Origin of the sequence: Mycolicibacter icosiumassiliensis, assembly GCF_900078685.2 — a bacterium.
GTDB classification, from domain to species: domain Bacteria; phylum Actinomycetota; class Actinomycetes; order Mycobacteriales; family Mycobacteriaceae; genus Mycobacterium; species Mycobacterium icosiumassiliensis.
Window position 1 is genome coordinate 229411 of the sequence record NZ_LT546166.1, and the last position, 114035, is coordinate 343445.

General features: G+C 67.1%; 107 protein-coding genes, 7 tRNA genes, 6 pseudogenes and 1 riboswitch (2 of these 121 only partly in view). Of the genes and pseudogenes, 74 read left to right on the forward strand and 46 right to left on the reverse strand.

Features of this window, described 5'->3' with window-relative positions:
* Positions 1-1207: the 5' portion of an SEC-C domain-containing protein gene (locus BN4346_RS24715; RefSeq protein WP_067967061.1), read on the reverse strand. Its footprint begins 740 nt before the window's first position; 1207 of the gene's 1947 nt are visible here — the first part of the coding sequence; the start codon lies at positions 1205-1207; its stop codon lies off the left edge, out of view.
* Positions 1208-1391: 184 nt separating this feature from the next.
* Positions 1392-1739, reverse strand: a complete 348-nt coding sequence (locus BN4346_RS24720) for a hypothetical protein (RefSeq protein ID WP_067967570.1) — start codon at positions 1737-1739, stop codon at positions 1392-1394.
* A gap of 160 nt (positions 1740-1899) precedes the next feature.
* Here BN4346_RS24720 and BN4346_RS49430 point away from each other — a divergent pair, with 160 nt between their 5' ends.
* The 4 genes from BN4346_RS49430 to BN4346_RS24735 all read left to right on the forward strand — a co-directional run bounded on the left by BN4346_RS49430 (position 1900) and on the right by BN4346_RS24735 (position 6088).
* Positions 1900-2034, forward strand: coding sequence for a hypothetical protein (locus BN4346_RS49430; RefSeq protein ID WP_268811455.1), 135 nt, complete (start codon positions 1900-1902; stop codon positions 2032-2034).
* Positions 2035-2119: 85 nt separating this feature from the next.
* Complete coding sequence (locus BN4346_RS24725) at positions 2120-4753, forward strand: GH92 family glycosyl hydrolase (protein WP_067967069.1); 2634 nt, start codon at positions 2120-2122, stop codon at positions 4751-4753.
* Between the two features lie 20 nt (positions 4754-4773).
* Positions 4774-5250, forward strand: coding sequence for a nuclear transport factor 2 family protein (locus BN4346_RS24730; protein WP_067967075.1), 477 nt, complete (start codon positions 4774-4776; stop codon positions 5248-5250).
* Between the two features lies 1 nt (position 5251).
* On the forward strand, positions 5252-6088 hold the full coding sequence (locus tag BN4346_RS24735) for an SDR family NAD(P)-dependent oxidoreductase (RefSeq protein WP_067967078.1): 837 nt from the start codon (positions 5252-5254) through the stop codon (positions 6086-6088).
* Between the two features lie 4 nt (positions 6089-6092).
* On the opposite strand, the gene BN4346_RS24740 is transcribed toward BN4346_RS24735, so the two are convergent.
* On the reverse strand, positions 6093-7511 hold the full coding sequence (locus BN4346_RS24740) for an SDR family oxidoreductase (protein WP_067967081.1): 1419 nt from the start codon (positions 7509-7511) through the stop codon (positions 6093-6095).
* 158 nt (positions 7512-7669) lie between these two features.
* Here BN4346_RS24740 and BN4346_RS24745 point away from each other — a divergent pair, with 158 nt between their 5' ends.
* The 3 genes from BN4346_RS24745 to BN4346_RS24755 all read left to right on the forward strand — a co-directional run bounded on the left by BN4346_RS24745 (position 7670) and on the right by BN4346_RS24755 (position 12706).
* Positions 7670-8101, forward strand: a complete 432-nt coding sequence (locus BN4346_RS24745; RefSeq protein WP_208863273.1) for an MmpS family transport accessory protein — start codon at positions 7670-7672, stop codon at positions 8099-8101.
* Complete coding sequence (locus BN4346_RS24750) at positions 8098-10980, forward strand: MMPL/RND family transporter (RefSeq protein WP_067967085.1); 2883 nt, start codon at positions 8098-8100, stop codon at positions 10978-10980. Before BN4346_RS24745 ends, BN4346_RS24750 begins: the two co-directional genes overlap by 4 nt.
* A 133-nt stretch (positions 10981-11113) precedes the next feature.
* Positions 11114-12706: a peptide chain release factor 3 gene (locus tag BN4346_RS24755; protein ID WP_067967088.1), complete on the forward strand. Its 1593-nt coding sequence runs from the start codon at positions 11114-11116 to the stop codon at positions 12704-12706.
* 8 nt (positions 12707-12714) lie between these two features.
* Here BN4346_RS24755 and BN4346_RS24760 read toward each other — a convergent pair whose 3' ends face one another.
* The 6 genes and pseudogenes from BN4346_RS24760 to recC form a co-directional block, all read right to left on the reverse strand.
* A complete protein-coding gene (locus BN4346_RS24760) occupies positions 12715-13596 on the reverse strand; it encodes an NYN domain-containing protein (RefSeq protein WP_067967573.1) in 882 nt (293 codons plus the stop codon).
* Between the two features lie 238 nt (positions 13597-13834).
* The gene (locus BN4346_RS24765) at positions 13835-14233 is read right to left on the reverse strand and encodes a type II toxin-antitoxin system VapC family toxin (RefSeq protein ID WP_067967091.1); all 399 of its coding nucleotides are present in this window, start codon (positions 14231-14233) and stop codon (positions 13835-13837) included.
* Entirely contained in the window at positions 14233-14505 is a 273-nt protein-coding gene (locus tag BN4346_RS24770) for a type II toxin-antitoxin system Phd/YefM family antitoxin (protein WP_067967093.1), read from the reverse strand. Before BN4346_RS24770 ends, BN4346_RS24765 begins: the two co-directional genes overlap by 1 nt.
* Positions 14506-14549: 44 nt before the next feature.
* Complete coding sequence (recD, locus tag BN4346_RS24775; RefSeq protein WP_067967096.1) at positions 14550-16247, reverse strand: exodeoxyribonuclease V subunit alpha; 1698 nt, start codon at positions 16245-16247, stop codon at positions 14550-14552.
* Positions 16244-19546 (reverse strand): exodeoxyribonuclease V subunit beta, encoded by a 3303-nt coding sequence (gene recB / locus BN4346_RS24780; RefSeq protein ID WP_067967099.1) that lies wholly within the window; start codon positions 19544-19546, stop codon positions 16244-16246. Before recB ends, recD begins: the two co-directional genes overlap by 4 nt.
* Positions 19546-22841, reverse strand: a pseudogene (recC, locus tag BN4346_RS24785) (exodeoxyribonuclease V subunit gamma). Before recC ends, recB begins: the two are co-directional and overlap by 1 nt.
* 53 nt (positions 22842-22894) lie before the next feature.
* Between recC and BN4346_RS24790 the strand changes: the two are divergent.
* From BN4346_RS24790 to BN4346_RS24805, 4 genes are all read left to right on the forward strand, one after another.
* Positions 22895-24061, forward strand: coding sequence for a zinc-binding dehydrogenase (locus BN4346_RS24790; protein WP_067967101.1), 1167 nt, complete (start codon positions 22895-22897; stop codon positions 24059-24061).
* The gene (locus BN4346_RS24795; protein WP_067967103.1) at positions 24058-25182 is read left to right on the forward strand and encodes a 6-phosphofructokinase; all 1125 of its coding nucleotides are present in this window, start codon (positions 24058-24060) and stop codon (positions 25180-25182) included. The genes BN4346_RS24790 and BN4346_RS24795 overlap by 4 nt, the downstream gene beginning before the upstream one ends.
* Entirely contained in the window at positions 25175-25933 is a 759-nt protein-coding gene (locus BN4346_RS24800) for a class I SAM-dependent methyltransferase (protein WP_067967104.1), read from the forward strand. Before BN4346_RS24795 ends, BN4346_RS24800 begins: the two co-directional genes overlap by 8 nt.
* Positions 25934-26401: 468 nt before the next feature.
* Positions 26402-27685 carry an IS110 family RNA-guided transposase gene (locus BN4346_RS24805; RefSeq protein ID WP_067967105.1) on the forward strand — a complete coding sequence of 428 codons (1284 nt, stop codon included), beginning with the start codon at positions 26402-26404 and terminating at the stop codon, positions 27683-27685.
* Between the two features lie 147 nt (positions 27686-27832).
* Here BN4346_RS24805 and BN4346_RS24810 read toward each other — a convergent pair whose 3' ends face one another.
* The 4 genes from BN4346_RS24810 to BN4346_RS24825 are packed head-to-tail and all read right to left on the reverse strand — an operon-like array spanning position 27833 to position 30375.
* A complete protein-coding gene (locus BN4346_RS24810) occupies positions 27833-28450 on the reverse strand; it encodes an RES family NAD+ phosphorylase (RefSeq protein WP_096867439.1) in 618 nt (205 codons plus the stop codon).
* Entirely contained in the window at positions 28443-28958 is a 516-nt protein-coding gene (locus BN4346_RS24815) for a hypothetical protein (RefSeq protein WP_067967107.1), read from the reverse strand. The genes BN4346_RS24810 and BN4346_RS24815 overlap by 8 nt, the downstream gene beginning before the upstream one ends.
* A 47-nt stretch (positions 28959-29005) precedes the next feature.
* Positions 29006-29866 (reverse strand): cytochrome c biogenesis CcdA family protein, encoded by an 861-nt coding sequence (locus tag BN4346_RS24820; protein ID WP_067967110.1) that lies wholly within the window; start codon positions 29864-29866, stop codon positions 29006-29008.
* Positions 29863-30375, reverse strand: a complete 513-nt coding sequence (locus tag BN4346_RS24825) for a redoxin domain-containing protein (RefSeq protein WP_078058408.1) — start codon at positions 30373-30375, stop codon at positions 29863-29865. Before BN4346_RS24825 ends, BN4346_RS24820 begins: the two co-directional genes overlap by 4 nt.
* Before the next feature lie 44 nt (positions 30376-30419).
* Between BN4346_RS24825 and BN4346_RS24830 the strand changes: the two genes are divergently transcribed.
* From BN4346_RS24830 to BN4346_RS24840, 3 genes are read left to right on the forward strand one after another with little or no spacing between them, the layout of a single operon-like run.
* Complete coding sequence (locus tag BN4346_RS24830; protein WP_067967113.1) at positions 30420-30686, forward strand: SRPBCC family protein; 267 nt, start codon at positions 30420-30422, stop codon at positions 30684-30686.
* A 23-nt stretch (positions 30687-30709) separates the two neighbouring features.
* The gene (gene cynS / locus BN4346_RS24835) at positions 30710-31159 is read left to right on the forward strand and encodes a cyanase (RefSeq protein WP_456080966.1); all 450 of its coding nucleotides are present in this window, start codon (positions 30710-30712) and stop codon (positions 31157-31159) included.
* Positions 31160-31169: 10 nt separating this feature from the next.
* Positions 31170-32222, forward strand: coding sequence for a patatin-like phospholipase family protein (locus BN4346_RS24840; protein ID WP_067967115.1), 1053 nt, complete (start codon positions 31170-31172; stop codon positions 32220-32222).
* Between the two features lie 27 nt (positions 32223-32249).
* Here the strand turns inward: BN4346_RS24840 and BN4346_RS24845 are convergent, their stop codons facing one another.
* Together BN4346_RS24845 and BN4346_RS24850 are read right to left on the reverse strand one after the other, a co-directional pair.
* On the reverse strand, positions 32250-33083 hold the full coding sequence (locus tag BN4346_RS24845) for a hypothetical protein (RefSeq protein WP_067967124.1): 834 nt from the start codon (positions 33081-33083) through the stop codon (positions 32250-32252).
* A gap of 11 nt (positions 33084-33094) precedes the next feature.
* Entirely contained in the window at positions 33095-33811 is a 717-nt protein-coding gene (locus BN4346_RS24850; RefSeq protein WP_067967132.1) for an MBL fold metallo-hydrolase, read from the reverse strand.
* Positions 33812-34038: 227 nt separating this feature from the next.
* On the opposite strand from BN4346_RS24850, the gene BN4346_RS24855 reads away from it, so the two are divergent.
* From BN4346_RS24855 to rplA, 11 genes are all read left to right on the forward strand, one after another.
* Positions 34039-34111, forward strand: a tRNA-Thr gene (locus BN4346_RS24855).
* Positions 34112-34150: 39 nt separating this feature from the next.
* Positions 34151-34224, forward strand: a tRNA-Met gene (locus BN4346_RS24860).
* Positions 34225-34262: 38 nt separating this feature from the next.
* Entirely contained in the window at positions 34263-34430 is a 168-nt protein-coding gene (gene rpmG, locus BN4346_RS24865) for a 50S ribosomal protein L33 (RefSeq protein ID WP_024440978.1), read from the forward strand.
* Positions 34431-34442: 12 nt separating this feature from the next.
* Entirely contained in the window at positions 34443-34919 is a 477-nt protein-coding gene (hadA, locus tag BN4346_RS24870; protein WP_067967135.1) for a (3R)-hydroxyacyl-ACP dehydratase subunit HadA, read from the forward strand.
* Positions 34906-35334 (forward strand): (3R)-hydroxyacyl-ACP dehydratase subunit HadB, encoded by a 429-nt coding sequence (gene hadB, locus BN4346_RS24875; protein WP_067967136.1) that lies wholly within the window; start codon positions 34906-34908, stop codon positions 35332-35334. The genes hadA and hadB overlap by 14 nt, the downstream gene beginning before the upstream one ends.
* An 11-nt stretch (positions 35335-35345) precedes the next feature.
* On the forward strand, positions 35346-35846 hold the full coding sequence (gene hadC, locus BN4346_RS24880; protein WP_067967137.1) for a (3R)-hydroxyacyl-ACP dehydratase subunit HadC: 501 nt from the start codon (positions 35346-35348) through the stop codon (positions 35844-35846).
* A gap of 159 nt (positions 35847-36005) precedes the next feature.
* Positions 36006-36078 (forward strand) — tRNA-Trp (locus tag BN4346_RS24885).
* A 77-nt stretch (positions 36079-36155) separates the two neighbouring features.
* A complete protein-coding gene (gene secE, locus BN4346_RS24890; RefSeq protein WP_067967138.1) occupies positions 36156-36608 on the forward strand; it encodes a preprotein translocase subunit SecE in 453 nt (150 codons plus the stop codon).
* Positions 36609-36631: 23 nt separating this feature from the next.
* Complete coding sequence (gene nusG, locus BN4346_RS24895) at positions 36632-37453, forward strand: transcription termination/antitermination protein NusG (protein ID WP_067967140.1); 822 nt, start codon at positions 36632-36634, stop codon at positions 37451-37453.
* 25 nt (positions 37454-37478) lie between these two features.
* The gene (rplK, locus tag BN4346_RS24900; protein WP_046285412.1) at positions 37479-37907 is read left to right on the forward strand and encodes a 50S ribosomal protein L11; all 429 of its coding nucleotides are present in this window, start codon (positions 37479-37481) and stop codon (positions 37905-37907) included.
* Between the two features lie 150 nt (positions 37908-38057).
* Positions 38058-38765 carry a 50S ribosomal protein L1 gene (gene rplA, locus BN4346_RS24905; protein ID WP_067967146.1) on the forward strand — a complete coding sequence of 236 codons (708 nt, stop codon included), beginning with the start codon at positions 38058-38060 and terminating at the stop codon, positions 38763-38765.
* 75 nt (positions 38766-38840) lie between these two features.
* On the opposite strand, the gene BN4346_RS24910 is transcribed toward rplA, so the two are convergent.
* The 4 genes from BN4346_RS24910 to BN4346_RS24925 all read right to left on the reverse strand — a co-directional run bounded on the left by BN4346_RS24910 (position 38841) and on the right by BN4346_RS24925 (position 43131).
* A complete protein-coding gene (locus BN4346_RS24910) occupies positions 38841-39731 on the reverse strand; it encodes a cyclopropane mycolic acid synthase family methyltransferase (RefSeq protein WP_067967587.1) in 891 nt (296 codons plus the stop codon).
* Positions 39732-39887: 156 nt separating this feature from the next.
* On the reverse strand, positions 39888-40751 hold the full coding sequence (locus BN4346_RS24915; RefSeq protein WP_067967148.1) for a cyclopropane mycolic acid synthase family methyltransferase: 864 nt from the start codon (positions 40749-40751) through the stop codon (positions 39888-39890).
* Between the two features lie 116 nt (positions 40752-40867).
* Positions 40868-41776 carry an alpha/beta fold hydrolase gene (locus BN4346_RS24920; RefSeq protein ID WP_327344851.1) on the reverse strand — a complete coding sequence of 303 codons (909 nt, stop codon included), beginning with the start codon at positions 41774-41776 and terminating at the stop codon, positions 40868-40870.
* Positions 41777-41778: 2 nt separating this feature from the next.
* Positions 41779-43131: an ABC1 kinase family protein gene (locus BN4346_RS24925; protein WP_208863207.1), complete on the reverse strand. Its 1353-nt coding sequence runs from the start codon at positions 43129-43131 to the stop codon at positions 41779-41781.
* Between the two features lie 145 nt (positions 43132-43276).
* On the opposite strand from BN4346_RS24925, the pseudogene BN4346_RS24930 reads away from it, so the two are divergent.
* A pseudogene (locus BN4346_RS24930) lies at positions 43277-46857 on the forward strand (glycoside hydrolase family 38 N-terminal domain-containing protein).
* The gene (locus tag BN4346_RS24935) at positions 46857-47771 is read left to right on the forward strand and encodes an ROK family protein (RefSeq protein ID WP_067967151.1); all 915 of its coding nucleotides are present in this window, start codon (positions 46857-46859) and stop codon (positions 47769-47771) included. Before BN4346_RS24930 ends, BN4346_RS24935 begins: the two are co-directional and overlap by 1 nt.
* Before the next feature lie 50 nt (positions 47772-47821).
* Here BN4346_RS24935 and BN4346_RS24940 read toward each other — a convergent pair whose 3' ends face one another.
* Positions 47822-48145 (reverse strand): winged helix-turn-helix transcriptional regulator, encoded by a 324-nt coding sequence (locus BN4346_RS24940; protein WP_067967154.1) that lies wholly within the window; start codon positions 48143-48145, stop codon positions 47822-47824.
* 65 nt (positions 48146-48210) lie between these two features.
* Between BN4346_RS24940 and BN4346_RS24945 the strand changes: the two genes are divergently transcribed.
* From BN4346_RS24945 to rplL, 3 genes are all read left to right on the forward strand, one after another.
* Positions 48211-48657, forward strand: coding sequence for an anthrone oxygenase family protein (locus tag BN4346_RS24945; protein ID WP_067967157.1), 447 nt, complete (start codon positions 48211-48213; stop codon positions 48655-48657).
* Positions 48658-48926: 269 nt separating this feature from the next.
* Positions 48927-49556 (forward strand): 50S ribosomal protein L10, encoded by a 630-nt coding sequence (gene rplJ / locus BN4346_RS24950; protein WP_067967160.1) that lies wholly within the window; start codon positions 48927-48929, stop codon positions 49554-49556.
* 54 nt (positions 49557-49610) lie between these two features.
* Complete coding sequence (rplL, locus tag BN4346_RS24955; RefSeq protein WP_046282651.1) at positions 49611-49997, forward strand: 50S ribosomal protein L7/L12; 387 nt, start codon at positions 49611-49613, stop codon at positions 49995-49997.
* A gap of 77 nt (positions 49998-50074) precedes the next feature.
* On the opposite strand, the pseudogene BN4346_RS24960 reads toward rplL, so the two are convergent.
* Positions 50075-50272, reverse strand: a pseudogene (locus tag BN4346_RS24960) (hypothetical protein); the annotation flags it as partial.
* Positions 50273-50390: 118 nt separating this feature from the next.
* On the opposite strand from BN4346_RS24960, the gene BN4346_RS24965 reads away from it, so the two are divergent.
* The 9 genes from BN4346_RS24965 (at position 50391) to BN4346_RS25005 (ending at position 66215) form a co-directional block, all read left to right on the forward strand.
* Complete coding sequence (locus BN4346_RS24965) at positions 50391-51443, forward strand: ABC transporter ATP-binding protein (RefSeq protein WP_067967168.1); 1053 nt, start codon at positions 50391-50393, stop codon at positions 51441-51443.
* Positions 51444-51810: 367 nt separating this feature from the next.
* Positions 51811-55359, forward strand: a complete 3549-nt coding sequence (rpoB, locus tag BN4346_RS24970) for a DNA-directed RNA polymerase subunit beta (protein WP_067967169.1) — start codon at positions 51811-51813, stop codon at positions 55357-55359.
* Positions 55360-55397: 38 nt separating this feature from the next.
* Positions 55398-59348, forward strand: coding sequence for a DNA-directed RNA polymerase subunit beta' (locus BN4346_RS24975; RefSeq protein WP_067967171.1), 3951 nt, complete (start codon positions 55398-55400; stop codon positions 59346-59348).
* Between the two features lie 159 nt (positions 59349-59507).
* Positions 59508-60989: a glutamate--cysteine ligase family protein gene (locus BN4346_RS24980; RefSeq protein ID WP_067967174.1), complete on the forward strand. Its 1482-nt coding sequence runs from the start codon at positions 59508-59510 to the stop codon at positions 60987-60989.
* 29 nt (positions 60990-61018) lie between these two features.
* Entirely contained in the window at positions 61019-61777 is a 759-nt protein-coding gene (locus tag BN4346_RS24985; protein ID WP_067967176.1) for a deoxyribonuclease IV, read from the forward strand.
* A 348-nt stretch (positions 61778-62125) separates the two neighbouring features.
* Complete coding sequence (locus BN4346_RS24990; RefSeq protein ID WP_067967179.1) at positions 62126-63766, forward strand: acyl-CoA dehydrogenase family protein; 1641 nt, start codon at positions 62126-62128, stop codon at positions 63764-63766.
* A gap of 12 nt (positions 63767-63778) precedes the next feature.
* Positions 63779-64714 (forward strand): crotonase/enoyl-CoA hydratase family protein, encoded by a 936-nt coding sequence (locus BN4346_RS24995; protein ID WP_067967182.1) that lies wholly within the window; start codon positions 63779-63781, stop codon positions 64712-64714.
* 29 nt (positions 64715-64743) lie between these two features.
* Positions 64744-65457, forward strand: coding sequence for a PaaX family transcriptional regulator C-terminal domain-containing protein (locus BN4346_RS25000; protein ID WP_096867440.1), 714 nt, complete (start codon positions 64744-64746; stop codon positions 65455-65457).
* Positions 65454-66215 carry a crotonase/enoyl-CoA hydratase family protein gene (locus tag BN4346_RS25005; protein ID WP_067967184.1) on the forward strand — a complete coding sequence of 254 codons (762 nt, stop codon included), beginning with the start codon at positions 65454-65456 and terminating at the stop codon, positions 66213-66215. The genes BN4346_RS25000 and BN4346_RS25005 overlap by 4 nt, the downstream gene beginning before the upstream one ends.
* Positions 66216-66233: 18 nt before the next feature.
* Here the strand turns inward: BN4346_RS25005 and BN4346_RS25010 are convergent, their stop codons facing one another.
* Entirely contained in the window at positions 66234-66644 is a 411-nt protein-coding gene (locus tag BN4346_RS25010) for a DUF3060 domain-containing protein (RefSeq protein WP_235653512.1), read from the reverse strand.
* Positions 66641-67006 carry a DUF3060 domain-containing protein gene (locus tag BN4346_RS25015; protein ID WP_067967186.1) on the reverse strand — a complete coding sequence of 122 codons (366 nt, stop codon included), beginning with the start codon at positions 67004-67006 and terminating at the stop codon, positions 66641-66643. Before BN4346_RS25015 ends, BN4346_RS25010 begins: the two co-directional genes overlap by 4 nt.
* Positions 67007-67142: 136 nt before the next feature.
* On the opposite strand from BN4346_RS25015, the pseudogene BN4346_RS25020 reads away from it, so the two are divergent.
* The 6 genes and pseudogenes from BN4346_RS25020 to BN4346_RS25045 form a co-directional block, all read left to right on the forward strand.
* A pseudogene (locus BN4346_RS25020) lies at positions 67143-67574 on the forward strand (TetR/AcrR family transcriptional regulator); the annotation flags it as partial.
* 178 nt (positions 67575-67752) lie between these two features.
* Positions 67753-68127, forward strand: a complete 375-nt coding sequence (gene rpsL / locus BN4346_RS25025; protein WP_007767794.1) for a 30S ribosomal protein S12 — start codon at positions 67753-67755, stop codon at positions 68125-68127.
* A complete protein-coding gene (rpsG, locus tag BN4346_RS25030) occupies positions 68127-68597 on the forward strand; it encodes a 30S ribosomal protein S7 (protein WP_024441009.1) in 471 nt (156 codons plus the stop codon). The genes rpsL and rpsG overlap by 1 nt, the downstream gene beginning before the upstream one ends.
* Before the next feature lie 76 nt (positions 68598-68673).
* Complete coding sequence (gene fusA, locus BN4346_RS25035; RefSeq protein ID WP_067967190.1) at positions 68674-70776, forward strand: elongation factor G; 2103 nt, start codon at positions 68674-68676, stop codon at positions 70774-70776.
* A 91-nt stretch (positions 70777-70867) separates the two neighbouring features.
* Complete coding sequence (gene tuf / locus BN4346_RS25040; protein ID WP_067967195.1) at positions 70868-72058, forward strand: elongation factor Tu; 1191 nt, start codon at positions 70868-70870, stop codon at positions 72056-72058.
* A gap of 123 nt (positions 72059-72181) precedes the next feature.
* Positions 72182-73012, forward strand: a complete 831-nt coding sequence (locus BN4346_RS25045; RefSeq protein WP_067967207.1) for a mycofactocin-coupled SDR family oxidoreductase — start codon at positions 72182-72184, stop codon at positions 73010-73012.
* Positions 73013-73015: 3 nt separating this feature from the next.
* Here BN4346_RS25045 and BN4346_RS25050 read toward each other — a convergent pair whose 3' ends face one another.
* Positions 73016-73822 carry a class I SAM-dependent methyltransferase gene (locus BN4346_RS25050; RefSeq protein WP_067967213.1) on the reverse strand — a complete coding sequence of 269 codons (807 nt, stop codon included), beginning with the start codon at positions 73820-73822 and terminating at the stop codon, positions 73016-73018.
* 163 nt (positions 73823-73985) lie between these two features.
* On the opposite strand from BN4346_RS25050, the gene BN4346_RS25055 reads away from it, so the two are divergent.
* From BN4346_RS25055 to BN4346_RS25075, 5 genes and pseudogenes are all read left to right on the forward strand, one after another.
* The gene (locus BN4346_RS25055) at positions 73986-75173 is read left to right on the forward strand and encodes an NAD(P)/FAD-dependent oxidoreductase (protein WP_067967216.1); all 1188 of its coding nucleotides are present in this window, start codon (positions 73986-73988) and stop codon (positions 75171-75173) included.
* Positions 75174-75248: 75 nt separating this feature from the next.
* On the forward strand, positions 75249-76010 hold the full coding sequence (locus BN4346_RS25060; protein WP_067967218.1) for an SDR family NAD(P)-dependent oxidoreductase: 762 nt from the start codon (positions 75249-75251) through the stop codon (positions 76008-76010).
* Positions 76011-76023: 13 nt separating this feature from the next.
* Complete coding sequence (locus tag BN4346_RS25065) at positions 76024-77334, forward strand: acyl-CoA dehydrogenase family protein (RefSeq protein ID WP_067967220.1); 1311 nt, start codon at positions 76024-76026, stop codon at positions 77332-77334.
* Positions 77300-77902: pseudogene (locus tag BN4346_RS25070) on the forward strand (TetR/AcrR family transcriptional regulator). The gene BN4346_RS25065 and the pseudogene BN4346_RS25070 overlap by 35 nt, the downstream one beginning before the upstream one ends.
* Positions 77902-78870 (forward strand): NADPH:quinone oxidoreductase family protein, encoded by a 969-nt coding sequence (locus BN4346_RS25075; RefSeq protein ID WP_067967222.1) that lies wholly within the window; start codon positions 77902-77904, stop codon positions 78868-78870. The pseudogene BN4346_RS25070 and the gene BN4346_RS25075 overlap by 1 nt, the downstream one beginning before the upstream one ends.
* Here the strand turns inward: BN4346_RS25075 and BN4346_RS25080 are convergent.
* Positions 78857-79393: a lipocalin-like domain-containing protein gene (locus tag BN4346_RS25080; protein WP_235653513.1), complete on the reverse strand. Its 537-nt coding sequence runs from the start codon at positions 79391-79393 to the stop codon at positions 78857-78859. The two genes, BN4346_RS25075 and BN4346_RS25080, sit on opposite strands and share 14 nt — an antisense overlap.
* A gap of 54 nt (positions 79394-79447) precedes the next feature.
* Between BN4346_RS25080 and BN4346_RS25085 the strand changes: the two genes are divergently transcribed.
* Entirely contained in the window at positions 79448-80362 is a 915-nt protein-coding gene (locus BN4346_RS25085) for a class I SAM-dependent methyltransferase (protein WP_067967225.1), read from the forward strand.
* Between the two features lie 60 nt (positions 80363-80422).
* Here BN4346_RS25085 and BN4346_RS25090 read toward each other — a convergent pair.
* Positions 80423-80498 (reverse strand) — tRNA-Lys (locus BN4346_RS25090).
* A gap of 134 nt (positions 80499-80632) precedes the next feature.
* Here BN4346_RS25090 and BN4346_RS25095 point away from each other — a divergent pair.
* The 3 genes from BN4346_RS25095 (at position 80633) to BN4346_RS25105 (ending at position 80916) form a co-directional block, all read left to right on the forward strand.
* Positions 80633-80705: transfer RNA gene (locus tag BN4346_RS25095), tRNA-Glu, on the forward strand.
* Positions 80706-80738: 33 nt separating this feature from the next.
* Positions 80739-80812 (forward strand) — tRNA-Asp (locus BN4346_RS25100).
* A gap of 30 nt (positions 80813-80842) precedes the next feature.
* A tRNA-Phe gene (locus tag BN4346_RS25105) sits at positions 80843-80916 on the forward strand.
* Positions 80917-80954: 38 nt separating this feature from the next.
* On the opposite strand, the gene BN4346_RS25110 is transcribed toward BN4346_RS25105, so the two are convergent.
* The 3 genes from BN4346_RS25110 to BN4346_RS25120 form a co-directional block, all read right to left on the reverse strand.
* Positions 80955-81806, reverse strand: a complete 852-nt coding sequence (locus BN4346_RS25110) for a nucleotidyl transferase AbiEii/AbiGii toxin family protein (protein ID WP_208863208.1) — start codon at positions 81804-81806, stop codon at positions 80955-80957.
* On the reverse strand, positions 81803-82360 hold the full coding sequence (locus BN4346_RS48680) for a type IV toxin-antitoxin system AbiEi family antitoxin domain-containing protein (RefSeq protein WP_067967229.1): 558 nt from the start codon (positions 82358-82360) through the stop codon (positions 81803-81805). The genes BN4346_RS25110 and BN4346_RS48680 overlap by 4 nt, the downstream gene beginning before the upstream one ends.
* A gap of 356 nt (positions 82361-82716) precedes the next feature.
* Positions 82717-83145 (reverse strand): DUF5994 family protein, encoded by a 429-nt coding sequence (locus BN4346_RS25120; protein WP_067967231.1) that lies wholly within the window; start codon positions 83143-83145, stop codon positions 82717-82719.
* Between the two features lie 267 nt (positions 83146-83412).
* Between BN4346_RS25120 and BN4346_RS25125 the strand changes: the two genes are divergently transcribed.
* Complete coding sequence (locus BN4346_RS25125; protein ID WP_208863209.1) at positions 83413-84138, forward strand: chymotrypsin family serine protease; 726 nt, start codon at positions 83413-83415, stop codon at positions 84136-84138.
* Positions 84139-84149: 11 nt separating this feature from the next.
* Here the strand turns inward: BN4346_RS25125 and BN4346_RS25130 are convergent, their stop codons facing one another.
* Both BN4346_RS25130 and BN4346_RS25135 read right to left on the reverse strand, forming a co-directional pair.
* Complete coding sequence (locus BN4346_RS25130; RefSeq protein ID WP_167666194.1) at positions 84150-84533, reverse strand: DUF5078 domain-containing protein; 384 nt, start codon at positions 84531-84533, stop codon at positions 84150-84152.
* A 170-nt stretch (positions 84534-84703) separates the two neighbouring features.
* On the reverse strand, positions 84704-85045 hold the full coding sequence (locus BN4346_RS25135) for a DUF732 domain-containing protein (RefSeq protein ID WP_067967238.1): 342 nt from the start codon (positions 85043-85045) through the stop codon (positions 84704-84706).
* Between the two features lie 86 nt (positions 85046-85131).
* Between BN4346_RS25135 and BN4346_RS25140 the strand changes: the two genes are divergently transcribed.
* The gene (locus tag BN4346_RS25140; protein WP_067967239.1) at positions 85132-85575 is read left to right on the forward strand and encodes an SRPBCC family protein; all 444 of its coding nucleotides are present in this window, start codon (positions 85132-85134) and stop codon (positions 85573-85575) included.
* A 57-nt stretch (positions 85576-85632) separates the two neighbouring features.
* Entirely contained in the window at positions 85633-86085 is a 453-nt protein-coding gene (locus BN4346_RS25145) for an SRPBCC family protein (protein ID WP_067967240.1), read from the forward strand.
* Here the strand turns inward: BN4346_RS25145 and BN4346_RS25150 are convergent.
* On the reverse strand, positions 86072-87262 hold the full coding sequence (locus BN4346_RS25150; RefSeq protein WP_067967606.1) for a pyridoxal phosphate-dependent aminotransferase: 1191 nt from the start codon (positions 87260-87262) through the stop codon (positions 86072-86074). The two genes, BN4346_RS25145 and BN4346_RS25150, sit on opposite strands and share 14 nt — an antisense overlap.
* A 211-nt stretch (positions 87263-87473) precedes the next feature.
* On the opposite strand from BN4346_RS25150, the gene BN4346_RS25155 reads away from it, so the two are divergent.
* The 3 genes from BN4346_RS25155 to BN4346_RS25165 are packed head-to-tail and all read left to right on the forward strand — an operon-like array spanning position 87474 to position 91149.
* A complete protein-coding gene (locus BN4346_RS25155; protein ID WP_067967242.1) occupies positions 87474-88685 on the forward strand; it encodes an acetyl-CoA C-acetyltransferase in 1212 nt (403 codons plus the stop codon).
* Positions 88686-88700: 15 nt separating this feature from the next.
* Positions 88701-90851 (forward strand): 3-hydroxyacyl-CoA dehydrogenase NAD-binding domain-containing protein, encoded by a 2151-nt coding sequence (locus tag BN4346_RS25160; protein WP_067967245.1) that lies wholly within the window; start codon positions 88701-88703, stop codon positions 90849-90851.
* Positions 90852-90864: 13 nt separating this feature from the next.
* Complete coding sequence (locus tag BN4346_RS25165; protein ID WP_067967250.1) at positions 90865-91149, forward strand: hypothetical protein; 285 nt, start codon at positions 90865-90867, stop codon at positions 91147-91149.
* A 15-nt stretch (positions 91150-91164) separates the two neighbouring features.
* On the opposite strand, the gene BN4346_RS25170 is transcribed toward BN4346_RS25165, so the two are convergent.
* Together BN4346_RS25170 and soxR are read right to left on the reverse strand one after the other, a co-directional pair.
* Positions 91165-91590, reverse strand: coding sequence for a pyridoxamine 5'-phosphate oxidase family protein (locus BN4346_RS25170; protein WP_067967252.1), 426 nt, complete (start codon positions 91588-91590; stop codon positions 91165-91167).
* Between the two features lie 111 nt (positions 91591-91701).
* Entirely contained in the window at positions 91702-92157 is a 456-nt protein-coding gene (gene soxR, locus BN4346_RS25175) for a redox-sensitive transcriptional activator SoxR (RefSeq protein WP_067967608.1), read from the reverse strand.
* A gap of 143 nt (positions 92158-92300) precedes the next feature.
* Between soxR and BN4346_RS25180 the strand changes: the two genes are divergently transcribed.
* Together BN4346_RS25180 and BN4346_RS25185 are read left to right on the forward strand one after the other, a co-directional pair.
* Positions 92301-92876, forward strand: coding sequence for an amidohydrolase family protein (locus BN4346_RS25180; RefSeq protein WP_067967255.1), 576 nt, complete (start codon positions 92301-92303; stop codon positions 92874-92876).
* 19 nt (positions 92877-92895) lie between these two features.
* Positions 92896-93354: a pyridoxamine 5'-phosphate oxidase family protein gene (locus BN4346_RS25185; protein WP_078058409.1), complete on the forward strand. Its 459-nt coding sequence runs from the start codon at positions 92896-92898 to the stop codon at positions 93352-93354.
* A 98-nt stretch (positions 93355-93452) separates the two neighbouring features.
* Here the strand turns inward: BN4346_RS25185 and BN4346_RS25190 are convergent, their stop codons facing one another.
* Positions 93453-95105 (reverse strand): DNA repair helicase XPB, encoded by a 1653-nt coding sequence (locus tag BN4346_RS25190; RefSeq protein WP_067967264.1) that lies wholly within the window; start codon positions 95103-95105, stop codon positions 93453-93455.
* A 74-nt stretch (positions 95106-95179) separates the two neighbouring features.
* Between BN4346_RS25190 and BN4346_RS25195 the strand changes: the two genes are divergently transcribed.
* Both BN4346_RS25195 and BN4346_RS25200 read left to right on the forward strand, forming a co-directional pair.
* Complete coding sequence (locus BN4346_RS25195) at positions 95180-95425, forward strand: type II toxin-antitoxin system Phd/YefM family antitoxin (RefSeq protein WP_067967266.1); 246 nt, start codon at positions 95180-95182, stop codon at positions 95423-95425.
* Complete coding sequence (locus tag BN4346_RS25200; protein WP_327343736.1) at positions 95413-95802, forward strand: type II toxin-antitoxin system VapC family toxin; 390 nt, start codon at positions 95413-95415, stop codon at positions 95800-95802. The genes BN4346_RS25195 and BN4346_RS25200 overlap by 13 nt, the downstream gene beginning before the upstream one ends.
* On the opposite strand, the pseudogene BN4346_RS25205 reads toward BN4346_RS25200, so the two are convergent.
* Positions 95799-98053: pseudogene (locus tag BN4346_RS25205) on the reverse strand (helicase-associated domain-containing protein). The gene BN4346_RS25200 and the pseudogene BN4346_RS25205 sit on opposite strands and share 4 nt — an antisense overlap.
* 62 nt (positions 98054-98115) lie before the next feature.
* Here BN4346_RS25205 and BN4346_RS25210 point away from each other — a divergent pair.
* The 4 genes from BN4346_RS25210 to BN4346_RS25225 are packed head-to-tail and all read left to right on the forward strand — an operon-like array spanning position 98116 to position 99699.
* Positions 98116-98304 carry a hypothetical protein gene (locus BN4346_RS25210; protein ID WP_067967268.1) on the forward strand — a complete coding sequence of 63 codons (189 nt, stop codon included), beginning with the start codon at positions 98116-98118 and terminating at the stop codon, positions 98302-98304.
* Positions 98305-98315: 11 nt separating this feature from the next.
* Positions 98316-98789, forward strand: a complete 474-nt coding sequence (gene moaC / locus BN4346_RS25215; RefSeq protein ID WP_067967270.1) for a cyclic pyranopterin monophosphate synthase MoaC — start codon at positions 98316-98318, stop codon at positions 98787-98789.
* The gene (locus BN4346_RS25220) at positions 98786-99265 is read left to right on the forward strand and encodes a MogA/MoaB family molybdenum cofactor biosynthesis protein (protein ID WP_067967272.1); all 480 of its coding nucleotides are present in this window, start codon (positions 98786-98788) and stop codon (positions 99263-99265) included. Before moaC ends, BN4346_RS25220 begins: the two co-directional genes overlap by 4 nt.
* A 14-nt stretch (positions 99266-99279) precedes the next feature.
* Positions 99280-99699, forward strand: coding sequence for a molybdenum cofactor biosynthesis protein MoaE (locus BN4346_RS25225; protein ID WP_067967616.1), 420 nt, complete (start codon positions 99280-99282; stop codon positions 99697-99699).
* A 59-nt stretch (positions 99700-99758) separates the two neighbouring features.
* On the opposite strand, the gene BN4346_RS25230 is transcribed toward BN4346_RS25225, so the two are convergent.
* From BN4346_RS25230 to moaA, 3 genes are all read right to left on the reverse strand, one after another.
* Complete coding sequence (locus BN4346_RS25230; RefSeq protein ID WP_067967275.1) at positions 99759-100592, reverse strand: transglycosylase family protein; 834 nt, start codon at positions 100590-100592, stop codon at positions 99759-99761.
* 9 nt (positions 100593-100601) lie between these two features.
* Positions 100602-100778: riboswitch (cyclic di-AMP (ydaO/yuaA leader) on the reverse strand.
* A gap of 245 nt (positions 100779-101023) precedes the next feature.
* Entirely contained in the window at positions 101024-101305 is a 282-nt protein-coding gene (locus BN4346_RS25235) for a MoaD/ThiS family protein (protein ID WP_067967278.1), read from the reverse strand.
* Positions 101306-101308: 3 nt separating this feature from the next.
* A complete protein-coding gene (moaA, locus tag BN4346_RS25240; RefSeq protein WP_235653697.1) occupies positions 101309-102322 on the reverse strand; it encodes a GTP 3',8-cyclase MoaA in 1014 nt (337 codons plus the stop codon).
* A 340-nt stretch (positions 102323-102662) separates the two neighbouring features.
* Between moaA and BN4346_RS25245 the strand changes: the two genes are divergently transcribed.
* The 3 genes from BN4346_RS25245 to BN4346_RS25255 all read left to right on the forward strand — a co-directional run bounded on the left by BN4346_RS25245 (position 102663) and on the right by BN4346_RS25255 (position 106309).
* Positions 102663-103076, forward strand: coding sequence for a cold-shock protein (locus BN4346_RS25245; protein WP_046188082.1), 414 nt, complete (start codon positions 102663-102665; stop codon positions 103074-103076).
* Between the two features lie 227 nt (positions 103077-103303).
* Complete coding sequence (locus BN4346_RS25250) at positions 103304-105235, forward strand: acyl-CoA dehydrogenase family protein (RefSeq protein WP_067967285.1); 1932 nt, start codon at positions 103304-103306, stop codon at positions 105233-105235.
* 57 nt (positions 105236-105292) lie between these two features.
* Positions 105293-106309: a glutathione S-transferase family protein gene (locus BN4346_RS25255; RefSeq protein WP_067967296.1), complete on the forward strand. Its 1017-nt coding sequence runs from the start codon at positions 105293-105295 to the stop codon at positions 106307-106309.
* On the opposite strand, the gene BN4346_RS25260 is transcribed toward BN4346_RS25255, so the two are convergent.
* On the reverse strand, positions 106291-106803 hold the full coding sequence (locus BN4346_RS25260; RefSeq protein ID WP_067967300.1) for a DUF2771 domain-containing protein: 513 nt from the start codon (positions 106801-106803) through the stop codon (positions 106291-106293). The genes BN4346_RS25255 and BN4346_RS25260 overlap by 19 nt on opposite strands.
* 7 nt (positions 106804-106810) lie before the next feature.
* Positions 106811-108394 carry an MFS transporter gene (locus BN4346_RS25265; protein WP_096867442.1) on the reverse strand — a complete coding sequence of 528 codons (1584 nt, stop codon included), beginning with the start codon at positions 108392-108394 and terminating at the stop codon, positions 106811-106813.
* Positions 108395-108618: 224 nt separating this feature from the next.
* On the opposite strand from BN4346_RS25265, the gene BN4346_RS25270 reads away from it, so the two are divergent.
* Complete coding sequence (locus tag BN4346_RS25270; RefSeq protein ID WP_067967308.1) at positions 108619-109581, forward strand: DUF3027 domain-containing protein; 963 nt, start codon at positions 108619-108621, stop codon at positions 109579-109581.
* Here the strand turns inward: BN4346_RS25270 and BN4346_RS25275 are convergent.
* From BN4346_RS25275 to BN4346_RS25285, 3 genes are read right to left on the reverse strand one after another with little or no spacing between them, the layout of a single operon-like run.
* The gene (locus tag BN4346_RS25275; RefSeq protein WP_067967310.1) at positions 109578-110153 is read right to left on the reverse strand and encodes a hypothetical protein; all 576 of its coding nucleotides are present in this window, start codon (positions 110151-110153) and stop codon (positions 109578-109580) included. The two genes, BN4346_RS25270 and BN4346_RS25275, sit on opposite strands and share 4 nt — an antisense overlap.
* Positions 110154-110209: 56 nt before the next feature.
* Positions 110210-110668: an SRPBCC family protein gene (locus tag BN4346_RS25280; protein WP_067967312.1), complete on the reverse strand. Its 459-nt coding sequence runs from the start codon at positions 110666-110668 to the stop codon at positions 110210-110212.
* 32 nt (positions 110669-110700) lie between these two features.
* The gene (locus BN4346_RS25285) at positions 110701-110958 is read right to left on the reverse strand and encodes a DUF2530 domain-containing protein (protein WP_067967318.1); all 258 of its coding nucleotides are present in this window, start codon (positions 110956-110958) and stop codon (positions 110701-110703) included.
* A 39-nt stretch (positions 110959-110997) separates the two neighbouring features.
* Between BN4346_RS25285 and BN4346_RS25290 the strand changes: the two genes are divergently transcribed.
* Positions 110998-111831 carry a TrmH family RNA methyltransferase gene (locus BN4346_RS25290; protein WP_067967320.1) on the forward strand — a complete coding sequence of 278 codons (834 nt, stop codon included), beginning with the start codon at positions 110998-111000 and terminating at the stop codon, positions 111829-111831.
* Positions 111828-112103, forward strand: a complete 276-nt coding sequence (locus BN4346_RS25295) for a DUF2537 domain-containing protein (RefSeq protein ID WP_067967322.1) — start codon at positions 111828-111830, stop codon at positions 112101-112103. Before BN4346_RS25290 ends, BN4346_RS25295 begins: the two co-directional genes overlap by 4 nt.
* Here the strand turns inward: BN4346_RS25295 and sepH are convergent.
* Together sepH and serC are read right to left on the reverse strand one after the other, a co-directional pair.
* Positions 112094-112867, reverse strand: coding sequence for a septation protein SepH (gene sepH / locus BN4346_RS25300; RefSeq protein WP_067967324.1), 774 nt, complete (start codon positions 112865-112867; stop codon positions 112094-112096). The two genes, BN4346_RS25295 and sepH, sit on opposite strands and share 10 nt — an antisense overlap.
* A gap of 194 nt (positions 112868-113061) precedes the next feature.
* On the reverse strand, positions 113062-114035 hold the 3' portion of the coding sequence (gene serC, locus BN4346_RS25305; RefSeq protein ID WP_067967327.1) for a phosphoserine transaminase. The gene runs 145 nt beyond the window's last position; 974 of the gene's 1119 nt are visible here — the last part of the coding sequence; its start codon lies off the right edge, out of view — the gene reads right to left on this strand; it ends in the stop codon at positions 113062-113064.

Consider the following 114035-nt stretch of genomic DNA (forward strand, 5'->3'; position numbering starts at 1 on the left):
CCTCCGCATCGCCGCGGTCGGAGGCGATTCCGGCCAGGTCGAGCAGGGGCAACGGCCACTTGCCGTCCATCGCCTCAGCTGCCAGCAACTCACGCTCGAACCCGGCGACATCGCCTTCACGTTCCAGTGCCACCGCACGAAGCCACTGGCAGGCCACCCGCGCTGACGGCGGCACCCGCGGCGCCAAGGCGTCCGCCAGCAGGCGCAAACCGCCCGCGCTGAACCGCCCATGTCGCACGGTCTCCGCCGCCAGCAGCTCGGCGATCCTCGGATCAGCCAGCGCAGCGCCCACGTCATCCATGATGTCGCCGAACGCGGCCGCCGCAGGTTTGTCGCCCTCATCCGACGGGTCCGACTCGCGCAGGTGCTGCACCGCCATCAGTGCGTAGAGCCGCAGCAGTGTGTTCAGCGTCAGCGCGGCATCGTCGTCGAGCCGGTGGCGCCGCGCGAGACGTTCGCAGCCCCGCTCGAAAGCCCAACGGCTGAAATTGAATTCCGGTGGCGCCAGCCACACGCCATGCCGAGTTAGGCCCCGTTCGGCGACAAGATCGGACAGCGGGCCTCCCGGATCGGTGAACAGCGTCGGATCTGCCACGCAGGCGGTCCAGACTAGCGCGTCGATGCGCTCCGGCTGCCTACCGAGCAGCGCGGTCAACTGTGCGCCCACCGTGGTTTTGATGGCGGTGGTGACTCGTTCGACCGCCAAGCCCACGTCGCTCAGGCGCAGGCCGATCACATCGCCGTCGTCGACACCGAGTGCTTCGAAAGTGCCCGCAGCCAGTGCGAGCACACCTCCGTCATCGACCACATCCGCCGGAATGTCCAACTGGTCCAACAACCGATCATCGCCGGGCATCACGTACCGGACGGCGGACCCGTCCGCCAGCCGTTGGTAGGGGGCACTGTCGCAGAGTCCGGCGATCGGAGCCAGATCCGGGGTGATGTTGAGTAGGTCGAAGCTCACCTCGGGCTCGGTGACCCGGCGCGTAAATACCCGGCCGGCCAGCACGGCGGGCAGCCACGCCCAGCGCCCGTCACCCAATTGACCTACCGGGATGTTGATTTCGAGGCGCAGTCGCCGCAGGACGCGGGCGGGGTCTGTCACGCCGGCGTCCTCCAGATACTCGGCGATGTCGTCCTCACTCAGCGGGCCGCGCTCAGTGAGAATCTTCGATAGTGGCTCAAGGGGATCCAACGGTTCGGTCATGGCCGCGAGACTAGGGACGAGGCCGTTGAGGCGCACTTCACCTGATCGGCTGGTGTGGAGAACCGTCGCGACACGAGGTCCGTTGTCGCTCAAAGGTGGTCAACGATCACATATGTCCGACGGCCGGTTCCTCGACTGGGCGTCCATCAACGTACACACCGCGGCACCGCCGCGATGGATCCGGTCAGGCCGGGGCGGAGCCGCCCTGTGTGTCGATGACGGTGTGAAGCAACTCGACGATGCGCTCCTGACCGGCCGCGGTGAGGGCGAACTTGGACCGCATCTCGGCGAAGCCGTCTGTCATGTCCCGGCGCATGTCGACCATGTCTTGACGCATGGCGTTGAAGCTGGCGGTAGTGGCCTTGCGGAAGTCGCGGAGCTCTTCGCCGAGCTCGCCGACATCGCGGTCAGCGCCGCCGGCGAGCACGCGGGCCGCGGCGGCGTCCCGTTCGCTGGCACTGACTCGGCGGCGCAAGGCCTTCACCTGGCCCTCCAGCGCACTGACTCGTGGCTCAAGGTTCTCGGGCGGCATGGTGGCAGCGTACGCCGGGGCCAGGGGCCGGCAAGTCACCATGCTGACCTGACCGAACATTCTGGCGTGTTCGCGTGACTGGCATTTTCCTTAGAGATATGATGTGGTGTAGACCACGTTGGAAACATCGATGTGACATAGACCACAGGAGACACGGGCAATGACCACATTTCTGAGCGGTTTGGCTGCGACCGCTGCCACCGCGACCGTCGGCGCCGGGATGATGGGTCATGCCACCTTGGCGTTGTGTGTCGGTCTGGTGTCGGCTGCCTTCTTCGCCGGCCAAATCTGCTGATTCACGCCATAGCGCAGGCCTCAGCGGCGAGCCCCGGGGGCCAAACGCGTTTGTCGGAACTCCGGTGATGAAGTAGGGCACCGCCATGCGCTCCCGTCGGGCCATGCTGGCGCTGGTGGCCTCGGCCCTGCTGGTCATCGGACTAGTCGCGGCCCCGAACACGTCCTTCGAATACCGGCCGGAGTTTGTGGCCAACCCGGTCGACTACGTCGACACCCTGATCGGTACCGGAACCGGCGGCAAGATCGTCGGAGAGATCAATAACTTCCCGGGCGCCTCGGCGCCGTTCGGCATGGTGCAGTACTCACCCGACACCGTCGGCACCTACGCCGGATATGACCACGGTGTCGACCGTGCCACCGGCTTCAGCATGACGCACGCCTCGGTGGGCTGCGCGGCGTTCGGGGACATCTCGGTGCTGCCCACCACCACCGAGATCGGCTCGCAGCCATGGGAAGTCACCGAGAAGATCGCCCACGACCGCACCGAGATCGGCGAACCCGGCTACTACACCGTCGGCTTCCCCGAGACCGGTGTCACCGCTGAACTGACCGCCACCACTCGGACCGGCGTCGGCCGCTTCCGCTACCCGAGCACCGGCGGACCGGCGCTGTTGTATGTCCGCTCGGGCGCGTCGCTGGCGGGCAACTCCGCGGCGACCATCCAGATCGGAGACGACAACACCACCATCACCGGCATGGCGGCCAGCGGCGGGTTCTGCGGCAAGAACAACACATACACCGTGTATTTCGCGATGAAGTTCAACCGCCCGTTCACCGCCTACGGCACCTGGGACGGCTACACGGTGTATTCCGGCACCCGCAGCGCCTACTCCAGCTACCTCGGCAGCAGCGGTGGCTACGTGCAGTTTCCGCCCGGCTCGTCGATCGAGGTGCACACCGCGCTGTCCTACGTCAGCGTCGACGGAGCCCTGGCAAACCTGGCCGCCGAAGGTAACGCCGGTTTTGACGAGGTGCGCGCCGCATCGCACCGCGAGTGGAACACCGCGCTGGCACAGATCCGGGTGGCCGGCCGTGATCGCCGCGACCTGACAACGTTCTACACCGCGCTCTATCACGCTCTGCTGCACCCGAATACGTTCAACGACGTCGACGGGCGCTACCTCGGCTTCGACAATGCCGTCCATACCCTGCCTGACGGGCACACCCAGTACGCGAATTTCTCGGATTGGGACACCTATCGGGGACTGGCCGCTCTGCACGGGCTACTGGTGCCCCAGCGTGCCGCGGACATGGCCCAATCGCTGGTCAACGACGCCGAGCACACCGGGGCGTTTCCGCGGTGGGCACTGGCCAACGCCGCCACCGCCCAGATGACCGGCGACAGCGTGGTGCCGCTGATCGTGAATCTGTACGCCTTCGGCGCCCGAGAATTCGACACCCGCCGCGCGCTGCACTACATGGTCTCCGGCGCGACCACCGGCGGGGCCGGCCGCGACGGCTACGTCGAAAGGCCGGGCCTGGGCAGCTATCTCAAACGCGGCTACCTACCCCTGGTCGGGGACTCCTGCACCGGCCCGTCGATTCCCAGTGCTTCGATCACCTTGGAGTGGTCGGTTGACGACTTCGCCATCTCTCGATTCGCCGACGCGCTGGGCCAAACCGACACCGCCGCGCAATTCCAGCCGCGGGCGCAGTACTGGCAGAACCTGTTCAACCCCACCACCGGCTACCTCTCGCCCCGCGACGCGGCCGGATTCTTCCCGGACGGGCCGGGATATGTCGAGCCCGACCCGCACTGCTTCGGTCAGCTCGGATACGACGAGGGCAACGCCGAGCAATACCTCTGGTACGTGCCGCACAACGTCGCCGGACTGGTCACCGCGCTCGGCGGACGCCGGCCGGCGATCGACCGGCTCGATCGGTTCACCAAGAAACTCAACGTGGGCCCCAACCAGCCCTACCTGTGGGCCGGCAACGAGGTGGGTCTGGGGGTGCCGTGGTTGTACAACTATCTCGGGCAGCCGTGGAAGACCCAGCGACTGGTCGACCGGGTCCGCAGCGAACTGTTCGGCCCCACCCCCGATGGCGTACCCGGAAACGACGACCTCGGCGCGATGGCGAGCTGGTATGTCTGGGCGGCACTCGGCCTCTACCCGGCTATCCCGGGGACCGCGATCCTGACGGTCAATACCCCGCTGTTCGAAGCAGCCGAAATCGCTTTGGCGGGAGGCGAATCCATCCGAATCAGCGCCCCCGGCGCCTCCGGATGGCATCGCCTGCGCTATGTCGAGGCGCTGAAGCTTGACGGCCGGCTCACCGAGCAGACCTCGCTTCCCGAGTCCATCACCCGGACCGGCGGTGAGCTTGCCTTCACATTGTCACGCAAACCAGACACCGGATGGGGCAGCGCGGAATCCGAGGCACCGCCATCATTCGGCGCGGGCGGCCAGGCCGTGGCCGTCAACGTCTCACCGGCAATCACCGAGATCGCGCCCGGCGGCGCCACGACCGTGACGCTCGACGCGCAACGGCTCAGCAACGGGCGCGACGACTACATCATTACCGGCACGTCCGCCGACGCTGGGATTGCCGTGAAGCCGGCTTCCGGGCTGTTCGCCGCCGACGGATCCGCCCATCAGCACTTGGAGATCACGGTGGCCTCATCGGTGCCCGAAGGGCAGCATCGCCTGGCCCTGACGACCACCGTCGGGCATAGCACCCGCACGTTCACGATGCTGATCACCGTCGGCGGATAGCCCCCACTATCGTCGAGGCGATGAGCGTCGACGAGCGACTGGCAGCCCTCGAACAGATCGAGGCGATCAAAGCCCTCAAGCACCGCTACTTCCGGGCCTGCGATGCCAAAGACCCCGACACCTTCCGGGCCTGCTTCATCGCCCGCGGCGCCGACATTCATTACGGTCCTTTGGGTGGCTTCGACGACGCGGATCAGATCGCCGAGGTGTTCACCCGGATCGCGTTGCACAAGGTCGACGGCAAACCGGTGATCCTAGACATGCATCACGGCATGCACCCCGACATCGCCATCACCGGCCCCGGCACGGCCACCGGCCATTGGACGCTGAAGTTTCGTCAGCTCAATATGATTGAGCGCACCGAACGCCTGCTGACCGGGGAGTACGACGACGACTACGTGATCGAGGACGGGGTCTGGAAGATGTCCCGCAGCCACTTCCGCCCGCTCTGGGTGATCACCCGCCCGCTCGGCGACGACGCAGTCGTGGAGGCCTGAGATGAGCACCCGGATCGCCTTGGTCACCGGCGCCAGCCGCAGCGTCGGCAAGGGCATCGCGCTGGCGCTCGGCTCGCAGGGCTGGACCGTCTATGTCACCGCGCGCGGCGAAGTCGGCGTCGACGGCCCGCTCGACGCGACGGCCGAAGCCGTCACCGAGCGCGGCGGGCGCGGCATTCCCGTGCAGTGTGACCACCGCGACGACGCGCAGATCGCCGCGCTGTTCGCGCGCATCGCCGACGAGTGCGGCGGCCGGCTGGATCTGCTGGTCAACAACGTCTGGGCGGCGCCCAAGGGGTTCGCCGGGTTCACCGAGAAGTTCTGGCAGCGCCCACTGTCGGACTGGGACACCCTGATCGGGGTGGGCCTGCGTGCACACTATGTGGCGTCGGTGCACGCCGCGCAGCTGATGGTGCCGCGCGGTGCCGGCCTGATCGCCAACATCTCCTCGTTCGGGGCACGCGGGCACCTGCACTCGGTGCTCTACGGCATGTCCAAGGCCGGGCTGGACAAGATGGCCGCCGACATGGCCGTCGAACTGACCGGCACCGGGGTGAGCGCGGTATCGCTGTGGCCTGGCCTGGTGAAAAACGAAGTCATGCAAGGCTTCATGGCTCGCGGCCTGGACAACTTCCAGGGCTTTCCGCTGGCCAACGCCGAAACCCCGGAGTTCATCGGCCGCGTCGTCGCCGCCCTAGCGGATGACCCCCAACTCGGTGCCCGCAGCGGACACACGTTGATCACCGCCGAGACCGCGCTGGATTACGGCATCACCGACCTCGAAGGAAACCAGCCGGACTCGCACCGGAGTCTGTTCGGCGGCGGCCCACTGTACTGACCGGCTACCACGCGCTCGGCGCGTAATCCTTGAGGAAGCAGCCGTACAAATCCTCGCCGGCTTCCCCGCGCACGATCGGGTCGTAAACCCGGGCGGCGCCGTCGACCAGGTCCAACGGGGCGTGGAACCCCTCCTCAGCCAGGCGCAGCTTGGTGGGATGCGGGCGCTCATCGGTGATCCAGCCGGTGTCCACCGCGGTCATCAGGATCCCGTCGTTCTCCAGCATTTCCTCCGCACTGGTGCGAGTGAGCATGTTCAGGGCGGCCTTGGCCATGTTGGTGTGCGGATGGCCCGGACCCTTGTAGCGGCGGCTGAACTGGCCCTCCATCGCCGACACATTCACCACGTACTTGCGCCGCGCCGTGGCCGCCGCCATGGCCGGACGCAGCCGGCTGACCAGGATGAACGGTGCGGTCTGGTTGCACAGCTGCACCTCGAGCAGCTCCAGGGCGTCGACCTCGTGCACCCGCTGGGTCCAGCTGTTCACCGCGGCGGTGTCGGGCAACAGCCCACCCGCATCGATCGCGGTGCCCGCGGCGATCCGCTCGGGGGAGGCGCTGCGGGCGGTCAGGGCCAATTCGGTCAGCGCGTGCGGCTGCTGGTGCTCGGCCAGGCTGCCGGCCAGGGCCGCGGGGTGCGCGTCGCTGACATGGTCGAAGGTGATGACGTCGACCAGCTCGCCTGCGGGGGTGCGCTCGGCCTCGACCAGGGCGGCATACGAGCCGGGTGCGCGCCGCACCGTCTGCGCCGCGTTATTGATCAGGATGTCCAACGGGCCCTGGCTGGCGACCGTATCGGCGAGCGCGACCACCTGGGCCGGGTCGCGCAGGTCGATGCCCACCACCTGCAGCCGGTGCAGCCAGTCGGCGTGATCGGGCATGGCGGCGAAGCGGCGCACGGCATCGTTGGGAAAACGGGTGGTGATAGTGGTGTGCGCGCCGTCGCGCAGCAGCCGCAGCGCGATGTACATGCCGATCTTGGCGCGCCCGCCGGTGAGCAGGGCGCGTCGGCCGGTGAGGTCGGTGCGAGCGTCACGCTTGGCCCGGCTCAGGGTGGCGCAGTCCGGACACAGTTGGTGATAGAACGCGTCTACTTGCGTGTAGTGGGTTTTGCAGATGTAGCAGGCCCGCGAGCGCAGCAGGGTTCCCGCCGATGCCCCGAGGGTGGCGGACACCAGTGGAATGCCCTGCGTCTCGTCGTCGATACGGCCCGGCGCTCCGGTGGCCGTGGCAGCAATGACAGCCTGGTCAGCGGCGGCCACCGCGTCGCGCTTGGCGCTCCGGCGGGCTTTTTTGACCGCCTTGAACATCCGCGCGGTGGCTCGGCGCACCGCGACGGCGTCGGGGTGCTCGGGCGGCAGCGAGTCGATCTCGGACAACACCTGCAGGCAGGTCGCGAGTTTCTCCGGGTCGATGGCGGTCACGCCTGGTAAGGGTACGGCCCGCAACCCGGGAACAGGATCCGGAGCGGACAACGCCGCCAGATCATGAGGTACGCTGACGACCGCCGCGAATGCGGAACTCAAGTTCCGTTCAAAAGTTGGGACCTGATCCACCCGAACGACCGAGAGGCATGCGCACGGTGATTCGCCTGATGAAGCGCTTCTGGATCCCGCTACTGCTGGTGGTGGTGGTGGCACTGGGCGGCTATGCGATTGCCCGCATCCGTGAGTCGATGGGCCATCAGGGCCCGAATCTGGCCGAGGGCTCGGGAATCACCGAGAACTTCAATCCGAAGCACATCACCTACGAGGTCACCGGGACGGGCGGGACCGCGAATCTCAACTACCTCGACGAGAACGGTCAACCGCATCTGATCGAAAACGCCACGCTTCCTTGGTCGTTCACGATCGTTACGACGCTGCCGTCGATGTCGGCGAACATCTTGGCTCAGGGTGAACGCGACGTCAGTGACCTTCGGTGTCGAGTGACCGTCGACGGCGAGATACGCGATGACCGGGCGAGCAACGACACCATCAAACCGTTCATCTACTGCTTGGTGAAATCCGTATGAGTAACGCGCAGATAGAATCCCACCGCCCTTTCCTTGGGCACCTGGTCCGGATCTTGTCGGTGCCGATCATCTTGTTCTGGGTGTTCCTCGTCGTCCTCTTGGGCGCCGTGGTCCCCTCACTGGGCGAGGTCGCGGCCGACCGGTCTGTCCCGATCAGCCCTACAGGCGCACCGTCGTATAAGGCGATGCTCAATATCGGCAAGGTGTTTGAGCAGTACGATTCGGACTCCACAGCGATGGTCGTGCTGGAGAGCGACCAGCAGGTCGGCGAGGCCGCGCACAAGTACTACGACGAAATCGTCGCCAAACTCAACGCCGACCACGAGCACGTGCAGAACGTTCAGGACTTCTGGAGTGATCCGCTGACCGCGGCGGGCTCGCAGAGTGTGGACGGTAAGTCCGCCTACGTGCAGATCTTCCTCAACGGCTCGCAGGGCACCACCGCCAGCCACGAGTCGGTAGCAGCGGTGCGTGACATCGTGGCTTCGGTGACCCCGCCGCCGGGTGTCAAGGCTTACGTCGCGGGTAACACGGTCCTTAATGCCGACACCCGTGTGGCGGGGCACCAAAGCATGCACAAGCTGGAGTTGTTGTCTGTCGTCATCATCATCGTGATGCTGCTCGTCATTTACCGCTCCGTGGTGACGATGCTGGTGTCCATGGTTGTGATCGGGCTGGGACTCTTTGCCGCAATGGGTGTTACAGCCGCAGCCGGCAACCTGAACATCATCGGTTTGACCCCGTATGCGGTGAGCATGGTGACCATGCTGTCCATTGCCGCGGTAACGGATTACCTGATCTTTCTGCTCGGCCGATATCACGAGGAGAGATCGAAAGGTCTCGATCACGAAGAGGCGTTCTATGTCGCCTACAATGGCGTCTCGCACGTGATCCTGGGGTCCGGGTTAACCATCGTGGGCGCCTTGATGTGCCTCACCATGACGACGCTGCCCTACTTCAAAACCATGGGTCCGCCCTGCGCGATCGCGGTTGGGGTCATCATCGTCGTGGCACTCACGTTGGCCCCGGCTGTCCTGACGGTGGCATCGAAGTTCGGACTGCTCGACCCCAAGCACAAGGTGATCTCCTCGCCGGGTTGGCGCAAGGTCGGTACCTCCGTGGTGCGCTGGCCCGTTCCGATCGTCTTGGTGACCAGCGCGGTCGCCGTCATCGGCTTCGTCGCCCTGACGACGTATGTGCCGCAGTACAACGATCAGAAGTTCACGCCACCCGATATGCCCGCCAACCAGGCGATGGCTGTCGCGGACCGGCATTTCTCCCAGGCCCGGATGAACCCCGAACTGTTGATGCTTGAGACCGATCATGACCTGCGCACCCCGGCGGACATGCTGGTGATCGAGAAGGTCGCCAAGAGCGTCTTTCGGATGCGGGGCATCGATCGGGTGCAGACCATCACCCGGCCACTGGGGGCGCCGATCGAGCACAGCTCGATCCCGTTTTTGCTCGGCGCGCAGAACGCCGGCACCCTGCAGGCCGCCAAGTTCAACAACGACAACTCGGCGCAGCTGCTCGAACAGGCCGACGAGATGAGCACGACCATCGCCAACATGGAACGCATGTACGACATTACCAAGCATATGACCGAAATCACGCACAGCATGGTCAGCACGACCCACGACATGGCGGACACCACCGATCAATTGCGGGACCACATCGCCGATTTCGATGATTTCTTCCGGGTGTTCCGCAACTATTTCTACTGGGAGCCGCACTGCTACGACATCCCGATCTGCAACTCACTGCGATCGATCTTCGACACCATGGACGGCATCGACCAACTCGACGAAAAGATACAAGCGCTAACCGTCGACATGGACCGGCTGGATAAGACGCTGCCGCAGATGTTGCCGGTTCTGCAGAACACCATCGACTCGATGACCAGGATGCGCGACTTCATGATCGCGACCCACAGCACCATGGCCGGCACCCAGGCTCAACAGCAGGAATTGGCCAAGGGGGAGACGCAGATCGGTCTGTATTTCGATCAGGCGAAGAACGATGATTTCTTCTACCTGCCGCCGGATGTGTTCGACAATCCCGACTTCAAGCGCGGGATCAAGATGTTCATGTCGCCGGATCACAAGTCGGTCCGGATGATCATCACCCACCAGGGCGATCCGGCTTCAGTGGAGGGCATCGCACATGTGCGGGATCTCAAGGGCGTTGTCGCTGATGCCCTCAAGGGCACCCCGCTGGCCAGCGCGAAGGTCTCGCTCGCCGGAACCGCATCGTTGTACTCCGATATGCAGGACGGCGTCGTCACCGACCTGATGATCGTGCTCATCGCATCGCTGATCTTGATCTTCGCGATCATGCTGATCATCACCCGCAGCGTGGTGGCCGCCCTGGTGATCGTCGGCACCGTAGCCGCATCCTTGGGTACTGCGTGCGGTTTATCGGTGCTGCTCTGGCAGGACATCCTGGGCTTGGGCGTGCAGTGGATCGTGATCCCGCTGTCGATGGTGATCCTGCTGGCGGTGGGTTCGGACTACAACCTGCTGGTGGTCTCGCGCTTCAAGGAAGAGATACATGCCGGGCTCAACACGGGCATCATCCGCGGCATGGGGGCCACCGGACGGGTCGTCACCGCAGCCGGCCTGGTGTTCGCCTTCACAATGATGGCGATGATCGTCAGTGACCTGCGCGTGGTCGGCCAGCTCGGCATGACCATCGGCATCGGCCTGATCATCGATACGCTGATCGTGCGGTCGTTCATGACGCCGTCGATCGCTGCGGCGCTGGGCCGCTGGTTCTGGTGGCCGCTGAACACCTTTGAGATCACGAGGCAAGGTCGCAGCGGACCCGGACCTCAGCCGGTCGAAGACAATACCGCGCCCCTTCCGACCGTCAGCGGGTGAGTGAGGGTGACGGCAGGCGCCGAATCGAAACTGCGCCGACGCACCGACGGGCGGCTGGACCCGTCGCGTGACCCCTGGTCGTCGAACGCCGATTAACGATTCTCGCGAGATCGCAAATACAATCGCTGGCGCAATGACCGAGATCTCCGCCGAAGCGGGCCGCCGCAGGACCTTCGCTGTTATCAGCCACCCCGACGCCGGCAAATCCACCTTGACCGAGGCTCTGGTGCTGCATGCCAAGGCCATCACCGAGGCCGGCGCGGTACACGGCAAGTCCGGGCGTCGTGCCACCGTGTCGGACTGGATGGAGATGGAGAAAGCCCGCGGCATCTCCATCACCTCGACCGCCCTGCAGTTCCCGTACCGCACCGCCACGGGGCAGGACTGCGTCATCAACCTGCTCGACACCCCCGGCCACGCCGACTTCTCCGAAGACACCTACCGGGTGCTGACCGCCGTGGACTCCGCGGTCATGCTGATCGATGCCGCGAAAGGCCTTGAGCCGCAAACCCTCAAGCTGTTCCAGGTGTGCCGCCATCGCCGGATCCCAATCATCACCGTGATCAACAAGTGGGACCGACCGGGCCGGCACGCCCTGGAACTGATGGACGAGATCCACACTCGTATTGGGCTACGTCCCACCCCGCTGACCTGGCCGGTCGGCATCGCCGGAGAATTCGACGGAGTGCTCGATCGCCGATCCGGAAATTTCATCCGGTTCACCCGTACCGCCGGCGGTGCCACCGCGGCGCCCGAGGAGCACATCGCCGCGGCAGACGCCCCCGCTGCGGCCGGGGCTGACTGGGACACCGCGGTCGAAGAGTGCGAGCTGCTGTCCGCCGACGGATCCGACTTCGACCGCGAGGCGTTTCTGGACTGCACGGCCACGCCGGTGCTGTTCACCTCGGCGGCGTTGAACTTCGGCGTGAACCAGCTCCTCGACGTGCTCACCGAGTTGGCGCCGCCGCCCGGCGGGGCACTCGACGTCGACGGCGGCCGGCGCGCCACCGACGCACCGTTCAGCGCCTTCGTGTTCAAGGTGCAGGCCGGCATGGACTCCGCCCACCGCGATCGCATCGCTTTCGCCCGGGTGTACTCGGGAACCTTCGAGCGCGGCGACGTGCTGACCCACGCCGCGACCGGCAAGCCCTTTGTCACCAAGTACGCCCAGGCGGTGTTCGGTCAGCAGCGCTCCACCTTGGACACCGCCTGGCCCGGTGACGTGATTGGGCTGGCCAACGCTGCCGCCCTGCGTCCGGGAGACACGCTGTATTGCGATGTCCCCGTGCAGTATCCGCCGATCCCGAGCTTCTCGCCCGAGCATTTTTCCGTGGCGCGCAACGTCGATCCCAGCAAGCACAAGCAGTTCCGCCGCGGTATCGAACAGTTGGACCAAGAGGGCGTCGTGCAGGTGCTGGTCTCCGATCGCCGCGGTGAGCAGGCGCCGGTGCTGGCCGCGGTCGGTCCGATGCAGTTCGAGGTGGCCGCTCACCGTATGGCCAGCGAAATGGGCGCGCCGATCACGCTGGAACCGCTGCCGTATCAGGTCGCGCGGATCGTAGACGACGCCGACGTCGATTTCGTCAGCAAACAGTCGCTGGCGGAGGTCTTGACCCGCACCGACGGCGTGCACCTGGTCCTGTTCTCCAACGCGTGGCGGCTGCAGGGTTTCCAGCGCGACAACCCCGACGTGCAGCTACGGTCCTTGGTGGCCGCGGAGGGGTAGCTCGGCCGCTAGGTGCGCAACCGCACCATGCGCGTCGTCGAACTCTCGTCGAGCTCCACCAGGTCAGAATAGGACCGCAGAAAATCGCTGAATGACTTGTACCCCAGCGCTTTCTCGCTGAACGACGGATCCATTCGCTTCATCTGTGCCTTGACCGACGAGTTGTGCAGCCACTCGACGTCGTCCTTCTCCAGGCCGATCTTCAGGGCGCGGATGAGCAGCCCGGTGGCGGTGTCCTGCGGATCCGGTTGGGGCGGCTCCTCGGGCTCCTCCTTGGCCTGGCGGGTGCGCCGCTTAGGCTCGGCGCCTGCGTCGGCGGCGGGCGGCGCGGGCTCGAACACCGGTATGCCGGGCAGCGCGTCGTAGCTGACGAAGTCGTCGCAGGCCGCGGCCAGTGCGCGACTCGTCGAGCCGGCCACCCCGATCCCGACGACGTAGCGGCCCAAGCGTTTACAGCGCTGCGCCAGCGGGATGTAGTCGGAGTCGCCGGCCACGATCACCACATGGGTCAGATCCGGCAGCCGGAACATGTCCTCGACCGCGTCGACCGCCAACCGAATGTCGGCACCGTTCTTGCCATAGGCGGCCGCCGGGAACAACTGCACTAGATCGACAGCCCGCCCCACCAGCTGTGCGCGGTAGCCGGTGTTGACCTCCGCCGACCAGTCGGCGTACGCGCGGGTGAGCACCAGCGTCCCGAACGACGAGGCGAAGTCGATGATCGCTCCGACGTCGACGGTGGCCCGTGCCAACCGATCCGGGTTTTTGGCCAGGCCCTTGGACTTGTCCTTCTGGAACGAACTCCGTCCGTTGATCTGGTCGTAGCGGGAGATCACGATGTTGTCGAAGTCGAGGTAGACCGCGACCCGGGTATCGCCGGATTCCGTCATGGCTACAGTGTGGCGCACCAGCGGCCCCATCCCTAATGGGTTGGGGCGATTTGTCGCTCAAAGGCGGGCAACGGTCGACATGGTCCGGGCCGGCGACGCACCTAAGCGGCTTTGTACCACCGCGGAATCAACTCGGGGGCCAGCAGCGGGTTCTTCCCATCGAAGCCGTGCGGGTCGCCGCATGGTTGCGCATCAGCCGTCGCGTGACGATCACCAGCGGGGCGATCACGGCAGCCTGTCATCGACCCGGGGACCTGGTCGGCAGGCCGACCGCGTCGGCGGCGTCGAGCAAGCGTTGGTCGTAGGCGACAAATGCCGTCAGCCTGGCGCCGAAAACCGTGTGACCGGTCGCCAAGTGAACAGCATCCAGGGATCGCAGCATCGGGTCGAGCAAGGCTGCAGCGGCGGCACGCACGGTCTCATCGACCTCGTACCGCGATACCCGGGCGAGCAATCCGGGTACGTCGGGCAGCCGGGCTGGGTCCACTCGCCGAACAGCGCGAGGCAGTTCGACCTCGATCAACGCTGACGACACCCACGGTGCGGGCGCGTTGGCGTCGAGCCAGTCGGCGAGCGCACCGGACTCCGGCTCAGAGTGGATCAGCTTCACCAGGGCCGAGGTGTCCAGATACAGCATCAGTAGCGCTCGTCGTCCCGCATCTCGCGCAGCAACTCACCAGCCTCATAGTCGGTGAGTACCGGCCCGGAGGGACGAGGCGCCGGCCCGCGAACCGTTGCCGGACGGAGCTGTCCCGACTGGATCATCTCGCTCAGCGGATCGTCCTGGGCCGGTACCAGGCGGGCGATCACCGCTCCCCGTTCGGTGATCTCAAGCTGCTCGCCCCGCTTGACGCGCGCGAGGACACCAGCGGTGTTCTGGTTCAGCTCGCGCACCGGGACCTCGGACATGGGATCAATGGTACTACTATTTTGTAGTACATATGTCGGCGTTCTCATGCCTCCCGTAGGCGCAGCGACAGCCCGGACGCCCGCACCACCCGGCGGCCCAGCGCGGCCCGCACCGACGCCTCCGATCCCACCACCCGCACCTTGGTCTTGGCCCGCGTCACCGCGGTGTAGAACAACTCCCGGGTCAACAGCCGCGACTCGACGGGCGGCATCAGCACCGTGACCTCGCCGGCCTGGCTGCCCTGGCTCTTGTGGATCGTCATCGCGTACATGGTCTCGACCTCGGCGAGCCGGCTGGTGGCGAACTCCAGCGGCCCGGACGCCGTCGAGATCACCGCACGCAACCCCTCGTTGCGCACCACCACCGCGCCGGTATCGCCGTTGCGCAGCCCGAGTCCGTAGTCATTGGTGGTCACCAGCAACGGTCGGCCGGCATACCACTCGGTCCACATCGGATCACCGGTCTGCTCGGCCACCCACCGGCGGATCTGTTGGTTCCAATGCCGCACGCCTTGCGGGCCTTCCCGGTGCGCACACAGCAACCGGTGCTCGTCCAACGTCGTCGCCGCCGCTGCGGCATCACCGAGCAATGCGGCCTGGCGCACCGCCAACGCGTGGGGCACCACCAGTGCGGCCAACCGCTCGGCCACGTCCGCCGCGTGGTCGGTGTCGATCCACTCCACGTGGTCACCGCCGGCGGCCAGCAGCGCAATCGCCCGGTCGGCGTCGCCGTCGCGGATCGCCGCTGCCAGTGCGCCGATCGACTCGCCGAACCGGCGCGAGGTCCGCAGCGTCGCCACCCGGGTGTCCGGCCGCGCCGCCAGCCCGTCCACCAGATCGGCCAGCACCGCACCGGCTTCCACCGACGCCAGCTGGTCGGCGTCGCCCACCAGAATCAGCCGGGCATCCGGGCGCATCGCCTCCAACAGCCGGATCACATCGTGCGGCAGCCGGTTGGCCCGGTGGTGGCGGAACCGCACCGAGCTGTCCGGCCGCGAACCCAGCAGGGTGTGCAGCGTGGTCGCACCCAACCCGGCCAGCCGCGCCTGATCCACCGGCTCCAGCTCGGCCACCTCCGCGGCGACCGCCTCGGTCAGCCGGGCCGCGGCCTTACCGGTCGGGGCGGCCAACGCGATCCGCAGCCCGGGCGTGCCTGACCGTTCGGCGTGCTCGGCCAACAGCGCCAGCAGTCGCGCCACCGTGGTGGTCTTGCCGGTGCCCGGGCCGCCGGTGAGCACCGTAACCGGCTGTGACAGCGCGATTTCGGCGGCAGCACGCTGCTCGTCGAACGTGCCGGGTGGAAAAAGTCGCTCGAACGCGGGCAGCTCCGCCGGCACCGTCCCGGGCGCCGACAACGCCAGCAGGTCCGTGCAGACCTGCTCCTCCTCGCGCCAATACCGGTCCAGGTAGAGCAATCGGCCGTCATAAAGCCGTAGCACCTGCGCCTGCACCAACTGGCTGGCGCGCACCGCCGTCAGCCAAGCCCCCGGCTCCGGCCAGGACACCTGGGCATCGTCGGTGTCGGCGGCCACCGAGGACAGATCCAGGCAGACCGACCCGTGCCGCAACGCCCGCACGGTCAGTGCCAACGCCAAGCCCACCGTCTGGTCGGGTTCACCACTTAGCTCCGTGATGCGTTGGGCGGCATGTACGTCGGCGGCGTCCAGCACGCCGGCCTGATTGAAGTCCCGTAACAGCCCGGTGGCGCCGGTGGCCCCCCGCCACTCCAACAACTCGCTCATGCCGCCCGCCTTGCGTGCAACAGGTCGGACAACGCCACCACCAATGCGGTGGGTGGCCGCCAGTCGAACACCCCGGCCCGGTGGCCATCCACCACGGGGGTGTCCGGTCCGCACATCCCGCGCACGAACAGATACAGCACGCCGCCCAGATGCTGCTCGGGGTCGTACCCGGGCAGCCGCCACCGCAGGAAGCGGTGCAGCACCGCGGTATACAGCAGCGCCTGCAGTGGATAGTCCGAATGCAGCATGGCGGCGGTAAGCCGATCGAAGCCGTAGTCGGCGGCAGTGTCGCCGAGCCGGTTGGTCTTGTAGTCGACCACCAGAAAGCGCTGCTCCGGCACCCGCAGCACCACGTCGATCGAGCCGGACAGATATCCGCGCAGCGGCTGGCCGCCCAGCGCCTCGGTGGCCAGCCGGTCGGCATACGGGGCGAACGGGTCGTCGGCGGGCAGGTGCTCACGCAACAGCGTCCCGACCTCGGCCAGCCGCACATCGGGCGCTACGCCGCGAACGTCCCCGCCGGCCAGCGGGATCTCGAAATCCAGCTCCCGCAACCGGTCCCGGGTGCCGATCTCGCGCAGGGTCAGCCCGCCGGCCAGCGGCCCCAGCGGGGTGTCGTGCATGGGAATCAGTGCCGCGGCCAGCGCGGCAGGCTCGGCATCGACGGACCACCAAGCGGCGTGTTGGCGTACCTGGCCTTCCAGCTCGGCCGCCAAGTCGGGGGCGAACGGATCGGCGGTCTCCAGCCCGGCGTGCCCCAGCGAGCCGAACGCCGCCCCGGGGGGCGGCTCGGCCATCGGCGAGACCAGATCCGCGCCGACCGGCGGCGCCGCCACTGCCACGGGCACGTCGTCGGCCTCGTCGTCGCGGGCATTCAGTTCCGGTTCGCTGTGCACCCCGGAAACCCCGTCCGCTCCGGGCCCTGCGCTTTCTGAGGCATGCCGGATCAGCCCCGAATATGAGGTGCGCCGCCAGCCAGTGTCGATGTGCCGGTGGAAGTGCCGTGCTTCCAAGTCATCCGGAGGCCCCGCCGGGGCGACCGGGGCCAACGGGGCGATCACCGAATCCTCGATGACCAGACCGCCGGCGGCCTCCCACTCCCGAAAGCAGCTCAGGGCTTCCTCATCGGATGGTTTGGGCTCGCAGCGATCCGGCACCGGCGCCTCGCCGCGGCGCCGGCCCCGCAGCAGCCGGGACAGGCCGCCATTGGGTTCGTCGTAGGAGGCCGCCCACCACGCCACCACCTGCGACTGCGCGCGGGTCAGCGCCACATAGGCGAGCCGAATGTCGTTGCGGGCGGCCTCGGTCAGGCTCAGCCGTTGCACCTCGGTGTGGTCGGAGCTGTCCGGTCCACCGACATGCCGACAGCGGACGCCGGCTTCGTGGTACAGCGGGATGGCCTCGTCGAACATGTGCCGGTTGAACGCGAACGGCAGGTACACGATCGGGAACTGCAAGCCCTTGGAGCCCCACACCGTCAGGATCTGCACGGCGGCAGCGTCGGAGTCCAGCCGACGGTTGTGCTGCCCGCTGCCGTTGCCTTCCGTGCACTGGCGGCGCAACCAATCCCGCAACGCCGGCAGGCCCAGCCGGTCGCGGTGCGCGGCCTCATGCAGCAGCTGCGCCACATGCGCCAGATCGGTCATGGTGCGTTCCCCGCCGTACTCGCCGAGCAGGCGGCGCCCAAGGCCGGCCAACTGCGCCGCCTCGAATACCGCCGCCGGCCCGTGAAGCCGTAGCTCATCGGCCCAGTCCCGCAAGGTCGACGCCACGGCGTCGGTCAACGCGTCACCACCGGCGGCCAGCGCCGCGGCGGTATGGCCGAAGAACACCGTCGCCGCGGCGGCCCGCACCAGCCCACCGCGGTGGGTTGCTTCGAACGCCTCCAGCAGGCACAGCCAGTCGGCGGCCGCAGCGGAGGAGAACACGTCGGCGTCGCCGGTGAACACCGCGGGAATCCCGGCTCGCAGCAAGGCTTCTTGGCAGGCGGCGGCGTCCCTGCTGTTCTCGACGATCACCGCGACGTCGCCGGGGCTGATCGGCCGGCCGTCGAAGGTCGCGCCGCTGGCCCGCAAGGCGGCGACGTCGGCGGCCAGATCATCGGGGATATGGCGGCGCAGCTTGGGCATCGGGGCGACCCGGTCTGCGCTGACGCCGAAGGTCGCGCGGCCGACCACCCGTAGCCGGAACGGGGCGGTGCTGGGCGCACCGGCCAGCCGGGTCCCACCGACCGCGGCCTGCACGTCGTGGACCACGATCTGCGGATCCCCCAGCGCCGCACCGCCCATCACCGTCTGCAGCGCATCGACCAGCCCCGAGTCGCTGCGCCAGTTCACCGCCAGGGTGCGCCGCTGCCCGGCGGTGCGGGCCGCCTGCAGATAGGTGTAGATGTCGCCGCCGCGGAAGCCGTAGATCGCCTGCTTAGGGTCCCCGATCAGCACCACCGCCGAATGCCCGACGAAGCCGCGTTCGATCACCTGCCACTGGATCGGGTCGGTGTCTTGGAACTCGTCGACCATCACGATCGGCCAGCGCTGCCGCATCCGTTCGCGGGCCGGGGAGCTCTCGGGTTTCAGCGCTTCGGCCAGCCGGCGCAGCAGGTCGTCGTATCCCAGCACGCCGAGCCGGCGTTTGCGCAGTTCCAACTCGGTGCAGACCGCGTCGACGAATCGCAGCCGCACCTCGGCCACCGTGCCGGGTTCGGGATCCTGCGGGCGCAGTTGGGCATACGGATCGGAGACCACCACCCGCGCGAGTTTGAGTGCGTCGGTGTAACTCAGTGCCACCTCGTCGCGCTGCGTCCCGAACTTCGCCAGGTACAGGTCGTCGACGACCTGGGTCACCAGGTCGTCAAGGCTTTCCACCAACTCGACGCCGGCGCTGGTGTCACCGGCGATGCCCAGTGATTTGAGCACCAGATGACAGAACTGGTGGGTGGTGGCGATGGTCGCGGCATCGAAGCCCGCCAGCGCATCACGCAAGCGGCGCCGGCGCAGCTCCCGCTCGTCGGCGCCGCCGCTACACAGATGCGCGACAAGGTCATTGGGCTCTTGATTGCTGGCGCCGTCGAGCGCGGCCAAGGTCTCCACCAGTTGGCGGCGTACCCGGTCTCGCAGTTCCCGGGTGGCGGCGCGGCTGAAGGTGATCAGCAGCATCTCGTCCAGCGTGGCGTGCCCCTCGGCCAGATAACGGGTCACCAGACCGGCCAGTGTGAATGTCTTGCCGGTGCCGGCGCTGGCCTCCAGCACCGTGGTGGTGCCGCGGTCCGGCAGCGGGCCCAGCAGATCGAAGCGTTCCATCAGCGCCCTCGCCTCTCCGCGCGCAGCAGTGGCAGCCACAGCCGGGCCGCCAGCGCGCCCAGTCGGGTGTCCTCGCCGTCGATCTCCTCACCCGGACGCGGCGGCCCCTGCAGCACGTCGAACGATGCGCGGGGGCCCCAGACCCGGACGCTCGCGGGTTCGGCGTCCTCGCCGGGGTAGCGCTGGCTGGTCCACTTGCTGCTCGCATACCAGACCGGGTCGCGGCCATCGTGGCGCTTCTCGGCCCACGCGAACGACGTCTTGATCGGCAGCGGCAGCGGCTCGCAGCGCCCGATGTCATAGAGCCACAACAGCTGCCGCAACGTCTCGACCGGGTTGGGGGGCGGCCCGAACACCCGCTGCAGGGCGCGTTCGCCGTCGCGGGCCCGGCCGATGCAGCGCGCGGTCCATTCGACGCCGGGACGCTGGGCAGCCAGCGCCACCAGCGGAATCCAGGCCTGCAACAAATGGGTGTCCCGCAGCTTGGAGTAGTTGACCGACACCGTGGTCGCATCGAACACCGGGGTGACGGTGCCGGTCAGCCGCCGCCCGCCGCCGAGATCCAGATCGACGTCGTAGGTCGCCGGAGTGCCGTGGCGATGCTCAAGCGCCGCGGCCGCCAATCCCGCGACCCGGTCCCGGATCTGTTTGGCGGTGCGCCAGCCCAGTTGCCCCGGCGGCAGGCTGCCGCGCCGCCACTCGGCCGCGATGGCATTGGCAGGGTCGGTGCCCAGCAGCATGTCGTGCAGCATGCGATTGCCGACCGCCCATTCACCCAGCGCATCGATCTCGACGGGCATCCCGTCCTCGACCTCGTCGACCTCCCACGGCAGCGTGTAGTTCAGCGCACTGAAAAAACCCTTGACCGGGTCCTTGAAGAACTTCAGCAGGTCGACGAGCGCAACGTCTCCCGGTGGGGGCGGCGGCAGCGGGTCGGTGATGAACTGCGGTGCGGCACGGCGGGTTCCGGCGGCGGTTCTGGCGGCCAGCGGCACGGTCGGATCGAAGGTGAACGGCACGTCGGGGATCAACCGGCCCGGTTCGACGCATCTGACGTCGAACGGCTGCAGCGGATGCTCCACCACCAGGTGCTCGCGTACCGCCTCGGGCGTGGTCTGATCCAGGGCGTCGATCAACTCGGCCAACGGGACCGCGGGCGGGCGGGGGTGACCGCTGTGTTCATCGGCGCCGGTGTAGGTGATCACCAGCTTGTCGGTGGCCGCGGTGATCGCATCGAGCAGCAATTGCCGGTCCTCAGAACGGATGTCACGTTCCCCGGTCATCGGGCGCCGCGCCAGCACGTCGTCGCCGTCGGGCAGGTCCAGCCGGGGGAACACCCCGTCGTCCACACCCAGCAGGCACACCACCCGGTGTGGCACCGACCGCATTGGCACCATGGTGCACACCGTCAGCGTGCCGGTGCGGAAGTTGGCCCGGGTCGGGCGCCCGGCCAGGTGCCCGGCCATCAGCACGCGCACATCGGGCAGTCGCAGTGCGGTGTCGCTGCGGGCCGCGGCGTCGTCGAGCACTTGTGTCAACTCCCGCTGCAGATGCGCGCCCTGCCAGGCTTCGGTGCCGGCATCGGCCAGTTCGGCGACCCCGTCGCGCAGCGCGGTGATCCATTGTGCCAGCGGGCGGGTGCCGTCCAGCTTGTCGACCGCCGACTGCAACCGGGCGACGAACTCCGCCAGTTTCCCGGCCAGCTCCACCTGACTGCTGCCGACGTCGTCGAGGGGCAACGCGGTATCGAGCCAGGCCTGCGAATCATCGGACATCGCCACCCCGGTCAGGATGCGGTCCAGGCCGAATCGCCAGGTGTTGTGCACGACGTGGGACAGCCCGTAGCGCTCGCGGGTGTGCGGATCAAAACCCCAACGGATGTTGGCGGTGCGCACCCAGGTGGTGATCTGGGCCAGGTCGTTGTCGGTGAAGCCGAACCGCGCCCGCACCGGGTCGGTGTGGGCGAGGTTGAGCACGGCGGTGGCGGGGGCGCGCGGGTGATCTCCAGAAGTTCGGCGGCCACCGCCAGTAGCGGATTGGTCTGGGTCAATGCCCGGTCGGCGAGCTGCACCCGCAACCGGTGCGCCGGGTGGGTATCACCGGCCAGCTCGCCCAGACCGAAATCGGCGACGATCAACGGCGCATAGGTTTCGATGTCGGGGCACATGACCACGATGTCGCGGGGCTCCAGCGTCGGATCGTCGTGCAGCAGCCCCAGCAGGACTTCGCGCAGCACGTCGACCTGCCGGGCCGGGCTGTGGCAGCTGTGCACCTGCACCGAACGGTCGGATACGGCGAAGCTGCGGCCTTTGGGGCGCAGCGCGTTGGCACTCAGATCGGATTGCAACCAACCCAAGAGCGTGTCCGGTCGCGTTGCGGCACGCAGGTATTCGTCGCTGTCGGGTACAGCGGGCAGACCGCGCTGCAGCTCACGCAGATCGCGGCCCAGGGTCTCCAGCAACGGATGGCGTGCGCGGTGCCGGGTCTCGTCTTCGGTGCGCGGAATTGCACCGTGGACGTCGTCGAGCGAGCGCCACAGCGCATCGGACGGGTGCGGCAACCACAGGTGCAGGTCGTGATGGGCTGCCAGGGCCTCCAGCAGTTCGATATCGGTGCAGGCCAAGCGGGTATGCCCGAACAACGACAGCCGGGTCGGCAGCGTCTCGGTCGGCGCCCGGCGCAGTCGCGCGACCGTGTCGCGGTGCCGAACGTGCGGGGGATCGATACCGATGGCAGCCACCAGCGCCCGCCACAGCGGCGGCTGCCAACCCAGGTCGTCGTGCAACGCCGCACCGGCACCGTCGGCGATCTCGCCGGCGCTCCAGTCGATGAGCAGCTGCGGCCGCTGCCGGGCGTAGGAGGCGAACAAGCCGGCCAGCCGGCGCGCTACCGCATAACGCCGGCCGCGACGCAGCTCACCTTCCGGGCTGGGGTCGGCGTGGCCCAAATGCTTTGCCAGCGTGGTGCACCAGGGCGCATCGAGGTTCGCGTCAATCACCGCCAGCAGCGGCCAGGTCATGGCATCTGGGGACCATGGATCGTCGTCGCCGGCGCCGGTGATCTCGGCGATCAGCGAGATCGGGTTGCGAAACTCCACGCCCGCACACACCCCGTCGCCGTCGGGACCGGCGCCCAACACGTGCGACAGCCGCTGGGACAGCCAGCGCTCCACCCCGCGCGCCGGCACCAACACCAGCTCGGGGGCGAACGGGTCGCCCGGCGACGTCGCCAACAGCGCACCGAGGCCGTCGGCGAGGACGTCGGTGCGCTCGGCGCGGTGCAGGTGCAGTCCCATCGCGGCCACCATAAACCGCGTTGCCGACATCGCACCCTCGTAGGCTGGGACGGGTGAAAGCGGTCAGCTGTAGTAACGCGCAACTCGAGGTCGTCGACCTACCGACTCCGATCCCGGCTAAAGGCCAGCTCCTCATCGATGTGCTGCGGTGCGGCATCTGCGGATCTGATTTGCACGCCCGCCAGCACTGCGACGAGGTTGCCGAGGTCATGGCCCTGACCGGATACGACGGCTTCATGCGCTCGGATCAGCATGTGGTGTTGGGGCATGAAGTCTGCGGCGAAGTGCTCGACCATGGTCCGCGCACCCGCAAGGCGCCGCGCCCCGGAACCCGGGTGGTCGCCCTACCGCTGTTGCGGCGCGGCGACGCTGTCCATGCGGTCGGGTTGTCGGAATCGGCGCCGGGAGGCTATGCCGAGCAGATGCTCGTCGAGCAGTCGCTGGCGCTGCCGGTTCCCAACGGATTGTCGACCGATGCGGCCGCCCTCACTGAGCCGATGTCGGTCGCCTGGCATGCCGTGCGGCGCGGCGAGGTGCGCAAGCGCGACGTGGCGATCGTGATCGGCTGCGGACCGATCGGCCTGGCGGTGGTGTGCATGCTCAAAGCCCGCGGCGTACGCACGGTGATCGCCAGCGACTTCTCGCCCGGCCGGCGCGCGCTGGCCACCCGATGCGGCGCCGACATCGTCGTGGACCCGGAGCAGGACTCGCCCTACGCTGCGGCGGCGGGCCACGGCCACCTGGAGAAGGCACCGGATGCGCTGGGCCTGGCGGTGGGCACCGTCGAGAAGCTGTACAAGGCGCGGCTGCCCTGGTGGCACGTCTGGCGGGCCGCCGAAGCCGTCGGAGCCGCCACACCCAAACGCCCGGTGATCTTCGAGTGCGTCGGGGTACCGGGCGTCATCGACAGCATCATCGCCGGGGCTCCACTGTTCTCCCGCGTCGTGGTGGTCGGGGTCTGCATGGGGGCCGACACGATCCGACCGGCGATCGCGATCAACAAGGAGACCGATCTTCGGTTCGTCTTGGGTTACACGCCAATGGAATTCCGTGACACCCTGCACATGATCGCCGAGGGCAAAGTCGACGTCTCGCCGCTGATCACCGGCACGGTCGGACTGGGCGGGGTGGGAGGCGCGTTCGAGGCGCTGGCTGACCCGGCTAAGCATGCCAAGATCCTGATCGATCCCAAGAGCCCGGTGCAGGAGGTCCAGGAGTGACGGCGGATATCAAGCGCATCGCGATCAGCACCGGTGGCGGTGACGCACCGGGCCTCAACGCCGTGATCTATGCCGCCACCCTGGCCGGCCGAAGCCGCGGTTGGGACGTGGTCGGGATCCGCGACGGCTACAACGGGCTGCTGCTGGGTGAGGACTACCCCGACGGCGGGTTGATCGAGCTGACCCGTGACCGGGTGCGCGGCATCATCCACCAGGGCGGCACCATCCTGGGCAGCACCAACCGTGGCAACCCGATCGCCTACCCGGTGCAGCAGCCCGACGGCAGCTGGATCGAACAGGACCGTACCGACGAGCTGCTCAAGCGCATCGCCCGGCATGAGATCGACGCGTTGATCACCGTCGGCGGCGACGGCTCCCTGGCGATCGGCAACCACCTGCACGAGGCCGGGCTGCGGCTGGTCGGGGTACCCAAGACCATCGACAACGACCTGGAGGGCACCGCGGCGACATTCGGCTTTGACAGCGCCGTCGATTTCGCCTCGGAGTGCATCGATCGGTTGTTCTCCACCGCGACTTCGCACAGCCGGATCATCGTGGTGGAGGTGATGGGCCGCTACGCCGGCTGGATCGCGCTGCACGCTGGGCTGGCGTCCGGGGTGCATGCCATCTTGCTCCCGGAGATCCCGTATCGGCTGGAGCCGGTGGCCGCGCTGATCAATGAACGCGCACAACGCGGTTCGACGTACTCGATTGTCTGCGTCGCCGAAGGCGCCAAACCGGTGGATGGCGAACTCACCGTGGCGGGCAAGGCGGTGGGCCAGGCCGAACGCCTGGGCGGCGTCGGCGCGAAGGTCGCCGCCGAACTCGAGGCGCTCACCGGGCGGGAGTCGCGTGCCGTGGTGCTCGGGCACCTGTTGCGCGGCGGTTCGCCGACGTCGGTGGACCGGCTGCTGGGGCTGCGGTTCGGCGCCGCCGCGGTGCGGGCCCTCGACGAGGGGCACAGCGGGGTGATGGTGGCGCTCAACCCGCCGACGGTGGACTATGTGCCGTTGGCCCAGGCCACTCGCCAGCAGAAAATCGTTCCGCTGGACTGTGATTCGATCCAGACCGCACGCGACTTGGGTATCAGGTTCGGCGATGAGGAGGTTAAGCATGGCTGAGTCGGCGAAGCATCGGGGCGACTACGGCATCGACGGATCATTTCACCGGGTACCGCTCGGCGGGCAGCTCGCCACCCTGGCGATCGGGTGCGCGGTGCTGGCGATCTACGGCGGTATCGCCCTGGCCCGCGGTCCGCAGTGGGCCGGCGCGGCGGCATTGGTCCTTGACGCCGGCATCCTGGCCCAGGTCGGGCTGTATTGGCATGCGACGCGGTCCGGCAAGTTCGCTGTCTGGGTCGACATTCTCGACGGGTTGCGGCTGCGCGGCGACGAAACAGTGCTGGACATGGGGTGCGGGCGAGGTGCGGTGTTGTGCGCCGCGGCCAAGCGGCTGCCCCACGGTCGAGCGATCGGAGTGGACCTGTGGCAGGCCGACCAGACCGACAACTCCGCTGATGCCACCCTGGCCAACGCAGCACTGGAAGGCGTCGCCGACCGGATCGAGGTGCGCACCGGTGATATGACCGCACTGCCGCTGGCCGACGCCAGCGTCGACGTGGTGGTGTCCAACCTGGCGATCCACAACATCGGGTCGCGCGAGGGCCGCCGGCGTGCGCTGGCCGAGGCGGCTCGGGTGCTGCGGCCCGGCGGCCGGTTGGTCATCGCCGACCTGTGGGAGATCCGCAACCACGCCGCCCAACTGCGTGAAATCGGTTGGCATGACGTGACGTGGCACAACCTGGGCTGGCGGATGTGGTACGGCGGGCCCTGGGCGGCGACCCGCCTGGTCACCGGTACGAAGCCGAGCTGAGCGCCGGGCTCGGTCACGTCCGTCTCAGGCGTCACACGTGGGCGGCGATGTGGTGTGTGCCCGGCTCTGAGCGACAAGTTTGGTTATGTCAGGCCGTGGCGACCCGGGTGGGAATTGGGCGCCGACAAGTCGAACATGAGTTGACATAACCAAAGTTGTCGCTCAGAGCGGGCATGGGGCTTCGCCCCGATGTGGGGAATGAAAATCGCGGGCCGGTGCGGGTGGGGTTGCGTGGTTGCGTTCGTCGTGGTCCGGGTTGACGCTTAAGAGGTGTTTCGGCGACCCCGTCCCGCCTTGTTGCCGTCGAGTACGTCTCTAGAGCGTGGGGCTGGAGGGCATCCCTTTGCGGTTGTGCGAGGGATGTGGATTGTTGCCTGTGAGCACGCGAGTGAGACTTCTGTTTCATGTACGTCCTCCCCGAAACACGCTCCATTGCAGCAGGTTTGAGCGGAAGGGGAATGAACTGCCATGGAAGTCATTCATCCGCGGTGCGCGGGAATCGACGTGTCGAAAAGGGACGCCAAGGTGTGTGTGCGCATTCAGGGCCGCGGGCGCAAAGCCACGTCGTCGACGGTGACCACGTGGACATCGATGACCGGCAGCATCCTGGCGCTGCGCGAGCATCTGATCGCCGAGAAGGTGACATGTGTGGTGATCGAGTCGACTGCGGCGTACTGGAAGCCGTTCTACTTTCTGCTCGACGACGTGTTGAACGTGATGCTGGTCAACGCCCGCCACGCCCGCAACGTCCCCGGCCGCAAGACCGATGTCTCCGACGCGGCCTGGCTGGCTGAACTGGGTGCTCATGGGCTGGTCCGCGCCTCGTTCGTGCCACCCGAACCGATCCGGGCGCTGCGCGATCTAACCCGCGCCCGCACCACCATCGCCCAGTCCCGCACCAAAGAGATCGGACGCCTCGAGACGCTGCTCGAAGACACCGGGATCAAGCTATCGACGGTGGCCTGCGAGATCATCGGAGTGTCGGGGCGAGCGATGCTCGAAGCGCTCATCGCCGGCCAACGCGACCCGACCATGCTGGCTGATCTGGCCAAAGGACAGTTGCGCAAGAAGATCCCCGCACTGACCGAGGCGTTGAAGGGCCGGTTCAACGACCACCACGCGTTCATGGTGCGGTTCTACCTGGACCGTATCGACGCCCATGACGCCGACATCGCCCGCCTGGATGCGCGTATCGAGGAGCTGATCGCCCCCTTTCAGGCCGTCCGGGAACTCCTGGTGAGTATCCCCGGTTTCTCCTACACCGTGGCCAACGTGTTCATCGCCGAGACCGGCGCCGACATGAACGTGTTCCCCACCGCCAACCACCTGGCGTCCTGGGCAGGCGTCGCACCTGGCAGCAACGAATCAGCCGGGCGGATCAAATCGGCGAAAACCCCACCCGGCAACCACCACCTCAAAGCTGCACTCGGGGTGGCCGCGCTGTCCGCGTCGCGCAGCACCAACACTTACTTCGGTGCCCGTTTCCGACGCATCGCCGGTAGCCGACCACCCCGGCCCGGCGCTAAAAAATCGCGTCGCCAGTCCCTCGCCGGCCAGATCGCCATCGTCGCAATCGAACACAAGATGCTCACCTGCGCATGGCACATGCTGGTCAACGGCACCTTCTACCAAGACCCCGGCCCCGACTACTACACCCGGCACCAGCCGGCAAAAACCAAGGCCAGGGCCATCAAACAACTCCAAGCCCTCGGATACAGCGTCACACTCCAACCCCGCACCGATGCTGCCTAACACCGGACCGAGACCGCTCACCAGCCCTTGGTCACCTTCTATTTTCGAGTGAGGCGGGCATACGCACGCATCCCCTGGGCCCGTGACGGGTGGGGCAGTGCGGTCGCAGTCGTGTCAGTGCGGTCGCGGCCGGGTCAGTGCGTGGGCTCAGTATGCGACGGTAAACCCGTGCCGCAGTATCAGATCCGCGGTCACATCCGGGCGCTCCGCGAGCGGCCAGCACTCGACGGCGAATGCCCCGACGGCGAAGAACGCATAGTTGACCGAAGTCTCCGGGGTGGTGCGCGAGCGGTAGAGGATCGCGTCCGGGCACTCATCGGGCTCGGGCCACCAGCGCCGCACGGCGTCTGCCAGGTGCTGGCAGGTGGCCCACACCGCGTCGTGCTGGCCGGTGCTGATCTGATCGTCGACGCCGAGCGCATCCAGGTTGCGCTCGGTGCGCAGATCGAGCACCCGCAGGTGTCGGGCGGCGGACAGCCGCACCAGGTGGTGGCGGGCGTGATCGCCGGGGATCATCAGCCCGGTCAGTCGGTAGCGTTCCCGAAACGCGCCGACCAGATCGGTTGCCGCGTAACGGGTGCGGAACCCACCCGACGGCGGATCGAAGCGATAGCGCGGTTGGCTGAAGCCGCCCCAGGTCCACTGGTCGGGATGCTCGGCGTCGAGGCGCCACAGCTGGGTACCGGCGGCGATCCGCCGGCGCCGCAGTCCACTGGGCCGGGCATCGGGCAGCGGCGCCCGATAGCCGGCGGTGAGTTCAGGCACCGAGTGAGGTGAGCAGGCGACGCGCGGCCGACGCGGTCTCGCTGTGGCGTAGCGCCTCGGCGATCGAGACACCACCCAATTCGTCATGGGTGAGCCGCATGATGCGGTCGGCAGCCAGCGGGTCGGCGGTGAACCGACCCAGCAGCTCCAGGACCTCGGGCAGCTCGGGGCGCAGCCGGGCGTCGTCGAATTGCCAGGCCGGGAACCAGGTCTGGTTGCCGATGGCCGCGCCGATGAGCTTGCCTCGGCTGCGCAACCGGTGCACTGCCTGCGGCGTGCCCAGCCGCAGGAGATCTTGGACCTTCGGGGTGGGCAGCGCCCCGGCGACGAAGTCGTCGACGAGGGCGGCGCGACGCTGATCGTTCAGGGCGTGGGCGGCGATGCGTTCCAGGGTGCCCTGCGGTGCCGTGGGTGCCTCCAGCAGCGCGTCGAGGACAAGGGCGAACCCGGCGTCGGTGCGGGCGCGTTCGGCGACCTGGCGGGCGATCGGTGCGACGGCGGTGGGCATGGTCTAATCCTACTCGCCGTCGCTTAACATTGAAACAATCGAAACAATTATTCCGGGGTGGACCCCTGCCGGCGCCTCAGCGCGCGCCAGCCCAGCGCACCGGCCACCAGCGCGGCGATCGCGCCCAGCAGCGGCCAGACGCCCAGCGCGTCGACCCGATCGGCCAACCAGGACTGCACCGCAACCACCGCACCGATCACCGGGTCACCGGCGTCACCCTCGGCGAAGTACAACCGGATTTCGTAGTAGCCGTAATAGCTGACGTATAAACCGGTCAGCAGCACGATCACCCCGGCGATCCGCCCCACATACGGCAGCACCCGCCGCAACGCGGAGCTGGCAGTGGAACCCGCCACAGCCACCGCCAGCGCCGCAACGCCGACGGTGATGCTCATGCCCGCGGCGTAGGCGACAAAGGCCAGCACACCGTCCAACGTGGATCCCTGCCGGAAGGTCGTGCTGATCACTGCCAGAAACGGCGCGATGGTGCAGGACAGTGAGGCCATGGCGTAGCCGACGCCGTAGCCGTACATCGACCCCAGCCGTGCCGTGGGCGTGCCGCCCGCCATGGTGGGCAGCAGCAGCGGGATCTCGCGGCCGGCCAACAGCCAGGCGCCCATCGCCAGCAGCGCCACGCCGATCAGCACGGTGGCGAACGGTAGATACTTCTGCGCCGAAGCGATCAACGGCGAGACGGCCAATCCGAAGATTCCGAACACCGTCAGGAAGCCGGTCGCCATCACCATGGTCGCCACCGCTGCCCGGGCCAGTGCGACCGGGCGTGGGGTGTCCCGGCTGGCCGCGATCACCAGACCCAGATAGCCGGGGAGAAACGCGAACCCACACGGGTTCAGCGCCGCCACCAGCCCTGCGCCCAGGGCAAAACTGAGTGAGGCGGTGTCGATCACGAACCCGCGAGGGCCTGCAGTCGCCTGTTCAGCTCGGTTTCGGGTAGCGAGCCCGTCACCACCTCGACCCGTCCGTCCGGCTTGATGAAGGCGTACGCGGGCTGTCGAGTCACCCCGAACCTGGTCCACACCGCGGCGTCGGTGTCGGCCAACTCAGTGAATTCATCGACGCCGTACTTGGTGGCGAACGCGCGCAACGCGTCCAACCGGTCCTGCGCGCCGACGCCGACGAACGTCACCTTGGGGTGGGTGGCGGCCAGGTGGGCGACCATCGGTGCATCCCGTTGACAGAGCGGACACCAAGGCGCCCAGAACCACAACACGGCCGGCCTGCCGACCAGGCTCGCACCGGAAAACGGTCGGCCGTCGAGGGTTTGGGCGGCGAAATCCAGTTGGGTGTTCTCGGCCCTGGTCTGCGAACGGCAGCCGAAGATCAGTACGGCTATCGCTGCCACAGCCAGGAGCAGTACGGCCGACCGGCGACGCCCAGAGGCCTTGTCTTGCGGCATACCGGCGAGTATGCCACCGCAACCTGCGGAGCTATGGTGCTGCCATGGCACGCGGACGCCTGGAGCACACCGCCGACATCGCTGCGCCGCCCGAAGTCGTTGCGGCGTTTCTGGCCGACTTGGTCAACTACGAAGCCCTGCACCCGATGCTGTGGTCCACCATGACGGTGCGCCCGCATGCCGGCGGCACCCGGCTGCACGAACAGGTCGACATCAATGCGCCCAGGATGTTGATGAAGACCGTGCTGCGTGATGGCGGCAGCTCACACGCCGCGATGTGGGACAACCTGCGTCGCTATTTCGAACAGTGAGCGAGGCGGGCATGCTGGAAGCCATGAACCGAAGCCAGATCACCGAGCAGATCATCGCCGCCCGCCTCGCCAAGGGACTGACCTGGCAGGAGTTGGCCGACGCAATCGACAAGCCGGTGGTGTGGACCACCTCGGCGCTGCTGGGTTCACACCCCATTCCTGCCGAATCGGGCAAGGTCCTGGCGGGCCTGCTCGGACTGGACCCGGCGGTGGTGCCGGTGCTTGCCGCGGTACCGATGCGCGGCGGACTCACTGCACCGCCCACCGACCCGACCATCTACCGACTCTATGAGGCGGTGGGCGTGTACGGTCCGGCGATCAAGGAACTGATCCACGAGCAGTTTGGCGACGGCATCATGAGCGCGATCAACTTCAGCATGGACATTGAGCGCAAACCGCATCCGGGCGGTGATCGGGTGGTGATCACCTTCGATGGTAAATTCCTTCCCTACGAATGGAATTCAGCGGACTGAGCGCCAGTCGATGGCTACTCGTCAAGCACGCAGCCCGCAACCGCTGACTGCCGACCTGGTGTTGTCCGGCGGGGGAGTGCGTTTCGTCGGGCTGGTCGGATCGGTGGTCGCACTGATGGACGCCGGCTATTCGGTGCAGCGCATCTCCGGGGTGTCCGGCGGCTCGGTGGTGGGCACGATTCTGGCCGCCGCCGCCCAGGGCGACCAGCTGACCGCCGCGCAGGTCAAGGATCTGGCGCTGTCGGTACCGCTGCACACCTGGCGCGACGCGGGGCCACTCCCGCTGATTGGGCCGGTGTGGGGGTTCCTGCGCGACAGCGCCCTGTACCGCGGCGACGTCGCCCACGATTGGATCCGCAGTGAGCTGGCGAACCTGGGGGTGCGCACCTGGGGTGATCTGGGCTACGACGCCGACAACCTGATGCCCGAGCGACGCTACCGCGCCGTGGTCACCGTGACCGACGTGACGACCGGGCAGCTGGTACGGCTGCCGTGGGACTACCGGCGGGTCTATGGGCTCGATCCCGACGAGCAGTCCGTCGCCGACGCAGTGCGCGCCTCGATGGCGGTGCCGTTCTTCTATCGCCCGGTGACGCTGACCAGCGCCGGCGGGCTGCGCTCCACCCTGGTCGACGGCGGGGTGCTGTCGAACTTCCCGATCTACACCTTCGACCGGCTCGACGGCCGACCACCGCTGTGGCCCACCTTCGGGGTCACGGTGGTGCCGGAGATGTCCGATGGGATCGACGCCATGGTTCCGGTGTTGCGGCCGTTGCGCCTGTTCGGACAATCACTGCTGCTGGAGAACCTGATCAGCACCATGTTGGTCGGCCACGACCAGACCTACCTGAACCAGCCGTGGGTCAGCGTGCGGGCCATCAAGGTCAACTCCACCGATGTCAGCGTGCTGGACTTCGGCATCTCCCGTGACCGGCTCGAGAAGCTCTACGACAACGGCTACACCGCAGCGAGCGAGTTTCTGTCGAGCTGGGACTGGGCGGCCTACCTACGGCAGTTCCGGGCGTCGCATTACCCAAGCCAGGACACCGCCGACTCGGACTGATGCCGGGACCCCGCTGAACCTCCGGGCTCAGCTGCGGTGCTTGCCCAGCTCGGTGCTGGCGTCACCGAGCCGCACCGTGATGTCGGTGTTGCCGGCGGCCTCGAGCTGCTCGCGGCCCCGCAGGCGGTCCTGGATCTCGCGGGCCGCCCCGTTGATCCGCTCGATCTCACCGCGGAACACATCCGGTCGAGTCTCTTTGCTGGCGTAGTGGAAGTAGCTGAGCAGACTGCGCAGCAGCTCCAGTTTCTGCTTCTCGCGCTTGGCCAGGTCGTGCGTCGTCATCAACTCGACCCGCCGCACCGGGGGCAGGTCTTTCCAGTCCAGGACCACCTTGTTCTCATACCGGGGTTGCTTGCCCCGCCGCCCGAACCAGCCCTTCGGCTCGTCAGGGCTGTTGGCATAGCTGATGGTCCCGGTGAACCGCGACTCGATGCCCTCACCGAGTTCGGCCCGGTCGATCGCCGAATCCCACACCGTTCGCCATTCCTGGTTCGGCGCCAGCACCGTCAGTTCTTCGGGCAGTTGCAGCGCGACCACGTCCGCGTAGCCGTCCGAGGCGGTTTCGTAGCGGGCCACGGTGGGTGGTTGGTCGAAGGTGAACCGGATGTCATAGGCGGCGGTCTTGCCGAAGTTTCGGACCACCAGCTCGATGACGTGCCAGTCGGCGGCGTGCGGCTCCATGAACATCGCCACGTGCGGGCGGGTCTGCTCGGCGGCCAGCCGGCGGTTGCGCTGCAGTTGACGGTTCAAATAAAGCAGTGCCAGCACGGTGATACCGATGGCCAGCCAGGCGGCCCAGGCCAGCCAGGCATCGGCGCCCGCGTGGGCGACGTCGTACAAGCGGTCCTCAACTGATCCCATCAGCTATCCCCTCATCCGCCCATCAGCATGCGCCACCGGTCCAGGCTTCCGGCGCTGAATACGTAGTTGGATCGCTTGACCTCGGAAAGCGCCGCGCTCGAGTCGGCCGAATACCAGTGGCCGGGGAACACCGTCGGGTCGCCCGGCAGTGCGGCCAACTGTTGCAGGCTGCGGTACATCTCGTCGGAGTCGCCGCCCGGGAAGTCGGTTCGGCCGCAGCCCTCCAGGAACAAGGTGTCGCCGGCAACCAATCGACCGTCCAGCAGGAAGCACTGGCTGCCCGGCGTGTGGCCCGGTGTGTGCAGCAGCTCGATGTCGATGTCGCCGACGCTAACCCTGTCGCCATGATCATGCGCGGTCAGATCCGTCATCGGAATTTCGGTTACCCGCGAAACCCACTGTGCTTCATGGGTATTCACGTGCACCGGAACACTGGCCCGCTCCAGCAGCTCGGCGAGCCCCTTGAGCTCGAAGCCCATCATCTTGCCGCCGACGTGATCGGGGTGGTGATGGGTGACCAGGACGCCGGACAACCGCATACCGTCGGCCTCGAGCGCGTCGAGCAGATCACCGGCGGCATAGGCCGGATCGACCACGACGGCGTCGCCGGTCTGCCGGTCGCCGATCAGGTAGGCAAAGTTGCGCATCTGGGCGGCCATCGGGTCGCCGGCCGCGAAATCGCGTCCGGAGAGCAGCTGGCGGAAATACAGCCGGTCGGATTCGGGCACGCCCTCCAGCCTAAGCGCCGATTGCAAGCGCGGCGAAGCCGGGCGCCGCAGGTCGGCGCAGTCGGTCGAGCGCCGATTGCAAGCGCGGCGAAGCCGGGCGCCGCAGGTCGGCGCCGTCAAGCAAGCAGGCTTTGGCCAGCGTCTGTCATCGCGGTTTGGTGACCTCGTGGCGGAGGTTGTAACCTTCTACAGGCTTGCAGCGCCCGAAGGGGTCGCTGTAGGTGACCGCCCCCTTAGCTCAGTCGGCAGAGCGTTTCCATGGTAAGGAAAAGGTCAACGGTTCGATTCCGTTAGGGGGCTCGGTGGACGCCAGTCGGTGCGCCGACTAGCGCCGATCGGGGCGGTGTAGCTCAGCTGGTTAGAGCGCACGACTCATAATCGTGAGGTCGGGAGATCGAGCCTCCCCACCGCTACTGCAAGCAATTCGACATGTGAACGAAGGACGACAGACGTGGCCTCCAGTACTGATGTGCGGCCGAAGATCACCTTGGCCTGTGAGGTGTGCAAGCACCGCAACTACATCACCAAGAAGAACCGCCGTAACGACCCCGACCGGTTGGAGCTGAAGAAATTCTGCCCCAACTGCGGCAAGCACGAGTCGCACCGCGAATCTCGCTAAGGCAGGCCGACCGTGTCGTTGGCCGACCGCCTCGTTGGGGCGCGCTACCGCTATCCCGACCACTACGACGTGGAACGGGAGAAGATCCGCGAGTACGCACGCGCGGTCAAGGCAGTGGATCCGGCCAGTCTCGACCTCCGAGCGGCAGCTGACCTCGGCTACGACGGCCTGGTGGCGTCGCTGACCTTCATCTCGGTGTTCGGGCACATGGCGATTTCGGGTTTCTTCGAGCATTGCGGTGTCACCACCGACGACGCTCAGATCGTCCAGGTCGACCAGAAGATCGAATTTCTGCGGGCGATCAAGGAAGGCGACCGACTGTTTTGCGATGTGTCGGTCGAATCCGTTCGCCGCGCGCACGGCACCGACATCGTTGTGACCATGCAGGTGGTCACCAACCAGGCCGGCGAAATCGTGCAGAAGACATATACGACGTTGGCGGGCCGCGCCGGCGAGGGAGACAAGGGTTTCACCGATGGCGTTGCGTGAGTTCAGTTCGGTCAAGGTCGGCGATCAGCTGCCCGAGCGGGTCATCCCGTTGTCGCGGCAGGACCTGGTCAACTATGCCGGCGTGTCCGGCGACCTCAACCCGATCCACTGGGACGACGAGATCGCCCAGCAGGTCGGTCTGGACACCGCGATCGCCCACGGCATGCTGACCATGGGGCTGGGTGGCGCTTACGTCACGTCCTGGGTGGGCGACCCCGGCGCGGTGACCGAATACAACGTGCGCTTCACCTCGGTGGTGCCGGTGCCCAACGACGGCAAGGGCGCCGAGATCACCTTCAGCGGCCGGGTGAAGTCAGTCGACCCCGAATCGAAGACGGTGACCATTGCGCTTACCGCGACCACCGGTGGCAAGAAGATCTTCGGGCGGGCGGTCGCCTCGGCCAAGCTGGCCTAGGGAGGCGCAGCATGGCGATCAAAACTGATATCCGGGGCATGATCTGGCGCTACCCCGACTCGTTCGTGGTTGGCCGCGAAAAGATCCGCGAGTTCGCCCGGTCCATCAAGGCTGAGGACCCCGCCTGTTTCGACGAGGCGGAGGCGGCCAAACTGGGCTACGACTCGTTACTGGCGCCGCTGACCTTCGTGGCCATTCTGGCGAAGCTGGTGCAATCCGACTTCTTCCGCCACGTCGACACCGGATACACCACCATGCAGATGGTCCAGGTCGACCAGGGTTTCACCTACCTCAAGCCGATCAAGGCCGGCGACATACTTTACGCCCGGATGGAGATCGCCTCGGTCAATGAGCGTTTCGGTGCTGACATCGTGACGACCCGCAACATCTTGACCAACCAGGATGGCGACGTGGTGCTCGAAGCGTTCACCACGATGATGGGTCACGACGGCGACGATTCGGTCAACCTCCGGTGGGATGCTGAATCCGGTCAGGTCGTCCGAACAGCCTGATTAGTAACTGGCCATAGCGGCGAGGTACACTCGGACTTCGGGGTTTTCCCACCATTAGCGCGCTTTCCGTGAGGCGAACGGGGGGCGCGCGAATTGTGTGAGCCGGTGACGGCGAGCAGGTGAAACTTCCGAGCCCGCAGGTTGGTGCGCCAACCGCGAAGGGGCGTAGCTCAACTGGCAGAGCAGCGGTCTCCAAAACCGCAGGTTGCAGGTTCAAGTCCTGTCGCCCCTGCTGACGTGCCATGGTGGACACTGGACACCATGCGCGGTACGGCAATGAGGTAAGCGCGAACAACGAAGGAGCATGCGGTGACCGACGAGCTCGACCGTCCCGACGCCGCAGCCGACGGCGATAGCGATGCCGAATCCGGCAGCAGCAGTCGCACGGCCGTGGTGAGCAGGCAGGTCGGCGACCCGCTGCGGCCCACGGGTAAGCGTTCGCGGCGACGTGATGCCGGTGACGGCGCCGACGACGTGGAGTCCACGGCTACCGAGTTGGACGCGGAAGACGCAGCGGATGCCGCGAAGGCTAAAAAGAAGGCCAAGAAGAAGGCGGAAGGGCCCTCGCGCAACCCGCTCGTCTTCGTGTTGAACTTCCTCAAGCAGGTCGTCGGCGAACTTCGCAAGGTGATCTGGCCGAACCGCAAGCAGATGGTCACCTACACCGCAGTGGTGCTGGCGTTCCTGGTCTTCATGGTGGCATTGGTCACCGGGGCAGACTACGGATGGGCCCGGCTGGTGCTGCTGGTGTTCGGCGAGTGAAGTTATAGGAAGGACTGACAACCGTGACTACCTTCGACGGCGATACGCCTGCGGGCGAGCCGGTCGACGCGGCGGAGACCACCGAGGTTCCCGCTGAGGACTCCGCGGTGGAGGCCAACGAGTCCGCCGAGGCCGCTGACGCGGCTGAGTCCGACGAGGCTGAAGCCCCCGAATCCCCCGAGGTCGCTGAGTCGGCCCAGGACGAGCCGGATGAGGAACTGGACCCCGCGGTGGCGCTGAAAGCCGAGCTGCGCTCCAAGCCGGGCGACTGGTACGTCATCCACTCCTACGCCGGCTACGAGAACAAGGTGAAAGCCAACCTCGAGACCCGCGTGCAGAACCTCGACGTCGGCGACTACATCTTCCAGGTGGAAGTGCCCACCGAAGAGGTCACCGAGATCAAGAACGGCCAGCGCAAGCAGGTCAATCGCAAGGTGCTGCCGGGCTACATCCTGGTTCGGATGGACCTGACCGACGACTCCTGGTCCGCGGTGCGTAACACCCCGGGCGTCACCGGGTTCGTCGGCGCCACTTCGCGGCCGACTTCGCTGCCGCTGGACGACGTGGTCAAGTTCCTGCTGCCGCAAGGTGCGGCGAAGAAGCAAGCCCGGGGCGGAGCGGGTGCAGTGAGCGCCGCCGCCTCCGAGGGCGGTCTGGAGCGGCCGGTCATCGAGGTGGACTACGAGGTCGGCGAGTCGGTCACCGTCATGGACGGCCCGTTCGCCACACTGCCCGCCTCGATCAGCGAGGTCAACGCCGAACAGCAGAAGCTCAAGGTGCTGGTGTCCATCTTCGGTCGCGAGACACCCGTGGAACTGGGCTTCACCCAGGTCTCCAAGATTTAGTACGTAGGAAAGGAAACACCCCCTCATGGCCCCGAAGAAGAAGGTCGCCGGGCTGATCAAGCTTCAGATCAAGGCTGGCGAGGCCAACCCCGCGCCGCCGGTCGGACCCGCACTTGGTCAGCACGGCGTGAACATCATGGAGTTCTGCAAGGCGTACAACGCGGCGACGGAAGGCCAGCGCGGCAACGTCATCCCCGTGGAGATCACCGTCTACGAGGACCGCAGCTTCACCTTTGCGCTCAAGACCCCGCCCGCGGCGCGGATGTTGCTCAAGGCAGCCGGTATCGCCAAGGGCTCGGCGGAGCCGCACAAGACCAAGGTCGCCAAGGTGACCTGGGACCAGGTACGCGAGATCGCCGAGACCAAGAAGGCCGACCTCAACGCCAACGACATCGAGGCTGGCGCCAAGATCATCGCCGGTACCGCCCGCTCCATGGGCATCACCGTCGAGTAGTAGCCCTCGGCGAATAGACCGAGCATGACCGAGCGGGGCGAGGAACGAGCCCCAGCGAGGGAATGCGAGGGAGCATTCGACGAGAAACGAATACGTGGGAGGGCCAGCTTCGGCCCGTGAACCACAACCAACCACGAGATTGGATAACCAATGAGCAAGACCAGCAAGGCCTACCGCGCCGCCGCCGAGAAGGTGGACCGCGACAACCTCTACACCCCGCTGCAGGCGGCCAAACTCGCCAAGGAGACGTCCTCGACCAAGCAGGACGCCACCGTCGAGGTCGCTATCCGGCTCGGTGTTGACCCGCGTAAGGCCGACCAGATGGTTCGCGGCACCGTCAACCTGCCGCACGGCACCGGTAAGACCGCCCGCGTGGCGGTGTTCGCGGTCGGTGAGAAGGCCGAGCAGGCCATCGCCGCCGGCGCCGACGTGGTCGGCAGCGACGACCTGATCGAGAAGATCCAGGGTGGGTTTCTAGACTTCGACGCCGCGATCGCCACCCCGGACCAGATGGCCAAGGTGGGCCGCATCGCCCGCGTGCTGGGCCCGCGTGGCCTGATGCCCAACCCGAAGACCGGCACCGTCACCCCTGATGTGGCCAAGGCCATCACCGACATCAAGGGCGGCAAGATCAACTTCCGCGTCGACAAGCAGGCCAACCTGCACTTCGTCATCGGTAAGGCGTCGTTCGAAGAGGCCAAGCTGGCGGAGAACTACGGCGCCGCCCTCGACGAGGTGCTGCGGCTCAAGCCGTCGTCGTCCAAGGGCCGTTACCTCAAGAAGGTCACCATTTCGACGACGACCGGCCCCGGCATTCCGGTGGACCCGGCCGTCACCCGCAACTTCGCGGCTGAATAGGACCCACCGAAAAGCCCCCGCACGCTCGCGCGTGACGGGGGCTTTTTGCGTTGGCGGTAAGACAAAGAGTGTGGGTCAGGCGGCTTGCTTGGCGTAGCTGACCAGGCTGACGTCCAGCGCTTCGTCGGTGAAGTAGTACTCGCAGCCGCGCAGATACTTCATGTAGCGCTCGTAGACCTCTTCGGACTGGATCGCGACCGCCTCGGCGTGATGGGCTTCCAGTGCGTCGCCCCAGATTTTGAGGGTCTTGATGTAGTGCGACCGCAGCGAAAGCGCTTCGGGCACAGTGAAACCAGCCTTCTCGCCGTGGTCCACCATCATCTGAGTGGTGGGCAGCCGGCCGCCCGGGAAGATCTCGGTGAGGATGAACTTGATGAACCGGGCGGTCTCGAACGTCAGCTTCTTGCCGCGTGCGTTGAGCTCATAGGGGTGAAAGCTCACGCTGCTCTGGATCGTCATCCGGCCGTCAGCAGGCATGATGTCGTAGCAGTTCTTGAAAAAGTTGTCGTAGTTCTCGAAACCGAAGTGCTCGAACGCCTCGATTGAGACGATCCGGTCTACCGGCTCGTGGAACTGTTCCCAGCCCTGCAGCAGGACCCGCCGTGACCGGTCGGTGTCGATGGCGTCCAGCAGGCTCTGCGAGTAGGCGTGCTGATTCTTCGACAGGGTCAGCCCGATGACGTTGACGTCGTACTTCTCCACGGCGCGCTTCATAGTCGCACCCCAGCCGCAACCGATGTCCAGCAGCGTCATCCCGGGGCGCAGGTCCAGCTTGTCCAGGTTCAGGTCCAGCTTGGCGATTTGGGCTTCTTCCAAGGTGGCGTCCGGCGGCTCGAAGTACGCACAGCTGTACATCCGGGTCGGGTCTTGGAACAACGCGAAGAAGTCATCGGACAGGTCGTAGTGGGCCTGAATGTTCTGGAATTTCGGACGCATGTCTGCGGTCCGGGTCGATTTGTCCACCATCTGTGACTGATTGCCTTCCTGATGAAACCCGCTGAGACTGGACGCCATAACCGCCTTGTCGTCCGAGCCGGTCAACTGTTGCAGCTTAGCGGGTCGAGGGTGAATCGGTTGACGTGAAATGTAGCCAAGCCGGAACCCACGGCAGGCCGATCCCCACTATTTCTGCAGCGTGTACTGGTGGACGCTGGTGTTCCCGTCGCGGAACAGTCGCACGCAGCCGTTGAGGTACTTGTCGAACCGGTCGTAGGCCTCCTGGCCCTGCACCTCGATCGCCCGCTCCTTATTGGCCGCCAACATTGCCGCCCAGTCTTCCAGGGTGCGTGCGTAGTGCGGCCCGATCTCGTCGTCCCGGGTCACGGTGAAGCCGGCGTCGGCGGCGTACTTGCGGGGCAACCACGCCGACGGAAGCTGCCCGCCGGGGAAGATCTCCTTCATGATGAACAGCGTGAACTTGGCCAGCTCGATCGTCATCGGAATGCCCTTGGCCTGCGCCTCGTCCTGCCCGCTGATCGCGGTAATGGTGTGCAGCAGCATCCGGCCATCATCGGGCAGCGCGTTGTAGGTGATGTCGAAGAAGTCCGGCCAGCGGTCGCGGCCGAAGTGCTCGAACGCCCCGATCGACACGATCCGGTCCACCTTGTCGGTGAACTCCTCCCAGCCCTGCAGTCGCACCTCGACGTTGCGGTTGGTGTCCACCTTGGCCAGCTTGTCGATGGCGTACTGGCGCTGCTCACCACTGAGGGTGAGCCCGATGACGTTGACGTCGTACGTCTCCAGCGCCCGCTGCATGCAGGCCCCCCAACCGCAGCCGATGTCGAGCAGCGTCATGCCGGGCTCCAGGCCCAGCTTGCCCAGCGCCAAGTCGAACTTGGCGATCTGCGCCTCGTCGCAGGTGGTGTCCTTGTTCGGGTAGAACCCGCAGGTGTAGCCCATTGTCGGACCTAGGAACAGCTCGTAGAACTCGTTGGAGATGTCGTAGATCGACTGCAGTTCCTCGTACTTCGGTTCCAGCTTGGGCATGCTCGGTTTACTCGCGATCTTGTCTGATTAAGGGGAGGGTGTGAACAGACTACCGTTGCTCAGCTGGTATGAGCACTTCGGCGTGGCTTTGTCTGCCGACCGGCCACCGAGCGAGATTACCTCGCGGCAGCAAACGTCGTGGTCAGCTCGCTGATCACCGGGTCCCACAACTCTTCGGGCAAGTCGTGGCCCATGCCCTCGAACAGCACCAGCCGGGCGCGATCGATGGCGTCGGCAACCGCTCGTCCCCCCGAGGGGCGCATCAGCTTGTCGGCCAGGCCATGGATCACCACGGTCGGCGCGGTGATCAACCGGTCATAGGCGGCCAGACTGCCGCTGGCCAGAATGGCGCCGAACTGGCGGGCGATGCCCCACGGGTAGTAACTGCGTTCGTAGGCCTCAATGATGTTGGCCCGCAGCTGGTCTTCCGGGGCCGGGTAGCGCGGACTGCCGATGATCCGGCTGGCCCGCACCGCGTTATCGATGATCACGTCGCGCGGGGAGTCCGGTGACGGTCCAGTCAGCAGCGCCATGAGTGCGCGCGGTGCCGGCGGCGGAAGGAACCGCCGGTTGTTGCTGGAGAAGATGACGGCCAGCGAACGGGTCCGGGGTGCGAACCGCGCCGCGAAGACCTGCGCGATCATGCCACCCATCGAAGCGCCGACCACGTGCGCCTGCTCGATGCCCAGGTGATCCAGCAGGGCGGCGGCGTCGTCGGCCATGTCCTCCAGGGTGTAGACGGCCGGGCTGGGCTTGCCCAGCCAGAACCGCGCCATCCGAGGGACCAACGCGCCACGGGCATGTTCGCGACCCAGCTTGCTGGACAGGCCGACGTCGCGGTTGTCGTAGCGGATCACCCGCAGGCCCTGGGCGACCAGCTTCTCGCAGAACCCGGTGCGCCACAGCAGCAGCTGCGCGCCCAGTCCCATCACCAGCAGCACCGGCGGGTCCTCGAGGTTTCCCAGATCTTCGTAGAAGATCTCCAGGTCGCCCGAGCGGGCGGTACCGCTGCGCATCTCCACCACCGTCATACCCCCGGGTCGTCGTTGTCTTCGTGCTCGCGGCTGACGTCGACCATGAAGTTGGCGAAGTAACCGGTCAGCTGTGGGTCGGACATCATCTGCCAGCGCGGCGCCAGCAGCTTCATGTAGCGCTCCACATAGAGAAACTGCTTGCCGATCAGCACCAGCTCGCGGGGCAGCTTGACGTCGTAGGCATCGGCCAGCGCTCCGAGCTGCCTGCCGATGTCGGCGTAGGACATGTCGCCCAGCGATTTCATCGTCAGCGGGGTCGCGAAGGCTTCCAGGTCCTTGGCGGCCTGGCCCTCGGGTTTGACGGTGCCCACCGCACCCATCAGCACCACGATCTTGCCGGCCGCGGCGTGATCCTTTTTCACCAGCAGCGCGTAGACCAGCTCGCGCAGCAGCCACCGGGTGCGCGGGTCGATGCGGCCCATGATCCCGAAGTCCAGGAACACCACCCGGCCCTGGTCATCCACCAGCAGATTGCCGGCGTGCAGGTCGCCGTGGAACAATCCGTGCCGCAGCCCGCCCTCGAAGGTGGAGAACAACAGGGCCTTGACCAGCTCCACGCCGTCGAAGCCGGCTTTGCGGATGGCGGGGGCGTCGTCGATGCGAATGCCCGCCACGCGCTCCATCGTCAGCACCCGCTCGCTGGTGAAGTCCCAGTGCACGTCGGGCACCTTGATGTTGCGGCCGAGCGGGGAGGCGTGCAAATGCGACACCCAGGTCTGCATCGATTGGCCCTCGATGCGGAAGTCCAGCTCCTCGGCGAGGTTGTCGGCGAAATCGGCGACCACGTCACCGGCCGACAGTCGCCGGCCCAGCTTGGCCAGTTCCACGAGCTGCGCGAAGCGTTTGAGGATCTGCAGGTCGGCCGCGACCCGCCGGCGGATGCCCGGCCGCTGGATCTTGACCACCACCTCCTCGCCACTGTGCAGGGTGGCGAAGTGCACCTGCGCGATCGAGGCCGACGCGATCGGGGTCTCGTCGAACTTGGCGAACAGCTCCTGCGGTTCGGCGCCCAGTTCCTCGACGAATAAGGCATGTACCTCGGCCGGGTCGGCCGGCGGGACGGAGTCGAGCAGGCCGCGGAACTCGCGGGACAGCGGTTCGCCGAACGCGCCGGGGCTCGAGGCGATGATCTGACCGAACTTGACGTAGGTGGGGCCCAGATCGGCGAACGTCTGCGGCAGCTCGCGGATCACCTTCTGCTGGATCGGCCCGGGCCCGAGCAGCCGGGTGAAGACTCGGGTGGCGGCGCGGGTGAGCTGCCAGCCCGTGGCGCCGACGCGGGCCGCCTCAACCGGCAACGGCACCCGGTCCAGCTGGGCCACCTGGCGGGGTGGGGTCGCACTCATTGCTGCAGTCTGCCAAATCACCGGCGGAAGTTCTCCGTCAGCGCACCGCCCTCGGCTTCGGCGCCCGGTCGCCAGGGGGTAAGCCCAGGCACGGCCGGTCGCCGAAAGGCTCCGCGCGGCGGGCGCGCATCCGTAGGTTTGTGCCATGCGGATCCTCGACGTCGAATCGACCGAGAAGTTCGTCGGGCCGGTTGACGCACCCATCCAGCTGGTCCGGGTCAGCTACGCCGATGCCGCTGCGCGGACGCCGGTGCGTGTCGACGGTGACGGTCTGGCCGGAGAAACCGTCGCCGGACCCGGAAGCGGTGTCGTCGAGGTGCCGGTGACCGTCGACAACCCGGTGCCGGGGCAGCAGCGGGCCGCCCGGGTCAACGGCAGCCCTTTCACGTTCACCGTGGCCGAACCCGGCTGGACCATGTTCATGATCGGCCACTTCCACTACGACCCGGTGTGGTGGAACACCCAGGCCAACTACACCAGCGCGTGGACTGAGAGCCCGCTCGGCGCGTGCCGGCAGACCAACGGCTTCGATCTGGTGCGCGGTCACCTGGACTGGGCCCGCGAGCACCCCGAATACAAGTTCGTCCTGGCCGAAGTCGACTACCTCAAGCCGTACTGGGACACCCACCCGCAGCACCGTGCCGAGCTCCGCCGACTGATCGCGCAGGGCCGGGTCGAGGTGATGGGCGGCACGTACAACGAGCCGTCGACCAACCTCACCGACGCCGAAACCACGATCCGCAACCTGGTCGCCGGGATCGGATTTCAGCGCGACATCATGGGCGCCGAACCGGCGACGGCCTGGCAGCTCGACGTGTTCGGGCATGACCCGCAGTTCCCCGGGTTGGTCGCCGACGCCGGACTGTCCTCCAGCGCCTGGGCGCGCGGGCCGTTTCACCAGTGGGGCCCGATGGCGGATCGAGGCGATCCGCGCCGAATGCAGTTCCCCAGTGAGTTCGAGTGGATCTCGCCGTCCGGGCGCGGCCTGCTGACCCACTACATGCCCGCGCACTATGCGGCCGGCTGGTGGATGGATGCCCGGGAGTGCCTGGCCGACGCCGAGGCGGACGTCTACCGGTTGTTCACCGACATGAAGAAGGTCGCCGCCACCCGCAACGTGCTGCTGCCGGTCGGCACCGACTTCACCCCTCCTAACCGCTGGATCACCGAGATCCACCGGGACTGGAACGCCCGCTACACCTGGCCGAGGTTCGTCTGCGCGCTGCCCAGCGAGTTCTTCGCCGCGGTACGCGCCGAACTGCAGCAGCGCGGTGCGGCTCCGTCTCCGCAGACCCGTGACATGAACCCGATCTACACCGGCTGCCACGTCTCCTACATCGACACCAAGCAGGCCAACCGGGCCGCCGAACAGGCGGTGCTGGGCGCGGAGCGCTTCGGGGTGTTCGCGGCGGCGCTGACCGGTGCCGACTACCCGGAGGCGGCGTTGGACAAAGCCTGGGCGCAACTGTCCTACGGCGCCCACCACGACGCCATCACCGGCTCGGAGGCCGACCAGGTCTACCTGGACCTGCTGACCGGTTGGCGCGACGCCTGGCAACTGGGCACCGACGCCCGCGACAACGCACTGGCGGTGCTGTCGGGCTTGGTAAATACCGACGAGGGTGCCCAAAACACCGTGGTGTGGAACCCGGTGGCACGTGAGCGCACCGACATCGTCACCGTGCACCTGCCGGAGCCGCTGTCGGCGGGGGTGTGCGTCCTGGCCCCCGACGGCACCGAACTGCCCACCCACGTCGAACACGGCGGCAGCAGCGTCAGCTGGTTGGCCCGTGACGTGCCGTCGCTGGGCTGGCAGGCCTACCGGCTCACGCCCACCCCGGACGCCCACGGCTGGCAACCGATGCCCGGCACCCGCATCAGCAACGAGCACCACCAGCTGACCGCGGACCCGGACCGCGGCGGCGGTATCACCTCGTGGCGCCGTGACGGCCGCGAAATGATCAGCGCGGGAGGCCTGGGCAACCAGCTGGCCGTCTACGACGAATACCCCCGGCACCCGCAATCCGGTGAAGGCCCATGGCATCTGGTGCCCAGCGGGAACCTGTTCACCTCCGCGGTCGCCCGCGAGGTGACGGTCCAGGCCTACCGCGGTCCGCTGGGGGAGCGGCTGGTGGTCTCCGGGCGGATCCGCGACGTGCTGACCTACACCCAGACCCTGACGGTGTGGCACGGCGTGGACCGGGTGGACTGCTCCACCACCATCGATGAGTTCACCGGCGCCGACCACCTGCTGCGGCTGCGCTGGCCCTGTCCGGTGCCTGGCGCACTGCCGGTCACCGAGGTGGCCGACGCCGTCATCGGCCGCGGCTTCGGCCTGCTGCACGAGCCCAGCGGACGCTCGGTGGACACCGCGCAGCACCCGTGGACCCTCGATACCCCCGCCCACCGCTGGTTCGGGCTGTCCGCAACCGCGCGGATCCGCGTCGGCGACGGCTGCCGGGCCGTGTCGGTGGCCGAGGTGGTTACCGCTGGCGTGCCGGCACGGGAGTTGATGGTCGCGCTGGTGCGTGCCGGGGTCACCGCCACCTGCTCGGACGCCGACGGACCGCGCTACGGCAACCTCGACGTCGACTCCAACCTGCCCGACACCCGAATCACGCTCGGCGGGCCGGACCGCAACGCCCGGCGAGCGGCTCGCTGCTGCGCGTCGACCCCGCCGATGCGGTGGGCCTCGGGGCGCTCAAGGCGGCCGGCAACCCGACGGCGTGCGGCAGCGCGCAGCCCGTCGACCCGAACACCGTCACGCTGCGGTTGGTCGAGACCCGCGGCGCCGACGCCGCCGTCACGCTGCGCAGCGACCTGGGCCCGGTGACCGTACTGGGCCGAGCCGACCTGCTAGAACAGCCCCGCGAGCACCCGGCCCCCGACCGGCTGCACGGCTATGAGATCGCCACCGTCACCGCTCGCCTCGACGTCGAAAACCTGGGCACCGGCCGGCCGTTGGCGCCCGAATCCGAGGCAGCCCAACCGCTCTACGCCCGCTACTGGCTGCACAACCGCGGCCCGGCGCCACTAGGCGGCCTACCGGTGACCCCGGCTCTGCATCCGCACCGGGTCGACGCGAACGCGGGCGCACTGCTGGAACTGGATCTGACCGTGGCCAGTGACTGCGTCGACGCGGCCCTGTCCGGTCAGGTGACGTGGCAGTGCCCGGCCGGCTGGGCGGTCACGCCGACCGAACAGCCGGTGCGGTTGACGGCCGGAGGCCACGTGGACATCCCGGTGCGGGTGACGATCCCCGTCGATACCGCCCCGGGCCTCTATCCGCTGCGCGCTCGACTCGACCTGTCCGGTGACCTGCCGCGGGCCTGGCGCCAGCCGGTCGAAGACGTGGCGGTGGTGCGCGTCGGCGATCCGGGTTCCGACCGGCTGCTGTATGTGGACGACCCGTCCGCGATCGAGGTCACCGCCGGACGTGCCGCTCGGCTGACCGTCCTGGTCGGCACCGACGCACACGCCGACCTGGCGATCGAGGCACACCTGATCAGCCCCTGGGGCACCTGGGAATGGGCCGGGCCGCCGGCGCTGGGTGCGGTGGTGCCGGCTCGGGGCCAGGTGGAGCTGAGCTTCGACATCGCCCCGCCGGTGTGGGCCACACCGGGCACCTGGTGGGCGTTGGTCCGGGTCGGCGGCGCGGGCGCGCTGACCTATTCGACCGCGGTGCGAATGGCGGTGCTGGCGCCCGTCACGGTAGGTGTCGACTGATGGCCGCCATCCTCGCGCTGGATGTCGGCGGCACCAAGATCGCCGCCGGCCTGGTCGATCCCGACGGATCACTGACCTACACCATTGCCCTGCCCACCCGAGCGGATCAGGGCACCGAGGCGGTGTGGGCGGTAGTGACCGAGCTGATCGAGAATGCCCTGGAACGGGCCGGCGGGCGGGTGGATGCCGTGGGCATCGGCTCGGCCGGCCCCATCGACGTCAACGCCGGAACCGTCAGCCCGGTCAACATTGCGGGCTGGCGCGGGTTCGCGCTGCGCGACCGGGTGGCGGCCCTGGTGCCCGGGGTTCCGGTCCTATTGGGCGGCGACGGCGTCTGCATGGCGCTCGGCGAACACCGACACGGCGCCGGGCGCGGCACCCGATCCATGCTGGGCATGGTGGTCTCGACCGGGGTAGGCGGCGGACTGGTGCTCGACGGGGCGCCCGTCCACGGCCGTACCGGCAATGCCGGGCACGTCGGGCACGTCATCGTCGACCCCAACGGGGAGCGGTGCCGCTGTGGTGGCCGCGGTTGCGTGGAGACCATCGCCTCCGGCCCGTCGATGGTGCGCTGGGCGCTGGCCAACGGTTGGACGCCGGAAGCGTCCGGGGCAGATGCCAAGGCGCTCGCGGCGGCCGCCGAAACCGGGGACCCGGTGGCGCTGGGGGCTTTTCGGCGCGGCACCGACGCGCTGTCGGTGATGATCACCTCGGTGGCGGCGGTGTGCGACCTCGATCTGGTGGTGATCGGCGGGGGAGTCGCCAAGTCCGGCGCCTTGTTGTTTGACCCGCTGCGGGCGGCGCTGGCCGAACGTGCCGGGTTGGACTTCCTGGTCGGCCTGCAGGTGGTGCCCGCCGAACTCGGCGGCGACGCCGGGTTGGTGGGGGCGGCCGTGCTGGCCACCCTGCCGTGACCCTGTGCTGGTGGCGACACAGTGCGAGAAGGCCCCGCCCTGAGTCAGAGTCAACGCGATAGGTGGAGACGACCCCACTCGCACAGCTGGGCCAGCACCGGGGCCAGCGTCCGTCCGTACTCCGAGATCGAATAGTGCACACAGGGCGGCACGGTGCCGGCGTCGTGGCGCTCGATGATCCCGTCGGCGACAAGCTCATGCAGATGACGGATGAGCATTCGTTCGGTGATGCCCGGGATGCTGCGACGCAGCTCGGCGGTGCGCATGGGCCCGTCGGCCAGGCGCCACAGGATGGTGCCCTTCCAGCGGCCGTTGATGACCGTTAGTGCGGCATCGATCGGGCAGTCACTGACGAGTGTCTTTGATGCCGCCACCAGCGCTCCTCATGCTGACTATTTTGTCAGTACCTTGTTTTTTGTCAGCATAGCCATCACAGTCGATGATTGTGAAGCAGATTGTCGAGATCCTTGCGGTGGTGGTGGTGGGGATCCTGGTGGGTGCGGAGTTCTCGGTGGCGGCGTTCTTTCGCCCTATCCTCGGGCGCCTGCCCGACGACGCCTTCTGGGCTGCCCGCGGCGACGGCGCCGGGCTGCTGGGGAAGGTGATGCCGTTCTGGTACCTGGCCTCGTTCGTGCTGCTGGTGGCGGTCGGCGTCGTCGCCGACTCGCAGCGTTGGCTCATCGGTGTGGGCGCCGGCCTGATGGCGGCCGTCGTGATGCTGTCGGTGATGGTGCTGGTGCCGATCAACAACAAGATCGCGGCGTGGCGCACCACCGACGACGTATCCCGAGCGCTCGCGGCGCGTTGGGATCGGCTGCATTGGTTGCGGGTGGCGATGCTGGTGGTGATCCTCGTGTTGCTTGCGATCGGCGTGGTGAGTGGCTAGCTGTCGCCCGGCCGGCGGACCCCGTTTTGGCTGATCGGCCCTCGTCACGCTATGGTGTGTGGCGATCCACCACAGACCGTCGGTCACCGAGCAATCGGTTGAAGGTCCGGGAACATCCCGGCGGCCCACGCAGGAGGACGAGGCACCGGCCCCGCCGGCACACATTGTGACGCCCCGACCGCATTCCTGCGTCGGGGCGTTCGTTATTTCCCGGGTGTGTCACTCCAGACAAGTACGAGACAAGTTCAAGCGACACCGAGGAGGTATGCATGGCGCGGGCTGACAAGACCGCCGCCGTCGCGGACATCGTCGAGCAGTTCAACGGCTCGACCGCCACCGTGATCACCGAGTACCGCGGTCTGACGGTTGCAAACCTGGCGGAGCTGCGGCGTTCGCTCAGTGGCTCGGCAACCTACGCGGTGGCGAAGAACACGCTGGTCAAGCTGGCTGCGGCCGAGGCTGGGGTCGAGGGGCTCGACGAGCTCTTCGCGGGCCCGACGGCCATCGCGTTCGTGCAGGGCGAGCCGGTGGACGCCGCCAAGGCGATCAAGAAGTTCGCCAAGGACCACAAGGCGCTGGTCATCAAGGGCGGCTACATGGACGGTCGCGCGCTGACCGTCGCCGAGGTGGAGCGCATCGCCGACCTGGAGTCGCGCGAGGTGCTGCTGGCCAAGATGGCGGGTGCCATGAAGGCCAACCTGTCCAAGGCCGCCGGCCTGTTCGCCGCCCCGGCTTCGCAGATGGCCCGCCTGGCAGCCGCACTGCAGGAGAAGAAGCCTGCTTCGGAAGCCGCCCCAGCAGCACCTGCTGCCGAGGCCCCGGCCGAGACGGAAGCTCCGGCAGAGACCGCCGAGGCTCCGGCCGAAACCGCCGAGGCTCCGGCCGAAACCGCCGAATAACTAGGCACAACCCCAACCCAACTTCCGTAACCGGAATCAGAAAGGACCGAAATCATGGCCAAAATTTCCACCGAAGAGCTGCTCGACGTCTTCAAAGAGATGACCCTGCTGGAGCTGTCGGAGTTCGTGAAGCAGTTCGAGGAGACCTTCGACGTCACCGCTGCGGCTCCGGTCGCCGTGGCCGCCGTTGGTGCCGCCCCCGCCGCCGCTGAGGCCGGCGAGGAGCAGTCCGAGTTCGACGTCATCCTGGAGTCGGCTGGCGAGAAGAAGATCGGCGTCATCAAGGTCGTCCGCGAGGTCGTGTCCGGCCTGGGCCTCAAGGAAGCCAAGGACCTGGTCGACAGCGCCCCCAAGCCACTGCTGGAGAAGGTCGCCAAGGAGGCTGCCGAGGACGCCAAGGCCAAGCTCGAGGCGGCTGGCGCCACCGTCACCGTCAAGTAGTTTCGACTACGGCCCTGAACAGGGGAAGCCCCCGGAACCCGCGAGGTTCCGGGGGCTTCTGCTATTGCGGCCTGTTCGGTGGCGGGGATCGTCAGCGCCGGATTGAACTGGCGGAGACCCTCCTCGGCGATCGCCGCGATCAGCTGTGGCATTCCGCCGAAGTGGATGTAGACCGCCATCGTCGAAGTCCCAGCGGTGCCGGCGATCTTGCGGGTCTGCGGCGCGTCGGGTCGGCCACCGTGCGCGTGCCGCAACGGGTTCCCATGGGCTTCCATTGCAACTGGACACCCACCGACTGAGGCAGACCGCCGATAAGGTCGCACCTGTGCGCTACAGTGGCCCAAGCCACAAGCCAGTCGTGGCACAAACAGACGTTGCGGAAGGACCTCACTAATGGGTGTCGCCATCGAGGTACAGGGGCTTACCAAGTCCTTCGGATCGGCCCGGATTTGGGAAGACGTCTCCATGACAATTCCCGAGGGAGAGGTCAGCGTTCTGCTGGGGCCCTCCGGTACCGGCAAGTCCGTGTTCTTGAAGTCGCTGATCGGCCTCCTGCGCCCCGAGCGCGGTTCGATCGTCATCGACGGCACTGACATCCTGCAGTGTTCGGCCAAGGAGCTCTACGAGATCCGCACGCTGTTCGGCGTGCTGTTCCAGGACGGCGCGCTGTTCGGGTCGATGAACATCTACGACAACACCGCCTTCCCGCTGCGTGAGCACACCAAGAAGTCCGAGAAGGAAATCCGTGACATCGTCATGGAGAAGCTCGAGATGGTCGGTATGCCCAACGACGGCTACAAGTTCCCGGGTGAGATCTCCGGTGGTATGCGCAAGCGTGCCGGCCTGGCCCGCGCCCTGGTTCTCGATCCCAAGATCATCCTCTGTGACGAGCCGGACTCTGGTCTGGACCCGGTCCGCACCGCGTACCTGAGCCAGCTGTTGATCGACATCAATGCCCAGATCGACGCCACCATCCTCATCGTCACGCACAACATCAACATTGCGCGCACCGTGCCGGACAACATCGGGATGCTGTTCCGCAAGGAGCTGGTGATGTTCGGTCCCCGCGAGGTGCTGCTCACGTCCGAGGAGCCGGTGGTGCGCCAGTTCCTCAACGGCCGGCGTATCGGCCCGATCGGCATGTCCGAGGAGAAGGACCAGGCGACCGCGGCGGCCGAGGAGGCCATGATCGCCGCCGGCCAGAGCGATGGCGGCGTCGAAGAGATCGAGGGCGTGCCGCCCCAGCTCAGCGCGACCCCCGGCTTGCCGGAGCGCAAGGGCGTGGCACGCCGCAGGGCCCGGGTGCGCGAGATCCTGCACACCTTGCCGCCCAACGCTCAGGCGGCCATCCGGGACGAGCTCGAGGGCACCCACCGGTACGCGGTGCACGAGTTCCCCGCCGACGAAGAGGCTTCCACCGCGTCGATCCCGACCCCGCCTGGTTAAGTCCGTGCAGGCTCACGCCGTGTCAGCTCTTGACGGACGGACCTAAACGGTCCAATCTGGTCACCAGCACACGTGCGGAGAGCCCGGCGGAGGTCAGCCAGCACCGATAGGGCCCCGGGACATCGCAGTTGAGGATTGCGCCAGCCTGCGCTATTGTTGGACGTTGCGCTGGCTTCCTCCTGCCCATCCCTTACCCGCACCCGAACACCGCTGCACCAGCCTGAGTCACGTTTTGGCTCGTTTTGGCTTGTTACCTCGTGGTTTGGCTGTGCGTGAGACCGGACAGATCGTTTGCCAGCCGAACCAACGGTCGAATATTCGCAGCGAACGGGGTCCGGTGAGAGCCGGGATCCGCTGGCCGCATTAGGTGCTGGAAGGATGCATCTTGGCAGTCTCCCGCCAGAGCAAAAAGAACGCTTCAGGTACTACCACCCAGAATTCTCCCAATAGTTCCGTGCCCGGGGCCCCGAACCGGGTCTCCTTCGCCAAGCTGCGTGAACCTCTCGAGGTTCCGGGTCTGCTCGACGTGCAGACCGACTCGTTCCAGTGGCTGATCGGGGCGTCGGAGTGGCGCGAGAAGATGGCCCAGCAGACCGGTTCTGCCCCCAAGGGTGGCCTCGAAGAGGTTCTCGAAGAGCTGTCCCCGATCGAGGACTTCTCCGGCTCGATGTCGCTGTCGTTCTCCGACCCGCGGTTCGACGAGGTCAAGGCCCCGGTCGAGGAGTGCCGCGACAAGGACATGACGTACGCGGCCCCGCTGTTCGTCACCGCGGAGTTCATCAACAACAACACCGGCGAGATCAAGAGCCAGACGGTGTTCATGGGTGACTTCCCGATGATGACCGAGAAGGGCACCTTCATCATCAACGGCACCGAGCGGGTGGTGGTCTCCCAGCTGGTGCGTTCGCCTGGTGTGTACTTCGACGCCAATATCGACAAGTCCACCGAGAAGACGCTGCACTCGGTGAAGGTGATCCCGGGCCGCGGCGCCTGGCTGGAGTTCGACGTCGACAAGCGCGACCTGGTCGGCGTTCGTATCGACCGCAAGCGCCGCCAGCCGGTCACCGTGCTGCTCAAGGCGCTGGGCTGGACCAGCGAGGCGATCCGCGAGCGCTTCGGCTTCTCCGAGATCATGATGTCGACGCTGGAGAAGGACAACGCCGCCAACTCCGACGAGGCGCTGCTGGACATCTACCGCAAGCTGCGGCCGGGCGAGCCCCCCACCAAGGAATCCGCGCAGACTCTGCTGGAGAACCTGTTCTTCAAGGAGAAGCGCTACGACCTCGCACGGGTGGGTCGCTACAAGATCAACAAGAAGCTGGGCCTGACCGCCAACCCGGGCGAGTCGCAGCCGACCACGTTGACCGAAGAGGACATCGTGGCCACCATCGAGTACCTGGTGCGTCTGCACCAGGCCGCTCAGGAGGGCGTGTCCGCCACCATGACGGTGCCGGGCGGCGTTGAGGTTCCGGTCGAGGTCGACGACATCGACCACTTCGGCAACCGGCGGCTGCGCACCGTGGGTGAGCTGATCCAGAACCAGATCCGGGTCGGGCTGTCCCGGATGGAGCGCGTGGTCCGCGAGCGGATGACCACCCAGGACGTCGAGGCCATCACGCCGCAGACCCTGATCAACATCCGCCCGGTGGTTGCCGCGATCAAGGAGTTCTTCGGCACCAGCCAGCTCTCCCAGTTCATGGACCAGAACAACCCGCTCTCGGGTCTGACCCACAAGCGCCGGCTGTCGGCGCTGGGGCCGGGTGGTCTCTCGCGTGAGCGGGCCGGCCTGGAAGTTCGTGACGTGCACCCGTCCCACTACGGCCGGATGTGTCCGATCGAGACCCCGGAAGGCCCCAACATCGGTCTGATCGGATCGCTGTCGGTGTACGCACGGGTCAACCCGTTCGGCTTCATCGAGACCCCGTACCGCAAGGTCAACGACGGGGTGGTCAGCGATGACATCGAGTACCTGACCGCTGACGAGGAGGACCGCCACGTTGTGGCGCAGGCCAACTCGCCGCTGGAGGACGACGGCCGCTTCACCGAGGATCGCGTTCTGGTCCGTCGTAAGGGTGGCGAAGTCGAGTACGTGTCGTCGTCCGAGGTCGACTACATGGACGTCTCGCCGCGCCAGATGGTGTCGGTGGCCACGGCCATGATTCCGTTCCTCGAGCACGACGACGCCAACCGTGCCCTGATGGGTGCCAACATGCAGCGTCAGGCGGTTCCGCTGGTGCGCAGCGAGGCACCACTGGTGGGTACCGGCATGGAACTGCGTGCCGCGATCGACGCCGGCGACGTGATCGTCGCCGACAAGGCCGGTGTCATCGAGGAGGTGTCCGCCGACTACGTCACGGTGATGGCCGATGACGGCACCCGGCAGACCTACCGGATGCGCAAGTTCAACCGGTCCAACCACGGCACCTGCGCCAACCAGCGTCCGATCGTCGACGCCGCCCAGCGTGTCGAGGCCGGCCAGGTGATCGCGGACGGCCCGTGCACCGACAACGGTGAGATGGCCCTGGGCAAGAACCTGCTCGTGGCGATCATGCCGTGGGAAGGGCACAACTACGAGGACGCGATCATCCTGTCCAACAGGCTGGTCGAGGAGGACACGCTGACCTCGATTCATATCGAGGAGCACGAGATCGACGCCCGCGACACCAAGCTGGGCGCCGAGGAGATCACCCGGGACATCCCGAACGTCTCCGACGAGGTGCTGGCTGACCTCGACGAGCGCGGCATCGTCCGCATCGGCGCCGAGGTCCGCGACGGCGACATCCTGGTCGGCAAGGTCACCCCCAAGGGTGAGACCGAGCTGACGCCCGAGGAGCGGCTGCTGCGGGCGATCTTCGGCGAGAAGGCCCGCGAAGTCCGGGACACCTCGCTGAAGGTGCCGCACGGTGAGTCCGGCAAGGTCATCGGCATCCGGGTGTTCTCCCGCGAGGACGACGACGAGCTGCCCGCCGGGGTCAACGAGCTGGTGCGCGTCTACGTCGCGCAGAAGCGCAAGATCTCCGACGGTGACAAGCTGGCCGGTCGGCACGGCAACAAGGGCGTCATCGGCAAGATCCTGCCGGCCGAGGACATGCCGTTCCTGCCGGACGGCACCCCGGTCGACATCATCTTGAACACCCACGGTGTGCCGCGTCGTATGAACATCGGTCAGATCCTGGAGACCCACCTGGGCTGGATCGCCAAGACCGGCTGGAACATCGATGTGGCAGCCGGCGTGCCGGACTGGGCGGACAAGCTGCCCGAGGAGCTGTACTCGGCCGGCGCGGACACCCGCACCGCGACCCCGGTGTTCGACGGTGCCCGTGAGGAGGAGCTGCAGGGTCTGCTCTCCTCGACGCTGGCCAACCGTGACGGCGAGGTCATGGTCAACGGTGACGGCAAGGCGATGCTGTTCGACGGTCGCTCCGGTGAGCCGTTCCCGTACCCGGTGACCGTCGGCTACATGTACATCATGAAGCTGCACCACTTGGTGGACGACAAGATTCACGCGCGTTCCACCGGTCCGTACTCGATGATCACCCAGCAGCCGCTCGGTGGTAAGGCGCAGTTCGGTGGTCAGCGCTTCGGTGAGATGGAGTGCTGGGCCATGCAGGCCTACGGTGCGGCGTACACGCTGCAGGAGTTGCTGACGATCAAGTCTGACGACACGGTCGGCCGTGTCAAGGTCTACGAGGCGATCGTCAAGGGCGAGAACATCCCGGAGCCGGGTATCCCGGAATCGTTCAAGGTGCTGCTCAAAGAGCTGCAGTCGCTGTGCCTCAACGTTGAGGTGCTGGCGAAGGACGGTGCCGCGATCGAATTGCGCGAAGGCGAGGACGAGGACTTGGAGCGGGCAGCCGCCAACCTGGGAATCAACCTGTCCCGCAACGAATCCGCTTCGGTGGAAGACCTCGCTTAATTACCAGCTACTAAACCCGCAAGGGGAAAGGGAGTTACGTGCTCGACGTCAACTTCTTCGATGAACTCCGGATCGGCCTGGCCACCGCCGAGGACATCCGGCAATGGTCCTACGGCGAGGTCAAGAAGCCGGAAACGATCAACTACCGCACGCTCAAGCCCGAGAAGGACGGTCTGTTCTGCGAGAAGATCTTCGGACCGACTCGCGACTGGGAGTGCTACTGCGGCAAGTACAAGCGGGTGCGCTTCAAGGGCATCATCTGTGAGCGCTGTGGCGTCGAGGTCACTCGCGCCAAGGTGCGTCGTGAGCGGATGGGCCACATCGAACTGGCCGCCCCGGTCACCCACATCTGGTACTTCAAGGGCGTTCCGTCGCGTTTGGGCTACCTGCTGGACCTGGCGCCCAAGGACCTCGAAAAGATCATCTACTTCGCGGCCTACGTGATCACCAGCGTTGACACCGAGATGCGTCACAACGAGCTGTCCACGCTGGAAGCCGAGATGGTCGTCGAGAAGAAGGCCGTCGAGGACCAGCGGGACGCCGACCTGGAGGCCCGCGCCCAGAAGCTCGAGGCCGATCTGGCCGAGCTGGAGGCTGAGGGTGCGAAAGCCGATGTGCGCCGCAAGGTTCGCGACGGCGGCGAGCGCGAGATGCGTCAGCTGCGCGACCGTGCCGGACGTGAGTTGGAGCGCCTGGGCAACATCTGGGACACCTTCGTCAAGCTCGCTCCCAAGCAGCTGATCGTCGACGAGACCGTGTACCGCGAGCTGGTGGACCGCTACGGCGAGTACTTCACCGGTGCTATGGGTGCCGAGTCGATCCAGAAGCTGATCGAGACCTTCGACATCGACGCCGAGGCCGAGTCGCTGCGCGACACCATCAAGAACGGCAAGGGGCAGAAGAAGCTTCGTGCTCTCAAGCGCCTCAAGGTGGTCGCCGCGTTCCAGCAGTCGGGTAACTCCCCGATGGGCATGGTGCTTGACGCGGTACCGGTGATCCCGCCGGAGCTGCGTCCGATGGTGCAGCTCGACGGTGGCCGCTTCGCGACCTCCGACCTCAACGACCTGTACCGCCGGGTCATCAACCGCAACAACCGGTTGAAGCGACTGATCGATCTGGGTGCCCCCGAGATCATCGTCAACAACGAGAAGCGGATGCTGCAGGAGTCCGTCGACGCGCTGTTCGACAACGGCCGTCGCGGCCGGCCGGTCACCGGACCGGGCAACCGTCCGCTGAAGTCGCTCTCTGACCTGCTCAAGGGCAAGCAGGGCCGGTTCCGTCAGAACCTGCTCGGTAAGCGTGTTGACTACTCGGGCCGCAGCGTGATCGTGGTCGGTCCGCAGCTCAAGCTGCACCAGTGCGGTCTGCCCAAGCTGATGGCTCTGGAGCTGTTCAAGCCGTTCGTGATGAAGCGACTGGTGGACCTCAACCACGCGCAGAACATCAAGAGCGCCAAGCGGATGGTGGAGCGGCAGCGTCCCCAGGTGTGGGACGTCCTCGAAGAGGTCATCGCCGAGCACCCGGTGCTGCTTAACCGTGCACCCACCCTGCACCGCCTGGGTATCCAGGCCTTCGAGCCGCAGCTGGTGGAGGGCAAGGCCATTCAGCTGCACCCGCTGGTGTGTGAGGCCTTCAACGCCGACTTCGACGGTGACCAGATGGCCGTGCACCTGCCGCTGTCCGCGGAGGCGCAGGCTGAGGCCCGCATCCTGATGCTGTCGAGCAACAACATCCTGTCGCCGGCCTCGGGTCGTCCGCTGGCTATGCCGCGGCTGGACATGGTGACCGGGCTGTACTACCTGACCACCGAGATCGAGGGTGACACAGGCGAATACACCCCGGCCGCCAAGGACCGTCCGGAGGCCGGCGTGTACTCCTCGCCGGCCGAGGCGATCATGGCTGTCGACCGTGGTGCGCTGTCGGTGCGGGCCAAGATCAAGGTGCGGCTGGACCAGCTGCGGCCGCCGACCGAGGTGGAGACCGAGCTGTTCGGCGTGAACGGCTGGCGTCCGGGCGGGTCGTGGATCGCCGAGACCACGCTGGGCCGAGTGCTGTTCAACGAGCTGCTGCCGACCGGCTACCCGTTCGTGAACAAGCAGATGCACAAGAAGGTTCAGGCCGTCATCATCAACGACCTGGCCGAGCGCTACCCGATGATCGTGGTCGCCCAGACCGTCGACAAGCTCAAGGACGCTGGCTTCCACTGGGCCACCCGTTCGGGCGTCACGGTCTCGATGGCCGACGTGCTGGTGCCGCCGCGCAAGAAGGAGATCCTCGACTCTTACGAGGAGCGTGCCGACAAGCTGGAGAAGCAGTTCCAGCGTGGCGCTCTCAACCGTGAAGAGCGCAACGAGGCGCTGGTGGAGATCTGGAAGGAAGCCACCGAGGAAGTGGGTCAGGCACTGCGTGACCACTACCCGTCCGACAACCCGATCATCACGATCGTCGACTCCGGTGCAACGGGTAACTTCACCCAGACCCGGACGCTGGCCGGCATGAAGGGCCTGGTGACCAACCCCAAGGGTGAGTTCATCCCGCGTCCGATCAAGTCCTCCTTCCGTGAGGGCCTGACGGTGCTGGAGTACTTCATCAACACCCACGGCGCCCGAAAGGGCTTGGCCGACACCGCGTTGCGTACCGCTGACTCGGGTTACCTGACGCGTCGTCTCGTCGACGTTTCCCAGGACGTGATCGTGCGCGAGCACGACTGTGGCACTGAGCGCGGCATCATCGTCGACTTGGCCGAGGTCCAGGCCGACGGATCGCTGATCCGCAACCCGTTCATCGAGACGTCGGCCTACGCCCGTACGTTGGCCGTTGACGCGGTCGATGACAAGGGCAAGGTCGTGATCGAGCGCGGTCATGACCTCGGCGACCCGTCGATCGAGGCCCTGTTGGCTGCCGGCATTGCCAGCGTCAAGGTGCGTTCGGTGCTGACTTGCGCCACCGGAACCGGGGTATGCGCCACCTGCTACGGCCGCTCGATGGCTACCGGCAAGCTGGTCGACATCGGTGAGGCGGTCGGCATCGTCGCCGCCCAGTCCATCGGTGAGCCCGGTACTCAGCTGACCATGCGTACCTTCCACCAGGGTGGTGTCGGTGACGACATCACCGGTGGTCTGCCGCGTGTGCAGGAGCTGTTCGAGGCCCGGATTCCGCGCGGCAAGGCGCCGATCGCCGACGTCGCCGGACGGGTGCAGCTCGAAGAGGGCGAGAAGTTCTACAAGATCACGATCGTGCCGGATGACGGTGGCGAGGAAGTGGTCTACGACAAGCTGCCCAAGCGTCAGCGGCTGCGCGTGTTCAAGCACGAGGACGGCTCGGAGCGGTTGCTGTCCGACGGCGACCACGTCGAGGTCGGCCAGCAGCTCATGGAGGGCTCGGCCGACCCGCACGAGGTGCTGCGTGTGCAGGGCCCGCGCGAGGTGCAGATCCACCTGGTCAACGAGGTCCAGCAGGTCTACCGGGCCCAGGGTGTGTCGATCCACGACAAGCACATCGAGGTGATCGTCCGGCAGATGCTGCGCCGGGTGACCATCATCGACTCGGGCGCAACGGAGTTCCTGCCCGGTTCGCTGACCGAGCGGGCTGAGTTCGAGACCGCGAACCGTCGCGTGGTGGCCGAGGGCCTGGAGCCCGCGGCCGGACGTCCGGTGCTGATGGGTATCACCAAGGCGTCGCTGGCCACCGACTCGTGGCTGTCGGCGGCTTCCTTCCAGGAGACCACCCGCGTGCTGACCGATGCGGCGATCAACTGCCGCAGCGACAAGCTGCAGGGTCTGAAGGAGAACGTGATCATCGGCAAGCTGATCCCGGCCGGCACCGGCATCAACCGGTACCGCAACATCGCCGTGCAGCCCACCGAAGAGGCCCGGGCCGCTGCGTACACGATCCCGTCGTACGAGGATCAGTACTACAGCCCGGACTTCGGCGCCGCCACCGGTGCCGCGGTTCCGCTGGACGACTACGGGTACAGCGACTACCGCTAGTCATCGACGAGAAGAGCCTCGGGGTGTATCCCCGGGGCTCTTTTCGTATCCGTCGAGCGCGAATCCTGCGACGTCGCGGCGGAGTGTCGCGTCGCAGGATTCCCACTCGGCGGACTCGTCAGGTTGCGGCCCGGCAGCAGACCGGGTTGCATCGTTGAGATGGGGGACGAAGTCGACCGCACCACCTATTCGCGCACCCAGCGTCGCCAATACCGGCACAAGATCCAGCAGTGCCTGGATGTTTTCGAGACGATGCTGGCGCAGGCCAGCTTCGAGTGTGAGCCGCCGCTGACCGGTATGGAGATCGAGGGCAACCTGATCGGCGACGACTACCGGCCGGCCATGTCGAACGCCGGCGTGCTGTCCTCGATCGACGATCCGGCGTTTCAACGCGAATTGGGTTCCTACAACATCGAATTCAACGTGCCGCCCCGTCAGTTCACGGCCCTGGCGGCGCTGGACCTGGAAGCCGAGGTGCGCGCCAGCCTCAACGACGCGCAGGCTAAAGCCCGCGCACACGACGCGGGCATTGTCATGATCGGCATCCTGCCGACACTGATGCCCGAGCATCTGGCCGGTGACTGGATGAGTGATTCGGCGCGGTACGCGGCACTCAACGACTCGATCTTCGCGGCGCGCGGCGAAGACATCGGCATCGACATCGACGGCCCCGAGCCGCTGAATCTGCATGCCGAGAACATCGCGCCGGAATCGGCGTGCACCAGCATGCAGTTGCACCTGCAGGTCTCGCCGGCTGACTTCGCCGACCACTGGAACGCTGCCCAGGTGCTGGCTGGCCCACAATTGGCGATCGGCGCCAACTCGCCCTACTTCTTCGGCCACCGCCTGTGGGCAGAGACCCGGGTGGAGTTGTTCGCCCAGTCCACCGATACCCGCCCCGACGAACTGAAAAACCAGGGGGTGCGGCCCAGGGTGTGGTTCGGCGAGCGGTGGATCACCTCGATCTTCGACCTGTTCGAGGAGAACGTGCGCTACTTCCCGTCGCTGCTGCCCGAGGTCTCCACGGAAGACCCAGCCGACGAACTTGCCCAGGGGCGCACCCCGCAACTGGCAGAGCTGCGGCTGCACAACGGCACGGTGTATCGCTGGAATCGCCCGGTTTACGACGTCGTCGACGGACGACCCCACCTACGGGTGGAGAACCGGGTCCTGCCCTCGGGTCCCACGGTCGCCGACATGGTGGCCAATGCGGTCTTCTACTACGGCCTGCTGCGCAGACTGGCGCGCGAGCAGCGCCCGCTGTGGACGCAGATGAGTTTCGCCGTGGCGCACGACAACTTTCGCCGGGCCGCGCGCCACGGTGTGGATGCCCGACTGTTCTGGCCGGAGCTGGGCGAGGTGAGCGTGCCGGAACTGACGCAGCGCGAGCTGCTGCCGCTGGCCCGCCAAGGCCTTGACGAATGGGGGGTGGGCGCCGAGGTGGCCGACCGGTTCCTGGGCATCATCGCGGACCGGGCGGCGACCGGGCGCAACGGCGCCACCTGGCAGGTGGCGACGGTCCGCGCGTTGCAGGCCCAGGGCCTGAGCCGGCCCGCTGCGCTGGCGGAGATGCTGAACCGCTATTGCACTCACATGCATGCCAACCAGCCGGTGCATACCTGGCCGATCGAACTGGGCTGAGGCGTCCGGGTCGGGCTAGGCTGGCCGCCGTGTTGATCGGATCCCATGTGCGGCCGCAGAATCCGTTGGCTGCGGCCGAAGCCGAGGGTGCCGAGGTGGTGCAGATCTTTCTCGGCAACCCGCAGAGCTGGAAGCCCCCCAAACCCCGTGATGACGCGGCGCAACTTCGCGCGGCGGCGCTGCCGATCTATGTGCACGCGCCGTACTTGATCAACGTCGCCTCCCCGAACAATCGGGTGCGTATCCCGTCGCGCACCATCTTGCAGCAGACCTGCGATGCTGCCGCTGACATCGGCGCGGTCGCGGTGATCGTGCACGGCGGCCACGTGACCGCCGATGACGACGACCCGCAAGCCGGGTTCGCGCGGTGGCGCAAGGCGCTGGACCGTCTGGAGACCACCGTCCCGGTGTACCTGGAGAACACCGCCGGCGGTGACTATGCGATGGCCCGGCACTTCGACACCATCGCCAAACTGTGGGACCACATTGGCGACACCGGCGTCGGGTTCTGCCTGGACACCTGTCACACCTGGGCGGCCGGGGAATCCCTGCCCGATGCGGTGGCACGAATCAAGGCGATCACCGGGCGCATCGATCTGGTGCACTGCAACGACTCCAAGGACGTGCCCGGCTCCGGGCGGGACCGGCACGCCAACTTCGGTGCCGGCCAGATCGATCCGGACCTGCTGGTTGCGGTGGTCGAGGCCGCGGCAGCTCCGGTCATCTGCGAGACCGCCGAAGAGGGCCGTAAGGCCGACATCGCGTTCCTAAAAGACCGGCTGCGGTAACCGCGACCGCCGGCGCGGTGGTCGCGGGTGCGCCGATGACCGCAAAAAACATCCGATTCGACTGTTTTATCGCAGATTAGACGATATTGAGTTGGTTGTGTGCTATAACTTTGCTAGGCGCCGTGACCGCGGGAGCTGCGCACGCGTCTCAGGTTGGAGGGGGTCCATATGCCTGAGCGACACCAGCATGGTGTGGGGGGAGTGTGCAGCTCCTAGTCCGGCGCCGCAAAACGACGGCGGTCACAGCCCGGGACTTCCCGACCCCGGGCCGTGACCGCCGTTTTTGTTTGCCGGCACCAATTTGATTACACCTATTGTGCGTGCGTGCAAAAACTGTAATATTCGGCTATGGCCGACACGCATATCGTCACCAACCAGGTCCTTCCGCTGGAAGGCTATAACCCGGCGGCGTCCCCGGTCCTCATTGAAGCGCTGATCCGCGAGGGCGGCCAATGGGGCGTCGACGAGGTCACCGATCTTGGGGCTCTTTCCGGATCTAAGCAGGTGCAGCGCTGGGGCGAGCTGGCTGACCGCAACCGGCCGGTGCTGCACACCCATGACGTCGTCGGTAACCGGATCGACGAGGTGGAATACGACCCGGCGTACCACGAGTTGATGCGCACCGCGATCGGCCACGGCCTGCACGCCGCACCTTGGGCCGACCCGCGACCCGGCGCGCATGTCGTTCGCGCCGCTCAAACCGGGGTGTGGACCGCTGAACCGGGCCATGTCTGTCCGATCTCGATGACGTACGCGATCGTGCCTGCGTTGCGTAATAACGCCGAACTCGCCAAGATCTACGAGCCCCTGCTGACCAGCCGGGTCTACGACCCCGAGCTGAAGGTGCCGGCTACCAAGGCCGGTATCACCGCGGGCATGTCGATGACCGAAAAGCAGGGCGGCTCCGATGTGCGCGCCGGAACCACTCAGGCGGTCCCGAACGCTGATGGCAGCTATAACCTGACCGGGCACAAGTGGTTCACCTCAGCGCCGATGTGCGACGTGTTCCTGGTGCTGGCGCAGGCTCCCGGGGGACTGAGTTGCTTCTTCCTGCCCCGGATCCTGCCTGACGGCACCCGCAACCGGATGCGGCTGCAGCGGCTCAAGGACAAGCTCGGCAACCACGCCAACGCCTCCAGTGAGATCGAGTACGACGGGGCCACCGCCTGGCTGGTGGGGGACGAGGGCCGCGGGGTCTCGGTCATCATCGAAATGGTCAACCTCACCCGTCTGGACTGCGCGTTGGGCAGTGCCACCAGCATGCGGATGGGTCTGGCCCGCGCTATCTACCACGCTCAGCACCGAAAGGCGTTCGGCGCCTACCTGATCGATCAGCCACTGATGCGCAACGTGCTGGCCGATCTGGCCGTGGAGGCCGAGGCCGCCACCATGGTCTCGATGCGGATGGCCGGTGCCACCGACAAGGCGATTCGCGGCGACGAACGGGAGAGTCTGCTGCGCCGGATCGGGCTGGCGGCCACCAAGTACTGGGTGTGCAAGCGCGCCACCCCGCACGCCGCCGAGGCGATGGAGTGCCTGGGCGGCAACGGCTACATCGAGGACTCCCTGATGCCGCGGCTGTACCGGGAGGCGCCGTTGATGGGTATCTGGGAGGGGTCGGGCAACGTCAGCGCGCTGGACACGCTGCGCGCGCTGGCCACCCAGCCGCAGTCGGTGGCCGTGCTCTTCGATGAGCTGGCCGAGACCGCCGGGCAGGACCCCCGGCTCGACACTCACGTCGAGGCGTTGAAGGGCCAATTGGCGAGCTTGGGCAGTGACGTGGTCGGCGCCCAGTACCAGGCGCGCAAGATTGCCGAGGACATCTGCCTGGCGCTGCAGGGCGGGTTGCTGGTGCGGCACGGCCACCCGGCCGTCGCCGAGGCGTTCCTGGCGACGCGGCTCGGCGGCCAATGGGGTGGCGCGTTCGGCACCTTGCCGGCGGGCCTCGACCTCGGGCCGATTATCGAGCGTTCCCTGGTGAAGGGCTGACATAATCGCGCCATGCGGCACCACATCGCCCCGGTCGAATTCGACAACCTGCGGACGATGACCTACGAGGTCGCCTATCGGGTTGCCCGGATCACCTTCAACCGTCCGGAGCACGGAAACGCGATCACCGCTGACACGCCGCTGGAACTGTCGGCACTGGTGGAACGGGCCGATCTGGACCCCAACGTGCACGTGATCCTGGTGTCGGGCCGCGGCGAGGGATTCTGCGCCGGTTTCGATCTGGGTGCCTACGCCGAAGGCTCGTCGTCGGCGGGCGGCGAGAACTACCGGGGCAGTGTGCTCGACGGCAAGACCCAGGCCGCCAACCACCGCCCGGATCAGCCGTGGGACCCGATGATCGACTACCAGATGATGAGCCGGTTCGTCCGCGGCTTCGCCTCGCTGATGTACGCCGACAAGCCCACGGTGGTCAAGATCCACGGCTACTGCGTAGCCGGCGGCACCGACATCGCGTTGCACGCCGACCAGGTGATCGCGGCCTCCGACGCCAAGATCGGCTACCCGCCGACTCGGGTGTGGGGAGTGCCGGCGGCCGGGCTGTGGGCACACCGGCTCGGCGACCAGCGAGCCAAACGTCTACTGCTGACCGGAGATTGCATCACCGGAGCCCAGGCCGCCGAATGGGGTCTGGCGATCGAGGCCCCCGACCCGGCTGATCTCGATGAGCGCACCGAACGCTTGGTGGGGCGCATCGCCGCAATGCCGCTCAACCAACTGATCATGGCCAAACTCGCACTCAACACCGCACTGCTGCAGCAGGGCGTGGCCACCAGCCGGATGGTTAGCACGGTGTTCGACGGGGTGGCGCGGCATACGCCGGAGGGGCACGCATTCGTCGCCGACGCGGTGGAGCATGGGTTCCGTGACGCGGTGCGGCACCGAGACGAGCCGTTCGGGGACTACGGTCGAAAGACCTCCGGGGTTTAGGCGGCCGCCCGATGTCCGACACAGTGCGTATGACAGCCCGCTCGGTAGTTCTGTCGGTGCTCCTGGGTGCCCACCCGGCGTCCGCCACCGCGGCTGAATTGCTGAGATTGACAACAGATTTCGGCATCAAGGAAACGGCCTTGCGGGTGGCGCTGACCCGACTGGTCGCTGCCGGAGACCTGGTCCGCTCGGTTGAGGGCTACGGACTGTCCGAGCGTCTGCTGGAGCGTCAGCGTTTACAGGACGTGGCCCTGAATCCGCAGACCAGGAGCTGGGACGGCAACTGGCTTGCCGTGGTGATCACCAGCACCGGCCGCGATGCGCGAACCCGGGCTGCCTTGCGCTCGGGGCTGGCCGAGCGTCGGTTCGCCGAGCTGCGTGAGGGATTCTGGATGCGCCCGGACAACATCGAGGTCGAGCTGGGTGAGAGTCTCGGGAGGTATACCCGGCTGCTCACCGCGCGTGACGAGAAGCCGGCCGAATTGGCCGCCACGCTGTGGGATCTGGCGGGATGGGCGCGGACTGGCCACGAGCTGCTCACCGCGATGGCCGACGCGCAGGACGTACCAAGCCGCTTCATCGTCGCCGCGGCCATGGTCCGCCACCTGCGCCGCGACCCGGTACTGCCCCCCGAACTGCTTCCGGCTGACTGGCCGGGGACGCGAATCCGTAGTCGTTACGAGGAGTTCGCCAATGAACTGGCAGCGCGACGCGACGTGGACCAAGAGGCGGTGCTGCGATGAGCGCGGTGCGTGTGGCGCGCAGCGGTCCGGTCACCACGGTGATCTTGGATCGGCCGCACGCCCGCAACGCCGTCGACGGCCCGACCGCGGCCGCGCTCTATCAGGCCTTCCACGAATTCGACCGCGACGAGAGCGCGTCGGTGGCCGTGCTGTGGGGAGACCACGGAACCTTTTGCGCGGGAGCCGATCTCAAGGCATTGGGTACCCCGAATGCCAATCAGACCCATCGCAGCGGTCCGGGGCCGATGGGTCCGACCCGAATGATGTTGTCCAAACCGGTGATTGCCGCGGTCAGCGGCTACGCGGTTGCCGGTGGCTTGGAGTTGGCGCTCTGGTGCGATATGCGGGTGGTCGAGGCCGACGCGACCTTCGGCGTCTTCTGCCGACGCTGGGGCGTGCCGCTGATCGACGGCGGCACCGTGCGGTTGCCCAGACTGATCGGCCACAGTCGCGCGATGGACATGATCCTCACCGGACGTGCGGTGAACGCCGACGAGGCGCTGGCGATCGGATTGGCCAATCGGGTTGTCCCCGCCGGTGAGGCGCGTTGGGCCGCCGAGCAGCTGGCCCTCGAACTGGCCGAGCTGCCGCAGGGCTGCCTGCGCTCGGATCGGCTATCGGCGCTGCGGCAGTGGGGCATGACCGAATCCCATGCGATGGACTCCGAATTCGAGAGCATCGAGCGAGTGGCCGACGAGGCGTTGCGCGGGGCGGGCCGGTTCGCCGGCGGGGCCGGCCGCCACGGCGCTAAAGCTTGATGGGCCGGACGCTCCCCGTTAGCGCTTGTCGGCGATGGTGTTGCCCGACCCACGGTTGTCGACCTTGGGATCGCCGCCGCGGTAGGTGATGGAGTTGTTGAGCCCGGTGATCGTCAGTGTCTTGTCGACGCGCTCGATGGTGATGCGGTTGTCGGCACCGGCTACGTTCACCGCCTCGCAGCGGCCCCGGACCGTCAGCTTGTTGTTCGAACCGGCGACGTTCAGCGATTTGCCCTCGGCGCAGTCCACGGCCGATGTCGCACCGAACGACTCGTATCTGATCGTGTTGGCGAACCGGCCGTCGTAGTTCTGCGAGATCCGCGAGGACTTAGGCGGCGCCTCCGACTCGCAGCCGGTGAGCACCACTGCAAGCAGCGTCATTCCTCCGGCCAGCAGCGAGCAGAGGTTTACCCGGAGAACGAAGGTCACGCCGGTACGCGCGCCAGCCGGTTTGTCATCCCCAGCTCGCGTCCGCGGTCGAACAGCAGCGGGTCGCCATTGTGGAAGTACACGGTCGTGTCGTTGCCGTAGACGGTGACGTCGTTGACGATGGTGTCGGCGATCACGGTGTTCTGCGAGCCCTGCGTGGTCACCGCGTAGCAGGTGCCCATCGCGTGAATGGTGAGGTTGACGCCGTTGATGAACAGCGTCCCACCGTCGCAGTCCAGCGTGTGGGTCTCGTGCACCCCATAGATGTGGATGTCGCCCGGCACGGCGCCCGCGCTCGCGGCTGCCCCCAGCGAACCGGCGACCAGACTCAGCAGCGCACTAACCAGCGCGGTCCATTTCATCTCCGAGCCCCTCTCACCGGACGTAATCTCGGCAAAGCTTACGTCGCATCAGCTGGCGCGTACGCGGGTTCCCCCACTAATCGTTCGATTAGAGTTCTGTGCTGATCTTCTCCGCACGATATGAAGGGCGTACGCCATGTCAGCTCGACCAGACCCACCCGCAGCGGGGGGTCGCTCGCGCGCCAACGGCAAATCGGGGGCGCGCCCGGTCAAGCTGAGCCGCGACGTCATCGTCAACGCGGCCCTGAACTTCCTGGACCGCGAGGGCTGGGACGCGTTGACCATCAATGCGTTGGCCACCCAGCTGGGCACCAAGGGCCCGTCGCTGTACAACCACGTGCATAGCCTCAATGATCTGCGCCGTGCCATGCGCATGCGGGTCATCGACGACATTCTGGAGATGCTGACCCAGGTCGGGCAGGGCCGTGCTCGCGACGACGCGGTGCTGGTGATGGCCGGCGCCTACCGCAGCTATGCCCACCACCACCCGGGCCGGTATTCGGCGTTCACCCGGATGCCGCTGGGCGGCGACGACCCGGAGTACACCGCCGCGGCTAGTGGTAGCTCGTGCCTGGCCACCGAGGCGCGTTTGGTGACATAACGCGCGCGCCTGGCCCAATTTGCATGTCCATTATGCAGCGGAGTAATCCGCAGCGGCCCATGCGACACGCCCGACCGCGGGGTAGCGGTGGGGCACCGACCGCGGATTTACGACAGTTTTGAACAGCGATACAGGAAGCCGGTAGATGCCAACCATTCAGCAGCTGGTCCGTAAGGGCCGCCGCGACAAGGTCGCCAAGGTGAAGACCGCGGCCCTCAAGGGCAGCCCGCAGCGACGGGGCGTGTGCACCCGCGTGTACACCACCACCCCGAAGAAGCCGAACTCGGCACTTCGCAAGGTGGCGCGCGTCAAGCTGACCAGCCAGGTGGAGGTGACCGCCTACATCCCAGGCGAGGGTCACAACCTGCAGGAGCACTCGATGGTGCTGGTGCGTGGTGGTCGTGTGAAGGACCTGCCGGGTGTGCGCTACAAGATCATCCGTGGCTCGCTGGACACCCAGGGAGTCAAGAACCGCAAGCAGGCCCGCAGCCGCTACGGCGCGAAGAAGGAGAAGAGCTGATGCCGCGCAAGGGCCCCGCACCCAAGCGTCCGCTGGTCAACGACCCCGTCTACGGGTCGCAGCTGGTCACCCAGTTGGTCAACAAGGTTCTGCTGGACGGCAAGAAGTCGCTGGCTGAGCGCATCGTCTACGGCGCTCTCGAGCAGGCTCGGGACAAGACTGGTACCGACCCGGTCGTGACGCTCAAGCGCGCGATGGACAACGTCAAGCCGGCCCTCGAGGTTCGCAGCCGCCGCGTCGGTGGCGCCACCTACCAGGTTCCGGTCGAGGTGCGTGCCGAGCGCTCCACCACGCTGGCGCTGCGCTGGCTGGTGAGCTTCTCGCGGGCTCGCCGGGAGAAGACCATGATCGAGCGCCTGGCCAACGAGATCCTCGATGCCAGCAATGGCCTTGGTGCTGCCGTCAAGCGGCGTGAAGACACCCACAAGATGGCTGAGGCCAACCGGGCGTTCGCGCACTACCGCTGGTGATCACGTCGGCGGCCTGACCGCCGACGCATCTGCGACAACAAGCAATTGAAGTAACCGAAAGAGTGGGAAGACTGCTGTGGCACAGGATGTGCTGACTGACCTGAACAAGGTCCGCAATATCGGCATCATGGCGCACATTGATGCTGGTAAGACGACGACGACCGAGCGGATCCTGTACTACACCGGCGTCAACTACAAGATCGGTGAGACGCACGACGGTGCCTCCACGACCGACTGGATGGAGCAGGAGCAGGAGCGCGGCATCACCATCACCTCCGCCGCGGTGACCTGCTTCTGGAACAAGAACCAGATCAACATCATCGACACCCCGGGTCACGTCGACTTCACCGTCGAGGTGGAGCGTTCCCTGCGTGTTCTTGATGGCGCCGTTGCCGTGTTCGACGGCAAGGAGGGCGTGGAGCCGCAGTCCGAGCAGGTGTGGCGGCAGGCCGACAAGTACGACGTGCCCCGAATCTGCTTCGTCAACAAGATGGACAAGCTTGGTGCGGACTTCTACTTCACCGTGCGCACCATCGAAGAGCGCCTCGGCGCTCGCCCGCTGGTGATCCAGCTGCCGATCGGCGCGGAGAACGACTTCGAGGGCATCGTCGACCTGGTCGAGATGAACGCCAAGGTCTGGCGCGGCGAGACCAAGCTCGGTGAGACCTACGAGACCATCGAGATCCCGGCCGACCTGACCGACAAGGCGGACGAGTACCGGACCGCTCTGCTGGAGGCGGTCGCCGAGACCGACGAAGCGCTGTTGGAGAAGTACCTCGGCGGCGAGGAGCTCTCGACCGAGGAGATCAAGGCCGGCATCCGCAAGCTCACGGTCTCGTCGGAGCTCTACCCGGTGCTGTGTGGCAGCGCGTTCAAGAACAAGGGTGTCCAGCCGATGCTGGACGCGGTGATCGACTACCTGCCGTCGCCGCTGGACGTCGAGTCGGTGCAGGGCCATGTGCCCGGCAAGGAAGACGAGATCATCAGCCGCAAGCCCAGCATCGACGAGCCGTTCTCGGCGCTGGCGTTCAAGATCGCGGTGCACCCGTTCTTCGGCAAGCTCACCTACGTCCGGGTGTACTCGGGCAAGGTGGAGTCCGGCACGCAGGTGGTCAACTCGACCAAGGGCAAGAAGGAGCGGCTGGGCAAGCTGTTCCAGATGCACTCCAACAAGGAGAACCCGGTCGACTCGGCGTTCGCCGGCCACATCTACGCGATGATCGGCCTGAAGGACACCACCACCGGCGACACCCTGTGCGACCCGAACCACCAGATCGTGCTGGAGTCGATGACGTTCCCGGCCCCGGTCATCGAGGTGGCCATCGAGCCCAAGACCAAGAGTGACCAGGAGAAGCTCTCCCTGGCGATCCAGAAGCTGGCTGAAGAGGACCCCACCTTCAAGGTGCACCTCGACCAGGAGACCGGCCAGACCGTGATCGGCGGTATGGGCGAGCTGCACCTGGACATCCTGGTGGACCGCATGCGCCGCGAGTTCAAGGTCGAGGCCAACGTCGGCAAGCCGCAGGTGGCCTACAAGGAGACCATCCGCCGCAAGGTGGAGAAGGTCGAATACACCCACAAGAAGCAGACGGGTGGTTCGGGCCAGTTCGCGAAGGTCCTCATCGATATCGAACCGTTCACCGGCGAAGACGGTGCGACCTACGAGTTCGAGAACAAGGTCACCGGTGGCCGCGTGCCCCGCGAGTACATCCCCGCGGTGGACGCCGGGGCCCAGGACGCCATGCAGTACGGCGTGCTGGCCGGCTACCCGCTGGTCAACATCAAGGTCACCCTGACCGATGGTCAGTACCACGACGTCGACTCCTCCGAGATGGCCTTCAAGGTGGCCGGCTCGCAGGCGCTGAAGAAGGCTGCCGCTGCCGCGCAGCCGGTGATCCTGGAACCGATCATGGCCGTTGAGGTCACCACGCCCGAGGACTACATGGGCGACGTGATCGGCGACCTGAACTCCCGCCGTGGCCAGATCCAGGCCATGGAGGAGCGCAGCGGTGCGCGCGTCGTCAAGGCGCAGGTGCCGCTGTCGGAGATGTTCGGCTACGTCGGAGACTTGCGGTCGAAGACCCAGGGCCGGGCGAACTACTCCATGGTTTTCGACTCCTACGCCGAAGTGCCGGCGCAGGTGGCGAAGGAGATCATCGCGAAGGCAACGGGCGAGTAAGTAGCTGCCCGCCCGTGCCGCTACGGTGGCACAAACCCAAAAAGATCAATCCTGCTGTAACCCAGCACCAACAAGTCCAGGAGGACAAGAAGTGGCGAAGGCGAAGTTCGAGCGGACGAAGCCGCACGTCAACATCGGGACCATCGGTCACGTTGACCACGGCAAGACCACGCTGACCGCGGCTATCACCAAGGTTCTGCACGACAAGTACCCGAACCTCAACGAGTCGCGTGCGTTCGACCAGATCGACAACGCTCCCGAAGAGCGTCAGCGCGGTATCACGATCAACATCTCCCACGTGGAGTACCAGACCGAGAAGCGGCACTACGCCCACGTCGACGCGCCGGGCCACGCCGACTACATCAAGAACATGATCACCGGTGCCGCCCAGATGGACGGCGCGATCCTGGTGGTGGCGGCCACCGACGGCCCGATGCCGCAGACTCGCGAGCACGTGCTGCTGGCCCGTCAGGTCGGTGTGCCCTACATCCTGGTGGCGCTGAACAAGTCCGACATGGTCGACGACGAGGAGCTCCTGGAGCTCGTCGAGCTGGAGGTCCGCGAACTGCTGGGCGCCCAGGAGTTCGACGAGGAGGCCCCGGTGGTCCGGGTGTCGGCTCTGAAGGCGCTCGAGGGCGACGAGAAGTGGGTCAAGTCCGTCGAGGACCTGATGGACGCCGTCGACGAGTCCATCCCGGACCCGGTCCGCGAGACCGACAAGCCGTTCCTGATGCCGGTTGAGGACGTGTTCACGATCACCGGTCGTGGCACCGTGGTCACCGGTCGTGTCGAGCGTGGCGTGATCAACGTGAACGAGGACGTCGAGATCGTCGGCATCAAGCCCACCGTCACCAAGACCACCGTGACCGGTGTGGAGATGTTCCGCAAGCTGCTGGACCAGGGCCAGGCCGGTGACAACGTCGGTCTGCTGATCCGTGGTATCAAGCGTGAGGACGTCGAGCGTGGCCAGGTTGTGGTCAAGCCCGGCACCACCACCCCGCACACCGAGTTCGAGGGCCAGGCCTACATCCTGTCCAAGGACGAGGGCGGTCGCCACACGCCGTTCTTCAACAACTACCGTCCGCAGTTCTACTTCCGCACCACCGACGTGACCGGTGTGGTGACCCTGCCGGAGGGTACCGAGATGGTGATGCCCGGTGACAACACCGAGATGACCGTCAAGCTGATCCAGCCTGTCGCCATGGACGAGGGTCTGCGGTTCGCCATCCGTGAGGGTGGTCGCACCGTCGGCGCCGGCCGGGTCGTCAAGATCATCAAGTAGTACCTGCGTCAGCAGACCTAAAGTCCCCCTTTTCCTCCGGGAAAAGGGGGACTTTGCGTCTGCTCGCGGGCAGCTGCGCGCGGAATTAGAACACGTTCCATAAACAGCTGCTAGCCTCGTCGAGTGAGTGAGAGCCAGAACCACAATCTGCAGGGCAAGGTGGCCTTTGTTACGGGTGCGGCGCGCGGCCAGGGCCGTTCGCATGCGATCCGGCTGGCGGCCGCCGGTGCCGACATCATCGCCGCCGACATCTGCGGCCCGGCATCGGATGCCATCACCTACCCGGCGGCCACGCCCGAGGAATTCGCCGAGATGGTCAGCGGCGTCGAGGCCCACGGCCGCAAGGTGTTGGCCCGGCAGGTCGACGTCCGCGACGACGACGCGCTGCGCCAACTGGTCGATGACGGCGTCGAGCAGTTCGGTCGGCTGGATGTGGTGGTGGCCAACGCCGGTGTGCTGAGCTGGGGTCGGCTGTGGGAGCTCAGCGACGAGCAATGGAACACCGTCATCGACGTCAACCTGACCGGCACCTGGCGCACCATCCGGGCGGCGGTGCCGGCGATGATCGAAGCCGGCAACGGGGGCTCGATCGTGATCGTCAGCTCATCGGCCGGATTGAAGGCCACCCCCGGAAACGGCCATTATGCGGCGAGCAAGTACGCCCTGGTGGCCCTGACCAATACGCTGGCCCTGGAGGTCGGCGAGCACCGGATCCGGGTCAACTCGATTCACCCCTACTCCGTCGACACCCCGATGATCGAGCCGCAGGTGATGGCGAAGATCTTCGCCGAACACCCCGACTATCTGCACGCCTTCCCGCCGATGCCGCTGCACCCGCAGTCGTTCATGACGCCCGACAGTGTCTCCGACGTGGTGGTGTGGCTGGCCGGCGATGGCTCCGGAATCCTGACGGGAGTCCAGATCCCGGTCGACAAAGGCGCGCTCAAGTACTGAGTATTAACCGAATTCGAGCAAGGTCATCGACGGCCGGGTTCGCCGCACAAACGCCGCCTTGTCCCACTGCTTGGCGGTCAGCACTTTCCAGATACCGCGGCCGGGCGGCAGGGGCACGTCACGCGCGGACACGACGCCGGGCAGAGCGGTGAGCGCCGTTGCCTCCTCGGATGTCATCGCGAAGGGCATCGGTGGCGCCACGTAACGGTTGGACAGCCGGTAACCGCGCAGCGTCCGTCGACTGAACCAGTGCGGAATGCTGTCGAACATCATTCGACCGCCGGGAAAACGCTTGGCGCAGGCGGCGATCAGGCCCAACGCTTCCTCGGGTTGCAAATACATCAACAGTCCCTCGGCGGTCACAAAGACCCCCTCGCTGGTATCGACTCGGTCCATCCAACTCAGATCGAGCGCCGACTGCGCCAGCGTCACGATCCGCTCGTGGCGGGATAGCAACTGATCGCGAAGCTCCACTACCGGTGGCAAGTCGATGGTGTACCAGGTGAGTTCACCGTTATCCAGCCTCCAGAAGCTGGTTTGCAAACCTTCGGCCAGCGCCACCACCGATGCCTTGGGGCGGGAAACGAGGTAGTCGCGGATCTGGTGGTCGAATGCCAACGCACGCAAGGGATGCGCCTGCGAGGGACGGCCGAACTTGCGGTAGTCGTACTGAATCGAATCGAATAGCTGCACGGCCATCGGGTCGTCGATCACGCTGTCCGGGCGTTTGGCCTCGCTACCTCGGTTGTGAAGTGTCCACAGTGTCGTGGCCGATACGCCCTTCAGGGACTCGCCGCTCGTCTGGGTCACGCTGTCTTCGCCCCGGTCATCAGTTGAGCTTGCAGGAAATCCAGCCCCTCACGCAATGAGATCTGGGTCGCGTCACCGTGGGAGGAGGACCGAATCCGGGCTCAGCACGGCCTGGACAGAAGCTGGTGCCCCATCCGGTACAGCGATCGTGTAGAAAATCCTGATGGTCACTAGCGCTTCGGGTCATGGGGTCGTTATCGTCGGCGGGGGCCTAGCCGCCGTGCGCACGGCCGAGGAATTGCGGCGCGAAGAATACGCGGGGCCGATCACCATCGTCTCCGACGAGTCTCGCCCGCCATATGACCGGCCGCCGCTGACCAAAGAGGTGCTGCGCGGCGAGCGCGACGACACCACGCTGGAGCCCCCGGAGTTCTACTCCTCCCACGACATCAGCCTGCGGCTGGGTTGCGGCGCGCGCAGCGTCGACACCGCCGCACAATCGGTGACGCTGGCAGACGGTGCCGTGCTGGGCTATGACCAACTTGTGATCGCCACCGGCCTGGTGCCGCGGCGCATCGCGAGCTTCGACGACCTAGACGGCATCCGCGTGGTCCGGTCGTTCGAGGACAGCCTGGCGCTGCGCGACGACGCGGCCGGCGCCAGCCGGGCGGTGGTGATCGGCGCCGGATTCATCGGTTGTGAGGCGGCGGCCAGCTTGCGCAAACTGGGCGTGGACGTCGTGCTGGTCGAGCCGCAGCCCACCCCGCTGGCTGCTGTGCTCGGTGAGCAGATCGGCGAACTGGTGGCCCGGCTGCACCGGGCCAACGGCGTCGATGTCCGCAGCGGGGTCGGCGTCGCCGAGGTCCGCGGTGCGGGCCGGGTTGAGACCGTGGTGCTCAGCGACGGCACCGAACTGGCTGCCGACGTGGTGGTGCTCGGCGTCGGTTCGCGGCCCGCGACCGAGTGGCTGGACGGCAGCGGTATCGACCTCGACAACGGGGTGGTCTGCGACGCGACCGGGCGCACCAGTGCGCCGAATGTGTGGGCCGTCGGGGACGTGGCGTTCTGGCGGGGCCGCGACGGGCACCAGGTGCGCGTCGAGCACTGGAGCAATGTCGTCACCCAGGTCCGGGCGATGGTCCCGACCATGCTGGGCCGGGAGTCCCTGCATGACGTAGCGGTACCGGCGTACTTCTGGAGCGACCAGTACGACGTGAAGATCCAATGCCTGGGTGAGCCGGAGGCCACCGACACCGTGCACCTGGTCGAGGACGACGGCCACAAGTTCCTGGCTTACTACGAGCGCGACGGCGTGCTCGCCGGTGTGGTCGGCGCTGGCCGGCCCGGCAAGGTGATGGGCGCGCGGGCCAAGATCGCCGCGGGAGCTCCGATCTCCGAAGTGCTGGGTTAGGTTTCCAGTGCCTTCGTGCAGCCGGCGAGGATCGCGCCGCAGCCGAACTCGCCCGTACGACGACGGGGGCCTGACATGGGTTATGCCGATTCGCTTTTCGACCTGACCGACCGGGTGGTGCTGATCACCGGCGGCAGCCGCGGCCTGGGCCGTGAGATGGCGCTGGCCGCCGCGCGCTGCGGTGCCGATGTGGTGATCGCCAGCCGCAAATTCGAGGCCTGCCGGGCCACCGCCGCCGAGATCGAGGCCGAGACCGGACGCGCTGCCCTGCCCTATGCGGTGCATGTCGGGCGCTGGGATCAGCTCGACGGATTGGTCGATGCGGCCTATAAGCGGTTCGGCAGGGTGGACGTGCTGGTGAACAACGCCGGTATGTCGCCGGTCTACGACAAGCAGACCGACGTCACCGAGAAGATGTTCGACGCCGTGGTAAACCTCAACCTCAAAGGCCCATTTCGATTGTCGGCGTTGATCGGTGAACGCATGGTGGCCCAGGGCCGGGGATCGATCATCAACGTCAGCAGCCACGGCTCGCTGCGCCCGCACCCGTCGTTCATCCCCTACGCCGCGTCCAAGGCCGGACTCAACGTCATGACCGAAGCGCTGGCCCAGGCGTTCGGCCCCACGGTGCGGGTCAACACCTTGATGCCCGGGCCGTTCCTCACCGATATCTCCAAGGCGTGGGACTTCGGCGAAGCTGACAACCCGTTCGGTGCCGCCGCATTACAGCGTGCCGGGAATCCGCCGGAGATCGTCGGCGCGGCACTGTTTTTGATGTCGGACGCCTCCAGCTTCACCACCGGCTCGATCGTTCGAGTCGACGGCGGCAGTGCCTAACGAAGGAGCAGATATGGCCTGGGATTTCTCCACTGAACCGGAGTTCGAAGCGAAGCTCGACTGGATCCGGGCATTCGTGCGGGACGAGGTGGAGCCGCTGGAGGTGCTGTTTCCCGGCTGCGAGTACCTGCCGCTGACCGAGGAACGCCGCCGGATCGTCGACCCGCTCAAGGACCGGGTGCGCGACCAAGGCCTGTGGGCTCCGCATCTGGGTCCGGAGCTGGGCGGCCAGGGCTTCGGGGCGGTGAAACTGACCCTGATCAACGAGATCCTGGGCCGGTCCAGCTGGGCGCCGATCGTGTTCGGTACCCAGGCGCCCGACACCGGCAACGCCGAAATCCTGGCCCGGTTCGGCACACCAGAGCAAAAGGGCAGTTATCTAGCCGGGCTGCTGTCGGGGGAGATCTTCTCCTGCTTCTCCATGACGGAGCCGCAGGGCGGCGCCGATCCGCGGGTGTTCACCACACGGGCCGTCCGCGACGGCTCCGGAAAAGATGCGCCGTGGGTGATCACCGGGCGAAAGTACTTCTCCTCCAATGCGTCGGTGGCCTCGTTCTTCATCGTGGTGGCCATCACCGACCCGGATGTTCCGGTGCACCGCGGGGCCTCGACGTTCTTGATCCCGGCCGGTACGCCGGGCCTGGTCATCGAAGCCACCCATCACTTGGTGGGGTCGCATCCTCACGAAGCCGGGCATTCACTGGTGCGCTACGACGATGTGCGGGTCCCGGCCGATGCGATCTTGGGCGAGCCGGGTCAAGGCTTCCTGATCCTGCAGAGCCGACTGGCCGGCGGGCGCCTGCATCACGCCATGCGTTCGATCGGGGTGGCCCAGCGGGCTATCGACATGATGGCCCGTCGCGCCAAAAGTCGTTTTACCCAAGGCAGTTCGTTGGCCGACAAGCAGCTGGTGCAGGCGTTCATCGCCGACTCCTATGCCGAGCTGATCCCGTTTCGGCTGACGGTGCTGCACGCGGCCTGGCTGATCGACTCCGGCGACGAGAAGGCGGCCCGAGCCGAGATCGGGGTCTGCAAGATCCTGGCGTCGCAGGTGCTCAAGTCGATCGGTTTGCGCGCGATCCAGGTGCACGGCGCGATGGGCCTGACCGAACAGCTGCCGCTGACCAATGTGCTCCTGGGTGGGGTGGCGCTGGGCCTGGCAGACGGTCCCACCGAGGCGCACAAGGTGAACCTGGCCCGGTTGCTGCTCAAGGATTACGAGGCCGAGGACCCGGAGTGGCCCAGCGAGTTCCTGGACAACCGCATCGAGGCCGCGCGCGCGAAATACGGTGACCGCCTTGACCGGATCCCGGCGGTGCCATGACCGTCAGCATGAGGCCACCGCCGAGGTGGAACGGATCCTGGCCGCGGCCGTGACGGTGCTGCAGCGCAGTGCGCCCGACCCGCCCCGAGTGTGCGACATCGTCGCCGAGGCGGGCTCGTCGAACTAGGCGTTCTACCGCTACTTCGCCGGCAAGGACGAGGTGATCCTGGCGGTGATGGAGCGCGGTGTCGCGATTGTGGGGTTCTATCTGACGCATCAACTGGCCAAGGAACCCACGCCCGCAGCCCAGGTCGCGTGCTGGATCCGGGGCGCCTTGGCGCAGCTGTCCGACCCGCACCTGCTGAACCTGAGCCGCGCCGCGAGCACCCAGCTGGCGGTCAGCGCCGAGCGGCCGCGCACCGACGAGGACATCCTGGCGCCGTTGCGCGACCTGCTCACCGCACCGGTCAGCGCGCTCGGCGGTGAAGACCCCCGCCGGGATGCCGATCTGGTCTTTGCCGCTACGTTGTCGAGCATGCGTGGCTACCTCAATGCCGGCCGGCGACCGAAGCGGGCCGATGTGGATCACCTGGTGTCGTTCTGTGTTCGCGGACTGGGGGCGGCCTGATGCGCGCGATCGTCTGCGAGCAGTACGGCCCGCCGGAAGATCTGGTGCTTCGGGAGCTGCCCGACCCGACGCCCGGGCCGGGCACGCTGGTGGTCCGGGTGCGGGCCGCGGCGGTCAACTTCCCCGACGTGCTGCTGATCGACGGCAAGTATCAGCTGAAGATCCCGACACCGTTCACGCCCGGCAGCGAGCTGGCCGGTGATGTGATCGCCGCGGGTGAGGGCGTGCCGTTCGCGCCCGGCGACCGGGTGGTCGGTACGTCGTTCGTGGGAGGTTTCGCCGAGCAGGCGCTGGTGCCCGCGGCCGCGGCGAGCGCCATTCCCGACGGCATCGACTACGCGGCCGCGGCCGGCTTCGGAGTCACTTACCGCACGGCCTATCACGCACTGCGCTCGGTTGCCCAAGTGGCAGAAGGCGATTGGGTGGTGGTGCTGGGCGCTGCCGGTGGTGTCGGGCTGGCCGCCGTCGACCTGGCGGTGGCGATGGGTGCGAAAGTGCTTGCCGCGGCATCTAGTCCGGAGAAGCTTGCGGTGTGCCGCCAGCGCGGTGCGGCCGCGACGGTCGATTACGACCGGGAGGACCTCAAGGCACGGATCCGTGAGATCACCGGCGACGGCGCGCAGGCGGTACTCGACCCGGTCGGCGGTTCTTACGCCGAGCCGGCGCTGCGCAGCTTGGCCCGCGGCGGGCGCTTCATCACGTTGGGCTATGCCGCCGGGTCGATTCCGGCGATTCCGCTGAATCTGGTGATGCTCAAGGGCATCACGGTGCAGGGCATGGAGATCCGGACGTTCGCCACCGACTTCCCGGCGGAGAACGAGCGCGACCTCGCCGAACTGCATCAGCTGTTCGCGCAGGGCAAGGTCAGCCCCTACATCGGCGCCCGGTTCCCGCTCGCGCAGACCGCAACCGCACTGCGCCACGTTGCCGACCGCAAAGCGGTCGGCAAAGTCATCATCGACGTCTGACCCAGACCAAGGTGTTGAGCGTCGTCACACCCTCGGTGGTGGTCGTCGCCGACAGGGTCAGCAGGTCACCGTCCACGCGTGCCTGCCGCGGCTGCGGCCGCGCCAACAGCTCCGGCAGCATCGACACGCTCACGTCGTGATGCACCGTCGCGGTGTCCTCGTCGACGCGGAATCGGCCACCGTAGGCGATGTAGCCGGGCGGCTTCTTGTCGGGCACGGTCGCGTCGGCGCTGCCGGTCAGTTGCGCGGACATATAGCCGTCGGCGGTGTAGAGGATCAGACCGCGCGGCGTGGTGCCCAACGGGTGTGACACCGCGCCGGTATCGGCGTCGACCGAATCAAACGACGACAGTTCCCAGCCGCCCAGCAGCGCCTCGCGCAAAGTGCTCATCAGGGCATGATGACGGTTCGGGTCACCGGCTCGGCGGTCGGGCAGCCCGCACTGTAGCGCGCCCAGCGGGTGGTGCCCGACGACCGGCTCGTCACCCAGCCCAACTTCGTCGCCGAACGCGGCGACGACCACCTCAGTGGTCGGTAGCCTGGCTAGATAGTTTGAGAAATCGAAAGAGGCATCGCGATGGCGCGTACGGACAGTGACAGCTGGGACTTGGCCACCAGTGTGGGGGCAACCGCGACCATGGTGGCGGCGCAGCGCGCCCTGGCCACCTCGGGACCGGACAAGTTGATCAACGACCCCTGGGCGGCACCGCTGGTGCGGGCGGTGGGCATCGACTTCTTCACCCGGATGGTCGACGGCGACATCCCGGTCGTCGAAGGCGGCGAGTTCGACCCGATCCGGATGGGCCACGGCATGGGCGTGCGGACCCGATTCTTCGACGAGCACTTCCTCTCGGCGACCCGCAGCGGCATCCGCCAGGCGGTGATCCTGGCCTCCGGCCTGGATTCTCGTGCCTACCGGCTGGACTGGCCGGCGGACACCGTGGTCTACGAGGTCGACCTGCCGGAAGTGATCGACTTCAAGACCACCACGCTGCGCGATCTGGGCGCCGAGCCCACCGCGCAGCGCCGCACCGTCGCCATCGACCTGCGCGACGACTGGCCGAGCGCCTTGCAGGCTGCCGGATTCGACCCGCAGGCTCCGACCGTTTGGAGCGCCGAGGGTCTGCTGATCTACCTGCAGCCCGACGCCCAGGACGCCCTGTTCGACACCATCAAGTCGCTGAGCGCACCGGGCAGTCGGGTGGCGTGTGAGTTCATCAGCGACACCTCGGTCTTCGCCAGCCCGGCGTGGCGTGAACACCGGGAGAAGATGTCGGCGCTGGGGTTCGAAGTGGAGATCGGCGACCTGATCTACCACGGCGAACGCAATCACATCAGCGAGTACCTGACCCGCGCCGGCTGGACCGTGACCGGCCGACAGGTCCGTGAGCTCTACAGCGAGTGCGGCCTGGAGTACGGGGATGACGAACTGGCCGTCGCGTTCGACGACATGACCTACCTGAGCGCTGTCTTGCCTGGTCCAGCGGTATGAAAAAGGTCACAACGCCGGGATCCGGCGACGCGGCTTCGCGGTATCAGCGCGACGGTGGTGTGGTGCCCCCAGCAGGGCTCGAACCTGCGACCTGCGGATTAAAAGTCCGTAGCTCTACCAACTGAGCTATAGGGGCCGTGCTGAAACAGGATAACGCCCGCCGGATCGTGCTCCGCTCGGGACCGGTTTGAGGATTCGGGCCACTGTGCCCTAAGCTAGCGAAGCTCCCAACGTGAAACGTTGTGAGTGCCTCGGAGAGATTCGGTTCTGGCCCCCATCGTCTAGTGGCCTAGGACGCCGCCCTTTCACGGCGGTAGCACGGGTTCGAATCCCGTTGGGGGTACTCGCATCGTAGTAATAACGGAGCGAACAGCAAGGCCCTGTGGCGCAGTTGGTTAGCGCGCCGCCCTGTCACGGCGGAGGTCGCGGGTTCAAGTCCCGTCAGGGTCGCTTTACGCGGCGAGGCACCTGGTGCCTTCCGGCCAGGTAGCTCAGTTGGTACGAGCGTCCGCCTGAAAAGCGGAAGGTCGCCGGTTCGATCCCGGCCCTGGCCACTCAGGTTTTTGGTTCCGACCGGCAGCTATCGCTCTGCCTATTCGGGTCCGCGGGCGAACACGGGATCGAGAATCTCGCAGACCAGGCTGATCTGGTCGTCGAGATTCTCTCCGCAGGCCGATTCGAGATGCTCCTTGCGGCGCCATGCGGCCCATTTGGCCTGTGCGACTGCGCCGTAGCCGGCCAGGTGCGGGGCGACGGGTTCGAGGGTGACACCGCGGTGGCGCGCGACAGCTCGTGCCGAGCGGAGCAGATCGCCGGGGTCGATACCTTGGCGGGCAAGCGCGACGATGTCGACGTAGTCACGCCAGCGAGTGCTGGTGATGCCACGTTCGAGGATGGTGACACCCTTCTCTGCGACGGTTGTCTCAGCCGCGTAACCGAGGAGCGTGATCGGGTCGCCCAGGATTCGGTCGATGGTCACCTGCAGCGGTGGTGGCACTATCGGATCTCCGGTGGATACGTCCCAAACTGCGATGCCGTTCCAAGGCCCGATCGAGGCTGCGACTCGTACGCGCAGGCCGGGATAGTCCGCGTGCTCGCGTATCTCCTGCACGCTGATCGTGTCGATGTCCAGCACCACCCCGTCGTCGACGTTGATGGCAGCGATGTCACGGACTACCTGGGCGAGATGCTCGGCGGTGACATCCGCGGCGACGGCGTTGGCGTCGGCGTCTTTGGTGGGGCGTCGCACCCCGTAGGCGGCCAACAGAATTCCGCCTTTGAGGACGAAGTCGCCGGCATGTGGGGTACGGGTGAGTCGATCCAGGAAAGATTCGAGGGTGTGCCGGATCAGGTATTCCTGCGTTGGTGTACTGGCCCCGGTTTTCGCGGCGACGGAACGTGCGGCCGCCTGAATCTGGCGGAACACCCCGTCGCCGGAGGTCATCCCAGGATCTCCAATGCCTGGAGGACAGGGGATTTCGCCCGGGGTAGTTGCGACGCGATCTCGATCAGCCGGGCCGGTTTACCGCCTCGGCGCAGCCACTCCCGCAGCGCATCGCGCGCCAGTTCGTATCCGACGTCACCGCGCAGGCGGAATGCGTCGGTGATTGACCGTTCGGGGGAGTAGATCCCGATCGTTTGATCCGATCCTGGGATGGTGATCTCTTCGCGTCCGATCTCAAAGGTGGCCCGGTCGAAGTGGTGCCACGCGATCGCACCCGTGCTGGCCGGTGTCCGCGACCCGCGGGGGATCGCGACATCCAGCGCGGCAGGTATCGCATCGGTCAGATCGTGATAGGCGAGCGCGGAGGTCAGGCAGATCGTCGCCTCCGGGCGCCGTGTCGCGGCCTCGATCTGATCCCAGTCGGCGGCTGACGCCTTTACAGGGAGATAGACGCCGCGGGCGATGCGGTCGAACCGGCCAGCACGCGCGCTGCGGTAGAGCCCGCTGCGTGACAGGCCGGCCCGCTCCGCGGTGCTGGGGGTCAGAGCTTTCATCGCGGTACCGTCCTCTCGGCTGAGGCATGATACGAACTGTCTACAGCTAATGGTACCTGTAAACGGTTTGTATCGGCCGGAGTCAGGGTCGCATTGGAGCGATACGCTGCATCCGTCACAGCCCGATGTGTCCCGGCGATGTCACAAGAGCTCTACCCAACCGCTAGTCCGAGACGCTGAACGCCCAGTTCGGAGGGTGAGGCATAGTTCGGCGCCTTGGGGAAACGTGTCCACCTGCGAACCCAAAAGCGGAAGGTCGCCGGTTCGATCCCGGCCCTGGCCACCACGTTTGATCTGCGCGGACACGTCCAGGCATTCGATACCAGTCAGCTCTCGATCTCGGTGGACTGGTCGTTTTAAGCAGAGTCCCGCTGTTGTCGGGCGTATCGCAGGATCGACCCCGCCGTCAGGCATGCGGGTTTGTCGCGATCTGCAGCCTCGATCGGTAGGCCTGCGGCGCAACGCATCACCATCAAGGCGAGTGCGGTGTGGGTCGCATACGAGATGACCAGCAGGTTGACCCGAGCCTGGGTGCCGCTGATGGTCATCACGTGCTGACGTTTGCTCTCCCATCCCGGCCAGTTGAGGTCGGGGGGTCGTTGCAGTGGCGACCAGTTGACGTCGATGTCGGTGACGTCTCCGAGCAGGGGGGTCAGGACGGCGACCAGGTTCGGCAATTCATTGGTGATGCGATCCGCGCGTGGCCACCACGCGCCGTCGATGTCGCGGCCGAGTTGGTGGGCCACCGTGAGTCGAACGGGACGGGCATGGCGGGTGCCCGGCATGGCTAAGTTTCGCAACGTATCTCGCAATCCACGGGTGGCTCCGTCAGGGTCGGAATCGTCTGGCCCGCGGGGTTGCAGGTAGGCGGAGTAATCACAATTGCCCGTGGGGGCCGACCGGGGCGAGTCTGGGTGGGCCACCGCTGACAATGAAGCGGCTCACATTCGACCGTACGCGGCCCGCATCGTTTCGGGGATGGTTCGGTAAAGCTCGACGTGCGAGGGGAAATGCGGGCTGTCGGCCGGATCAGGCCCATAGACTGAGCCGCTGTGCACCGACCCTCGACCCGACGAGCGTCAGCGTTCGTCGTCGCCGCTGTGATCGCCTCTGCCGAGCTGCCAACCGCCGTCGCGGCTGAAGACAAGCTTCTGCTCGGTGGCGGCGCCGCGATCGTGCTGCATGACGACGCGCTGTGCACGCTGACCACTATCGGCCGCGACGGCACCGGCAAGCTGGTCGGCTTCACTGCCGCACACTGCGGCGGGCCGGGCTCGCCGGTGCTGGTCGAGGGCGCCGAGGACCACGGCACGGTGGGCACGGTCGTGGCCGCCGACGAGGCCCTGGACTATGCGGTGATCGAGTTCGATCCGGCCAAGGTGGCCTCCATCGCCGACTACGAAGGCTTTGGGATCTTCGGCATCGGCTCCGCCGACCCCGTCGAGCCAGTCGCCGCCGAACCCGGCGGCCCGGAGCAGCCCGCGGACGCAGCGCACGACGCCGTGCGCCACGCCTGCAAACTCGGGCGCGGCACAGGCCTCAACTGCTTCGACATCGGGCCCGCCGGCGTGGACCCCGCCGGCGAGGAGTGGTGGCAACCGGGCGATGACGGGGCGCCGGTCACCGTCGACGACCTACTTGTCGGCATGGTCCGCGACGGCACCGTCCCGACGGGTCCGCTCACGCAGCCGGGGCCGGGGATCGTGCTGTTCCAAGCGATCCTCGATGACGTCGACGCGAAGGGCGGCCCGGGCGCCGGGTTCGGCCGCCGCTCCTAGCCGCCCCGGGCCTACGACGCGGCCGGAACCGCGCCTTCTGGTGCTGCAGCGGCCGGCTTCCACACCGAGGGGTCGTTCGCCGGGAAGGTCCCGCACTGCTGGGCAATGCCCTGCGCGGACGATTCCTGCGTCCGGAAAAGCCCCGCGTAATTGGGGAACAGGACGGCGAATTGATCCACCTCGGTTTGCCGGGCCGCGGGATCCTTGGCGAGCAGGTTATTCATCCGGGTGATGATCTGGTCCTGCATCCACTGCGGCTCTTGGCTGTACTTCGTCACAATCGCGTCGTAGGCCCGCGGGTCGACGACCTTGGTCGCGGCCATCAACTGATCTGCCGAGCACTGCGTGGTCAGGATGGGCTCGGGAACGGCGTTGGGGTCCTCCGCAGCGGCCACACCCGCACCGCAGACTAGAAGGCCCGTACCAACTGCTACCAGGCCCGCGGCGCGCACGGACCAACTCACCGTAGATGTCATGAGGCCGGACGTTACCAGCTTCGGCATTGCTGTAAGCCGGCTTTGGGTCGAACGCGTGGTTGGTGACGGCGCTCGGCGGCATGAGAGCCTCAGGGCCGCAACGTCTCCGGGCAGAGCTCGGCCTGCGCCGCCTGAATCTGGACGTCGGCGGCTTCGGGGCTGTAATAGAAGGTGTTGGTCAGCTGGCGCACCAGATCACCCGGTGAGATGCCGGAGCGGTAGGTCCCGGTGTGGCCGTACATCCGCAACTCGGCGCAGATGTAGTGCCCCGAAGTCACCTTGACTTGGTCGGCCACCGGGATCGCCACCGGGGCGGCGTTGACTCGGGCCAGATAACTTGCGTCATCGGCGTGGGCAGCCGGCGCGGCGGTCAGTGCCGCGGCGGCCAGCAGGGGTGCGGCAATCCGGACGGTCACATGCATGACCTCCATCGTGCCACCGCCACCCGGCGATGGGGCGACTCTCGGACGGCCCAAAATCCCCGCACATCATCGCGCGCCTGGTTAGGGTGCCAGCCATGGCAGTCAAGGATTCCCGCGAGGTGGTTATCGAAGCGAGCGCGGAGGAGATCTTCGACGTCCTCGCCGACGTCGAGTCCGTCCCGACCTGGTCGCCGCAGTACCAGAGCGCTGAGGTGCTCGACACCTACGACGACGGCCGGCCGCGGCGGGTGCGAATGAAGATCAAGGCCGCGGGCCTAACCGACGAGCAGGTCGTCGAATACAGCTGGACCGACGACAGCGTCGGCTGGACCCTGGTGTCGGCCGGTCAGCTCAAGGCGCAGGACGCCAAGTACACGCTGACCCCGCAGGGCGAAAAGACCAAGGTCCGATTCGACATGGCGGTCGACCCGTCGATCCCGATCCCGGGGTTCCTGCTCAAGAGCACCCTCAAGGGCGGCATGAAGACCGCCACCGACGGCCTGCGTGACCAGGTGCTCAAGATCAAGAAAGGTCGCTGACCTTCTCGCCGCGATGAAATCTCGCCGCCGGCAGTGCACGGCGTTAGGCTCGATCTAGTGGCTGTTCGAGCATCGCGGGAAATTGTGATTGACGCGCCGCCGGAGAAGATCCTCGACGCGCTCGCCGATGTGTCCGAGTTGGCGTCGTGGTCGCCGGTGCACAAGCGGATCGAAGTTCTCGACAAGTACGAGGACGGTCGTCCGCATCACGTGCTGGCCACCATCAAAATTCTGGGTTTGGTGGACAAGGAGATCCTGGAATACCACTGGGGTCCGGACTGGATGGTCTGGGATGCCAAGGCAACGGCGCAGCAGCGCGCCCAACACGTCGAATACACGCTGACCCGCGAGGGTCCCGACAGCACCCGGGTGCGCTTCGACATCACCGTCGAACCGTCCGGGCCGATCCCGGAGTTCATTGTGCGGCGCGCCAGCAAGTTGGTGCTGAGCATCGCCACTGAGCGGCTGCGTCAGCAAATCATGGGTGAGGACGCCACTACCGAGGCGTAGCGGTCCCGGCGCGCAGCGTTTGCAGTCGCCGGATCGCCTCGTCGATGGTGTCTTCCCGCTTGACGAAGGTGAACCGCACCAAGTGATTCCAGACATCGGGGGCGGTCGCTTCCGAGCCGGGCACGCAGAAGGCGGACAACGGGATAGCGGCCACCCCGGCCCGGTGTGGCAGCTCGGCGCAGAACGCCGTGCTGTCGTCATAGCCCAGCGGGCGGGGATCGGCGCACAGGAAATAGGTGCCGAAGCTGTCGTGCACCTCGAATCCGATGTCCCGCAGGCCGTCGGTCAACCGGTCACGGCGGGCCTGCATGGTCGCGCGCAGTGCCGCCACCCAGGCGTCCTCGGTGTTCAGCGCCAGTGCCACCGCCGGTTGAAACGGCGCCCCGCCGACATAACTCAGGTACTGCTTAGCGGCCCGCACTCCGGCCAGAAGCTCCGCCGGTCCGCACGCCCAGCCGATCTTCCAGCCGGTGCAGTTGAACATCTTTGCCGCACTCGAGATGGTGATGGTGCGCTCCGCCATTCCTTCGAAGGCGGCCAGCGGCAGGTGGGTTCGGCCGGCGAAGACCAGGTGCTCATAGACCTCGTCGGAGATCACCAGCAGATCGGCCTGCACCGCGATGCGGGCGATCTCGGCCAACTCGGACTCGGTGAACACCGTGCCGGTCGGATTGTGCGGTGAGTTGACGATCAGCGCCCGGGTCGCCGGTCCGACAGCGCGGCGCAACCTGTCAACGTCCAAGGCGAACCCGCGCCCGTCGGGTACCAGGGACACGCTGACCCGTCGAGCCCCGGCCATGGCGACCACCGGGGAGTAGGAGTCATAGAACGGCTCGAGCAGCACGACGTCGGAACCCGGCTCCACCAGACCGAGCACCGCGGCGGCGATGGCCTCGGTCGCCCCGACCGTCACCAGGACTTCGGTGTCGGGGTCGTAGTCGATCCCGTACTTGCGCGAGCGCTGCCCGGCGATGGCTTCGCGCAACGCGGGGATGCCGGGCCCGGGCGGGTATTGGTTGACGCCGTCGGTGATCGCGGCCCGGGCGGCCTCGAGCATGGCCGGTGGTCCGTCCTCGTCCGGGAAGCCCTGGCCGAGGTTGACCGCGCCGATCCGGGCGGCCAGCGCCGACATCTCGGCGAAGATCGTGGTGGCATAGGGCTCCAGTCGTGAGACCATCCGCGCCGTCATGGGACCCGAGCCTAAAGCGCAGGCGACGAGGCCGACGGAGCGGCCGGGAGCGGGCCTCAAAATGGACCAACCATCCGGTTGATAGGCCGTCCTGTTAGGCTGGCAGATCGGGGACTACGCTCCGACCTGGGGGCACCCCCGCTCGCGGGGGAACGCAGTCGATCCGCATCGAACACCAAATACTGAAGAGGAATCGCCCATGTCCGAAGAAGCCTTCATCTACGAGGCCATTCGCACCCCGCGCGGTAAGCAGCGCAACGGGGCGCTGAACGAGGTCAAGCCACTCAGCCTGGTCGTCGGCCTGATCGACGAGCTGCGCACTCGCCACCCCGACCTGGACGAGAGCCTGATCAGCGATGTCATCCTGGGCTGCGTCTCGCCCGTGGGTGACCAGGGCGGCGACATCGCCCGCACCGCAGTGCTGGCCGCGGGCCTGCCCGACACCACCGGCGGCGTGCAGCTCAACCGGTTCTGCGCCTCGGGTCTGGAGGCCGTCAACACCGCCGCCCAGAAGGTGCGCTCCGGATGGGACGACCTGGTGCTGGCCGGCGGCGTGGAGTCGATGAGCCGGATCCCGATGGGCTCCGACGGCGGCGCGATGTTCTCGGACGTGCCCTTCACCTTCGACAACTACATCGCCCCGCAGGGCATCGGTGCCGACCTGATCGCCACCATCGAGGGCTTCTCCCGTGACGACGTCGACAACTACGCACTGCGCAGCCAGCAGCGGGCGGCCGCTGCCTGGTCCGGTGGCTACTTCGCCAAGTCCGTCATCCCGGTCCGTGACCAGAACGGGTTGCTGATCCTCGACCACGACGAGCACATGCGCCCCGACACCACCCTGGAGGGCCTGGGCAAGCTGCGCACCGCGTTCGACGGCATCGGCGCGATGGGCGGCTTCGACGACGTGGCACTGCAGAAGTACCACTGGGTCGAGGGCATCAACCACGTCCACACCGGCGGCAACAGCTCCGGCATCGTCGACGGCGCCGCGCTGCTGCTGATCGGCAGCGAAAAGGCCGGCACCTCCCAGGGGCTGACCCCACGGGCCCGCGTCGTGGCGACCGCCACCAGCGGCGCCGACGCGACGATCATGCTCACCGGACCCACCCCGGCCACCCTCAAGGTGCTTGACCGGGCCGGGCTGACCGTCGATGACATCGACCTATTCGAACTCAACGAGGCGTTCGCCTCGGTGGTGCTGAAGTTCCAGAAGGACCTGAAGATCCCGGACGAGAAGCTCAACGTCAACGGCGGCGCGATCGCGATGGGCCACCCGCTGGGCGCCACCGGCGCGATGATCACCGGCACCATGGTCGACGAACTGGAGCGCCGGGGTGCCCGCCGCGCGCTGATCACACTCTGCATCGGCGGCGGCATGGGCGTCGCCACCATCATTGAGCGCGTCTGAGAGGGTTTGTAAAAAATGGCAGAGAACACCATCCAGGCAGAGAACACCATTAAGTGGGACAAGGACGCTGACGGCATCGTCACCCTGACCCTGGACGACCCCACCGGGTCGGCCAACGTGATGAACGAGCACTACCGCCAGTCCATGCACAACGCGGTGGAACGCCTTATCGCGGAGAAGGATTCGGTCACCGGTGTGGTGGTCACCAGCGCGAAGAAGACCTTCTTCGCCGGTGGCGACCTCAAGGCGATGATCCACGTCGGCCCGGCTGACGCCCAGGCCGTCTTCGACCAGTGCGAAGGCATCAAGGCCGACCTGCGTGCCCTGGAGACCCTGGGCAAGCCGGTCGTCGCCGCCATCAACGGCGCCGCCCTGGGCGGTGGCCTGGAGATCGCGCTGGCGTGTCACCACCGCATCGCCGCGGACGCCAAGGGCAGCCAGCTCGGCCTGCCCGAGGTCACCCTGGGCCTGCTGCCCGGCGGCGGCGGTGTCGCCCGCACGGTGCGCATGCTGGGCATCCAGAACGCCTTCATGAACGTGCTGGCGCAGGGCACCCGGTTCAAGCCGGCCAAGGCCAAGGAGATCGGCCTGGTCGACGAGGTGCTCCCGACCGTCGAGGAACTGGTGCCCGCCGCCAAGGCGTGGATCAAGGCCAACCCTGACGCCGGTGTGCAGCCGTGGGATGTCAAGGGCTACAAGATGCCCGGCGGCACCCCGTCCACTCCGGCCCTGGCGGCCATCCTGCCGTCGTTCCCGGCGCTGCTGCGCAAGCAGCTCAAGGGTGCCCCGATGCCGGCGCCGCGGGCGATCCTTGCCGCCGCGATCGAGGGCGCGCAGGTGGACTTCGACACCGCCTGCCGCATCGAGACCCGGTACTTCATCTCGCTGGTCACCGGCAACGTCGCCAAGAACATGATCCAGGCGTTCTTCTTCGACCTGCAGCACATCAACGGCGGCGGCAGCCGGCCCGAGGGCATCGCGCAGACCCCGATCCGCAAGATCGGTGTGCTCGGTGCCGGAATGATGGGCGCCGGCATCGCCTACGTGTCGGCCAAGGCCGGCTACGACGTGGTGCTCAAGGACGTCTCCCTGGAGGCTGCGCAGAAGGGCAAGGGCTACTCGGAGAAGCTGGAAGCCAAGGCGCTGGAGCGGGGTCGCACCACCGCCGAGCGCTCGAAGGCGCTGCTGGACAAGATCACCCCGACCGGCGACCCGGCCGACCTCAAGGGCGTCGACTTCGTGATCGAGGCCGTGTTCGAGAGCCAGGACCTCAAGCACAAGGTGTTCCAGGAGATCGAGGACATCGTCGAGCCCAACGCGCTGCTGGGATCGAACACCTCCACGCTGCCGATCACCGGTCTGGCGACCGGCGTGAAGCGCCAGGAGGACTTCATCGGGATCCACTTCTTCTCCCCGGTCGACAAGATGCCGCTGGTGGAGATCATCAAGGGCGAGAAGACCTCCGACGAGGCGCTGGCCCGGGTGTTCGACTACGTGCTGGCGATCAAGAAGACCCCGATCGTGGTCAACGACAGCCGTGGCTTCTACACCTCGCGGGTGATCGGCACCTTCATCAACGAGGCGCTGATGATGCTCGGTGAGGGCGTGGAGCCGGCCAGCATCGAGCAGGCCGGTCTGCAGGCCGGCTACCCGGCCGCTCCGCTGCAGCTCTCCGACGAGCTCAACCTGGAGCTGATGCACAAGATCGCCGTCGCCACCCGCGAAGGCGTCGAGGCGGCCGGCGGCACCTACGAGAAGCAGATGAACGAGACCGTCGTCGAGAAGATGATTGAGCTCGGTCGTCCGTCGCGTCTGAAGGGTGCCGGCTTCTACGAGTACGTCGACGGCAAGCGCACCGGTCTGTGGTCGGGCCTGCGGGAGACCTTCAACTCGGGCAGCTCCACCCCGCCGCTGCAGGACATGATCGACCGGATGCTCTTCGCCGAGGTGCTGGAAACCCAGAAGTGCTTCGACGAGGGCGTGCTGACCTCGACCGCCGACGCCAACATCGGCGCGATCATGGGCATCGGGTTCCCGCCGTGGACCGGCGGCACCGCGCAGTACATCGTCGGTTACCCCGGCGGCAAGGCTGCTTTCGTGGCACGGGCCAAGGAGCTGGCGGCCAAGTACGGCGACCGGTTCAACCCGCCGGCGTCGCTGCTCTAGTCAGCTGCACAACGTGGAATCCCCCGAAACCCGCTGGTTTCGGGGGATTCTGCGTTTCCTCGACCGCCGGGTGAGCGTCGGGTCGCTAATCGAGTCGGCACTGTGGTTCGGCCTGGCCTACGTGATCGCCGGCGTGGTGTGGCTGTTTCTGCACCCCGACGGTGTCGAACGCCTCCAAGCCCAGGCCGAGCGGCAGTACGGCGTCCCGCCCGCCAGTGTCTACGAGGTGGCGACGGTGACCTCGGTGGCGCTGTGGCCGGTGATGCTGCTGCTGCCCGCCGATGTCTGCGAGCGTTGAGCCGCGCAATCGGGCTTAGATCGCCCCTAAATCTGCCGAAATCCAGTGCTGGGGACGCAGATAGATGACCACCTGCTCGCCCAGTTGGGCCAGCGCGTACTCCAGGAACTTCTCGGCACGTGCGGGCGGCAGATAGCGGTGAGCCAACTCGGCGTGGAGCTCGTCGGTGCCGGGCTCGATGCGGCTGACGGGTCCGTCGACGGCCACGTAGCGCAGCGTCGGCTCGGTGCGCTCCGCCATCAGCGAGAAGCATCCGGCCGCCTCGATGAGCTTCGCCTTGCGCGACCCGGCCCCGGTCAATACCCAGGGCTCGCCGCCGGGGGCGTACTGGTACCAGATTGGCAGCGTCAAGGGGCCGCGGCCGGCGCTGGCATTCACCGATAGCGCCGCGATGTGCGGCTCGGCCAAAAACTGCTCGCGCTCATCCTTGGACAGGGCCATGTTCTTCAGGCTAGCCGCAACGCTCCGCTGAGCGCGTTACCCTGCTGGCGGGTCGGTTAGCGCTGTTGCGGGACGACACGTTGTTGACGCCGCCGTTTGGCGGCGGGGGGGTCAGTCGGCTGGGTTTATAAGTCGCCGTGGGCCGGGGCCGTGTCGGGCCAGTTCGTCGTCACGATTGACGATGAGGCAGGTGGCCAGTGACAGGCAGCCGCAACCGATGCATCCGGTCAGTTCCGTCTCGAGGTGCTCGATCTCGCGGCGGCGGGCTTGGAGTTGAGCGTGCCAGCAACGAGAGATGCGGTTCCAGTCGGCTTTGCTCGGCATCCGGTTGTCGGGGAGGTCGGTGAAGACGGCGGCCACCTCGGCCAAGGTGACGCCGAATCTACGGGCGGCTTGAATGATGCTGATACGACGCAATACGTGGCGGGGATAGCGGCGTTGGTTTCCCAGTGTGCGAACGGAACTGATGAGTCCTTGGTTTTCGTAGAAGCGCACGGCGCTGGTGGCGATTCCGGCTCGTTTGGCAACGTCACCGACGGTAAGCATGTCGGTTGGTTTGTGCGACAACACGTCCCCTTGCCCCTTGACTTCAACCTTACTTGAAGTTTTAGCCTACCGATCATGGATATCGTTTTGGCGGCCCGATATCGTCACACGGCGCAGGAAAGCGCCGCACCTGGCATTGGCTCGGAGATGGTGCAGGCCGGACTGTGAAGATCTGCGCGCTCGAGGAGCACGACGTCCTGCCGTCAGTGGCCGCGGCCTGGGCCCGCCTCCCCGATCGGCGACGCGATCCGATCGCCTCGTTCGACACCGCATCCGACCTTGGCCGCAATCTGGCGTCCCTGGACGAGCAGCGGCTGACGCTGATGGCTGACGCCGGCATCGACGTTCAGGTGTTGTCATTGACGACACCGGGGCTCTTCGACCTCCCGGCAGCCGATGCCGTCGCTTTGCAAAGCCCGGTCAACGACGAGATCGCCGACGCCGTAACTCGCCGCCCGCAGCGATTCCAAGCGTTAGCGACCGTAGCGCCACAAGACCCCGAACAAACCGCGGCAGAACTGGAACGGGCGGTACGCAGACTAGGTTTCGACGGCGCCTTGATCTTTAGCCGCGTCGAGGGACAGCCGATCGACCACAAGCGGTTCTGGCCACTGTTCGAGGCCGCCGAAGCGCTACGTGTTCTGGGCCAACCGAGAACGACACCACAGCGACCCGCAACACCAAGGCGAAGCCGCCGCCCGTTACCGCCACCGCTACCAGCGCCCCGGCTGAACACCTAGCAGAAGACAGAGGCCAACGATGAGAGTGTCCCAATTACCCGCGGCTGAGCAGGATTTCCTGCGTCGCCATCACGTCGCGGCCATGCTGACCGTCGGTACAGACGGCCGCCCTAAGGCCGCGAAGATGGAACCGGCCGTAGTTGACGACCAGCTACTTAGCATCGGACACCGTCACAAAGTCCGCACCCGTAGGCTTCACCGCGACCCCCGCGCCACCCTGTTCTACGACGCACCCGGACCCACCTGGCTGGCCATCGAGGCCACCGTGGGCATCATCGATAACTCTGACACGCCGAAGCTCATCGTCGACTTCATGCGTGTCCGCCAACAGCGCCCGACGGGCCCGCTGGCCTGGCACGGAGATAACCACATCGAAGTGGAACTCGACGACACCACCTTCATGCACACCATGACCTCTGAAGGCTGCATCCTGTACCACTTCGACATCGACAAGATGTACGGCAACCTGCACAAATAAGCCGCCTCCGGGTGCCGCCCTCGCCCGGCGCTATTCCCTCCTCGATCTGCTCCTAGTCCTTTGTCCCTCGGCGTCACCAACGTCATGGCCTCATACAGTCAGACCGCGGGCCCGAGCAGGTCGTCGGCGTCGCGGATGATGTAGCCGTAGCCCTGCTCGGCCAGGAATCGCTGCCGGTGCGCCGCGTATTCGGCGTCCAGGCTGTCGCGGGCGACCACCGAGTAGAACACCGCGCCGCCGCCGTCGGCCTTGGGGCGCAGCAGCCGGCCCAGCCGCTGGGCCTCTTCCTGCCGGGACCCGAAGGTGCCCGAGACCTGCACGGCCACCGAGGCTTCCGGAAGGTCGATGGAGAAGTTGGCGACCTTGGAGACCACCAGGGTGGAGATCTCGCCGCGGCGGAAGGCGTCGAACAACTTCTCGCGCTCGGCGGTACGCGTCGAGCCCTGGATCACCGGGGCGTCCAACTGTTCGCCCAGTTCCTCCAGCTGGTCGAGATAGGCGCCGATCACCAGGGTCTGCTCGCCGGGATGCTGCTTGAGGATCGAGCGCACCACCGCGATCTTGGAGTGCACCGTCGAGCACAACTTGTAGCGTTCCTCGGGTTCGGCGACCGCGTAGGTCATCCGCTCGCTCTCGGTCATGGTGACTCGCACCTCGATGCACTCGGCCGGGGCGATCCAGCCCTGCGCCTCGATGTCCTTCCACGGTGCGTCGTAACGCTTGGGCCCGATCAGGGAGAACACGTCGCCTTCGCGGCCGTCCTCGCGGATCAGCGTCGCGGTCAATCCGAGGCGGCGGCGCGACTGCAGATCGGCGGTCATCCGGAACACCGGTGCCGGCAGCAGGTGCACCTCGTCGTAGATGATCAGCCCCCAGTCGCGGCTGTCGAACAACTCCAGGTGCCGATATTCGCCCTTGGTGCGCCGGGTGATCACCTGATAGGTGGCGATGGTGACCGGCCGGATCTCCTTGCGCTCACCGGAGTACTCGCCGATCTCCTCTTCGGTCAGCGACGTGCGCGCCACCAGTTCGCGTTTCCACTGTCGGCCGGCGACGGTGTTGGTGACCAGGATCAGCGTGGTGGCCTTCGCCTTGGCCATCGCGGCGGCACCGACCAACGTCTTGCCGGCACCGCAGGGCAACACCACCACCCCGGAACCACCCGACCAGAACGAGTCGGCGGCCATCTCCTGATAGTCGCGTAGCTGCCAGCCGTCCTGGGCCAGGTCGATCGGATGGGCCTCGCCGTCGACGTAACCCGCCAGATCCTCTGCCGGCCAGCCGATTTTGAGCAGCATCTGCTTGACCCGGCCACGCTCACTGGGATGCACCACGACGGTGTCGTCGTCGAGGCGGGCACCGAGCATCGGCGCGATCTTCTTGTTGCGCAGCACCTCCTCGAGCACCGCCCGATCCAGGCTGACCAGGGTCAGGCCGTGTACCGGGCTTTTCACCAGCTGCAGGCGCCCGTAGCGCGCCATGGTGTCGACGATGTCGACCAGCAGTGGCTGGGGCACCGCGTACCGGGAATGGCTGACCAAGGCGTCGACCACCTGCTCGGCGTCGTGGCCGGCTGCGCGGGCGTTCCACAACGCCAGCGGGGTGATGCGGTAGGTGTGGATGTGCTCCGGGGCGCGTTCGAGCTCGGCGAAGGGCGCGATGGCAGCGCGCGCCGAACCGGCCTGTTCGTGGTCGACCTCGAGCAGCACGGTCTTGTCGGATTGGACGATCAACGGCCCGTCAGCGCTCATGCGCCCATTATCCGGAGGGGGCCGACAACGCCGCTCCTCAGCATCGATGTAGCACATGTGCTAGCATCTGCGACATGGGAACGGTCGGATTGCGTGAGCTGCGGCAGAACGCCTCGGAGCTCGTTCGGCGGGTCGAAGAAGGTGAAGAAATCACTATCACCGTCGCCGGTCGAGCGGGGGCGCGACTCGTGCCTGCGGTCCCTCGCACTTGGCGCCAGTGGGCCGACGTGGCCGAGCTGTTCGCTGGGCCCGCGGACCTCGCCTGGGGCAGTGACCGTGCCGCGATCGATGACGAACTGCGAGACCCGTGGTCGAGCTGAAGGCGATTCTGGACACCAGCGTGGTGATCGCGACCGACGTCCCGCCGCTTGAAGGCGAGCTGGCCATAAGCATGGCCACACTGGCCGAACTACACTTCGGGGTTCTCGTCGCGAAGGAACAGTCGGTATGCGCCGAACGGCTGCGCCGTCTGCTGATCCTGCAACGTACATTCCATGCGCTGCCCCTCGGCGACGCCGTCGCGGCCAGCTACGGACGGCTGGCGGCCGCCGTCGTCGAGGCTGGCCGTCAACCCCGCGCACGCTCGATGGACCTTTTGATCGCGGCAACGGCGCATGCGCATTCAGCCCGGCTCTACACCCGCAACGCCAGCGACTTCGACGGCCTCGACGGCCTGATCGAGGTCGTCACGGTCTAATCGTGCTCGGCCGCCGACGACACCGACGTGATGCGGTGGATCGCGAAATCCTTCATCTGCCCCGACGTCGAATCGAACGCCACCAGCCGCCCACCCAGCACCTGGGTGGGGGCCACCTCGCGCTGGGTGGCCACCCCGGCGGCGTCGACGTAGCCGATCAGCACCGTGGCCCGCTCCAGCGCGGCGCGCTTGAGCATGATCATCGCGGTCACCGGATCCAGCCGGATGTTGTCGAACGGCGCCGACGTCACCGTGCGCAGCACCCGGACCAGCGCGGTCAGGCTGTCGTCACCGGGACCGGCGTGCGGCCGGTGCCCGCGACGCTCCGCCGGGGTGTGCACCCGCATGCCGCGCGGCCGGATGTCGACGATCGTTCCGGTGGCATCCTCGGCGGCCGGGGCGAAACCCGCGTCGCGCAGCGCCGCCAACACGTCGGCAAGCGGAGCCTGCGCCACAGCCACGGTCGGGGCGAGCATCCGCAGGCCCAGCGCCTCGGCGGCCGGAACGGCGACCGCCTGGGCCAGCAGCGCGGGATCCTCGCAGCGTACGAAGGAGGCCGCCAGCCCGATCCGCAACTGGCCGTGCCGGCGCGCCACGTCATCGATCAGGTAGCTGAGTCCCTGCGGCACCGGGGTTTTGGAGTGCTTCTCGAAGAACGCACGCAGGCCCGCGCCGGTACGGCCCACGTCCAAGGCGGACCGGATGGTCTGTTCGGAGACCCGATAGACCATCGCCGCGCCGGCCGATTCCACGGTGGCCACGACGGCCAACTCCTCGGCGAGTTCACGTTTCAGTGGCCCCGGCACCACGACAGTCAGGTCGGCCTGAACCAGGAAGTGGTCAATCGGCTCGGGCAACGCCTTGGCCATTGCGGCGACCGCGGCGGCGCCGTCGGCGGCGTCGGTGTCGGCCAGCAGGATCCGTCCCGGGAAGCTGAGCGAGCCGCGGCCCAACACGCCCAGGGCGTGCGCCTCGTCGAGCAGTTCGCCCACCGGTCCGGGCTGTAGCCGGTTGGCCCAGCGCGGCCGGCGCCAGATGAGCGCCTGCGACGCGGTCACCGCGTCGACGCCGGAGCCAACGGGCAGTTCGGCGAGCATGCCTAGCAGCAGCCGGCGATCCAGCGGGGCGGCGGTGGAGAAGAGCGGGGTGGACAGCGCCGCCCGGGGTTTGCCGTCGGCGCCGCGGCTGCCGATCAGACCCGGCCGGGCCGGCAGATCCAGCCAGGTGGCGGCCAGCAGATGCCAGCGCTCCGCGGTGGGCTGCTCGGCGAACCGGTCGGCGAGCACCGTCGGCGCCCAGTACGGGCCGTCGGCGTCGGGCCAGTCCCGTTGGTCCACGGTCGCCGGGTCGGGAAAATCGGCTGCGATCAGCCGGGCGGTCGCGGCGACCTCAAGCAGCAGGCCCAGCCGGGTTTCGTCGACACCGGTGGTCTTGGCCAGCCGCTTGACCTCGCGTACCCCCAGCCCGCCGCTGCGCAGCTCCGGCACAGGCGTTTCGCTCAGATTGGCGAGGATCACATCGAGTTCGCGCAACACGTCGATCACCGCCCCGGCGGCCGCTGCGTCGACATCGGCGGCGGTGGTCTGCGACACCACCGGGTCGGGTTCATGCAACGTGATGGGGCCCGGCTGCTCGCCCCGCAGCACCTGCCCGACGAGCCGCGGCAGGATCACCGTCTCGTCGTCGATGCGGCGCAGCAGGCCGGCCGCCAGCAGCTTGGGCACCGGGCGTTCCGGGGGTGCATCGGGGGCGGCGTCGCGAGTGCGCCCGATCGGGGAGCCGGTCAGCAGCTTGTCCAGCAGGTCACGCTGCGGTGCGTCCAGTTCGGCGATGGCCGCAACGATTTGTTCGGCGCCCTGCGCCGAGTTCTCCCGGGTGACCTGGCCCGGATGCCAGGGCAGGCCTGCGCCTGCTTCGGCGACGACGCGCAGCACTCCGCCGGGCTCATGCGGCGGTCCCAGCTTCGCCTCTCCTTCGTCGAGCCTCGCTGAACCGTCCGGTTCGATCGAACCCCAACACAACGCCCGCTCGATCAAGTCGGTCAACGCCTCGGTCACCGCGGCGGCGGGGGCGCGCTCGCCGAGCAGGGCCAGCAGATCGGCGACCGGCACGCCGGTGCCGTCGGCATGCAGCTCCAGCAGCGCAGTGGTTGGGCGAGGTCGGGCCGCAGCTTCAGTAGCCGGATCAGATCCTCATCGGGCAGGTCGGCCAGCCACGACCCCAGTGGGACGCCCCGGGCGCGTTCGGTCATCGACGACCAGCGTAAGGCCCAACCGGTGAACGTCGTCGATCGCGACCTGTCAGAATGGATCCGTGGCTGGAAACCAGGACAACAAGAACCGGTACGTCGACAACGGTTGGCCGGAGACCGACGGCGAACCCGCTGTCAGTGAGCTGCGCACCGATCGGACTGGCGCACTGTCGCCGTTCGGGGACCTCGTGTTCCCGCTGCCGTCCGACGAGCTGCCCTACGTGCATCCGGTCACCGTCGTCAACCGGTAGGCGGTGACGCCATGACCGGGCCGCTCTCACACCTCGACGACCGGGGTGCGGCCCATATGGTCGATGTCAGCGCAAAGGCGACCACCAAGCGGGTAGCGGTCGCCGGCGGCGTGCTCCGCACTACCGCCGAAGTGGTACAGCTGATTTCGGCCGGCGGCCTGCCTAAGGGTGACGCCTTGGCCACCGCGCGGGTGGCCGGCATCATGGCCGCCAAACGCACCAGCGATCTGGTCCCGCTCTGCCATCAACTGGCTCTTACCGGGGTCGACGTGGACTTCACCATCGGGCAATCCCAGATCGACATCACCGCCTCGGTACGCACCACTGATCGCACCGGGGTGGAGATGGAAGCGCTGACCGCGGTGAGCGTGGCGGCCCTGACCCTCTACGACATGATCAAGGCCGTCGACCGCGCCGCCGTCATCGACAACATCCGCGTGCTGAGCAAGGACGGCGGCCGTACCGGGGCCTGGGAGCGCACGTGAGCGACCGAACCGCCCGAATCATCATCGCCTCCACCCGAGCCTCGTCGGGGGTGTACACCGACCGCACCGGGCCGATCATCGCCGACTGGCTGGCGCAGCGCGGCTTCGCCCCGGTGCAGCCCGAGGTGGTGCCCGACGGCGAGCCGGTTGGCGCCGCCCTGCGCGCCGCGGCGGCCGACCGGGTGGACCTGATCATCACCTCCGGCGGCACCGGTATTTCGCCGACCGATGACACCCCGGCGCAGACGCTCGCCGTGCTCGACTACGAGATCCCCGGCCTGGCCGACGCCATCCGCCGATCCGGACTGCCGAAGGTGCCGACCTCGGTGCTGTCTCGTGGCGTGTGCGGGGTGGCCGGCCGCAGCCTGGTCGTCAACCTGCCCGGGTCCTCCGGTGGGGTGCGCGACGGGCTTGGCGTGCTCGCCGACGTCCTGGATCACGCCTTGGACCAGCTCGCCGGCGGGGACCACCGGTGACGGGCTCCGGGGGGCTGATCCTGCGGGCCGCGATCACCGAGCAGCCCATCGTGCTGTCCGAACACGAGCAGCTGGTCGGCCATCGGGCCGCGGGAGCGATCGTGGGATTCGTCGGCATGATCCGCGACCACGACCACGGCCGGCAGGTCACCCGGCTGGAATACTCCGCACACCCGTCGGCGCAGCAGGTGATGGCCGACGTGTTGGCCGAGGTTGCCGAGCAGGCCGTCGGGATCCGTGCGCTGGCGGCCAGCCACCGGATCGGTGTGCTGCACATCGGTGACGCCGCGCTGGTGGCTGCGGTGGCAGCCGATCACCGCCGGGAGGCTTTCGATGCTTGCGCGCTGCTTGTGGACACCATCAAGGCGCGGCTGCCGGTGTGGAAGCACCAGTTCTTCGCCGACGACACCGAGGAGTGGGTCGGCTCGGCCTGAGGGCCGTCAGAAGCGAAAAAGCGGGGCCGGCTTGCGCCGACCCCGCTTCTTTCTGTTGTCTACATAACCCTGCTGGGCTGCTGCGCGAACGCGTCCAGCGCGTCGTTGCCGCTGATGTTCTCCGACCGAACGGCCTGCCACAGCTGCTGGTGGAAGCCGACCGAGACCGCTTCCTGCCGGTTGCCGTCCTGACCGGGAGCCGGGGCCGGAGCCACCTCGTCACCGGGCGCCGGGGCCTCGGGTGCCGGAGCCTCCGGGTTCCACCGGGCGCGGGGGCCTCGGGGGCCGGGGGCGGGAGATGCTTGGCGATCTGCCGGAGCTTCGGGAGCCGGCGGCATCCAGCCAGCGGGAACCACCGGTCCGGCGCCTTCGGCGGGAGCCGGACCCTCGGGGGCCGGGGCCCACCACGGTGCGGGCTCAGGCGCGGGCGGGGGAGCCATCGGGTTGTCCATGGCCACGGTCTGGCCGTTGACGTCCGGGTTGTCGATCGGGGCGTCGGCCGGCGGCGCTGCCGGAACCTCGCGCTGCGATGCGCCGGACAGCCCGCGGCCGCAGACCGGCCAGGCGCCACGGCCTTGGGTTGCCAGCACGTGCTCAGCGATCGCGATCTGCTGTTCGCGGCTGGCCATGTGTGCCGACGGGGCGTACTTGCCGCCACCGTGGGCGCTCCAGGTGCTCGGCGAGAACTGCAGCCCGCCCTGGTAGCCGTTGCCGGTGTTGATGCCCCAGTTGTTGCCGGATTCGCACCGGGCTACGTGGTCCCATTCATCGTCGGTAGCCGCGGCTGCGGTCCCGGCGAGGGCCAGGCTACCGCCACCGATCACAGCTCCGGTGAATGCGATTTTGGCGATGTTGACGTTCGATTGGGTGGGCTTGCGATGCCGTCCACTCATACGGTGGTGAATTCCTCTCTGTCTACGCCTGCGAGGTCAGCGTCGGGTTCGGACAGGGGGGACTGCCCGGCCTTGATGCACGCGGTGCGTCGTCGGCTTCACCCCGAGAGGCCGGTTGGGGCCTCAGGGCCGCTCTCGGCGGACCCGGTGGGTCCCCCGCCTCCATCCATCAGGTATCTGTGGTTTCCTCTCCCGTTGGATGGAGCTCAGCGCTACGGGTGAGGACAGGTGGATCGAACGGAAAATTTTCGATACACCCGGAGATGTACCGTAACCGCTCTTACCCGCTGCGTCACCCTTATCGCTCCCGGGCGTTTTCATCGCTGGCTCTTCCTAAACCACCAGGAACGCCCGGCATTTATGCAGGTCAAAGCCCACTCCACCAAGCCGTTGCCGGCTTGTAATCAATTCGTTATGTGACGTAGATCATGCTATCCGCCGGCGAATGGCGGCAGTACGTCGACCGTCTCGCCGGGCTGCAAAGCCGCCTCGCGGTCGCGCACCGCGACCCCGTCGCGCAAGAAAGAGCACCGGCTCAGCACCGACGCCAGCCGTTCATTCCGGGCGGCGAGGGTCTGGGTCAAGGCGGCCACCCCGCCCCCGCGGGGCACGCTGACGGTCTCCGATTCGGCTCCGGCGGCGGCCTGAGCCGCTGCGAAATAGCGGACCGTCACCGCGACGCCCGCATCGGTGGCGCCGGTCTCAGAGGTCATGGATCAGCCGCCGATCGCGCTCATCGGGCGGTCCGGCTGGATGAAATCCGGATCGTTGATGCCATGGCCGGCCTTCTTGGTCCACATCGCGGCCCGCCACGCCTGCTCGATGGCGTCGTCGCCAGAACCATCTCGCAGTAGGGCGCGCAGGTCGGACTCCTCGGTGGCGAACAGGCAGTTGCGGATCTGGCCGTCGGCGGTGAGTCTCGTCCGGTCGCAGTCTCCGCAGAATGGCCGCGATACCGAAGCGATGATCCCGAATGTGCCTGCCGGGGTCTCCGGGCCCTCGTCAACCAGCCAGAGCTCGGCCGGCGCGGAGCCGCGCGGCTTCGGGTCGGGCCGCAGGGTGAACTGGGCCTGCACTGTCTCCAGCAGCCGCTCGACGCTCAGGCCGGCGTCGCGGTTCCAGTTGTGGTCGGCATCCAACGGCATCATCTCGATCACCCGCAGGTGGTAGCCGTGCAGTAGGCAGAAGCGCAGCAGGTTGATGATGTCGTCGCCGGTGATCTTGGGATCGAGCACGGCGTTGACCTTGATCGGCGTCATCCCGGCCTGCGCGGCCGCATCTAGGCCGGCGAGCACGTCGGGTAGGCGGTCACGCCGGGTGATCTCGGCGAAGTGGGCGCGGTCGACGGTGTCCAGCGAGACGTTGATGCGGTCCAGCCCAGCCGCCACCAGGGCGCCGGCCCGGCGTGCCAGGCCCAGGCCGTTGGTGGTCAACGCGATCTCGGGCCGCGGGCGCAGTGCCGCGGCGCCGGCCACCACGCCTTCGAGATGGCGGGCCAGCAGCGGCTCACCGCCGGTGAACCGGATGTCGGTGATGCCCAGCCGGGTGACACCGATCCGCATCAGCCGGATCAGCTCGTCGTCGCTCAGCAGGTGCTGGCTGGGAATCCAATCCAGGCCCTCGGCCGGCATGCAGTAGGTGCAGCGCAGGTTGCAACGGTCGGTCAGGGATATCCGCAGATCGGTGTGTACCCGCCCGAAGGTGTCCACCAGCGGACCGGTGGTCGGCATCTGCGTGGCGACGGCACGCAGCACGGCTTCGTGGAAGGCGGCTTTGCGGGCCGCCTCCTGGTGGTCCGCGTCGGCAGCATCCGCGTGCGGTGCCGGGGTGCGCAGACCCGCTTGCCTCAACGTCATGTCCGTATCCGATTCGGTAGGCCGGGGAGCGACCGAATCGACTTCGGCGTCCGGTCCCTGTCTCCTCCAGCGGCTTCACCAGCGTACCGAGGAAACCTGGGTGTTTTGCGGGTCTGGGCCCTAGTAGGATCGGCTGCTGACGCGTCCTGCGCAGGCGGGACGCTTCCTTTATGTCCTCGAGTACGTGATCAAGCAAGACAAGCAGGTGAGACCAGTGCCGACCGGCAAGGTGAAGTGGTACGACGCCGCTAAGGGCTTCGGCTTCCTGTCCCAGGAAGAAGGTGAGGACGTCTACGTCCGCGCCTCGGCCCTGCCGGACGGTGTGGAGGGTCTCAAGGCAGGCCAGCGGGTCGAGTTCGGCGTCGCCGCCGGACGCCGCGGTCCGCAGGCGCTGACGGTGAAGTTGATCGACCCGCCGCCGAGCCTGTCGCGGACCCGACGTGAGGCGGCGCCGGCGGTCGAGCATCGGCACACCCCCGATGAGCTGCACGGCATGGTCGAGGACATGATCACCCTGCTGGAAGGCACTGTGCAGCCGGAGCTGCGCAAGGGGCGTTACCCGGACCGCAAGACCGCTCGGCAGATCTCCGAGGTGGTCAAGGCCGTGGCGCGCGAGCTCGACGCCTGAGTCCGGTCGGTGCTGGCGATCCCACCGTGGATGGCGATCGCCGCTGACTGACTACTGAAAAGACAGCAGCGACCCCGTGGATGCTCCTCACGTGGGCGGGTGCGCTGTGGGCGGTCCGGCTGGTGGTGAGCGGCTGGTCGACCCGCCGCGCCGCGTTTGGTTTGACACCAACTGGTCAACCCCGGTAGCAGCCGTAGTCCGGCGGTGGCGGGTCCAGGAGGTGTCCGATGACGCAGCAGGTGCAGATCAGCGAGGAACAAGCACGAGCTGTTGCCGAGGAGTCTCGCGAGAGCGGCTGGGACAAGCCATCTTTCGCCAAAGGGCTGTTCCTCGGGAAGTTTCCCCTGTCGCTCATCCACCCGTTTCCCCAACCTTCCGAGCGCGACGCTGCGCGTATCGAGGATTTTCTGGGCAGGCTGCGGGAACTTCTGGACACCATGGACGGCGCGGTTATCGAGCGTGACGCACAGATCCCCGACGAATACGTCAAAGGACTCGCCGCGCTCGGCTGCTTCGGGCTGAAGATCCCCGTCGAGTATGGCGGTCTGGGCATGTCGCAGGTCGCCTATAACCGGGCCCTGATGATGGTGTCGAGCGTGCATCCCAGTCTCGGCGCGCTGCTGAGCGCCCATCAATCGATCGGGGTGCCCGAACCGCTCAAACTGGCCGGCACCGACCAACAGAAGAAGTTGTTCCTGCCGCGTTGCGCGGCCGGGGCGATCTCGGCCTTCCTATTGACCGAACCGGACGTGGGATCCGATCCTGCGCGGCTGTCCTCGACCGCGAGACCGATCGAGGACGGGGCGGCCTACGAGCTGGACGGGGTGAAGCTGTGGACCACCAACGGCGTGGTGGCTGAGCTGTTGGTGGTGATGGCGCGGGTGCCCCAGAGCGACGGCCACCGAGGAGGCATCAGTGCCTTCGTCGTGGAAGCCGATACGCCCGGGATCACCGTCGAACGCCGAAACCAGTTCATGGGGCTGCGCGGCATCGAGAACGGCGTGACTCGGCTGCACAAGGTTCGGGTGCCCGCCGAGAACCTGGTGGGACGCGAGGGGGACGGTCTGAAGATAGCGCTGACCACTCTCAACGCCGGCCGCTTGGCCATCCCGGCGATGGCGACCGGATCGGCGAAATGGGCGCTGAAGATCGCTCGGCAGTGGTCCCGGGAGCGGGTCCAGTGGGGCCGCCCGGTAGGCGAGCACGAGGCCGTCGCCAAGAAGATCGCGTTCATCGCCGCCACCAGTTACGCGCTGGAAGCGGTCTTGGAGTTGTCCGGTCAGATGGCCGATGAAGGCCGCAACGACATCCGGATTGAGGCGGCGCTGGCCAAACTGTGGTCCAGCGAGATGGCGTGCGTCATCGCCGATGAACTGTTGCAGATTCGCGGCGGCCGCGGCTACGAGACCGCCGAGTCGCTTGCAGCGCGCGGCGAGCGTGCGGTCCCGGTGGAGCAACTGGTTCGGGATCTGCGCATCAACCGGATCTTCGAAGGGTCCAGCGAGATCATGCGGCTGCTGATCGCGCGTGAGGCCGTCGATACTCACCTGAGTGCCGCGGGGGATCTCGCCAACCCCAAGGCGGTGCTGAGGCAGAAGGCCAGATCTGCCGCCGGGGCCAGCGGCTTCTATGCAAAGTGGTTGCCGCAACTGGTATTCGGGGCAGGGCAACGCCCCGCGGCGTACCGCGATTTCGGCACGTTGGCCACGCATCTGCGTTTTGTCGAACGCCATTCACGCAAACTGGCGCGCAACACGTTTTACGGCATGGCCCGGTGGCAGGCCGGCCTGGAGAAAAGGCAGGGGTTCCTGGGGCGGGTCGTCGATATCGGAGCGGAGCTGTTCGCGATGGCCGCGGTGTGCGTGCGCGCCGAGGCGCAGCGGGTGGCCGACCGGACCGAAGGCCAGCAGGCCTATCAGCTGGCCGACGCATTCTGCGAGCAGTCTCGCCTGCGCGTCGGGGCTTTGTTCGCGGCGTTGTGGACCAACACCGACCGCGCCGATACCCAATTGGCCCACGGAGTGTTGGAGGATCGCTACGCCTGGCTGGAGGACGGCATCCTCGATCCGGCCGAGGGGACCGGTCCGTGGATTGCCCACTGGGAACCAGGGGCCTCTACCGAGGGGAACTTAGCGCGCCGCTTCCTTCCGGCCCCGTAGCTAGGCCCACCTCCCGGGCGCAGCACAGCCCGGTGTGATCGTGGCACTCTGGTAGCCATGGCCAGCTATCTCGCCGGTGGCGACTTCAACCGCGACACCAACTACATCTCCACCCGGATCACCGCCGACGGCCGTGATGGATATCCCGTCGAACCGGGCCGGTATCGACTGGTCGTGGCGCGGGCCTGCCCGTGGGCCAACCGCACCATCATCGTGCGGCGGCTGCTTGGGCTGGAAAAGGCTATCTCCATAGGGTTTTGCGGTCCCACCCACGATAAGCGCAGTTGGACCTTCGATCTGGACCCCGGTGGCGTCGACCCGGTGCTGCAGATCCCGCGGCTGCAAGACGCGTACTTCAAGCGCTTCCCGGATTATCCCAAGGGCATCACCGTTCCGGCGATGGTCGATGTGCCCACCGGTGCGGTGGTGACCAACGACTTCGCTCAGATGACCCTGGACTTCTCCACCGAGTGGACGGCCTATCACCGCGACGGGGCCCCGCAGCTGTATCCCGAACCGCTGCGCGACGAGATCGACGAGGTGGCAAGGCGGATCTACACCGAGATCAACAACGGCGTGTACCGGTGCGGCTTCGCCGGCACCCAAGAGGTCTACGACGCTGCCTATGATCGGCTGTTCACCGCGCTGGACTGGGTCAGCGAACGCCTTGCCGATCAGCGATACCTGGTGGGGGACACCATCACCGAGGCTGATGTGCGACTGTTCACCACGCTGGCCCGGTTCGACCCGGTCTATCACGGACATTTCAAATGCAACCGGCAGAAGCTGTCCGAGATGCCGGTGCTGTGGGCCTACGCTCGGGATCTGTTCCAGACGCCGGGGTTCGGCGACACCACCGACTTCGTCCAGATCAAACAGCACTACTACATCATGCACGCCGACATCAATCCGTCGCAGATCGTTCCGGACGGTCCAGATCTGGCGAATTGGCTCTCACCACACGGGCGAGAAGCGCTGGGCGGCAGGCCGTTCGGGGACGGCACCCCGCCCGGAACCGTTCCGGCCGGCGAGCAGGTGCCGGCCGGTCACGGAGCTCAGCCGGCAGTCGCTTGACGACTCCACCGCATGCCCACCGCCCACTCGGCGTGCGGCACCGCGAACTGCTCGCCGGTGCTGGTGTCGACGACTAAGGTGAGCAACTGCACCACCAGCCCGCGCAGCGGACCGCGCTGCGGATCCACGGTGGGGACGGTGACCGCCAGGGTGCTGCCCGGTGGATACATCTTGCCGGTGGAGTCGGCCGGGTCGTCGTAAAGCCGCAGTAGCCGCCACGGTGCGCGGCCGATGGTGTTGTCCACCGCCAACTGCACCGGATGACGTGCGTCGACCGCCAACGTGCCCCGCGATTCGGTCAGCAGGCACTCATCGAGGTCGAGCACGTTGCAGTACAGGTACGGCCCGGCGTGGGCGAGATGTCCATTCGAGTACACGCTGATCTGCGGCGGCAGCGGCTCCTCGGACCGGGTGAACCACCAGGTGCCGAATCCGGCGAGCGCCGCGGTCACCACCGTCAGCACCGCCACCAGCACGGCGGTCGAGCGTTTCACTTGTACATCACCCCTGTCTTGCCGGATCGAGATGGGCACCGTCCTGCTCGATCAGCACCGGCCGGTTGCCCCCCAGGCCGGGAATCAACGAGTCGCCGTGGAACGACAGGATGGTCTGGGCCAGACCCGGGATCAGCAAAGCGGTGATCGCGGTGAAGCCCACCCACAGGTCGGTATATACCAGTACCCCCAGTGCACCACCCAACACCCAGGCCAGTTGCAGGGTGGATTCGGTGCGGCCGAACGCCGATGCCCGTGACTCTTCGGGCAGGTCGTCCTGCAGGGCGGCGTCCAGCGACGCCTTCGAGATCGCACTGGCCCCCGAGGTCACCAGCGCGGCGATCGCCGCCATCACCAGGGTCCCGGCCACCGCGGCCGCCAGCGCGACCGCGGTCACCGCCATGGTGCAGCGCACAACCAGCACCGCGGGGCGGCCCAGCTGTAGGCGGGCGCTGGTGAAGTTCCCGGCGAAATTGCCCAGCCCGGCGGCCGCTCCGATCAGCCCGAGGATGCCCAGCTGTACCCAGCCGCCGGCGTTGTGCTGTTTGGCCACGAACGCCGGGTACAAGAACAGGAACCCGACCATGGCCTTGATGGTGCAATTGCCCCACAGCGCGGCGATGATGTTGCGGCCCAGCGGTTGCCGCAGTGGTTGGCTCAGCGCCCCGCCCGCCCGCCGGACCTGTTCGGGCCAGCTTCGGGGCCGTTCGTCGAAGCGGTAGCTCAAGGTGGTCGGGATCTCGCCGGCAGTCACTTCCACCCATCGCGGGATTCGCATCGACAGGACGGCCCCGGCCACTGAGACCGCCACGAGCACCAACAATGCCCCCGGTAGCTGGAGCAGCCGGGAAAAGATGTACTCGGCTGCCGCGGCGACTCCGCCGCCAACGATGGTGCCGCCGAGTAGACCGAACATCGTCAGTCGAGAATTGACCCGCACCAGATCGATCGACGGCGGCATGACCCGTGGTGTCACCGCGCTGCGCAACACGGTGAACGACTTCGACAGCGCCATCATGGCCAACGCGCAGGGGTAGAGCACCCAGGAGCCGAAGGTGCCCGCGACACCGTCGTAGTTGGCGATCAGTACCAGGGCCAGCAGGGTGCGCAGCGAGAATGACATGGCCAACGCCGCCCGCCGGCCATGCTGGACCCGGTCCAGGGCGGGGCCGATCAGGGGCGCGACCACCGCGAACGGCGCGATTGTCACCAGCAGATACAGCGCCACTCGGCCCTTGCTCTCGCCGGCGGCCGCCGCGAAGAACAAGGTGTTGGCCAGCGCGACGGCCATCGCCGCGTCCACCGCGAAGTTCGCCACCACCGGCCAGGTCAGTGCGGTCAGTCCGGATTTGTCGGCGCCGTCGGCGGTGGCGGCCCGTTGCACCAGCCCATACATCCGGGAGCCCATTTCGCGACTGCGTGCCGCGGCGGCTTGGGTAACCGTGACGCGATCGCCGGCGCCCGAGCTCCCCGCAGACTCGGGGCGACGAGGCGTGTCCGGGTGTTCGCGCAGCGGCGGCAGGTACCGGTTGTTGCTGGTCATCGGCCGTCTACGCTGGTCTCCCGTGGCGCTGCTGGGGTAGTTGGCCATGCCGGGATGCTGTCCGGCCGAGCCGTTGCGCGCACTGCGGCCGGAGGCCGGTGACGGACGGCGGCGCCGGCCCGGTTCGGGGAGATCGCGACGCCGTGCAGACACATCCGCGATTCTTCCCTATCTGCGCCGCACTACCGCGGAGGCCGTGATCGTGCCTGCATGTGGCTGATGGAGTCGCGCTGCGGCAGTATGAGGGTCGTCATTGAACGGAAGGGACCCGCGTGACCGGACCCAGCGCAGAATCAGCCACTGCGACCATCGCCGTGCCCACGGTCTTGGCCGCGGCCGTCGAGCAGGCCCGCTCGGCCGTCGCCGAGTTCAGCGGCGCCGACACCGTCGGCGAGCACCTGGGGGTCGACTACGAAGACCCGACCGCCGCCACCCACCGGTTCGGTGCGGTGCTGCCCGGTTACCAGGGCTGGCAGTGGGCCGTGGTCGTCGCGGCGGTCCCGGGCGCTACGGAGCCCACGGTCAGCGAGGTTGTGTTGGTGCCCGGCCCGACGGCTTTGTTGGCTCCGGAATGGGTGCCGTGGGATCAGCGGGTGCGGGCGGGCGACCTGGGGCCGGGCGATCTGCTGGCGCCGCCCGCCGACGATCCGCGGCTGGTGCCCGGGTACACCTCGAGCGGCGACCCGCAGCTCGACGAGGTCGCCGGCGAAATCGGCCTGGGCCGACGCTGGCTGATGAGTCCGGTGGGCCGTGCCGAGGCGGCGCAGCGCTGGCACGACGGCGAGCACGGTCCGGATTCGGCGATGGCCCGGTCCACCAAACGGGTCTGCCGCGACTGCGGCTTCTATTTGCCGCTCGCCGGTGAACTGGGCACGGTGTTCGGCGTCTGCGGCAACGAAATGTCCGCCGACGGACATGTGGTCGACAACCGGTACGGCTGCGGCGCCCACAGTGACACTCCGGCGCCCGCGGGCACCGGTTCCCCGGTATACGAGCCCTATGACGACGGCGTCCTGGAGATCGTCGATGTCACGGTGATTCCCGCAGCGGAGCCGGCTGCCGAGGTGACCGAAGCGACTGAAGACGCGACCGAAGCGGTTGAGCCGGTGGCGGAAGCCGAGCCGGTTGAGCCGGTGGTCGAAGCACCGATCGAGGCGCCCGCCGAGACAGCAGCGGCGCCGGAACCGGCCGAAACCGGAACCGACGCCGAGGCTGTCGCAGAAGAAACGCCCTAACCGAAGTTGAACAGGTACTCGCCCGGAAGCACGAACAGCATGTTGAAGGCGGTGTTGACCACCGCGCCCGGTAGCCCGAGCACGTAATTGACGATGTCCAGCGGGATGCTGGCCGCCTGACTGAAGGCCATCCCGAAGTCGAGGTTGATCAGGCTGGTGACCACGTTCTCGACGTCGTTGAACAACGTAAACGGCAGGCTGATCACGTGGTTGAACAGTCCTACGGCCGCCGCCACTTCCGCGTTGAACAGGCCGACGAGGTCGAACGCGGCGGCAGTGCCGGGAACGTCCACCGCGCTGGCCGCGCCGGGCAGGACGTCGAGCAGGTCGGAAGTGCCCGGGACGTTCGGTTCGTCGGCAATGCTGGACATGTCGAAAGGTGCGAGCCCAGCGAGGGTGTCGAAGCTGTCGACGACCGCACTGGCGGCCAGCGCCACCTCGGTCGAGACCGCAGCCACCGCGCGCGTGCTGATTTCGGGTGAGGCGACCACTGGGGTCAGGCCGGCGGCCACCAGTGCGGTCGCTGCGGCGGCGATGCTCGGCAGTCGCACTGCGGATTTCACGGTTTCCATGGATTCCTCCCAGTATCCCCCCGTTTTGGGGACGTTACCCCGCCGCCACAGGGGCGTCAGGCGTTCTCTGCGGCGGACTTGATCTTGCTCAGCGAAGCGTTCATACCCTCGACCAGCTCGCGTTCGAAGGTGGGTGTGCCGCCCATGAACTTGCCCACCAAAAACGCCGAGACCGCGGTGGTGTTGCCGTTTTCGACGTGCCGACTCTCGACGACCCGAGTGCCGGTGGCGGTCGGCTCGAGTTCATAGCTCCACACACTGTGGTTCTCGGTGACCCGGAAGGCCAGCTTGCGCTCCGGGATGTACTCAGTGATGACGGAGCTGGTGGGCCAGTACATCCGGCCGCGCCGGTTGAAGTTGATCGTGCGGGTTCCCTGGCGCATCGCACCGAGCGGTTTCATCCACCGGCACTGCGGGCTCCACTCGGGCATCCGGCGGAAGTCGGAGATCAGTGCCCAGACCTTGGCCACTGGTGCATCAATGTCGACCTGTGCCGTCAACAGCGGGGCTGCCATGGCGTTCCTCCTCGAATTGTCGGTTCGTAACTCTATTCGTTTTCCAGCCCGGTTTGGGCTCCGCGCGCACCGCGTCGTGCTGCCCCGCGTTGCACCAGAAAGATTGTGGTGCCCACCATCCCGACGCCGAGTCCCGCTACGCTCACCGGTCGCCACCCTTCCAATGCGGGCACCGTGAACGCGGCGATGGTGGCGCAGCAGAAACCGGTGACGCCGGCGCCGATCACCGGCCAGATCCGCAGCAGGGCGGTCGGCAGCGGTGGCGGCTCGGGGGAGTGCTGAGGGGTCATCGCCGTTGACGTTAGCGCCTCGCCGGTAAAGTTCCCGCAGTGGCCAGGGTCGTCGATGTTGTCGATATCGATGATCCCCGCGATTCCCGGCTGGATGATTTCCGCGATCTGAACAGCATCGATCGTCGCCCGGACCTGCCCGCCGGCAAGGGACTGGTGATCGCCGAAGGGGTGCTGGTGGTGCAGCGGATGCTGGCGTCGCGGTTCCGCCCACGGGCACTGCTGGGCACCGATCGGCGGCTGACCGAGTTGACGCCCGACCTGACCGCCCCCGACGCCCCGGACGTCCGGTATTACCGGGTGTCCGCGGAGGTGATGGCCGAGGTGGTGGGGTTTCACCTCAACCGCGGTGTGCTGGCCGCCGCCTCGCGGGTGCTCGAGCCGTCGGTGGCCGACCTGGTCGCCGGGGCCCGGACGATCGCGGTGCTCGAGGGCGTCAACGACCACGAGAATCTCGGCTCGATCTTTCGCAACGGTGCCGGGTTGGGTGTGGACGCGGTGGTGTTCGGCAGCGGCTGTGCCGACCCGCTCTACCGGCGCTCGGTGCGGGTCTCGATGGGGCACGCCCTGCTGGTGCCGTTCGCCCGTTCGGCGGACTGGCCTGGGGATCTGACGATGCTGCGCGAGCAGGGTTTTCGGCTGCTGGCGATGACTCCGGACCCGCGGGCAGAGCTGTTGTCCAGCGCGATGGCGAAGGTGCACGACGAGCCGGTGGCGGTACTCGTCGGCGCTGAGGGTCCGGGCCTGTCGGAGCGGGCGATGCGGGCCAGCGACATGCGGGTGCGCATCCCGATGTCGCGGGGAACCGACTCGCTCAACGTCGCCACCGCAGCCGCGCTGGCGTTCTACGAGCGCATTAGGCTGCCGGAATGACGTCCACCCCCGACACGCCGTGGGGGACGGGTTTGACGGTGACGGGGTTCGTCGCGGTGGTGGCCGGGACCGCGATCACGGTGTTGAGCCTAGGACTGCTGCGGATACACCCGGCACTGGCGGTCATGCTCAATCTGATTGCGGTGGGCGGACTGGCGCCCACGGTATGGGGCTGGCGGCGCACCCCCGTGCTGCGCTGGTTGGCGTTGGGCGCCGGAATCGGCGTGGCGGGAGCGTGGCTGGTGCTGCTGGCGCTGGTTGCTCAGCGCTGACCGGTCGAGCGCACCCCGAGCAGGACGTCTTCCCACCCCGGTACTTCAGGCTTGCTGCGGCGGGCGCGGGTCCCCGGGCGCTGATGCACTTGCTCCTCGTCGACCACGGCGGGGGCGGCCGGAGCTGCGAAGTCCAACTCGGCCACCGAGGCAACCGGGCGAAGCGGACGGCCGAAGGCGGGGTCGATCAACTCCATGGCGGCGTCGTCTACCGCGGTCACCGTCCCGCCGTGTGCGCCTGGAGTGAACCAGAAATGGGCGACGTTGTCCGAGCGGCCGGCCTTCCAGGCCAGCTGTACCGTCCAGCGCCCGTCGTCATTGCGCCACGCGTCCCAGCTGCTGCTGTCGGAGCTCAAGCCCCGCGACACCAGCGCGGAGGTGACGACCTCCAGCAGGGTCGGTACCGCCGGGCCGTCGGACAGCACCGGGTGGGCCGCGGTCGCGAGCTCTGCGGCCCGGGACCGCTCCAACAGCACCGGGTGGGCGAAGCGCTCGACCCGGGCGACGTCCACACCGGCTGCGGCGGCCACCTGTTCGACCGACGCTCCGGCGCGGATGCGCGCCTGGATATCTTTGGGGCGCAGCATGCTGCCAGCATCGGCCCCATTCTGTCCGACGCGGTGGCCCTCGCCGCGGACCGCGCCACGCAACCGGTCATCGATGCGCACCCGGAACATCTCGGTGTGGTCGTCGCCGTCCGCGGCGCTTTCGCAGATGATGTGCTTGCCGTCGACGTCGAGGCCGATGGCCCTCAGTTCCCGCATGACTTCTCCTTGCGAACGCCCGGTTACCTGCGGACTCTAGTCCAGTGAACAGCCCGGCCCGGCGTGACACGCGGGCGTTATAACGATCCGATCACGGCGGTTCAGCGAGGCTCGAGGGAGGAGAGGCGAAGCTGGGACCGCCGCATTAACCCGGCGGCTTCGGGCCGGGCTTCCGGTCCTGTTCAGAGCTGCGCTCAGAGGCGTTCGACGACCCAGTCCACGCACTGGGTCAGGGCGCTGACGTCGTCGGGCTCCACCGCCGGGAACATCGCGACCCGCAGCTGGTTGCGGCCCAGCTTGCGGTAGGGCTCGGTGTCGACGATGCCGTTGGCGCGAAGCACCTTGGCCACCGCGGCCGCGTCCACCTCGTCGACGAAGTCGATGGTGCCCACCACCTGCGAGCGCAACGCCGGGTCGGCGACGAACGGTGTGGTGAACGGCCGCTCCTCGGCCCACGAGTACAACCGCTGCGACGAGTCCGCGGTGCGCTTGACCGCCCAGTCCAGCCCACCGTTGCCCAGCATCCAGTCCAGCTGCTCGGCCAACAGCGCCAGGGTGGCGATCGCCGGGGTGTTGTAGGTCTGGTTCTTGGTGCTGTTGTCCACCGCGATCGGCAGTGACAGAAACTCCGGCACCCACCGACCGGACGCGGCGATGGCCTCGATGCGGGCCAGCGCGGCCGGGCTCATGATGGCCAGCCACAACCCGCCGTCGGAGGCGAAGTTCTTCTGCGGCGCGAAGTAGTAGGCATCGACTTCGGTGATGTCGACCGGCAGGCCGCCGGCCCCCGACGTCGCGTCGATCACCACCAGGGCGTCACCCGAACCGCTGGGCCGGCGCACCGGCACCGCCACCCCGGTCGAGGTCTCGTTGTGCGCCCAGGCGATCACGTCGACCGACGGGTCGGACTGCGGCTTCGGGGCGCTGCCCGCGTCGGCCTTGATCACGATCGGGTCGCCGACAAAGGGGTTCTTGGCCACCGCCGAGGCGAACTTGGCGCTGAACTCGCCGTAGGTCAGGTGCAGCGACCGCTTATCGACCAGCCCGAACGCCGCGGCGTCCCAGAAGGCCGTCGACCCGCCGTTGCCCAGGACCACCTCGTAGCCGTCGGGCACCGAGAACAGTTCGCGCAACCCGCTGCGAACCCGGCCCACCAAGTCCTTGACCG

Bases quoted from the DNA above. Each gene is read 5' to 3' on its own strand.
- BN4346_RS24990 (WP_067967179.1), top strand. From the start codon at position 62,126: ATGGCCGACACGCATATCGTCACCAACCAGGTCCTTCCGCTGGAAGGC.
- BN4346_RS24765 (WP_067967091.1), bottom strand. From the start codon at position 14,233: ATGCTGTATCTGGACACCTCGGCCCTGGTGAAGCTGATCCACTCTGAG.
- BN4346_RS24750 (WP_067967085.1), top strand. From the start codon at position 8,098: ATGAGTAACGCGCAGATAGAATCCCACCGCCCTTTCCTTGGGCACCTG.
- rplK (WP_046285412.1), top strand. From the start codon at position 37,479: ATGGCCCCGAAGAAGAAGGTCGCCGGGCTGATCAAGCTTCAGATCAAG.
- rplA (WP_067967146.1), top strand. From the start codon at position 38,058: ATGAGCAAGACCAGCAAGGCCTACCGCGCCGCCGCCGAGAAGGTGGAC.
- BN4346_RS24815 (WP_067967107.1), bottom strand. From the start codon at position 28,958: ATGCCCACCGCCGTCGCACCGATCGCCCGCCAGGTCGCCGAACGCGCC.
- BN4346_RS25185 (WP_078058409.1), top strand. From the start codon at position 92,896: ATGAGAGTGTCCCAATTACCCGCGGCTGAGCAGGATTTCCTGCGTCGC.
- BN4346_RS25190 (WP_067967264.1), bottom strand. From the start codon at position 95,105: ATGAGCGCTGACGGGCCGTTGATCGTCCAATCCGACAAGACCGTGCTG.
- BN4346_RS25110 (WP_208863208.1), bottom strand. From the start codon at position 81,806: ATGACCTCCGGCGACGGGGTGTTCCGCCAGATTCAGGCGGCCGCACGT.
- BN4346_RS24770 (WP_067967093.1), bottom strand. From the start codon at position 14,505: ATGTCCGAGGTCCCGGTGCGCGAGCTGAACCAGAACACCGCTGGTGTC.
- BN4346_RS24720 (WP_067967570.1), bottom strand. From the start codon at position 1,739: ATGCCGCCCGAGAACCTTGAGCCACGAGTCAGTGCGCTGGAGGGCCAG.
- BN4346_RS25275 (WP_067967310.1), bottom strand. From the start codon at position 110,153: ATGGAAACCGTGAAATCCGCAGTGCGACTGCCGAGCATCGCCGCCGCA.
- BN4346_RS25120 (WP_067967231.1), bottom strand. From the start codon at position 83,145: ATGCCGGGCACCCGCCATGCCCGTCCCGTTCGACTCACGGTGGCCCAC.
- BN4346_RS25060 (WP_067967218.1), top strand. From the start codon at position 75,249: ATGGGTTATGCCGATTCGCTTTTCGACCTGACCGACCGGGTGGTGCTG.
- BN4346_RS25250 (WP_067967285.1), top strand. From the start codon at position 103,304: ATGACGCAGCAGGTGCAGATCAGCGAGGAACAAGCACGAGCTGTTGCC.
- hadB (WP_067967136.1), top strand. From the start codon at position 34,906: ATGGCGTTGCGTGAGTTCAGTTCGGTCAAGGTCGGCGATCAGCTGCCC.
- BN4346_RS24925 (WP_208863207.1), bottom strand. From the start codon at position 43,131: ATGAGTGCGACCCCACCCCGCCAGGTGGCCCAGCTGGACCGGGTGCCG.
- BN4346_RS24825 (WP_078058408.1), bottom strand. From the start codon at position 30,375: ATGCCGCAAGACAAGGCCTCTGGGCGTCGCCGGTCGGCCGTACTGCTC.
- BN4346_RS25255 (WP_067967296.1), top strand. From the start codon at position 105,293: ATGGCCAGCTATCTCGCCGGTGGCGACTTCAACCGCGACACCAACTAC.
- BN4346_RS25150 (WP_067967606.1), bottom strand. From the start codon at position 87,262: ATGGTCTCACGACTGGAGCCCTATGCCACCACGATCTTCGCCGAGATG.
- rpsL (WP_007767794.1), top strand. From the start codon at position 67,753: ATGCCAACCATTCAGCAGCTGGTCCGTAAGGGCCGCCGCGACAAGGTC.
- BN4346_RS24910 (WP_067967587.1), bottom strand. From the start codon at position 39,731: ATGGTGGACAAATCGACCCGGACCGCAGACATGCGTCCGAAATTCCAG.
- BN4346_RS24730 (WP_067967075.1), top strand. From the start codon at position 4,774: ATGAGCGTCGACGAGCGACTGGCAGCCCTCGAACAGATCGAGGCGATC.
- BN4346_RS25005 (WP_067967184.1), top strand. From the start codon at position 65,454: ATGAGCGCGGTGCGTGTGGCGCGCAGCGGTCCGGTCACCACGGTGATC.
- BN4346_RS24945 (WP_067967157.1), top strand. From the start codon at position 48,211: ATGATTGTGAAGCAGATTGTCGAGATCCTTGCGGTGGTGGTGGTGGGG.
- rplJ (WP_067967160.1), top strand. From the start codon at position 48,927: ATGGCGCGGGCTGACAAGACCGCCGCCGTCGCGGACATCGTCGAGCAG.
- BN4346_RS24725 (WP_067967069.1), top strand. From the start codon at position 2,120: ATGCGCTCCCGTCGGGCCATGCTGGCGCTGGTGGCCTCGGCCCTGCTG.
- BN4346_RS24965 (WP_067967168.1), top strand. From the start codon at position 50,391: ATGGGTGTCGCCATCGAGGTACAGGGGCTTACCAAGTCCTTCGGATCG.
- BN4346_RS25160 (WP_067967245.1), top strand. From the start codon at position 88,701: ATGGCAGAGAACACCATCCAGGCAGAGAACACCATTAAGTGGGACAAG.
- BN4346_RS25075 (WP_067967222.1), top strand. From the start codon at position 77,902: ATGCGCGCGATCGTCTGCGAGCAGTACGGCCCGCCGGAAGATCTGGTG.
- BN4346_RS48680 (WP_067967229.1), bottom strand. From the start codon at position 82,360: ATGAAAGCTCTGACCCCCAGCACCGCGGAGCGGGCCGGCCTGTCACGC.
- BN4346_RS24805 (WP_067967105.1), top strand. From the start codon at position 26,402: ATGGAAGTCATTCATCCGCGGTGCGCGGGAATCGACGTGTCGAAAAGG.
- rpsG (WP_024441009.1), top strand. From the start codon at position 68,127: ATGCCGCGCAAGGGCCCCGCACCCAAGCGTCCGCTGGTCAACGACCCC.
- BN4346_RS24995 (WP_067967182.1), top strand. From the start codon at position 63,779: ATGCGGCACCACATCGCCCCGGTCGAATTCGACAACCTGCGGACGATG.
- BN4346_RS24760 (WP_067967573.1), bottom strand. From the start codon at position 13,596: ATGACGGAATCCGGCGATACCCGGGTCGCGGTCTACCTCGACTTCGAC.
- BN4346_RS25230 (WP_067967275.1), bottom strand. From the start codon at position 100,592: ATGAGTGGACGGCATCGCAAGCCCACCCAATCGAACGTCAACATCGCC.
- BN4346_RS24755 (WP_067967088.1), top strand. From the start codon at position 11,114: ATGACCGAGATCTCCGCCGAAGCGGGCCGCCGCAGGACCTTCGCTGTT.
- BN4346_RS25195 (WP_067967266.1), top strand. From the start codon at position 95,180: ATGGGAACGGTCGGATTGCGTGAGCTGCGGCAGAACGCCTCGGAGCTC.
- BN4346_RS24840 (WP_067967115.1), top strand. From the start codon at position 31,170: ATGGCTACTCGTCAAGCACGCAGCCCGCAACCGCTGACTGCCGACCTG.
- BN4346_RS24800 (WP_067967104.1), top strand. From the start codon at position 25,175: ATGGCTGAGTCGGCGAAGCATCGGGGCGACTACGGCATCGACGGATCA.
- BN4346_RS24830 (WP_067967113.1), top strand. From the start codon at position 30,420: ATGGCACGCGGACGCCTGGAGCACACCGCCGACATCGCTGCGCCGCCC.
- BN4346_RS49430 (WP_268811455.1), top strand. From the start codon at position 1,900: ATGACCACATTTCTGAGCGGTTTGGCTGCGACCGCTGCCACCGCGACC.
- hadC (WP_067967137.1), top strand. From the start codon at position 35,346: ATGGCGATCAAAACTGATATCCGGGGCATGATCTGGCGCTACCCCGAC.
- sepH (WP_067967324.1), bottom strand. From the start codon at position 112,867: ATGCGGGAACTGAGGGCCATCGGCCTCGACGTCGACGGCAAGCACATC.
- BN4346_RS25015 (WP_067967186.1), bottom strand. From the start codon at position 67,006: ATGAAATGGACCGCGCTGGTTAGTGCGCTGCTGAGTCTGGTCGCCGGT.
- BN4346_RS24980 (WP_067967174.1), top strand. From the start codon at position 59,508: ATGGGGGACGAAGTCGACCGCACCACCTATTCGCGCACCCAGCGTCGC.
- BN4346_RS25000 (WP_096867440.1), top strand. From the start codon at position 64,744: ATGACAGCCCGCTCGGTAGTTCTGTCGGTGCTCCTGGGTGCCCACCCG.
- moaA (WP_235653697.1), bottom strand. From the start codon at position 102,322: ATGCCGACCACCGGTCCGCTGGTGGACACCTTCGGGCGGGTACACACC.
- recD (WP_067967096.1), bottom strand. From the start codon at position 16,247: ATGAGCGAGTTGTTGGAGTGGCGGGGGGCCACCGGCGCCACCGGGCTG.
- BN4346_RS24935 (WP_067967151.1), top strand. From the start codon at position 46,857: ATGGCCGCCATCCTCGCGCTGGATGTCGGCGGCACCAAGATCGCCGCC.
- BN4346_RS24735 (WP_067967078.1), top strand. From the start codon at position 5,252: ATGAGCACCCGGATCGCCTTGGTCACCGGCGCCAGCCGCAGCGTCGGC.
- BN4346_RS24845 (WP_067967124.1), bottom strand. From the start codon at position 33,083: ATGGGATCAGTTGAGGACCGCTTGTACGACGTCGCCCACGCGGGCGCC.
- cynS (WP_456080966.1), top strand. From the start codon at position 30,710: ATGAACCGAAGCCAGATCACCGAGCAGATCATCGCCGCCCGCCTCGCC.
- recB (WP_067967099.1), bottom strand. From the start codon at position 19,546: ATGGAACGCTTCGATCTGCTGGGCCCGCTGCCGGACCGCGGCACCACC.
- BN4346_RS25280 (WP_067967312.1), bottom strand. From the start codon at position 110,668: ATGGCAGCCCCGCTGTTGACGGCACAGGTCGACATTGATGCACCAGTG.
- BN4346_RS25285 (WP_067967318.1), bottom strand. From the start codon at position 110,958: ATGACCCCTCAGCACTCCCCCGAGCCGCCACCGCTGCCGACCGCCCTG.
- BN4346_RS25155 (WP_067967242.1), top strand. From the start codon at position 87,474: ATGTCCGAAGAAGCCTTCATCTACGAGGCCATTCGCACCCCGCGCGGT.
- BN4346_RS25055 (WP_067967216.1), top strand. From the start codon at position 73,986: ATGGTCACTAGCGCTTCGGGTCATGGGGTCGTTATCGTCGGCGGGGGC.
- BN4346_RS25295 (WP_067967322.1), top strand. From the start codon at position 111,828: ATGACGTCCACCCCCGACACGCCGTGGGGGACGGGTTTGACGGTGACG.
- BN4346_RS25135 (WP_067967238.1), bottom strand. From the start codon at position 85,045: ATGGAGGTCATGCATGTGACCGTCCGGATTGCCGCACCCCTGCTGGCC.
- BN4346_RS25140 (WP_067967239.1), top strand. From the start codon at position 85,132: ATGGCAGTCAAGGATTCCCGCGAGGTGGTTATCGAAGCGAGCGCGGAG.
- rplL (WP_046282651.1), top strand. From the start codon at position 49,611: ATGGCCAAAATTTCCACCGAAGAGCTGCTCGACGTCTTCAAAGAGATG.
- BN4346_RS25235 (WP_067967278.1), bottom strand. From the start codon at position 101,305: ATGACCTCTGAGACCGGCGCCACCGATGCGGGCGTCGCGGTGACGGTC.
- BN4346_RS25085 (WP_067967225.1), top strand. From the start codon at position 79,448: ATGGCGCGTACGGACAGTGACAGCTGGGACTTGGCCACCAGTGTGGGG.
- BN4346_RS24915 (WP_067967148.1), bottom strand. From the start codon at position 40,751: ATGCCCAAGCTGGAACCGAAGTACGAGGAACTGCAGTCGATCTACGAC.
- BN4346_RS25170 (WP_067967252.1), bottom strand. From the start codon at position 91,590: ATGGCCCTGTCCAAGGATGAGCGCGAGCAGTTTTTGGCCGAGCCGCAC.
- BN4346_RS25065 (WP_067967220.1), top strand. From the start codon at position 76,024: ATGGCCTGGGATTTCTCCACTGAACCGGAGTTCGAAGCGAAGCTCGAC.
- moaC (WP_067967270.1), top strand. From the start codon at position 98,316: ATGACCGGGCCGCTCTCACACCTCGACGACCGGGGTGCGGCCCATATG.
- BN4346_RS25265 (WP_096867442.1), bottom strand. From the start codon at position 108,394: ATGGCCAACTACCCCAGCAGCGCCACGGGAGACCAGCGTAGACGGCCG.